The following is a 114,057-nucleotide window of genomic DNA, read 5'->3' as shown; positions in this document are numbered from 1 at the left end:
TGGTCAGGCAGCTCTCGACGAGGAAGTCCTTCTCGTCGGCGGTCGCGCGAGTGCCGGTGAGGGTGAGACCTGCGACGACGTTGTCGTAGATCGACATCGCCGGGAACGGGTTGGGCTTTTGGAAGACCATGCCGATGTGCTTGCGGGCGTCGACGAGTTTACGCTCCGGGTCGTAGATGTCTTCGCCGTCAAGGAGCACTTCGCCTGCGAGGCTCGCCGACGGGACGAGCTCGTGCATCCGGTTGAGGATGCGCAGGAAGGTCGACTTGCCGCACCCGGACGGCCCGATCAGGGAGGTGATGACTCCGGCGGGCATGGTGAGCGACACCCGGTCGAGGACCTGGTGCGTTCCGAACCAGGCCGACACGTTGCGACCCTCGAGCGTTGCCAGGGGTTTGAGGGCGAGTGCCGCGGCCGGCGCCGGTGGCGCGGACGACGCCGCGTCGCCCCTGCGCCACGGCGTCCGCCGCCGCGGTCGTTGGACCGGCAGCAGCTGCGTCACGTCGTCCAGTTGCACGTCAATCATGGCCACTCATTTCTCATGTTCGTGTTTTGTTCCTGGGCGGCCGCCGTCAACGGCCCCTCCGGGCTAAAGCAGGTTGGGAAGGAGCCTGACTACCTGGTCGGCGACCAGGAGCCCGCCGAGAGTGACGACGGGGATGAAGACGATCCACGTCTTCCGGCCTCCGACGCGCCTGAACGCCCACACCGCGGCGAGTTCGATCACGAGGAAGAACTGCAGGGCGAATACGAGCGCCCACGCCGTCGAGGTGTCGTTGGCGAGTTCAAGGTCGGCGGCGGGCAGGGTGGCATACGTCGTCTGGCGGATGCCCGCGGGCTTCGTCTCACTCGTCAGCTCGGCATCGACCCTGGCGATGCCGCCCGGGATGAAGGCGGGGCCGCGGGCCGTCTCGAGGATCAGCCGGCTGTGGCCGGCCGTCAGGGGCGCCGGGGCCGGATCGCCCGCGTAGCGCAGCCCGATCACGGCGAACGTCTGCCTGCCCTGCCCGGTGGTGACCGTGAACTTCTGGCCGGGCCGGAGCTCCTGAATCCGTGCGAACGGGCCGCCGAACGCCGCCGCACGGCCCATCACGACACTCACACCCGCCTGCCCGGGCAGCACGGTGTCGCGCCGGTGGCCGGGGCCGGTGCGCGTCGTCGCGGAATCGGTTCCCTCGACGATGACCTCGTGCACGCCGATCGAGGGAATGTCGACCACGGCGAGCGGAGTGCCGTCAGTGAGGAGCACCTTGTCGATCGTGCCCTCGCTCACGGGTGCCGTTCCCGCGGCCAGTTCGACCCGGAGGGTGTCGGTGAGTTGCTGCTGGGCCACGATGTGCTGCAGTTGGCCGAGCACCGTGACATTCGCGAGGATCCCGAAGATGACGGCGGCCAGGATCGCGAGAGAGGTGCGCACGAGATCGTCCCGGGCGGTCAGGACGACCGGGGGCCGGACGGAGACCGGGGGGCGGCGCGGCGGCCGGGGTGGGACCTGGCCCGGCTTCCAGCCACGCGGGGGTGCGGCCGCGCGCGGGATCCGACTCCGTGCCGGTTTCGGGCCGATCTCCGGTCGATCCGGAGTCGCCGGCATGCGCGAACGGCGTCCCTTCGACGGCTTGAGCTCGGTCACGATGCGGCCGCGACCGGCACGGCACGGATGGCGCGGCGTGCACGCAGCACGAATCGCACAGCGAGGCTGAGTCCCGCGGCGAGGGCTACGACAAGCAGGAGGAAGAACGGTGGCACGATGATGAAGGCATCACGGGAGACCGGGGTGAGATCGTTGCCACCGACCGTGGCCGGCGGGGTGAGCGTGACGTGGCCGTTGAATACGGTCCACTGGCCCACGTCAGAGAGCGTCGCGGTGGCCGTGCGGGTCTCCCCCGCCGCTAGGTCGGCGACGGCGACGTCGTCGACCTGCGCGATCGGGAGGCCGACGGCGTTGTCGATCCAGAAGTTCAGGCTCGATGTGATCGGCGCCGCTGACACGTTGCGGATGGTGAAATCGAGGATGACGTCGCCGCCGTCCGGGGTGAGGGCCGGGACCGCGCGGACCGTGAGACCGCTGACGGTGAGCACGCCGCCCAGCGCCACGGCCTCCGAGCCGAGCGCCGCGGCGACGGCGGCCGGCCCGGTCACGGGCGCCTGTGCGACGCGTGCCGGCGTGGCAGCGGTACGCACCGACGCCGCGACGGCCGACGGCGGAGCCTCGGCGGCGAGGAGTCCGCCCGCGGTAACCGTGAACGTCAGCACGGTCTGGGTGAACGCCTGACCGTCCACCGCGATGCCCGTGAGGGAGATACTGTGGCTGCCGACCGCGAGGTCATCCGGGAGGGTGCCGTTCAGCACGACACTTCCGTCGGCGTCGGCGGTGCCGCTGGCGAGCAGGGTCGGCGTGGAGTGCACGTGGGCCTGCGCCAGGGATCCCAGCTTGAGGTGCCTGACCCGGATCCGGACCTGAGCGTGGCTGGCTGGCTTACCGAACGGCAGCTCGCAGCTGGCGTCGGGCCGGGGACTCGCGGTCGGTTGGGCTACGTCCACGGTGAGGCCGACGCCATCTGAATCGTTGCCGGCCTGTGCGCTGGGGGTGCCGCCGACCAGCCCGGCGAGCGGGACGAAGGCGAAAACGGCCACGAGCAGCAGGCGCAGCGCGGGGTGGGTGGTGAGCACAGTCAAGTTAGTCCAACCGAGGTTTCGTGAAGCTGAAGGGAATGCAAACGAGAGGCAAACCGGCGGCAGTGCCAGCCAAGGTCAGTGCACGGGCATCCCCGCTGATTCTGTCTCCGCCGGGGCGTCCTCGAGGGCCCTGCGTCGTGCTTCGGCCTCGGTGTACTCGACCCAGGCCTGCGCCCGGGTGGCGTTGCGCCGGCGGCGGAGCCGCGCAATGAGCCAGGCCAGGCCCACGAGGAGCAGCACGAGCAGGACGCCCCATGGCACCACAAACAGGGTGGCGTCGCGTTCGGCCGCGGGCAGCACCCCGGCGTCGAGGGCTCCCGGCTCGACCGTCGCCGCGAGGGAGACGTGCGGGGCGAGGTAGACCCACGGGCCGACACCCGGGATCGTGATGGTCACCGTGCGGTTGCTGCCGGGCAGCATCTCGGAAACCTTGACGTCGGTCAGGCCGGACAGCGGGATGCCGAACAGGCCGCGCACCTGCGTGACCGTGTTGGCCACGAGGGCGACGTTGCCGGTGTTGCTCAGGCTGATCGTGGCCGTCAGCTCCCCTGAGAAGGGATTCAGTTCGGGGCGGTAGGAGGTCGCGATGCTGCTGATCGTGAGTCCCGGTTGCAGCAGCCCCTTAACCCGCACGTAGAGCCGAATTGCCACGCGCCGGTCGACGGACACTTCGCCGGCCGGCGAGAGCGCCGAGACGATGATGCCGCCGGCGTGGTCGCCGGGACCCGCGTCAGCCGGCGTCATCACGGTGAACGGCACCACCTGGGACGCTCCCGGCTGAAGGGTGAGCTGCATCCGGTCGGCCCCGCCGTCGAAACTGACCCAGCGCCCGGCGCCCGTCGCTTCGACGCCGCCGTCGAGGAGGGCGAAGCTGCCGTCCTCTGCGTTGAACGCGTCAGTGGCGTACACGGTCACCGACTGCACGGTGGTGCCGGTGTTCTCGACGAGGTACTCGTCCGCCACCTGCTGGCCGGGTTCGACCTGGTAGCTGTACCGAGACCTGGACTGGTCGACGCCGCCATCGGCGGCAGGGGCGGCCGCGATGCCGTCGGAATCCTCGGCCCAGGCGCCCGTGGCGCCGAGGGTCAGGGTCAGTCCCAGGGTCAGGAGCACGCTCGCGGCGGCGAGCAGTCGGTGGGTGACGGAGGCGGTGGGGGTCACGAGGGCATTCTCATTTCTGCGGGGGAAACCTGTGGAGAGTGGTGACGAAACGGGGGGGTGAAGGAGAGACGACGCGGACGCCGCCCCTCCCCCACCGCCGGCTGTTACTTCGAGACGACCGTCAGGGTCATGACGGAGGTGTAGGTACCGGCCGCCTTCTCCTGGGGTGCGACGAAGGTCAGTGCGGCGTTCAGCACCGTGTTTCCGACCGTGTTGGCGGCTGCGCCGGAGGCGAAGGCCGCCGGGTAGCTGGCCGTGCCCGCGGTCTGGGCAGCCGCGGCGGTGACGCCGGTCGCGTCTGTGCCGACGGCGGTGACCGTCGGGACGAAGCCGAGCTGCTTGTTGCTGATGGTGTTGGCGGCGTCGGTGCTCTTCTTGAAGTCAGCGACGTTCGCGGTGAGGTCCCAGCCGTTGCGCGTGACGATGCGGCCGTCGGCTACCGTGACGGCACCCAGGGTGCCCACGGTGGTCGACTTGTTGTTGACCAGCGTCGGAGCGCCGAAGGTTGCCGCAGCGCCCGCCGGAACAGAGAAGCTGAGCACGCCGTTACTGGCGGCTGCGACCGTCGGCGCGAGCGCCACGTCGCCCGTGGTGCCGGCCGGGGCCGTTGGCGTGGGCGTCGGGGTCGGGGTCACGGCGACATCGGCCTGGGCGTCGACCGTGTAGGCGCCGGTACCGGCCGTCACGTGGATCGTGCGGTAGAAGGCACCGACAACGGTCACACCATTGTTAGTGGTGCACGCCATACCGAGGCTGTAGGTGCCGCCCGCAGCCTTCACCGCGGCCTGCCCAGGAAGGCCATTGATGAGGGTGATCGGCGTCAGGGTCGCCGCGATGACCTCTTTCGTGCCGGCGACTGCCGGCTGAGGGTTGAATGCGCTAAGTGCGGTCGCCTTCCAGGAGAGCACCGTGCGCTCGCTGCCGACGTCTGACAAGAAGATACTCGCTCCTGTGGAAGCGATCGGGCACATGGTCGGCACGTCATAGCTGGTGGCTGCACCGGAGGCGAAGTTGTCCGAGTTCCACTGGAAGACGGTTGTCGGATCGGTGACGAGGGCAATGTTTCTATCGAAGACGTAGAACGGGCCATCCGAACCGTTGGTTTGGACGGCTGCGGAGGCAACGGCCGCGGCACCGGCGACGAGGGAGAGGGACACAATGCCGACGGCGGCAAAGCGCATTTTCTTAGTGAGCTTCATTTTCCGAACCTTTTCTCAGAGGTGAGTCGGTGGGCTAAGCAGTCTTGGCGACGCGGTAGGCGACGACGCCGACCGTGGGAGCGAGGAAGCCGAACTTCTTCTTGACGGCGCCCGCGCGGGAGACGACGGGCGACGTGTTGGTCAGGGCTGTTGACTGATTCGGGTCGAGCAATGCAGCGAGGTTGGCGTCGTACTTCGCATCGGCGCTGTTCACTCGGGCATACTCCACGACTAGGTACGTGTCGCGGCCCCAGGTGGTGTCGGCGTAGTAAACGGCGTTCGGGACCATGGCCGTCCCCGTCCCTGTGACCGGTACAACGCCGGAGACGAGCGAACCGAGCGTTCCGGTGCCACGCTTGTCGTAGCTCGCGCCCGTGTTCATGGCGATCCAACGGGACACGGCCATCGGCATGACCGATTCGGCAGTGAGGGTGGTGGCGTCGTGTTCCTGGCCTTCGACGACGCAGCCGCCCTCACCAACGGTGAGCATGAGAGCCTCGGTCGAGCCGATCTTCGATAGGAAGTCCTTGCGGGTTCCCGAGCCTGCCTGGGGAATGATCGGGGTGACGGTGACGCCGCCGATCTGGAAGCCGGCGGAGCACTCGTAGAGGCTCTTCATCTGCGACACCGTCAGGGTGTCGATTCCGGATGCGGCGCCCTTGTAGGCGTAGGCGATCGCGTCGCGGCCGAAGGGCACATACAGGAGCTCGCCTGCGGCGTTCGCCGTCCCCCCGCTGGAAGACCGGGCGATGTCGACCTGGCCGGTGATCGCCGCCGTCGGGCTACCGGCGGTTCCGGCGGTGTAGCTCGCGCCGTCGATCGAACGGCTGAGCGCTTTGACTCCATCGCCGGAACCGTTGGGACGCCCGAAACGCACACCGGCGCTCTTGGTCGTGATGTAAGGGGACCCTGTAGCGTCGAAGGAGCCGATCGTGGCACCGTTGATCGTGGAGCGCACTGACGAACCGGTGATGGATGTGCCGTTGGCGAGTGCGCCGACGACGTCTTCGAGGGTGTCGGAACCGACGATGGAGTAGCTGTTGGAGACGGGCTCGGCGTTGGCCGGTGTCGCAATGGCAATGCCGGAGATGGCAACGCCGACAGTTGCGCAGAGCGCAATAGCCTTCTTCGAAATCACTGTGGAGCCTTTCGGATGGGTGAAACGAAACGAACCCGGGCGGGCCCGCATTTCCCGACGACAGCGGTCTGGGCTAGAGCCCCAGGCCGGCTCGTCAAGTTGCGACGCATCAGAATCTCCTTCTGATTCGTGAGAACAGGGGGAACGCTCCGGCTGCAAGAAGCCCTGAGAGCAGTCCGGCCGGAACAGCCGCTGCCACCGGGCTGGCCGGGTCTGCGGGTGTGGGCTTCCCGACGAGCGCCCCGGCGGCAGCACCGCTGGCAACGGGGTCGGCGGCGTCGGCAACCGCAGTCGCGGCAGCATCGGCGACCGCCGCGGCAGCGCTTCGGACGCCCGCCGTCGTCGGCGTCGACGGCGAGACGGCCAAGGGAACCGTCGGCACGGTCGCCGCGATCGGGCTGACGCCGTCCCTGATCGCCGCGGCGGCCAGGAGCGCCTGGTCAACCCAGCTTTTCGGAAGCGGGGCGTATCCTGCGGGCAACTGGCCGAGGGACGTGCCCTGGACCTGGCCGGCAGTGACGCCGTAGGTAATCAGCGCGGCGTACTTCGCACGGTTCGAGGCATCCGTCTGCAGCGGATTCAGGGCGGCGTAGACCGGCATAGTCAACGGGTAGGCGGTGGTCGCGGCGAGGGCCGCGGTCGACTTCGGGTCGAATTCGAGCACTTTTGCCTGCGCTGCCGTGGGGGTCATCGCCGCAGCCGCGGCCAGCATTGAGGCAGAACTCGGCGCCACGAACGTGCCGGCGGAGTTTCTGAGCGAAGCGGTGACGTTCTGGTAACGGGCCGCCGAGGCCGTCGTGGTGAGCCCGATCACACCCTGCTGGCCGACGAGGCTGCGTGCGGTCTTGAGGTACTTCGGCGGGGTAGCCGTCGAATCCCAGCCGCCGAGCAACTGACCGTCGCCGCGCAACGTGAGATAGGCGCCGTTTTCGAAGTCGGAGGTGAAGGGACGCCAGGTGACGAGGTTCACGGCCCCGACGCCATTGCCGCCGGTGGTCGCCGCCTTCTCAACGGGATCGGCCTTCGGGAAGGTGTCACGCGGCAGCATGAGTCCGATCCCGGTGGGGTTGATCGCGGCGTTGGTGGAGTAATACGGATTGACTCTCATGCCCCACGGGTCCGGGGTTCCGTTGAGGAATGCGACCGCATCGGCATCCGCCATCACGTAGCGCCAGAGCTGCGTTGCGATGTCCGAACGGCCAGACGGGGCAAGCGCGTCGGCGATCGAGATGCTGTTGAGGTCCTGATACGCCCACTCCCTGTCGTTGGCCTCGAGGAAGTCCTTGTCACCTGAGATGTTGCGGGCGTTGGGCCCTGGGTCCGAAAAACTCTTGTAGCCGATGTGCGTGAGGTCGGCGCCGGGCGGGAGCGCCGAAACGTAGGAGGCCGTGAGTAATTTGGCCACGAGACGGGGTGTGAGCTTCAGAGTCGTGAAAGCCTGGGTCTCCGCGTCTTGATAAGCCCGCGGTACTCCGTCGACAGGTTTAACTCGACGGTCGATCGAGAAGGAGATCGCCAGGCCGGAGATGCCGACGGGCGCGTACTGCAGCGGATCCCTCTGGGTCGTCGCGAGGGGCCGGGAGGTCAGCGCGAGCGGGCTAGGAGTGGTCTTCGCAGCCACGGCGAGAACATCGGCTTCGTTTCCAGTGCCCAGGACGAAGGCCGAGCCGGCACTGCCGCCGCAGAGGTTCGGCTGCCACGAAGAGATCGCACCGGCGATGAGCTCGCTGCCCGAGAGCCGACTCTCGGCACTGCCGATTTCGCAGCGGATGCCGACGGGCTTGAAATCGAGCTTCACCGCCACGTTGTGCTGCCAGGCATCCCAGAAAAGGCCGGGCCGGAGGATCTGGCCGACACCGGAGTCGCCGGTTCCGCGCGGGATGACGACGAGCCAGCACGACTGGCCGGTCGTGGGCTGGCCGGTCACGATGACGGGCGCACCGCAGCCCAGCCCCGGGGACTGCATGGAGGTCTGCGCCTCGAACTTCACCGAGCCGGCGCCGGAATCGTCCGACCCGGCCCACTTGATTTCATTGGATGTGAATTGGGTGAAGAACTGGTTGTTGACCAGGTCGACGGTCGTGTCGTGGACGAGGACGCCGTCTTTCTCGTGGACGGGTGCGACCATCTCACCGGACACCGCTCGAAAAGGAATTGCCGTGTACGGACCGGTGAAGATACCAGTGCGCGGGGACGTGTACTGCGCGTCCTGCTGCGCGATGTTCTTCGGATTCTCCTCGGTGTTCTCGTGCACGTCCGCTTCGCGACCGGCGTTCGCGAACGCTCCGTACTGGCACGTCGTGCGGTCAGGGTGCCCGGGGTGCAGAGGGTCGTCGCCCCAACACTGCGCGATCTGAAGGAAGTTCGCACCCCCCACCGATCCCTGCGGCGCGGTCGATTTCTTGCCGCCGGTCCAGCTGACTAGGATCCCCTCCGAGGTGAGGTCTGCGGTCTTGGACACCGTCACGGAGAGCGCGGGGAACGGCGCGGATGCAACGTCGGAGTCCTGGGCGGCCGCCGTGACGGTGACCGCGCTTGAGGAGTCAGCGACCGCCGCCTGCGGGGCGAGCGAGCCGAGCAGGGCGACGCCGACGCCCACGAACAGGCCGACGACGAGTCCGCTCGCGCCGGCGCGGGTCCAGAGCGAGTCCTGGTTGAAGGTCAGCCGCGTCATTTCGTGGCCGCCTTCGCGCCGCGCGGTGTGAGCCGGCGCCAGAACACCGGCGGAAGCACGGAGGCGGCGACGAGCAGTATCCCCGCGAAGAGCATGATCGACTGCTGTGCGCTCCAGCCTGTGTCGGCCAGGGTGAACGGTGAGGCGACGGCCGCGCCGGCGACGGCCGTGCCGCCGGAGATCAGGGCCCCGTTTTCGTCGTAGCTCGCGGCGGTAACGGGAGCGCCCGCAGCTGCCGCGGCGTCGGCGGCGCCGACGGCGTCAGCCGCTCCGTCGGCGCTGCCGCCCACGCCACTGCCCGAGATCGGCGTGTCGGCGACGGAGCCTGCCGTGCCGGTCGTGCACTGGTTCGCCCCGACCTTGTCGCAGTCCTGCGGCTGGGCAGCCGTGAGCGCAAGCTGGTTGTTCGAGGGCGAATCACCCGGCTTGAATGTCGGGTTGTTGCACTTGTTGATGTCGACCCCGCTGGTGTCGGCGCCGGGCACACGCTTGATCTGGTCGAAGCCGGCCAGCACGAGGTTCATCGGCAGCGGCGAGTAGCCGAGGTCGGCCGCCTGTTGCTGTCCCTCGCAGAGCATGTAGTTGGCGAAGGCCCCGAGTGTTGTGCCCTTCTTCGCCGTGAACACTCCGCCGACCTGGGTCGGCACCACCATGTACGAGTAGCTCGACAGGGGGTAGGTGCGGGGGTCGGGGTTGTTGTAGACCCCGTCGAGGATCTGGGTGAGGTAGTCGGGGCTGGTGACGGGGACATCCGTCTTGATCTGTGCCTGGAGCAGTGCGACGGCCACCGAGTTCGCGGTCGGTTCCACGTAGTAACCAGCCGCGTTGAGCACCTTGACGACCGGGAAACCGGCCTCGAGGGCGTACGAGTACTCGACGTAGGTGATCGCTCCTTCCCCGTAGTCCTGGCTGACGTAACCCGCCACGCCGGAGGAGCCGCTCTGCGCCTTGGCGTTGCCGAACGTCGGGTACTGCGAGGTCAGCCCGCAGGGCACCTTCCGGCCGACGGATGCGCAGAACGCGTTCCACAGGTCGGGATGCTGCTTGGACATCCACAGCGTGAACTGCGCGCTCGAACCGGAACCGTCGGAGCGGACGACGGGCACGATTCCCTTGTCCGGCATCGCGAGGCCCGGGTTGTCGGCCTGGATGGCCGGGTCGTTCCACTTGGTGATCACGCCGGTGAAGATCTTCGTGATGACGGGGCCGCTGAGCCGCAGGTTGGACACCCGCACCCCGCCGATCTTGAGGTTGTACATGAAGGAGGACCCGCCCGCGACGATCGGCATGTACGCGTAGCCGCGGGTCGGAGTCTCGGGAGCCGAACCGTCCTCGGGGGCGGTCTGGAACGGGATCTCCGTCACGGCGAAGTCGACGCTGCCCGCGGCGAAGTCGCGGCGTCCGGCGGAGGAGCCGACGCCCGAGTAGTTGACGGTCATGCCGTAGTTGGAGGCGACGTTCTTGCGCCACTGGTCGAGCGCATTCTGGGACCAGGTCGATCCGGTGCCGGTGATGGGGTCGTAGCTGGCGGCCTGGGCCGGCACCGTACTCGTCACGCTTGCGAAGACCACGGCCAGGACTGCGAGGGCGCGGATTGCGGGAATCCACTTGTTGTGCGGCGTCACGACGACGTCTCCTTCTGTGCGGATGCGCTCGGGGATGAGGCGGCTGGCGGTGAGGCGAGGGGGGACGAGGATTCCGGCGGCCCGGCGGCCCGGCCACGCGCGCTGCGGACCGTGATGCGCTGGTGGTCCCGCGCCGACGCGGCGATGACCCGCAACTGCTGGCGGCGACTGAGCTCGCCTGGGCCGCGACCGCCGATCACCCGCGCGATGTAGAACAGGGCGAGGACCAGGAGAAGGAGAACGGCCGCCGCGCCGAACCCTCGCGCGATCATTGTGGGCTCCGGCGACTTGACGAAGTCGAAGACCTGGAGGGGCAGGGAGATCATCGGTCCCTCGAAGGGGTTGAGGTTGACCACTGCGGTCACGCCCGAGGTGAGCAGCACCGGGCTCGTCTCCCCGATGCCTCGTGCGGTGCCGAGGATGACGGCCGTGGCCAGGCCTGGCCGGGCCGTCGGCAGCACCACGTGCCAGACGGTGCGCCACCTGGTCGAGCCGAGGGCATATGCCGCCTCGCGCAGGTTGCCGGGAACCAGCCGGAGCACGATGTCGGACGCCCGGATAACGATGGGGAGCATCATCACTGTGATCGCCATGGATGCGGCGAAACCCGAGCGCTGGTGGGTGATCAGCACGATGATCGCGGAGTAGACGAAGAGGCCGGCGACGATCGAGGGCAGCGCGGTCATCGCATCCGAGATGGTGCGCACAAAACGGGCGAACGGACCGCCGACCTCGTTGAGGAAGAGCGCCGTGACGATACCGAGCGGGACCGTGACGATGAGTGCCATGGTGATCTGCATCAGGGTCCCGAGGATGGCGTGCGCGATACCGCCCAGGTCCAGGCCGTCGAGCGGGCCGGCCAGTTCCATGCTCTGGGTGAAGAAGTTGAGGTGCGGCAGCGCCTCCTGGCCGCGGGTGATCGTGAACGCGACCACGAAGACAAGGGATCCGAAGAGGATGACCCCGGCGCTCGTGAGCATGACCGCCATCACCCGGTCCTTCACCTCCTGCCAGTCCGAGCTGAGGCTCACCAGCAGGGCGTAGAAGCCGAGGAACGCGACGAAGGCGACGAGCACCCAGCCGACCCCGCCGGAGAGCGGGGTGAACCATCCGAAGAGGAGCACGGCGACGGCGATTCCGGCGGCGGCCGCGCCCAGCACATTGAACCGGTCGTCGAGGCGTGCCGAGCGTACCCGGCGCCGCGGGCCGACCTCGACGCCCTCAACGGAGTGGATCCGGGTGGTCTGGGCCGAGGCCCGGGGGTCCGGTTCCCCACCGGTGGGGTCGGCCCGGCGGATGTCCGTGGCAGGGCCGCCGGCATCGACCGTTGGTGTCATGGTCAGCGTCATGTCAGCTGCTCTCTGCCCCGGAGCGGGATCGGGCGACGATCGACGACGCGGAGAAGTTGATCACCAGGGTGATCAGGAAGAGCACGAGCCCGGCGGCCATGAGAGCCGACAGCCCGAAGGCGCTGGACTCGCCGTAGCGCAGGGCGATCAGGGCCGACACCGAGTTCGTGCCCGTCTTGAGCACCTCCCAGTTGATGGTGAAGATCGGCGAGATGATCATGTACACCGCGATGGTCTCTCCGAGTGCGCGGCCAAGGCCGAGCATGGTGCCGCCAATGATGCCGCCGCGGCCGAACGGGAGCACGACGGCCCGGATCATCCCCCAGCGGGTCGACCCCAGGGCGAACGCAGCCTCCCGTTCCCCGACGGGCGCCTGGGAGAAGGCCTCCCTCATCACCGAGGTCTGGGTGGGGACGACCATGAGGCCGACGACGATGCCGGCGATGAAGGCCGACGACGTGAAAGCGCTGGCTTCGGTGAGGGCGTTGCCGGTGGCATCCGTGACCCGGAAGAACGGGATCCAGCCGAAGTAGGTCGAGATCCAGGTGGCGACCGGGATGACGTTCGCCTGGAGGAAGAAGACTCCCCACAGGCCGAAGACGACGCTCGGCACCGCGGCCATGAGGTCCACGAGGGTGACCAGCGTGGCGCGCATCCTGCCCACCGCCACCTCGGAGATGAGCAGCGCCGTGCCGAGGGCGAGCGGCACCGCCACGCACATGGCGATCAGCGCGATCGTGATCGTGCCGAACAGCACTGAGGCGATGCCGAAGGTTTTGCTCTCCGGCGACCATTCCTGCTCGGTCAGGAAGGAGAGGCCGGCGACGCCGAGGGCATCGGAGGCCCGGATCGAGAGGAAGACCCCGACGGCGAGCATGATGGCCACAGTGATCGCGCCGGAGCCGAAGGCGACCGAGCGGAAGACGGTGTCCGAGCCCGACGGCCGCGAATCCAGGGATCGCCGCGGGGCGTCCTGGTCGGCGGGTGCCTCCACGCCGTCCGGGGAGATCCCCGGGCGCGGTGAAGGCAGGGTCGTGATTGACATGGTTGTCCTCGGGCAGACTCGATGCGGGAAGAACGTGAGCTAGGGCATCGCGTCCGAATGACATGGTTGGGTCCGCGGGTGAACATTGGGCGTCGGTTTCGCCACCGAGACGTGGACACCGTGTGTTGTCTTGGCGGCGCTTTCAGCCCTACGGCGCGGGGCTGGCCGGAGGTGTCGACGGCGTACTCGTGGGGTCGCTCGTCGGGGCCGGGGAGGAGGTCGACGGTGCCGGGTTCGGCGTGGGCGCCGCCGCCACGGTCACGGTGACGGCGGTGCGGAGCCGCAACACGGTTCCCGCGCCGGGCGCGCTGCCCAGCACCGTGCCGGGCACCCTCGCGGCGTCGCTGCGCGATTCGGTCAGGGTCACGAAGCCCGCGCTCTGGATGGCTGCGATCGCCTCGCCCGATGTCATTCCGGACACCTCCGGGACGGCGTTCGACCCCGAGGCGACGACGAGGTCGACGGACGCCCCGGGCGACACCCGCGAGCCCGGTACCGGAGTGACTCCAAGCACCGTGTCGCCGGCGCGCACCGATTCCTGGGTCGCGAGCCGGCCCACCTCGAGGCCGGACCCCGCGAGGGCCGCCCGGGCCTCGGCGAGCGACATGGAGGTGAGTTCGGGTACCCGCACGGATGCGCGGGGCGCGAGGGTGGCCGGAGCGGTCGTGGTTGCCACCGGGGTCGCCGTTGCCGACGGGGTGCTGGTCACGGCGACGGACGATCGCGCGGTGTCGTCGGACGCGTTGGCCCACGCGAGTGCGATGATGCCGGCGACGATGAGCCCGGCCACCAAACTGCCGGCCCGTGACCGCCCGGCCCTGCCCTGGGCGCCGGGCGCACGGGCCGCGGTTCGACGCGCCCCGGCCGGCATCGTGGTCGGCCGCAGGGTCGTGGGCGGTTGGGGCGGTCCGGGCGCTGCCGCCGGAGGGACGAGCACGGTGGTGCGGGTGAGGTCGTTCCCGGAGACGGAATCCGTGGTGGCGAAGGCGGTCGTGTTGTTCGTGGAGAATGCTGTCGTGCGGGTCGGGTCGCCCAGGCGCTGCCGGCCACCGCGCCCGTCGCTCTCCGAGCGTTGCTCGGCGACAGCCGCTCCCATCTCCGCGGCGGACTGGAACCGGGCGGCCGGGTCCTTGAGCATGGCCCGCACGACGATCCGGTCCACGCCCCGCGGGATGCCGGACCGGAGCACCGACATCACGGGTGGCGGGGCGTCCAGGTGGGCGCGCAACACGGCCGCGGTCGACTCCCGCAGGAACGGTGGCCTGGCAGTCAGGGCGAAGTGCAGCACGCCGCCGAGCTGATAGACATCGCCTCGCTCGTCGACGTTCTCTCCCCTGGCCTGCTCCGGAGCGAGGTAGTGGGCGCTTCCGAGCACGGCCAGGGGACCGCCGCGCACCGCCCGCACGGATGCGGGGGTACGCACGACATCCGCGCCAAGCGCAGGCCGGCCCGCGGCATCCGCGAGCCCGAAGTCGAGCAGGAGTACGCCGGCCGTTGTCAGGGTGCCGTCGTGTTGAGGGTCGATCATGATGTTGGCGGGCGAGATGTCCCGGTGGATGAGTCCCGCCAGGTGCGCGGCCTCGAGCGCCGCGAGCACTCCCGCCGCGACGGTGAGCGCGTCGGGGACGGGCAGCGCTCCCCATTTTTCGACGTGTTCGGCCAGGCTCACCCCCGGCGCGAGGTCGAGCGCGATCCAGGCCAGCGGTTCCCGGTCAGGGTCGTGAACGCCGACGCCGTGCACCGCGACGATGTTCGGATGCCTCAGCACCGCGGCCGCCGTGGCCTCGGCGAAGAACGCTTCCCTGCTCAACGCGGCCCTGGAGAGGTGCGGGTGCAGGATCTTGAGGGCGACCGGACGTCCGAATTCGTTCTCTGTGTCGACGGCCGCGAACACGGAGGCCGAGCCGCCGGTTCCGAGCAGCTCGCCGAGGCGGAAGCGTCCTGAGATCAGTCCGTACGCCATGCCGGGCACCTCCTCACCGTGCCTGCGCTGCGTAGGCGTTCGCGGCTGCCGCGACACTGTCGACATACGAGTCGACGTGGTTGTAGGCGAAGACGGCCGCGCGCCAGTCGACGGGCTGCGACAGGTCACCGTAGTGGCAGAGGTAGTGCCCGGCGGCGAGGGCCGCGTCGTCGATCTGCTGGGGGTCCGTCACCTCGTCGCCGTTGCCGTCGGCGCCCCACGCCCGCCAGGTTGAGGGGATGAATTGCAGCGGTCCGACGGCCCGGTCGGCGTTGGCGGCGGCGTCCCAGGTGCCGCCGTCGGTGTCGGCAACGGCGTCGTAGCTTGCGCCGTCGAGGAGCGGGCCGAAGACTGCGGGTCTGTCCACCCCGTCGGCGGCGAGCGCGGATCCGGCGTTCGTGCCATGGCCGGATTCGATTGAGCCGAGGGCGGCCAGGGTGGTCCAGCCGAGCCGGCACGACGGTACTTCGGCCGCGATGCGGAGGGCTGCGCCGGCGTAACCGAGCAGTGCCCGCTCGGGGATCAGGGTCGCCGCGGCGGTATCCCGGACCCACTCGGGTGAGACGAGACCGGCGTTGCCGGTCTCCAGGGAAACGGGCGCGCTGCCCGCGGCGGCAGGCTGGAGCCCATCGGCGGCCGGGGATACCACGTCCGGCCGTGCGGTGCCGGGCACGATCACGGCGGCGGGTAACGCCGCTGCGACAGCGACGGTGAACGGGGACGGTTCCGGCGTGTGTGCGCCGACCATCATCCAGCCACCGACGGCGAGGATGGAGAGGGCGCAGGCCCAGACGCCGAGCCGCTCACGCATGCCGTGCACGCTTCCGACCGGCGGCCGGCGGGGCCGCGCTCGCAGTCACCGCGGCATCCCTCACCACAGCGACGCTCTTTCCTCCTCAGTGAGCACCATATTTCCGCGTCGCCCTGGGCCGGGGCTGTACCGCGCATCCTCCGCGACCACGGCCTTCCGGAACGCTTCGATCGTTCCGAATGCCGCCTCCCGGCTGGAGGACCCGGCCCCGTACCAGCGCCCGGACGTCATGACGACGACCCCGCCGACCGCGATCATCCAGCCGTGGGTGCCGGCGACCGGTCCGGTCACCGTCGTCGCGACCATGTCCTCCACCACGGTTTTGAGCTCCAGCACGTGTGCGCGCGCGCCCGAGAACGAACCGTACACGGACGAGCTGCGTCCCAATTCGCGGCTGTTCGGTGCGAGCAGGCGCCAGATCCCGGAGTGGCCTGTCGGAACGCCGGGGGCCCGTGCCCGAGGCCGGGCCGGGGCTTCCGGCGCGGTCGCCGTCGCGAACGACCCCGTCTGGACACTCTGGCGGAAGGTCACCCAGCCCTGCAGCCGGGGGTCGGCGGTGGATTCGAAGGCTGAAAACACGATGAGCGGGCTCGGTGACACGATGACTCCCAGGGCATGAAGACAAATGGAGACGGGGCAGCGCCGACGGGTCGGCGTTCTGCCCCGCGAGAACTGTCCAGCCGGTGGGTGTCTGGCCTGGGTGACGCGTGTGACGCGGAGGTGAACAAGGGTGGTCCGGGCAGGGAACAGTCCGTGGCGCTCTCCCCTCGTTCGGGTGTCGCGGGCGTCAGCGGCGGAAGGCCCTCCGGGCCAGCCAGTTGCCCAGGAACTGCACGAGTTGCACGAGCACGATGATCAGCAGCACCGCCGCCCAGGTGACGACCGGGTTGAACTGGCGGTAGCCGTAGAGCAGGGCGAAGTTTCCGAGGCCGCCGCCGCCGACGTAGCCGGCGACCGCGGACATGTCGACCAGGGCGACGAAGATGAAGGTGTAGCCGAGGATGAGCGGGCCGAGCGCCTCCGGCAGCAGCACTGTGAAGATGATCCGGAGCGGACCGGCCCCCACGCTGCGGGCGGCCTCGATCACCCCGGGCGTCACGGTGAGCAGGTTCTGCTCCACGATCCGCCCCATTGCGAAGGAGGCCGCGAGCGAGATGGTGAAGATGATCGCGTTGTTGCCGATTCCGGTGCCGACGACCATCCGGGCCAGAGGCTGCGCCGCGGCGAGGAAGATGATGAATGGGATCGGGCGCACGATGTTCACGAACAGGTTGAGCACCACGAAGACGGGCTTGTTGGCGAGGATGCTGCCGGCCCGGGTCAGGTAGAGGCCGAGGCCGACGAGCAGTCCGCCGAGGCCGCCGAAGAAGAGCGTGAAGCCGACGATGTACAGGGTCTCCCCCGCGGCCTTCCAGAATTCGGGCATGAGGGCGATCAGGGAATCCATCAGCGCACCTCCGTGACGGTCGTGAGCGTTCGCACCCGGTCGAGCACGGCGTCGATGCTCGAATCTCCGCCGGCGCTGGTCAGTGCCAAGGTGAGGTGCCCGAAGGAGCGGCCCTGGATCTCGTTGATCCCGCCGTAGACGACCTCGAAGGTGACGCCGGCGGCAGCGAACTCGCCGAACACCCTGGCCTGGTCGACGCTGCTGTCGCGGAAGGCCAGCGTGACGATCCGGCCCGGGTGGCGGTGACGCAGCACCGCCAGTTCCCCCGCCGAGGGAAGACCCTTCACAACGGTGGAGACGAAGCGGGCGGATGCCGGCTGCTGCGGGTTCGAGAAGACGTCGAACACGTCGCCGCGTTCGATCACCCGGCCCTGGTCCATCACGGCGACCTTGGTCGCCAGGGTCTGGATGACATCCATCTCGTGCGTGATGACGACGATGGTGACCCCGAACTCCTTGTTCACCCGGCCGAGCAGGTCGAGCACCTCGTGCGTCGTCTCCGGGTCGAGCGCGCTGGTGGCCTCGTCGGCGAGCAGGATGCCCGGCTGGGTCGCGAGGGCCCTGGCGATGCCCACCCGCTGCTTCTGCCCGCCGGAGAGCTGGTCGGGGTAGGCGCGGGCCTTGTCGCTGAGGCCGACGAAATCGAGCATCTCGGCGACGCGCGCCCTGCGCGTGTCCTTCGGCTGACGGGCCACCTCGAGCGGGTAGCCGACGTTCGCGGCCACGGTGCGGGACCCGAGCAGGTTGAACTGCTGGAAGATCATCCCGATGCCGAGTCGCACCGGGCGCAGTTCCCGCTCGGGGAGCCGGGCGATGTCCTGCCCGTTGACGAGAATCTCCCCGCTGGTCGAGCGTTCGAGCGCGTTGATCAGGCGCACGAGGGTGCTCTTGCCGGCACCGGAATACCCGATGATGCCGTAGACGTCGCCGGCGTCGACGGTGAGGCTCACGCCGTCGATCGCGACGACCTCGGCACCCCCCTTGACCGTGGGCGGGTACACCTTGCTCACGTCACGGAGCTCGACGACGGGGCTGGGGGCAGGCATGGGAGTCCTAACTGACGTGCGGGGAACGGGCGCTCGACCGGACCGGGGTCCGGGCGGGCTACTTCTGAGCCTTGGTGTCCTTCTCGACCTTGGCGAGGGAGGAGACGAGGTCGGCGACCGGGGTCTGCACGAGTTCGGCCGAACCGCCGGACACCTCGAGCACGCCATCCTGCACGGCCTTGGTGGTCTGGTAGATCTTGACGAGCTTCTGGTAGGTCGGGTTGTCCTTGTCCTCGGCGCGGGCCGCGAAGACGTTCACGTACGGCAGCGAGTTCGGGTCGGCCGGGTCGTCCTGGGCGAGGGCGTCGCTGAACTTGAGGCCGGCCTTCTCGACGAAGTCGTTGTTGATGACCGCCCCGTCCACGTCGGGCAGGGAGGTCGCGGTGAGCGAGGCCTCGAGCGCGGTGACGGTGACCTTGGACTTGCCGGTGTCGATGTCGTCGAGGGTGGAGAAGATCGTGCCGCCGTCCTTCAGCGTCACGAGCTTGGCCGACTGCAGCACGAGCAGGGCGCGGGCCAGGTTGCTCGCGTCGTTCGGCACGGCGATGGTGTCGCCCTTCTTGATCTCGCTGACCTTCTTGTGCTTGGTCGAGTAGAGGCCGAGCGGGTAGATCGCGGTGGCGCCGATCGGCACGAGGTCCTGCTTGCTGGACACGTTGTAGTCGGCCAGGTAGACGATGTGCTGGAACTGGTTGAGGTCGAGTTCGCCGGCGGAGAGCGCCGGGTTGGGCTGCTCAAACACGGCGAAGTCCACGACCTCGACCGTGATCCCCTCGGCCGCGGCGGCCTTGGTGTACACGGCCCAGTACGGGTCGCTGGCCCCGACGACGCCGATCTTCACGACCTTGTCGTCACCGGATGCCGCGGAGCCGGACGCGTCCGCTGCGCCGCCTGAGCAGCCGGCGAGCAGGGCGACGAGCGGAAGGACCGCGAGGGCGGCCAGAAGTTTCTTTTTCACGATGGGTTCCCCTTTTGCTGTGTTCGGAGTTTCTGCCGGGGCAATTCAGGCACAGGGAAACCACGTCGGGCGAGGTGGGGAGTCTGTGCCGCTGCATTGCGAGGCACACTTCTAGGCTATCGACGGATGCTGCACCGCGCGGGCCGCGGCGACACACGCGGTAACAGCATCTGCGATTCAGCCCTCGATCAGCTCAGAGAGTTCAATCCAGCGGGTTTCGAAGCCGGCGATGGAGGTCTCCAGTCCCTGCAGCTCGGTGCCGAGCGCGCCGAGCCCGTCGTAGTCCGCCTGGTCGTGGGTGGCGAGGCTCTCGTGCAGCGCCGCGATCCGCGCGTTCTGCTTCGCGACCTTCCGGTCGATCGACGCAAGCTCCTTCTGGGCGTTGCGCAGGTCGGCGCCGCCGATGGCGAGCTTGCGGGTCGCCTTGCCGCCCGAGGTGTTCGCCGCGTTCGCGGCCGCCGGTTTGTCGTTGCCGCTGACCTGGCGCTTGCGCATCTCCAAGTACTGGTCGACGCCGCCGGGGAGGTGCCGGAACGCGCCTTCCGTCACGGCGTACTGGTTGTCAGTGACGCGTTCGATCAGGTACCGGTCGTGCGAGACCACGAGCAGGGTGCCGGGGAAGGAGTCGAGCAGGTCCTCCATCGCCGCGAGCATGTCGGTGTCCAGGTCGTTGGTGGGCTCGTCGAGGATGAGCACGTTGGGCTCGTCGAGCACGATCAGCAGCAGCTGCAGGCGGCGCTTCTGGCCGCCGGAGAGGTCCTTGACCTGGGTGGTCAGCTGGGCGCTCATGAAGCCCATCCGCTCGAGCATCTGGCCGGGGGTGATCTCCTTGCCACCGGCGATGTAGCTCGTCTTCTGACGGCCGATGACCTCGCTGACCCGGTCATTCTGGATGTCGTCCAGTTCGAAGAGCTGCTGGGTGAGCACGGCGACCTTGATGGTCTTGCCGCGCTTGACCGTGCCCGTGGTCGGCTGGAGCGTGCCGGCGACGAGGTTGAGCAGGGTGGACTTGCCGGCACCGTTGACGCCCATGATGCCGGTGCGCTCCCCGGGCGCGATCCGCCAGGTGATGTCGTTCAGCACGGTCTTCGCGCCGAACTTGACCGAGATGTCGATCAGGTCGACGACGTCCTTGCCGAGGCGCTGCATCGCCATCGACTGCATCGAGACGGTGTCGCGGGGCGGCGGCTCGTTCTCGATCAGTTCGTTGGCGGCGTCGATGCGGAACTTGGGCTTCGCGGTGCGGGCGGGGGCTCCGCGGCGCAGCCAGGCCAGTTCCTTCTTCATCAGGTTCTGCCGTTTGGACTCGGAGGCCGCGCTCATCCGGTCGCGTTCGACCCGCTGGAGGATGTAGGCCGCGTAGCCGCCCTCGAACGGTTCGATCAGGCGGTCGTGAACCTCCCAGGTCATGTTGCAGACCTCGTCGAGGAACCACCGGTCGTGGGTGACGACCACGAGCCCGCCGGAGTTGGTCGCCCACCGGGTCTTGAGGTGGCCGGCCAGCCAGGCGATGCCCTCCACGTCGAGGTGGTTGGTGGGCTCGTCGAGGAAGATGACGTCGTGGTCGCCGATCAGCACGGCGGCCAGGGCCACCCGGCGGCGCTGGCCACCGGACAGGTCGTCGACGAGGGCGTCCCAGGGGATGTCCCGAACCAGACCCGCGATGACGTCGCGCACCTTGGAGTCGCCCGCCCAGACGTGCTCGTCGATCCCGCCGACGATGGTGTGGCCGACGGTCTGGCCGGAGGCGAGGTCGTCAGCCTGGTCGAGCATGCCGATGGTCACGCCGCGACGACGGGTGACGCGGCCGGCGTCGGGTTCCATCCGCCCCGCCAGCAGACGCATAAGGGTGGACTTGCCGTCGCCGTTGCGGCCGACGACGCCGATGCGGTCGCCTTCGTTGAGACCGGCGGTGACGGAGTCGAAGATGACGCGGGTGGGAAATTCAAGGTGCAGGGACTCGGCCCCGAGCAAATGTGCCATAGCTTTCGAGTTTAGCTGGCGTGGCTGTGAGCCCCGCGCCCCCGGTTTCCCGCCCCGGTTTCCCGCCCCGGTTTCGCCCCCCGTGGCCTGACTGTTGCCGGGCCGGACATCTGTTGCCGGCACACCGGCAACAGGTGTCCGATTCGGCAACAGTCGCGGCAAACGGAAGCTAGTCGTGGATGATGCGGGCGCCGTGCACCGGGCCGGTGGCACGCACCACGTGCAGCCGGGAGGCGCTCAGCGCGACCTGCAGCTCCAGGGCGCTGTCGGCATCCTGCACCAGGAACGCCACGGTGGGGCCGGAGCCCGAGAGGATGCCCGCCAGCGCCCCGTTCGCCTCGCCGAGTTCGAGCACCCGGGCCAGTCCGGGGGCGAGGTGCAGCGCCGGCGCCTGCAGGTCGTTGTGCAGCGATTCGGCGAGCATGGCAGGGTCGCCGGCGCGGAGCGCCTGCAGCACGTTGGCGTCGACGGTGGGCTGGAGCTGGGCCGGGAAGATGTCCTGGGCGTGCCGCTCGCGGTGCCGGTCGAGTTCGCTGTAGACGGCGGGCGTCGACATGCCGAACTCGGCGAGGGCGAGGACCCAGTGGAACTGGCCCTTGGCCAGGGCCGGGCTGAGCCGGTCGCCGCGGCCGGTGCCGATCGCGGTGCCGCCGGTGAAGGAGAACGGGACGTCGGCGCCGAGGGTGGCTGCGATGCCGAGCAGGTCGTCCCTGCTTGCCTCGGTTCCCCACAGGGTGTCGCAGGCGAGGAGGGTGGCCGCGGCATCCGCGGACCCGCCGCCCATGCCGCCGGCGATCGGGACGTTCTTCTCGATGGACAGGCGCACGCCGCCGCGGAAGCCTGCCTTGCGGGCCAGCGCCCGGGCGGCCTTGATCGCGAGGTTGCTGCCGTCGACGGCCAGGCCGGAGGTGTCGATCGATCCGTTGAACTCGACCGAGAAGTCGTCGGCCGGGTAGGCACGCACGTCTTCGTAGAGGGAGACCGCCTGGTAGGCGGTTGCCACCTCGTGGTAGCCGTCTTCGAGCACGGCGCCGACCTTGAGGAAGACGTTGATTTTGCCCGGTGCCCTCGCGTGCACCATGGGAGATGCGGCCGCGTTGGTCATGTGACTAACCTAGCCCAGCCGCATCGGCTTCTCGTGCCCCGGAACGCCAGGCGCGGGCGATCGCGAGGAAGTCATCGACGGTGAGCTGTTCGCCGCGCTCGGTGGGGTCGATCCCGGCCTCGGCCAGGATCGTCGACGCTCTCGCCGAGTCGCCGAGCACGCTGGACAGCGACTGCCGCAGCATCTTGCGGCGCTGCTGGAAGGCCCCGTCGACGAGGGCGAAGGTGGCCAGGCGCAGTTCCTCGCTTTCCAGCGGGACTGCCCGTCGTTCGAAGGCGATCAGGATCGAGTCGACGTTCGGGACCGGCCAGAACACCTGGCGGCTGACCTTGCCCGCAGTGCGGAACTGTCCGTACCAGGCGGCCTTGACGCTCGGGCTGCCGTAGACCTTCGAGCCCGGCGGGGCGGCGAGGCGCTCGCCGACCTCGGCCTGCACCATCACCACACCGGCGCGGATCGAGGCGAAGTGCTCGAGCAGGTGCAACAGCACCGGCACGGACACGTTGTAGGGCAGGTTGGCGACCAGTCGGGTCGGCGCGTCGGGGATCTCGGTGATCTTGAGCGCGTCGGCACGGATGACGGTCAGCGGCGCGCCCTCGTGCATGAGCTCGACGGTGAGCGGAAGTTGCTCGGCGAGACGTTCGTCGATCTCGACGGCCACGACCCGGGCGCCGGTCTCGAGCAGGCCGAGGGTGAGGGAACCGAGGCCGGGGCCGACCTCCACGACGGTGTCGGCGGCGCTGATGGCGGCGACCTTGACGATCCGGCGCACGGTGTTGCCGTCGATGACGAAGTTCTGGCCGAGCTTCTTGGTGGGGTTGACGCCCAGCATCTCGGCGAGGTCGCGGATCTCGGCGGGGCCGAGCAGGGTGCGGGGTCGCCCGACCACCGGCTCCTCGACCATCGGAGCCGGCTCGGCCGGTTCCTCGACCACCGGAGCCGGCTCGGCCGGGGCGGCGTGACGCCCCGGGACGCGGTCCGCGTCGACGTCCGGGTCCGCGGTTCCGGACTGCGAGTCGACCGTCGGCGCCGCGGGTTCCTCGCCCGCCGGGTAGCCGTGCCTCGGTTCGGTCACGCGATGCCTCCCCGGGGGGCGGTCCGGGTGGAGGTCACGGCGTCGGGCGCGGTCACCGGTTCGGCGTCCCACCGCCCGTAGACGAGCTCGGTGTTCGAGGAGATCTGGGCGGCGAGCATGGTGACATCCGTTTCGAGGTGGTCGGCCATGGCGCGGAGCGTGTGCGGCAGAAGGTAGGGGGCGTTCGGGCGGCCGCGGAAGGGCGCGGGGGTGAGGAACGGGGCATCCGTCTCGACCAGGATCAGCCGGCGCGGTATCGCGGCGAGGGCGCCCCGCAGGTCGTCCGCGTTCTTGAAGGTCACGGTGCCGGAGAAGGAGAGGTACCAGCCGTTGTCGGCGCAGATCCTCGCCATCTCGGCGTCGCCGGAGAAGCAGTGGAACACGGTGCGTTCGGGGGCGCCGACCCGGAGCAGGGTCTCGATGACGTCGGCGTGGGCGTCGCGGTCGTGGATCTGCAGGGCGAGGCCGTGCTGCTTGGCGATCTCGATGTGCGCCTCGAACGACCGGTGCTGGGCGGCGCGCCCCTCCGGACCGGTGCGGAAGAAGTCCAGGCCGGTCTCGCCGACGGCGACGACCCGGGGCAGCGCGGCGAGGGCCGAGATCTCGGCCAGGGCGTCGTCCAGGGTGCCGGCGGCCTCATAGACGGGGGCTTCATTGGGGTGGATGGCGACGGCCGCGAGCATGCGCGGCTCGGCTCCCGCGGCCGCCGCCGACCAGCGCGACGTCGCCAGGTCCCCGCCGACCTGGATGACGCCGCGGACGCCGACGCTGGAGGCCCGGTCGAGCTGTTCGGCCACGCTCAGCCCCTCGTCGCCGTCGGCGATTTCGAGGTGGGTGTGGTTGTCGTAGACCGGGACGACGAGCGGCTCCGGCAGCGGCGGGTAGCGCAGGTCGCGGCCCGCGGTCTGCTCCCGGCGGCGCACCGGTTCGGTGGCCGAGCCCGGAGTGTCAGCCAACCGTGGCCTCGATGCGGGGGAAGAGCGCCTCGAGCGGGGACACGTGGGTCCCACCGGTCCACTGCCAGGCCTGGTCGATGCGCACGTCGGTGAGCTCGCCGCTGCCGCCGAGCGCCTGCCAGAGCTTCGCGGTGGCCTGGGGCACGATCGGCGAGAGCAGCACGGCGAGGGTGCCGAGCCCGCGCACGGCGGTGAACAGCACGGCCTCGAGCCGGGCCCGGTTGGCCGGGTCCTTGGCGAGGGCCCACGGTTCCTGGCTGGTGATGTAGCCGTTGAGCTCGTCGACCAGCTCCCAGATCGCGGCGATCGCCTCGTGGATGGCCAGGCGGGAGATGGCCTCGCCCGCGGCATCCGTGGCCCGCTTCTCGGTGGCGCGGATCAGGTCGTCGTCCTGGGAGAACACCGTGGGGGTCGGGATCTCCCCGTCGCAGTAGCGCACGACCATGGCGATCACGCGGGAGGCGAGGTTGCCGAACCCGTTGGCGAGCTCGGACTGGTAGCGGGCGGAGAGGTCCTCCCAGGAGAACGACCCGTCCTGGCCGAAGCTGATCGCCCGCATGAAGTAGTAGCGGAACGCGTCGGAGCCGAAGGTGTCGGTGATCTGGCTCGGGGCGATGCCGGTGAGCTTGGACTTGCTCATCTTCTCGCCGCCGACCAGCAGCCAGCCGTGGCCGAAGACCCGGCGGGGAACCTCGATACCGGCCGCGAGGAGCATGGCCGGCCAGATCACGGCGTGGAAACGGAGGATGTCCTTGCCGACGATGTGGGTGGCGGGCCAGAGCCGGCTGAACTTCTCGTCGTCGTGGCCGTAGCCCGCGGCGGTGATGTAGTTGAGCAGCGCGTCGAACCAGACGTAGACGACGTGGCTGTCGTCCCAGGGCACCTTGATGCCCCAGTCGAAGCTGGAGCGGGAGATGGACAGGTCGGACAGGCCCTGCTTGACAAAGGAGATGACCTCGTTGCGGGCGGCGGCGGGCTGCACGAAATCGGGGTTGTCCTCGTAGAGGGCGAGGAGCTGGTCGGCGAAGGTGCTCATCCGGAAGAAGTAGTTCTTCTCATGCAGCAGTTCGACCGGGATCGAGTGGATCGCGCAGACCTGCACTCCGGCGAATTCGCCGGTGCCGTCGATGAGGTCGCTCGGCTGCTTGTACTCCTCGCAGCCCACGCAGTAGAAGCCCTCGTATTCACCCGTGTAGATGTGCCCGGCGTCGTAGAGGTGCTGCAGGAACTTCTGCGCGTTCACCTCGTGGCGCTCGTCGGTTGTGCGGATGAAGTCGTCGTTCTTGATGTCGACGGTCTGCAGCAGGGGCTTCCACGCGGTCTCGACCAGGCGGTCGGCCCATTCCTTCGGCGTGACGCCGTTGGCGATGGCGGTGCGCAGGATCTTCTGCCCGTGTTCGTCGGTGCCGGTCAGCAGCCAGGCATCTTCACCGGCCTGCCGGTGCCAGCGCGCGAGCACATCGGCGGCCACCTCGGTGTAGGCGTGCCCGATATGAGGGACATCATTCACGTAGAAAATCGGCGTGGTGATGTAGAAGGATGAGCCGTCGGACATGCCCTCCAGCCTACTGGGAGCAGCGGATGGCGCCTGCCCTGTTACGGCGCGAGCCCCCGGCGGCCCTCACCGGAGTGGAACACCGGTGAACTCGGTCGCCGGGTCGGCGGATGCCCGAACACCGGCGGCAGCACCTCGCGGGCCGGCGGCCCGGCGACCCGGCCGGGCTTGTCCACGGTGGCCTCGGATTCCCGCATGGTGAGACCCCGCACCTTCTGCAGGGTGTATCCGACCGGGTGCAGGCCGAGCACGATCTTGCCGTGCGCGTGCCCGGCCTCGAGCTCGCGGTAGGCGTCCTGCACCTGGTCGAAGGGGTAGATCGCCGCGACCGGCACGACGATCTGACGGTCGGCCACCATCCGGGCGATCTTGGCGAGCAGCACGGTGTCGGTCGTGTCGGAGGAGCGGAGGTTGGCGAGGGAGGCATCGCCGCGATGATCCAACTCGGCGTCGATTCCGTTCGGTGCGAGCCTGGTCAGCCGCTCGGCGAGGCCCGGTCCGTACTCGACCGGCACGACCCCGAGCTGGCGGAGGCGGTCGAAGCTCTCCGGGCTGGCCGTCCCGATCACGGTGGCGCCGCGCAGCCGGGCAAGCTGGGCGGCGATGCCGCCGACCCCGCCCGCGGCGGCGTGCACGAGCACGGTGCGGCCGGGGCGGGGGTTCACGTCCTGCACGGCCCGCCACGCGTTGGCCGCGGCGACGTACAGACTGCCGGCCACCTCCCAGGCCAGGGAATCGGGCTTGCGGATGATGTCGGTCACCGGAACGGCGATGAGTTCGGCCTGTGCGCCGCGGACGGTGTGCCCCATCACCTCGTCACCGACCTTCCATCCGGTGACGCCGGTGCCGAGCCGCCGAACGATTCCGGCGAAGTCACTGCCCTGTCCGGCCGGGAAACGCGCAGGCCATTCCACGTCGAGACGACCCTCTCTGATGGCCGTCTCGACCGGGTTCAATCCCGCCGCGACAACGTCGACGACGACCTCGCCGGGGCCGGGAACGGGATCCGGAATCTCGACGATCCCGAGGACTTCCGGGCCGCCGTATTGGGAGAACCTCACCGCGTGTGTCATCGGTCACCTCCGGTGTCGCCTGTCAGGCTGTCACCTATCGTGGTTAACCACGAGCATCCCTCATTTGTTCCCCAGTGCGAACCTGGCGGCCCTCACGACAGGAAGCGGCAGGACGGGGGAGAACGGGCCAGGTCAGCCGAGCGGCAGGTCCGAGTAGTCCGGCTTGTCGGGCGCGGTCCCGCCGGACTTCTGCTGCAGCGCCGCCTCGTAGAGGTCGCGTTTGCCGAGGCCGGACGCGGCGGAGACATCCGCGGCGGCCTCCTTCAGTCGGGCGCCGGCCGCGACCAGGGCGAGCACCTCGGCGACTCCGGTCGGCAGATCGAGCACGCGCGCCTCGGCGCCGGCGACGACGATGCAGATCTCGCCCTTGACGCCCGCCGCGGCCCACTCGGCCAGTTCGGCCGCGGTGCCCCGTTTCACTTCCTCGTAGAACTTGGTCAGCTCCCGGCACACGACGACACGGCGGTCGGCGCCGAGCACGGCTCCGAGGTCGGTGAGGGATGCCGCGAGCCGGTTGGGCGACTCGAAGAAGACCATGGTGCGCCGCTCGGCCGCCACCTCGCGCAGCGCGGTGACCCGGTCGCCGTGCTTGCGCGGGAGGAAGCCCTCGAAGGTGAATCGGTCGGTCGGCAGCCCCGACACGGCGAGCGCCGTGAGCACGGCCGACGGGCCGGGCAGCGCCGAGACGACCACGCCGGCCGCGACCGCCGCGTCGACAAGATGGAATCCGGGGTCGGAGACGGTGGGCATCCCCGCGTCGCTGAGCACGAGGACATCCGTGTCCCGGGCCAGCTCGGCCAGCTCGGCCGCCTTGCCGCGTTCATTGTGGTCGTGCAGGCTGATCAGTTTCGGCCGGTTCTCAATGCCCAGGGCCTTGAGCAGATGCACGGTGACGCGGGTGTCTTCGGCGGCGATCACCGTCGCGGTCGTGAGGGCCTCGACGAGCCGACGGGAGACGTCGCCGAGGTTTCCGATCGGGGTGGCAGCGAGGATGATCATGCTCCCAGTCTCGCAGTCGCGGCTCACTACGATGGTCAGGTGCTCCTCAACAGCCGCTGGTTCTCCTGGGCCGGCCCCCTCGCAGTGACCGCGCTGGCCGCGATCCTGCGACTCTGGAACCTCGGCAGCCCGCACTCCCTCGTCTTCGACGAGACCTTCTATGTGAAGGACGCGTGGACGCTCTTCACCAATGGATACGAATCGACGTGGCCGGACAAGGCGGATGCGCTCTTCGCGTCGGGGCACACCGACATCTTCACGATGAACCCGGCCTTCGTCGTGCACCCGCCGCTGGGCAAATGGCTCATTTCGCTCGGAATGGCCGCCTTCGGCCCGGACAGCAGTTGGGGCTGGCGGATCGTGACCGCCGTGATCGGCGTGCTCGCGGTCGTGCTCCTGATGCTGATCGCGAAGAAGCTTTTCGGGTCGACGGTGCTCGCGGTGCTGGCGGGTTTCCTGTTCGCGATCGACGGCAACGCCATCGTGATGTCCCGGGTCGCCCTCCTCGACAACTCCGTCATGTTCTTCGCGCTGCTCGGCTTCGGCGCCGTGCTCCTCGACCGGGACTGGCACGCCGGCCGGCTCGACGAGTGGATGGCCCGGCGCCGGGAGGCCGGGCGCGAGCCAGGCTGGGGTCCGACCCTCTGGTGGCGACCCTGGCTGCTCGCCGCCGGCCTCGCGTTCGGGCTGACCTGCAGCGTCAAGTGGTCAGGCCTCTACTTCCTCGCCGCGTTCGGCGTCTACCTGGTGGTCGTGGATGCGCTGGCCCGCCGGCGGGCCGGCGTCGCGTTCTGGTGGAGCGCCGCCGTGCTCAAACAGGCGCCGGCCACCTTCCTCCTGCTGGTGCCCGTCGCGGTGACCACATTCCTGCTCTCCTGGACCGGCTGGGTCGTCACCTCCGAGGGCTTCTACCGCAACTGGGCGGCCTCCCCCGGTGCCGCCTGGACCGGGGCCCTGGCCTGGGTGCCCGATTCGGTGCAGAGCTTCTGGCACTACCAGGTGGCCGCCTACACCTATCACGTCGGCCTGGCCACGCCGCATCCGTACCAGGCCAACCCGCTGACCTGGCTGTTCATGATCCGCCCGACGAGCATGTACTACCGGGGCTCGTCGCTGGGCGAGAACGGCTGCGACTTCAGCACCTGCGCGGAGGCGATCACGGGGATCGCCAACCCGCTGATCTGGTGGGCCGCGACGGCCGCGATCCTGTACCTCGTCTACCGGCTCGCGCGCTACCGCGAATGGCAGGTGGGCCTGATCCTGATGGGCATGGTCGCCGGATACCTGCCCTGGCTGATGTACCTCGGCCGCACCGTGTTCCAGTTCTACACGATCGCGTTCGAGCCGTACCTGCTGCTCGGCCTGACCTGTGCGATCGGGATCTTCCTCGGCCTGGTGCCCGGGCTGGGGGACGGTGCGGGCGGCCGGCGCACCGGCATCCGCGTCCTCGTCGGCTCCCTCGTCGCCGCCGCACTGGTGAGCGCCTACTTCTATCCGCTCTGGACCGGGACGCAGACATCGTTCCTGTTCTGGCAGCTGCACATCTGGCTACCCAGCTGGCGCTGACGCGAACGGATTCCGTCCCGAATCCTTGGTTCCGAAAGTCGCATTGAAGCCGCCTTGATATGCCTCGGATGGCATATAACGACTGGGAAACACGTGTGAATTCACACCATCAGCCGGGGTCCCGCCCGTACACTTGCGATATCTGTTTTACGAGTAATTGCTCCACTACCGACTGAGAAGTCCAGATTCAGACCAAAGGCCTCATGTCGGAAGCAACCGTCGCACCCACGGTGCGCATCGTCAAGACCCGCCCGGGCGGCGACTCGAAGAATCCCACGACCGAGTACTCATCCTTGCTGCACACCGTGCGCAACCTGGGGCTCTTGAAGCGCGCGACCGGGTTCTACTGGTTCGTCTTCTCCCTGCTGGTGCTCGCCACCGCCGGCGCCGCCACCGGTTTCGTGCTGCTCGGCGACAGCTGGTACCAGCTGATCATCGCCGCGGTTCTCGGCATCATCCTCACCCAGTTCGCGTTCCTCGCCCACGAGGCCTCGCACCGCCAGGTCTTCCAGTCGGGTCCCGCCAACGACCGCGCCGGCCGCATCCTCGCCAACCTGTTCGTCGGCATCAGCTACGCCTGGTGGATGAACAAGCACAGCCGCCACCACGCCAACCCGAACGTGGTCGGCAAGGACCCCGACATCGACCCCGACTTCATCGTCTTCCGCGAGGAGGACGCTGCGAAGGTCAGCTGGCTCGGCTCGTTCGTCACCCGCAAGCAGGGCTACCTGTTCTTCCCGCTGCTGATGGCCGAGGGGTTCAACCTGCACGTGCAGGGCTTCAAGACGGTCTTCGGTCGCGGCAAGGTGGACAAGCGCTGGCTCGAGATCAGCATGCTGTCGACCCGCATCATCCTCTACGTCGCCGTGATCTTCTACTTCCTGCCGCTCGGCATGGCCTTCGCCTTCATCGGCGTGCAGCTCGCCGTCTTCGGCGTGTACATGGGAGCGTCCTTCGCGCCCAACCACAAGGGCATGCCGCAGCTGCCGCACGAGAGCAAGGTGGACTTCCTCCGTCGCCAGGTGCTGACCTCGCGGAACATCCGCGGCGGCACGTTCATGGACACCTTCATGGGCGGCCTGAACTACCAGGTCGAGCACCACCTGTTCCCGAACATGGCTCGCCCGCACCTGCGAAAGGCGCAGGAGATCACCAAGGAATACTGCCAGTCGCACAACATCCTCTACACCGAGACGGGCCTGTTCCAGTCCTACGGTATCGTGATCGCCTACCTCAACAAGGTCGGGCTCTCCGCCAGGGACCCGTTCGACTGCCCGATGGTCGCCCGCTTCCACCACCGCTGACCGCTCGGCGCCCGCCAACACCCGCCGACCACTCCGCCGAACTGAGAGCAAAGCCGTCTTTTCCCCGGGGAAAAGGCGGCTTTTCTCTCATCTCGGCGGGGATCGACGGGGCGGTGACGAGGCTCCGCGGGCGGGACGCGGGCACCAGGCCGGTTCCGGGCGGACCGCCCGGCGGCGTAGGCTCGGAGAAATGTGGCTGCCGGGTGTGCTCGTCGCGGCCGCCGCCGCCGTCCTCGCCGGGATCGTCCACGCGGTCGTGCCCGGGTTCCCGCTGCTCACCGTCGCGGTCGTGCTCGGCATTGCGGCCGGCCAGCTGCCGGCGCTGCGCCCGGCCCTGGCCGGCGTCCTGGCCCCGGGACTCTCCGTCGCGGCCACCCGGATCATGCGGCTGGGCATCGTGCTGCTCGGGCTCAAACTCAGCCTGGTCGACATCCTCGGGCTCGGCTGGCTGACGATCGTGACCACCGTCGCGATCGTGCTGCTCACCTTCGCCGGCACCCTCTGGCTCGGCCGGAGGCTCGGCCTGCCGGGAAACCAGCCGCTCCTGATCGCGACCGGGTTCTCGATCTGCGGCGCCTCCGCGATCGGGGCGATGAGCGGCGTGGTCAAGGCGAAGGATGAGGAGACCGCGACCCCGATCGCCCTGGTCACCCTGTGCGGAACCCTGGCGATTGCCGTGCTGCCGGTGCTGTGGCATCCGCTCGGCCTGACCGACCTGCAGTTCGGGCACTGGGTGGGTGCGGGCGTGCACGACGTGGGCCAGGTCGTCGCCACCGCCCAGGTGGCCGGCCCGGCCGCCCTCGCCGTGGCCGTCGTCGTGAAACTCACCCGGGTGCTCATGCTCGCGCCGATCGTGGCGACCGTGGCGGTGCGCGAGCGGCGCCGTGACGCGCGCGGCCCGGCGACGGATGTCCCGGTCGCCCGGCCGCCGATCCTGCCCCTGTTCGTGGCCGGCTTCCTCGCCGCGGTGCTGCTGCGCACGTTCGTGCCGCTCCCCGGCGGGCTGCTCGCCGGCGCGGACATCCTGCAGACCTACCTGCTCGCGACCGCCCTGTTCGGTCTCGGCGCGGCGGTGGACCTCGACACGATCCTCCGCACCGGCGGCCGCGCCCTGGCCGTCGGCCTGCTCTCCTGGACCCTGATCGCGGCCCTCGCCCTGGTCGCCGTGCACTTGGCCTGACCCCAGGCACGCGAGAACCGCGCGGATGCGCGCGGATCCGCGCTAGCGCCGCACGAGCCAGCCGCCCGGGCCGGGGCCGGGCTCCCGGGAGAGAGCGAACAGGGCTGGGGCCGCGGCAGTGTCCGTGGCCAGGTCGGCGAGAATCCGGCCGACCGTCGGCGTGAACTTGAAACCGTGCCCGCTGAATCCCGCGCCGACGACGACCGGTCCGACCCGGTCGAGCACGAAGTCCTCGTCGACCGTGGTCGTGTAGGTGCAGCTGACCGGGTCGCAGGCGTCGGGGTCGGCGCCGGGGAGCCAGTCGCGCACATAGCGTTGCAGGGCCGCGAGCTGAACCGGCTCCGGCCGGAAGCTGCGAGCGTCGGGGTCGGTGACCTCCCCCACGCCGTGCCAGCCCGCCTTGACGCCCTGGCCCGGCGTGTACATGCCGTAGACCGGCGAGTACCAGTAGCCGTACCGAGCCTCGGCCGGGTCGAAGGCGTGGTTGAAGCCGGGCCACCCGGTCTCGGCGGCGGCCGCGGCATCCGTCGACCGGTCCCGCAGCGCGAAGTGTGCCGGCTGCTCCTGGGTGACCCGGAGCCGCGGCACCGGGAGCACTCCGCCCAGCAGCGAACTCGTCCAGGCGCCGACGGTCACGACGGCGCGCCGCGCCTCGATGGTGCCGGCCTCGGTGGTCACCCGCACCCGGTCGTCCCCGAGCACCTCGAGGCGCAGCACCCGGGTCTCATGCCGAATGGAGGCTCCGGCGGCGGCCGCGGCGGCCTGCAGGGCTCTCACCGCGGCATCCGCGTTCAGCCGGCCGGCGTCGGGGGTGTGCAGTACCCTGCCGTCGAAGCGGATGCCCGGCCACCGCTCCGCCGCGGCCTCCACCGAGAGGAACCCGGCCCTGAGCCCCGCACCGGCCAGCGCCTTGGCCACGGCGTCGAAGTCGCGGTTCGGCCCGTGATTGACGACACCGACCTGCTCCAGCAGCCGGGATCCGGTCGTGGCCTCCAGCTCCCGCCAGAGCGGCAGCGCCTCAGCCAGCATCGCCACGTAGGTCGGGTCGGAGTAGGCCGTGTTGAAGTTGCGGGAGGCGCCGTGCGACGCCCCGTTGGTGTGCCCGGGCGCGAACCTTTCGAGCAGCGTCACCCCGCGGCCCCGCCTGGCCAGCTGCCACGCGGTCGCCGACCCCATCGCCCCGCCGCCCACGACAACCGTCTCCACTGACTGCACCATGAGCCCATCCTGTCAGCCGCGCGGCCCGTGCGGGAATGGGCGACCCTGGCTCGGGCGTTGCAGGTAATGAAACGGCAGATCGGCGACAGCGCTCCGGTCCCGGCCGGCACAAGGAGGAACACCATGACCACGAGCACCTGGCCCGAACCCGACGACGACACCGTGGGCCGAATCCTGCGGGGCGCATCCTCGATCGCGATCGTCGGGGCCTCCCCGCGGCCGGACCGGCCGAGCAACGAGGTCGGCGCGTACCTGCAGGGCACCGGCGCCTACCGGGTCTACTTCGTCAACCCGCGGGCCGACGTCATCCTCGGCGAGAAGGCCTACCCCGACCTTGCGTCGCTGCCGGAGGTCCCCGACATCGTCGACGTCTTCCGGCGCGCCGACGACGTCCCGCCGGTCGTCGACGAGGCCATCGCGGTCGGTGCGTCCACCGTCTGGCTGCAGCTGGGCGTCTGGAACGAGGCCGCCGCCAGGGCCGCCGAGGCCGCGGGCCTCACCGTCGTGATGGACCGCTGCATCAAGATCGAGCACGCCCGGCTCCTCGTCGGGGCACGCACAGCCGGTTAGCCCCCGGCGCCGCTCCCGCGACCGCCTCCCGCCGAAGCCCGACCCGCGCCGTACGATGGTCGGATGACAGCGTACGTGTCGGCTCTCGACCTCTTCTCCATCGGGATCGGTCCATCCAGTTCCCACACGGTCGGCCCGATGCGGGCCGCCCTCACCTTTGCCACCCACCTGGCCGAATCCGGCAGGCTGGGCGACGTCGCCCGGATCAGCTGTTCGCTCTACGGGTCGCTCGGCTCCACCGGCCTCGGCCACGGCACGCCGGACGCGATCCTGGCCGGCCTCGCCGGGCTCGAGCCGGAAAGCTGCGACCCTGAGGCGGTCCGCCACGCCTGGTCGGGCCTCGCCGAGGGTGCCACGCTCCTCCTCGCCGGCAGCCACCCCATCCCGGTCCGGCGCGACGACATCAGCTTCGAACCGCGCACCCGGCTGCCCGGCCACCCGAACGCGCTGACCCTGCGGGCGTGGGGCGAGACGGATGCCGCGCCCCTCTTCGACGAGACCTGGTACTCGATCGGCGGCGGCTTCATCCGTCGCGACGGCGACCAGCCGCAGGTGCGCACGCTCGCCGCCGCCCCCATGCCGTACGCGTCCAGCGCCGAACTCCTGGCGCTCTGTGACCTGCACGACGCGTCCATCTGCGATGTCGCCCGCGCCAACGAGGAGGCCATCCACGGCCCCGACCGCCTCAATGCGGGCCTCGACGCGATCTGGGACGCCATGCACGTCTGCGTGGAGGCCGGACTGGTCGCCACCGGCATCCTGCCCGGCGGTCTCAAGGTGAAACGGCGGGCCGCCGCCGTTCGCATGCAGCTGGAGGAATACGAGAGTCAGCCGGTGCGTGAACGCGACACGTCGACGGAGTGGCTGCACGCGTTCGCCCTGGCCGTGAACGAGGAGAACGCCTCCGGCGGGCGGGTCGTGACGGCCCCGACCAACGGAGCCGCCGGCATCATCCCCGCCGTCGGGCACTACTACCTGCGATTCGTGCCGGGGGCGAACGCCGCCGGCATCCGTCGCTACCTGCTCACCGCGGTCGCGATCGGCTCCCTGGTCAAGGCGAACGCCTCCATCTCCGGGGCGGAGGGCGGGTGCCAGGCCGAGGTCGGCTCTGCCTGCGCCATGGCCGCCGGTGCGCTCTGCGCCGTGCTCGGCGGCACCCCCCGCCAGGTCGAGAACGCGGCCGAGATCGCCATGGAACACCACCTGGGGCTCACCTGCGACCCGGTCGGCGGCCTGGTGCAGGTGCCCTGCATCGAGCGGAATGCGATCGCGTCGTCGACCGCCGTCTCCGCGGCCCGGCTCGCCCTGCACGGCGACGGCACCCACCTCGTCTCCCTCGACACCGTGATCGAGACCATGCGCCAGACCGGCCTGGACATGATGACCAAGTACAAGGAGACCAGCGAGGGCGGCCTCGCCGTCAACGTGATCGAATGCTGAGCGACTGAAACAGCCATCGGCAGCCCGCTTTTGCTGCCGAGTCAGCCGATTCCGGCCCGGACGGCCTAAACTGGCCGGACGCCGGCCGAGACGCCGACCTGTTTCCGGGGGGATGAGCATGGGCACCGTCACGACGTTGCACGACAGGCACGACAGGCACGACAGGCACGACCACGGCCGCGTTCGGCCGCGCCGGACGCAGCCCAGGCCGGGCGCCGCGGCCCGAAGGCTCGGACGGGTTGCGCTGACCGGCCTCGCCGTCGCGGTTCTCCTCCCGGCCCTCGCCGGGTGCTCCACTCCCCCTGCGCCCGTCGTCACCGCCACCGTGCTCGTCACGCCGACGCCGACGCCGACCCCCACGCCGACGCCCACACCCACGGTTCCGGAGGTGATCATCCCCAACCCGCCGGCGCCGGAGACGACCCCGAACGCCGAGGCCGGGCCGGCCGTGCCGCTCCCGGACGGGCCGGCAGTCGACCAGGGTGCCACCGCGGGCGCGCGCGGCGCCCCGGCCACGGATGCCGCCGGCAACCTGAGCACGTACACGGTCGTCGAGGGCGACGACTTCTTCGCCATCGCCCAACGCTTCGACCTGCCGGTGCAGCAGCTGCTGCGGATGAACCCGTCAGTCTCGGGCCTCGGCGAGAACATCTACATCAGGAACATCATCAATCTCGACTGGACCGCCAAGCGCTGACGCCCGGGCGGGGCGCCCGCACCCAGTGCGGGAGCAGCCAGTGCGGGAGCAGCAGGTGCGGGAGCAGCCAGTGCGTGAGCAGCCAGTGTGTAAGCAGCTAGTGCGTGAGCAGGTTGATCCGTTCGATGATGCTGATCACCCTGAGCGAATCCTCGGGGTCGACCGGCACCGGCGCTCCCCGGAGCAGGGCATCCGCCAGCCCGGTGTAGAACGACACGTAGCTGCCCCGCTCGGCGGGCACCGGGGTGAGGGCCCCGTCGATTCCCAGCACTCCCCAGGTCGACTCGTCGTCGACGCCGAAGCCGGGATCGGTCGGCCGCGCGCCGGCCTTGAGCGCCTCTTCCTGGCCGTCGAGGCCCCACTTGGTGTAGCCGGATTCCGAGCCGAGCACGTGGAACCGCGGGCCGGCCTGCGCCGCGATCCCGTTCATCCAGAGGTGTGAACGCACCCCTGAGCCGTGGTGCAGGGCCACGAAGGTGTCGTCGTCCGCGGTTCCGCCCGGGCGCCGGGTGAGGGTTTCGGCGTAGATGTCGTCGATCGGGCCGAACAGCACCAGGGCCTGGTCGATCAGGTGCGCGCCGAGGTCGAACAAGACGCCACCGCCCTCCGTGATCGTCGCGGCGGCCTTCCAGGACTTCGACTGCTCGGGCTTCCACCATTCGAACCGCGACTCGAACCGGCGCACCGTGCCGAGCCTCCCGGCATCCAGCAGGGCCTTCAGGGTGAGGAAGTCACCGTCCCAGCGCCGGTTCTGGAACACGGTCAGCGGGAGCCCCAGCCGGTTGGCCTTCTCGATCAGCGCCCGGCCGTCCCTGCTCGTCACCGCGAACGGCTTGTCGACGACGACGGCCAGCCCGGCGTCGAGGGCTGCGTGCGCGAGCGGCACGTGGGTGGCCGACGGCGAACCGATCACGACCAGGTCGAGGTTCGCGGCCTCCGCGAAGAGGTCGTCGGAGCTGTCCACCAGCCGGGCCCGCGGATACCGTTCGCCGGCCACCGCGCGCCGGGCCGGGTCCTTCGTCACGATCAGGTCGAGGGAGAACTCGGGGTTCGCGTCGATGAAGGGGCTGTGGAAGAGCCGGCCGGAGGTGCCGAAACCGATCAGGCCGGTGCGGATCGGGGCATCTGGAACGTGGGTCGTTGGCATGCCCCCACCGTACTCCGGTGCCGCCGCATGCCGGAGGCCGGAGGCCGGAGGCCGCCTTACAGCCGGTTGACCCCGGTGACCCGAAGCACGGCCGCGCCGAGCTCGTCGGAGGCGGCCAGGTCGATCGTGGCGCTGATGCCCCAGTCGTGGTCGCCGGCCGGGTCGTCGAAGATCTGCCGGGCGGTCCATTCGGTGGCGCCCTCGTCGAGGATCAGCAGGCCCGCCCCGCGCGCATTCGCCCCGGCGAGCAGCTCGTCGTGCTCGGCGAAGTAGCCGTCCATGGCGTCGGCCCAGGCATCCGCGGTGAAACCGTGTTCGCGGTCGAGTTCGCCGAGCTCGTCGTAGTGCTCGAGCGCCGCCAGTTGCACCCGGCGGAACAGCTCGTTGCGCACGAGGATCCGGAAGGCTCGGGTGTTCGTCGTCAGCCGGCGCGGGGCCGGCGGCAGCACCGAATGGGCCCCGGCCTCGTGCACGGCGAGGTCGGGGTGGATGAGCTCCTCCCACTCGTCGAGCAGGCTCGAGTCGACCTGGCGAACGAGCTCGCCGAGCCATTCGATCAGGTCGAGCAGGTCCTCGGTCTTCGCCTCGTCCGGGATGGTCTGCCTGGCGGCCCGGTAGGCGTCCGACAGGTAGCGCAGAACGACGCCCTCGCTGCGGGCGAGCTTGTAGAAGGCGATGAACTCGCCGAACGACATCGCCCGCTCGTACATGTCGCGCACGACCGTCTTCGGGCGCAGGGCGAAGTCCGCGATCCACGGCTGCGATTCCTTGTAGGTGTCGAACGTGTAGGTGAGCAGTTCCTCGAGCGGCTTGGGCCAGGTGATCTCCTCGAGCAGCGCCATCCGCTCGTCGTACTCGATCCCCTCCCGCTTCATCGCGTTCACAGCCTCACCGCGCGCGGCGAACTGCTGGCCCATCAGCACCGGGCGCGGGTCGTCGAGGGTCGCCTCGACGATCGAGATCATGTCCAGCGCGTAGCCGGGGTCTTCCACGTCGAGCAGGTCGAACGCGGCGAGCGCGAACGGGGACAACGGCTGGTTGAGCGCGAAGTTCGGCTGCAGGTCCACGGTGAGGCGGATGTCCGTGCGCCCGGTCCGCGGGTCGACGTTCTGCTCCACGACTCCCGCCGCGCGCAGCGTCTTGTAGATTCCCAGCGCCCGCCGGGCGTGCGCGAGCTGGCGCTTCCACGGCTCGTGGTTGTCGAAGACCAGCGAGTGGACGTGGGCGTACGCGTCGCCGCCGCGCCCGATCACGTTGATCAGCATCGCCGCGGTCATCTGCATGCTCGACTGCATGGTCTCCGGCTCGGCCGCGACGAGGCGCTGGAACGACGGCTCGCCCCAGGAGACGAAGCCCTCCGGCGCCTTCTTGCGGATGATCTTGCGTTTCTTCTTCGGGTCGTCGCCGGCCTTCAGGGTCGCTTTGAGGTTGTCGGTCTCGTGATCGGGCGCCTGCACGGCGACGGTGCCGGCGGTGTCGTAGCCGGCCCGGCCGGCCCGCCCGGCGATCTGGTGGAATTCGCGCGCGTTCAGCTGGCGCATTTTGACGCCGTCGTACTTGGTGAGCGCGGTGAACAGCACGGTGCGGATCGGCACGTTGATGCCGACGCCGAGCGTGTCGGTGCCGCAGATGACCCGGAGCAGGCCGCGCTGGGCGAGCTGCTCGACGAGTCGGCGGTACTTGGGCAGCATCCCGGCGTGGTGCACGCCGATGCCCATCCGGATCAGCCGGGACAGGGTCTTGCCGAAGCTGGTGGTGAAGCGGAACCCGCCGATCAGCTCCGCGATCGCCTCCTTCTGCTCCTTGGTGGCCACCTTCACGCTGCTCAGCGCCTGCGCGCGTTCCAGGGCGGCCGCCTGCGCGAAATGGACGATGTAGACCGGAGCCTGCCCGGTCTTGAGCAGGTCCTCCACGGTCTCGTGCACGGGCGTGGTCTCGTAGAAGTAGTGCAGCGGCACGGGCCGTTCCACGCCGGTGACGACCGCGGTGGGCCGGCCGGTGCGCCGGGAGAGGTCGTCGGCGATGACCGTGACGTCGCCCAGGGTGGCCGACATCAGGATGAACTGCACCCGCGGCAGCAGCAGCAGGGGCACCTGCCAGGCCCAGCCGCGGTCGGGGTCGCCGTAGAAATGGAATTCGTCCATCACGACCTGGTCCACCTGGGTGTCCTCGCCGCTGCGCAGCGCGAGGTTGGCGAGGATCTCCGCCGTGCAGCAGATGATCGGGGCGTCGGAGTTCACCGAGGAGTCGCCGGTCATCATGCCCACGTTCTCGGCGCCGAAGATGTCGACGAGGGCGAAGAACTTCTCGCTGACGAGCGCCTTGATCGGGGCGGTGTAGAAGGTGCGCCTGCCGGCGGACAGGGCGGCGAAGTGCGCTCCGACGGCGACCAGCGACTTGCCCGTGCCGGTGGGGGTGCTCAGGATGATGTTGGCCCCCGACACGATCTCGATCACGGCCTCCTCCTGGGCCGGGTAGAGCGCCAGACCCTGCTCCCCTGCCCAGAGTTCGAACGCCTCGAACAGGATGTCCGGGTCGGTGACGTGCGGGAGCGCGGTGAGAGTAGCCATGATCCTTCGATCCTGCCCTATTCCACTGGGCGTCCGCTCCGGCGGGCGCCAACGGCGGTTGTCAGCGGCGGCAGTAGAGCCAGGCGAGCAGGTAGGCGCGGCTGTTGCCGTCGTCGATGCGGTCGGCCGGCAGCGCCGCGACGGCGCTCAGCGCGGCGGCGGCCGCATCCGGCCCGGCGAGCGCGGAATACATCAGCAGGTAGTCGCCGAAGAGAACGTCGAACCCGTTCGGCGCCGCGTCGGCGAGGTTGGCGCGCACCCGGTCGGGGTTGCCGCCGAGGTAGCCGGCGACCGGGCTCATCGGCAGCACGAGGATGCCGAGCATGGCGCTCGGCTCGGGGCTGAACCAGGTCGCGTAGTCGCGTTTGCCGCCCCAGACCAGCGAGCTGACCGGGTGCTCGAACCCGGAGTAGACGGGATCGTCCCGCGGGAAGTCCGTCCAGTAGGCGAGGGCGGATGCCGCCTCGGCCGAGAGAAGCCAGGCGGCCTCGGTGCGGAGCTCTGCCTGTCCGCTCGCCGCGGCCCAGAGGGCGAGGCCGTTCCAGGCCGTCACCGCCTCCGAGCTGGACTCCTGGTTGTTGCCATCGGCGAACGGGGCCGTGCCGCTGGCCCAGGAATGGCCGGCATAGGCGTCGAACACCCGGCGTTGGGGGAACACGTCGCTCGGCCCGCTCGTGGCCAGGTCTGCGGCGAGCAGGTTGAGCACGGGCGCCCAGCGGGCGGCGAGCGCCGGGTCGTCCGCGGCGGCGACCCCGGCCGCGTAGAGGAAATAGCCGTAGTGGAAGTGGTGGTCGTTGAACGAGTCGGACCCGAACGACGCGGCCAGGCCGACCAGGCCGCGCGCGGCCGGGTCGTAGACGAAGCAGCGGGTGCTCCGGTCCGAGCATCCGGTCGGCTCGAACCACCGGCCGAGCTCGTCGACCAGGCGTTTCCGGATCGTGGCCGCCGCCCGGTCGGCGCCGACCTGCTCGGCGACCTTGAGCAGGTTCGCCGCCCGGTACAGCGCCTTTCCGCCGAAGTAGGTGTCCTCGGGGAACGCACCGGTGCCGTCGACATCCGCTCCTACCTGCGCGGCCAATCGTTCTTTTGCGGCCGCGTCCAGCCCGGCCAGGTCGAGCGAACCGGCCGCGTCGAGCCGGGGCACCGACCAGGCCAGGGCCGTCCCGGCGCACAGCCGGAGCTCGCCGTAGACGCTCGGGTAGCTGCCGAGCGAGCATTCCGTGCCGGCCGCTCGATCCGACTGGTGCGGCATCGCCGCGATGAGCGTCGGGCCGCCGTCCGTGGTGCGATAGCGCAGGCTGGTCGTCGCCCGGTCGGCGGTTATCGTGTAGGCCAGGCTCGTGCCGACAAGCGGATGCCGGGCCGCCTCGGCGAATCGGCCCGGCGACCCTCCCTCGGCGATCGCGTACCAGGTGGCGGTCTGCCCGGCCCGGAGCGCGAGCGTGGTTCCGCGCTCGTCCAGTGTGCCGGCGCCGGCCAGGCCGTACCGGGTTCCGGCGACCTCGACCGTCCAGGGGCCGCCGCCTCCGGCTGCGTCCTCGCCGCCCGCAGCCTCGCCCGTGGCGGTCATCGCGGTGGCCAGGCGCACGTCGACGTCCCGGGTGGCGGTGAAACTCACGAACGGGGACCCCTCGGCGATCACGGTGCGGCCGATCTCGCCGTCGTCGTCCCGCTGCGTGATGGTGACCGAGGCCTCGTCGTAGCCGGTGACGACCTGGCGGCGGGCGCCGACATCCGCCGTGATCGCCCCGGTGAAGCCGCCCATGATCGCTTTCGGTCCGGTTGTCACGGTGGGCACCCCGAACGCGAATCCGCCCGCGGTCAGCTGGAACGACAGCGGCAGCGGGAAGACGGGCATCGACACCTCCCCGAAGACCAGCCCGGAGAACCACCGGTTGGTGGGCGGAATCAGGCCGACCGCCAGCCGCGCCGCCGGCAGGGCTGCGACGGTGCGCTCCGGCACCCCCGCGACCAGCGGGGCGATCGTGTCCCCCGCGAAGATGTCGGCTCCTCCACTGCCGGAGGCGTCCCCGGTCTCCGCCTGCCTGGCCCCGGCCGCCGAACAGCCGGAGAGGGCCAGCAGCGCGAGCGCCAGGCCCGCGGCGAACCGTCCGATGTCACCCGGCCGATGCGCTGCCATCTAGAGTCCGATCTTCCGCAGGAAGTCGCTCACGCCGTCGCCCACCCCGGCGAGAACGCCGTCGTCGCGGAGCATGAGAGTGGCGGTGACCGGGGTGCCGCGGGCGACCAGCCCGTTGTTGTCCCCGTCAACCAGCTGGTCGCTGGCCACCCGCACGGTGGTCTCGGCCCTGCCGTCGGCGGTCTGCACCTCGATCGACTCGATCCGCCCGCTGACCTGCCGTTGATTGGGCAGCAGGATGTCCACGGCAGCGCCGTCTTCGACCCTGGCGTAGTCGCGCGGGGTGAGCGCATAGTCGGCCGAGACGAAGAGCGACCCGGCCCGGTCGATCATCGCCAGCACCTGGCCGGCCTGCACGAACGACCCGCGCTCGGTGCTGAGGTCGGTGACGGTCCCGTCGACCGAGGCCTTCAACGTGATGATGCCGCTGGCGGCGACGCTGTACGCGACCGTGTCCGGCTTGACCAAACCCTCGGCCAGGTCGGCCTGGAGTGAGGAGCTCTGCAGGGAGAACAGGTCCTGGCCGGCGTGCACCCGGGTTCCGGCGTCGACGAACCGGTCGATCACCGTTCCGCCGTAGTCGATGCCGACCGGGTACCGCTCCGCCTCGATCGACGCGGAGATGCTCGCCACCCGGGCCTGCCGCTGGTTGAACACGATCGTGAGGCCGGCCACCAGGACCAACACGGCCGCGAGGCCGGCCAGGAGCCTGAACCGGTTGCGCCAGGTCACGAGGCGACCGCGATCCCGTGGCCGGCACGGTCATGGCCGGCACGGTCACGGCCGGGCGGCGGGGTCTTCCGGGCGGCCGCCGACCGGGCGAGGCGCCCGGCCGCCCGCCGGGCTGCCCGCTGCCCGCTCACCTCACGCAGCGCCACCACGACGAAGACGCCGAGGATGAGCGTGTTGGTGACGTTCCAGGCCGTGGCCAGGGTGGGCGCGCCGTTGCCGACGTCCCGCCAGATCGCGACCGCCGAGGTGAGCGAGAGGAAGGCGAAGAACAGCACCTGCGGGATCATGAAGTTGAACGGCGAACTGGCCGCGGTGCGGTTCCCCGTGGCGTGCCAGTGCTGTTCCTTGCCCACGATCACGTTGGTCAGCGCGGCCAGGTAGATCGGGAAGGAGATGGTCGCCAGCATCAGCGTCTCCCAGCGGAACGACCCCATCGTGTAGAAGGCGAGCATGATCTGCAGCAGGTAGAACCCGGCGTAGTAGGCCAGCCAGGTGAAGACCGTGGTGGAGAGGTTCATCGGGCGCAGGTCGAAGTAGATCTCCAGCGGCGGCACCAGGAGCAGCAGGAGCGGGCAGATCCCGGTCAGGTAGAAGGATGCCGTGACCAGGTACTGCAGGCGCTGGTCCAGGGTCAGCCGTCGGCGGGGGCTCAGCGGGTTGTGCCGGAGCAGGATCTCGAAGCCGCCGGTGGCCCAGCGGAGCTGCTGTTTCGTGTACGCCTCGACCGTCTCCGGCGCCTGCCCGACCGCGAGGGACAGCGGAATGTAGATCGTGCGCCAGCCCCGCTCGTGCAGCATGAGCGACGTCCAGACGTCCTCGGACTTCGAGTCCGTGTAGATGCCGCCGACCTCGTCCACGGCGCGACGGCGGAAGATCACGTTCGTGCCCACGCAGAACGCGGCGTTGAAACGGTTGCGGCCGGGCTGGATGAACCGGTAGAAGACGGCCTGCATGTAGCCCGCACCACGGGCGATCACCGTGTGCAGGTTGCCGTAGGTCTGCGGCGTCTGCACGAACGCCACGGCGTCATCGGCGAAGAACGGCACGGTCTCGACCAGGAAGTCGGGGTCCGGCACGAAGTCGGCGTCGAAGATGACGAAGAAGTCGCTCCGGGTCAGGCTCAGGGCATGGTTGACGTTGCCGGCCTTGGCGCCACCGTTGCCGAGGCGCCGTACGTAGCGCGCGCCGAGTTCGACGGCCACGTTGCGCACGGCATCCGAATCACCGTCGTCGAGCACCCACGTGGTGTGCTCACCCCGGATTCTCCGGGCGGCGGCGACGGTGCGCCGGATCACGTCCGGGTCTTCGCCGTAGGTGGTGATGAAGACGTCCACGGACACCCGGGCGTCGGCCAGGTGCAGCGGCCAGTGTTCCGGTGAGTCGCCCCACCCGTCCCTGGCGATCTCCCGCGAGTGGAACAACGCCGTCCTGGCCTGGTGGAACGAGAAGTCGCGCGGGTCCTGGGATCCGCTGAGGATCGTCCACATCGACAGCAGAGCCTGGCCGATCAGGATCGACTCCGCGAGGATGACCATCGAATACGGCAACCAGTCGCCGCGGCTGGCGGGGTTCAGGAGGAAGTTCGCGTAGGCGAGGATGCCGATCGTCGCGACCAGCACGAGCATCACCAGGGACGGCGACTGTGCCTTCGTGGCCTCGGCCGGGCGGGGTGGCGATGCCGGCTCGATCTCCAGCGGTGGAACAAAGATTTGGGGTCGCACATGCAGGGTGGTCATCCGGGTTCTCTTTCGGGGTGAAGAGGGTGCGGGGTGTCTGGTCGAAGGCGGGCAGGGCGGCCCGGTGAGTAGCCGGAGGACCCATCGACGCTGCAGCGGGTGGTCTGCGTTTCGCACGGGTCTTCACGGCGACGTCATTGGCGTTCGGTGCCGGCACCCGAAACGGGGTGCCGGTGTTTTCACCCTAGGAGCCGCGGGCCGGGTGGAGGTGTCGGGCAGGTTTCCGGTTCGTGAAATGCTGACGGGCACGGTTTCCCGAGCCGGCCGAAAGCCGCAGCGAATCGTAAGGACTTGACCGGCGCGCCTCGCAGCCCCCGAACCTATGCTGAACGGATGGCCACCCCCGACGCTCCTCCCCGATCCCGCACCGCCTCGCGCGGGTCCCGGCTGTGGCGCCCCGTCGCTGCCGGTGTCGCCGCGGCGCTGGGCGGACTGGGCGCGGCCGAGCTTGTCGCCGCGATCCTCGCCCCGGCGGGCAGCCCCATCCTGGCCGTCGGCGCCCTCGTGATCGATCTCGTCCCGGGCTGGGTCAAGGAGCTGGTCATCGGCCTGTTCGGCACGGGCGACAAGGCGGTGCTGATCGTCTGCGTCGTCCTGGGGGCGTTCGTGCTGGCCGCCGTCGCCGGGGTGCTCGAATCCCGTCGTCCGCCGTTCGGCCGGGCGCTCGTCGTCGCGGCGGGCGCACTCGCCGTGGTCGCGGTGCTGACCCGGTCCGGCGCCGCCACCTTCGATGCCCTGCCCTCGGTCACTTCGATGGTGGTCGCGGCGGTGCTGCTCACGGTGCTCACCACCCGTCTGCCGCGCACCATCGCGGACCCGAACTCGGGCTCCTCCGGCGTCGACCGCAGACGGTTCCTGGCCTCGACCGGAACGAGCGCCGGCCTCGGCGTGCTCGCCGTGATCGGCGGCCAGCTGGTGTCGGCCGGCACCCGGGCCACGGATGCCGCCCGCGCCCGGTTCACCCTGCCTGCCCCGGCCACCGCCCCGGCCCCGATCCCACCCGGAGCCGACCTCGCGATCGACGGCCTCTCCCCCGTGATCACGCCGAACCTCGGCTTCTACCGGATCGACACGGCGCTGCAGGTGCCCCGGATCGACCCGGCCACCTGGACGCTGAAGGTCACCGGCCTCGTTGAGAACGAGGTCGAGCTGACCTTCGCGGAGCTCCTCGCCCTGCCGTTGGAAGAGAGCACGACTACGCTCACCTGCGTGTCCAACCCCGTCGGCGGTGACCTGATCGGCAACGCCACCTGGCTGGGCTATCCGATCCGGCTGCTGCTCGCCCGGGCGAAACCACGGCCCGGCGCCGACATGGTGCTCTCGCGCAGCGAGGACGGCTGGACCGCGAGCACCCCGCTGGAGGTGCTCACCGACGACCGCAACGCGATCCTCGCCGTCGGCATGAACGGCGTGCCGCTCCCCCTCGAACACGGCTACCCGGTGCGGATGGTCGTGCCGGGCCTCTACGGCTACGTCTCGGCCACCAAATGGGTGGTCGAGCTGAACGTGACCCGGTTCGACCGGGAGAGCGCATACTGGACCAGCCGCGGCTGGACCGAACGCGGCCCGGTGAAACTGTCCTCCAGGATCGACGTGCCCCGCGCGGGCACCCGGGCACCGGCCGGACCGGTCACGGTCGCCGGCGTCGCCTGGTCGCAGCACGTGGGCATCCGTTCGGTGCAGGTGCAGGTCGACGACGGCCCGTGGAACGACGCGACCCTGGCCGACGCGATCTCCGCCGACACCTGGCGCCAGTGGAGCTGGCAGTGGACGGCCCCCGCCGGCCGGCACACCATCCGGGTGCGGGCGACCGACGCGGCCGGGCTCGTGCAGACCTCGGTCGTGCGCGATGTCATCCCCGACGGTGCCACCGGGCTGCACCAGGTGCCGGTGACGATCGGCTGATTTGTCCACCGGCCTCCGCCTGCCCCGCGACAGGGCGGCCGGCCGGGCGTATCCTCAACAGCACAATCCTCGCGACGTGGCATTTCCGCCCCTGCAGCGAGCCGCTCGAAAGGACAGCCATGCGCACCCAGACGAAGCTCTCCCCCGCTGACCTGCGGCACTTCGAGGGACTGCTGCTGGAGGAGCGCCGCGACCTTGACGTCGCCCTCGGCCGGATCACCCACACCCTCGACGACGTGATCGAAGCCCGGAACAACGGCACCGCCGACGACGAGCACGATCCGGAGGGTCCGACGCTCACGATGGAGTGGTCGCGGATCTCCGGCGTGCACAGCGAGTTCGAGGCGAAGGCGGCCACCATCGACCGGGCGCTCGCCCGGATCATCGACGGCAGTTACGGACTGTGCGTGCGGGGAGGCGAGCCCATCGGGCGGGCCAGGCTCGAGGCCCGGCCCGCTGCCGAGCTGTGCATCGACTGCGCCCGCGATGCGGAGGCGCGCCTGCGGGCCTGACCGGCGAGCCCGTTCGCCTGGCCTAGACGTCGTCGGCGACGGGGGCCGCGAACTGCGCGTTGTAGAGCGCGTGGTAGGCGCCACCGGCCGCGAGCAGCTCCTCGTGCGTGCCCAGTTCGACGATCCGGCCGGCCTCCATCACGAGGATGAGGTCGGCGTCGCGGATCGTGGACAGGCGGTGCGCGATGACGAAACTGGTGCGGTCGGCGCGGAGGGCGCTCATGGCCTTCTGCACGAGCACCTCGGTGCGGGTGTCGACGGAGCTGGTCGCCTCGTCCAGGATGAGCACGCTCGGCCTGGCCAGGAACGCCCGGGCGATCGTGAGCAGCTGCTTCTCGCCGGCGCTGACGTTGCCGCCCTCGTCGTCGAGCACCGTGTCGTAGCCGTCCGGCAACGAGTGCACGAACCGGTCGACGTAGGTCGCCCGCGCGGCGGCCTGGATGTCCTCCTCCGAGGCGTCCGGACGCCCGTAGGCGATGTTCTCCCGGATGGTGCCGCCGAACAGCCAGGTGTCCTGCAGCACCATGCCCATCCGGCCGCGCAGGTCGTCGCGGGTCATCGTCGCCACGTCGACGCCGTCGAGGGTGATCCGGCCGGAGTCCAGCTCGTAGAAGCGCATCATCAGGTTGACCAAGGTGGTCTTGCCCGCGCCGGTCGGCCCGACGATCGCGACCGTCTGTCCCGGTTCCGCGACCAGGCTGATGTGCTCGATCAGCGGCTGGTCGGCGGTGTAGCGGAAGGACACGTCTTCGAAGGCGAGCCGGCCGTGCACGGCCTCCGGGGTCTCGGCCGGTTCAGGGTCTGGGCTCTGCTCCTCGGCGTCGAGCAGGTCGAAGACGCGCTCGGCGGATGCGACACCGGACTGGAGCAGGTTGGCCATCGAACCGAGCTGGGCGAGCGGCTGGGTGAACTGGCGGGAGTACTGGATGAAGGCCTGCACATCGCCGAGCTGCATCGCGCCGGACGCCACCTGGAGCCCGCCGACGACGGCGATGCCGACGTAGACGAGGTTGCCGATGAACGTCATCGCCGGCATGATCATGCCGCTGATGAATTGGGCGCCGAAGCTGGCCTGGAAGAGCTCCTCGTTCTTGACCCTGAAGCGTTCTTCGACCTCCTTCTGGCGGCCGAAGACCTTGACCAGGGCGTGCCCGGTGAAGGTCTCCTCGATCTGGCCGTTCAGCTCGCCGGTGTTCTTCCACTGCCCCACGAAGAGTTTCTGCGAGCGCTTGGCGATGAGCATCGTGGTCACCAGGGTGAGCGGCACCGTGACCAGGGCGATCACGGCCAGAAGCGGCGAGAGCAGGAACATCATCACGATGACCCCGATCACGGTCAGCAGCGAGGTGACGATCTGACTGAGAGACTGCTGCAGGCTCTGCGACACGTTGTCGACGTCGTTGGTGACCCGGCTGAGCAGTTCGCCGCGCTGAACAGAGTCGAAGTAGCGCAGCGGCAGGCGGTTGATCTTCGCCTCGATCTCGTCCCTCAGGCGGTACACCGTGCGCTGCACGACACCGTTGAGCACGTAGGCCTGGATCCAGCTGAACGCGGAGGACAGCACGTAGAGGATCATCGCCCAGAGCAGCACGGCGGACAGCGCGGCGAAGTCGATGCCGAGCCCCGGGGTGAGCGTCATGCCGCTGAGCATGTCCGCCTTGGCCGTGTCCCCCGCCGCGCGCAGGCCGGCGATGACGTCAACCTGGCTGACGCCGGCGGGGAGCGCCTTGGACACGATGCCGGAGAAGATGAGGTTCGTGCCCTCGCCGAGCAGCCGCGGGCCGATCACCGAGAAGGTGACGCTGACCACGGCGAGCACCAGCACGAGCAGGAGCCAGAGGCGTTCGGGCCTGAGCTTGCCGATCAGCCGCCGGGCCGACGGGCCGAAGGTCATCGCCTTCTCGGCGGGGGCGCTCATGCCGCCGAACGGGCCGTGCCCGCCGCCGGGTCCGCGGGCCGGCGGCCGGTCCGCGGCGGGCCGTTCCCTGGTTGCCTCGCTCATGCTGCTTCCTCCGCTGTGAGCTGTGATGACACGATTTCCTGGTAGGTCCTGCTGCTGTCGAGCAGTTCATGGTGGGTGCCCGCGCCGACGATGCGGCCGTCTTCGAGCACCAGGATCTGGTCGGCGTCGATGATGGTCGACACCCGCTGCGCGACGATGATCATCGTCGCCCCGTCGGTGCCGGTCTTGAGGGCGGCGCGCAGCCGGGCATCCGTTGCCAGGTCGAGGGAGGAGAACGAGTCGTCGAAGATGTAGATCTCCGGGCGTTTGACCAGCGCGCGCGCGATCGCGAGTCGCTGTCGCTGGCCGCCGGACACGTTGGTGCCACCCTGGGCGATCGGGGAATCGAGTCCTTCCGGCATCTCCGCGACGAAGTCCTTCGCCTGGGCGATCGTGAGCGCCCGCCAGAGTTCCTCTTCGGTGGCGTCGGGCTTGCCGTATTGCAGGTTGCTGCGCACGGTGCCGGAGAACAGGTACGGTTTCTGCGGAACGAGGCCGATGTGCCCCCAGAGCAGGTCGGGGTTCAGCTCGCGCACGTCGACGCCGTCGACGAGCACCGAGCCGCTTGTGGCGTCGAAGAGCCGGGGCAGCAGGTTCACCAGGGTGGTCTTGCCGGAGCCGGTGCTGCCGATGATCGCGGTGGTCTGGCCGGAGCGGGCCAGGAAGCTCACATTGCTGAGCACCGGCTGCTCGGCGCCCGGATAGGCGAAGCCCACGTCGAGCAGGGCGAGTTCACCGTGGCCGACGGTCGCGTTCACCGGGTTGGCCGGGGGAACCACGCTCGAGGCCGTGCCGAGCACCTCGCCGATCCGGTCGGCGGAGACGGTCGCCCGCGGGATCATCACGGCCATGAAGGTGGCCATCATCACGGCCATCAGGATCTGCATCAGGTAGGACAGGAAGGCGATCAGGGTGCCGACCTGCATCGACCCGTCCTGGATCCGGAACGCCCCGAACCAGATCACGGCCACGCTGGAGACGTTGAGCACGAGCATCACGATCGGGAACATCAACGCCATCAGCCGGCCGGCGCGCAGCGCGTAGTCGGTGACGTCCTCGTTGGCCACGGCGAAGCGGGCCTGCTCGCGGTCCTCGCGCACGAAGGCGCGGATGACCCGGATGCCGGTGAGCTGTTCGCGCAGCACCCGGTTGATGGTGTCGATCTTCGCCTGCATCACCCGGAACAGGGGCACCATTCGCACGATGATCAGGCCGACGGCGATCAGGAGCACGGGCACGCTCACCGCGATCAGCCAGGAGAGCTGCACGTCCTGGCGGATCGCCATGATCACCCCGCCGATGGAGAGGATGGGCGCGGAGACCATCAGGGTGGAGGTCATCAGCACGAGCATCTGCACCTGCTGCACATCGTTGGTGGAGCGGGTGATCAGCGACGGGGCGCCGAACCGGGTGACCTCCTGCTCGGAGTACTCGCCGACCCGGGAGAAGACCGCGCCGCGCAGGTCACGTCCGAGCGCCATCGCCGCCTTCGCGCCGAAGTAGACCGCGATGATCGAGCAGACGATCTGGGCGAAGGTGATCAGCAGCATCATCCCGCCGACGCGGAGGATGTAGCCGGTGTCGCCCTTCGCGACACCCTCGTCGATGATGTCGGCGTTGAGGGTGGGCAGGTAGAGCGACGCGATCGACTGCGCCAGCTGGAAGACGACGACCGCCGCCAACAGGCGCCGGTACGGCCGCAGGTATTTCACGAGCAGTTTCCACAACATCGGGCTCTCCTAGGGGGCGTGGTGCGGGGTAGCGGCGGAGTGGTGCTGGACGGGCGCGCCCATGATGCCGTGCAGGATCAGGGCGGTGATCTCCGCGTCGTCGAAGTCGGGGCCGTCGCGGATCTGGGGCACGGATGCCGCGAGCGTCACCATCCGCACGATCTGGCCGACCCGTTCGGCCGGAACACGGAACCGCTCGAGGTCGTCGGCGAGGATGCCGGCCAGGATCCCGGCGAATTCGCCGGCAACGTGGTGCCCCTTCTCGTGCCCGGGAGGGGGGCCGTGCCGGCCGAGCGCGCTCATCAGGGTGAACAGCGTCGTGAACCGGGCGCGCATCACGGCGACGATCGCGCGGATCCGGTCCTCGAGCGGCAGGAGCGGGTCGATCGCCCGCAACTGCCGACGGAACGGCTCGGGGTCGAGGTGGCGGGCCACGGCGGCCTGGATCAGCTCGTCCTTGCTCCCGAAGGCGCGGAAAATGGTGCCCTCGGCGATCCCGGCGCAGTCGGCGATCTGCCGGGTGGTGACGGCCTGCCCGTGTTCGAGCAGGAGCGGCGTGACAGCGTCGATCAGCATGGCCTGGCGGTCCTCGACGGACAGTGCTTTCGCTCGTGCGGGTTTGACGGCCATGCCCTCGATCCTAGATGAGTGAGCGCTCACTCACAAGATCGGATCAGGCGAAATGGTCGGGAGGACCGGCAACGAGGACAGTCAGGCGTCGAGCGGGATGCCGAACGCGTTGATCAGCATCGCGGCGGCCTCGTCCCAGAGGAAGTAGTGTCCACACTCCGTCGACGACTCGAAGCGGGTGCCGGCGTTGGCCCGGAAGAGCCGGCCGTCCCTGCTGATGAACCCGATCACGTGGCCGTGGAACCGGATCTCGTCGGTGCTCGCGTCGAGGTCGACGACGTCGAGGCGGAGCGTCCTGGTCACGTCGTCCCAGCACGGCACACGCACCGACACGGTATCCGCGGAGCGCGAAGGGACCGTGGACACGGCGTGGATCGACCCGGACCTGACCGAAGATTGCGACATCACGTTCGCCTCGATTCTCAGGACGTCCGGCAGCCCGACAGGCCGCCCGCGGGGAGGCCGACCTTCCGTGCCTCAACGTCCTCTTCAAGTCTCGCCGTGACGCCCTCGACTCGGAAGTCCTCTCTTGGGAGGACCGGGCCACCGCGTCCGTCCGGAGAGGGAGCCGGTGGACGACGCTCGGCTCCGGCCCGTGGAAGATGCTGCTCGATCAGGATCTCCGGGTGCACGCGGCTCAGGCGGCCGGCACGGCGAAGAGGCTCGAGATCCAGGCCACCTCGGCCGCGCTGGGCTGCCAGGCGGTCGCGGCATCCGCGTTCTGGATGATCTGTTCCGGCCTGGTTGCCCCGGCGATGACGCTGGTGAGCCCGGGTTGGGCGAGCAGCCAGGCGAAGGTCGCAACGAGCATCGTCACCCCGCGCTCGTCGCACCAGACCTGGTAAGCCTCGATCAGGTCCCACGGGGCGTCGTCGACCAGGTGGCGCCGGATCATCATGATCCGGCTGTCGGCCGGTCCTCCCTCGCGGGTGAACTTGCCGGTGAAGAGCCCGTTGCAGAGCGGGAAGAACGGCAGGAAACCGACGCCGTACGCATTGACGGCCGGCAGCACCTCGTCCTCCGCGTCGCGCACCAGGAGGCTGTACTCGTTCTGGGCGGAGATGAACCGCGGATGCTGCGCGAGCCTGGCCGTGAATTCGGCCTCGGCGATCTGCCAGCCGGCCAGGTTGGAGTGGCCGATGTAGCGGACCTTGCCCTCGCCGATCAGGTCATCGAGGGTGTCGAGCGTCTCCTCGATCGGCGTGTTCGGGTCAGGCTGGTGCAGCTGGTACAGGTCGATCCAGTCCGTCTGCAGGCGCCGGAGCGAGCCCTCCACGGCGCGGCGGATGTAGCGACGGGAGCCCCTGGCGTTCCAGTCCGGCCCGTTCAGGCCGTTCATGTCCATCCCGAACTTGCTGGCGAGCACGATCTTGTCCCGGTTGCCGCGCAGGGCGTGGCCCATCAGTGTCTCGCTGAGGCCCCGCTCGGCGCCGTAGATGTCGGCCGTGTCGAACAGGGTGACGCCCGCCGCGATGGCGGCGTCGATCACCGCGGTGGTGCCCGCCTGCCCGGCCGTTGCGGTCCCGGCCCGGCCGAAGTTGTTGCAGCCGAGGCCGATCGTGGACACCATGAGTCCGGACTTCCCGAGGGAGCGGTACTCGATCTCTGCCATCACCCCAGACTAGGGCCGCAGGCCTGTGCTAGACAGGAAACAATCAAAGGGGTGCCAGTGAGTCCACTCACGCTCGGAGTAATGTCTCGTTCGGGCAAGCCGAACGAACGCCGGCTGCCCCTTCATCCGCAGCACCTGGAGCGGATCGACCCTGCCCTGCGCCGGCAGATCTTCCTCGAGGCCGGCTACGGCGAGCAGTTCGGCGTGTCCGATGCCCACCTCGCGCCGCTGGTGGGCGGGCTGGGCACCAGGGACGAGCTCATCCGGGACTGCGATGTCATCCTCCTGGCCAAGCCGCTGCTGCGCGATGTCGCCGAGCTGCGCGACGGGCAGGTGCTCTGGGGCTGGCCGCACTGCGTGCAGGATGCCGCGCTCACCCAGTTGGCCATCGACAAGCGGCTGACCCTGATCGCATTCGAGGCGATGAACCACTGGACCGGCGGCGGCGACTTCCACCTGCACGTGCTGCACAAGAACAACGAGCTGGCCGGCTACTCCTCCGTGCTGCACGCCCTGGCGCTGACCGGGTCGACCGGCGACTACGGCCGCCGGCTCCGGGCCGCGGTGATCGGCTTCGGCGCAACAGCCAGGGGCGCGGTGACGGCGTTGAACGCCCTCGGCGTCTACGACGTGACCGTGCTGACCAGTCGCGACGTCACGGCGGTCAGTTCCCCGATCCACTCCGCCCAGATCGTGCAGCTCGAACACGGGTCGGGCCCGCACGAGAACTTCGCCCTCCCCGACGGCACCCGGGCGCCCCTCCCGCAGTACCTCGCCGGCTACGACATCTTGGTCAACTGCGTGCTCCAGGACCCGAACGTCCCGCTCGTCTTCCTGACCGAAGACGACCTGCCGCTGATCATGCCCGGCTCCCTGATCATCGACGTCTCCTGCGACTCCGGCATGGGCTTCTCCTGGGCGAAGCCCACGTCGTTCGACCACCCGACCTTCCCGGTCGGTGACAACGTGACCTACTACGCCGTCGACCACAGTCCCTCCTACCTGTGGAACTCCGCCACCTGGGAGATCAGCGAGGCCCTGCTCCCCTACCTGCCGGAGCTCCTCGGCGGGGCCGTGGCCTGGGACGCGAACGAGACGCTCCGGCGGGCGATCGAGATCCGCGAGGGTGTCATCCAGAACCCCGCCATCCTGGCCTTCCAGGGGCGTTCCGGGGACTACCCGCATCCGCGGCTGGCCTGACTACCGGCGGCGGCCTTCCCTCCCCAGGCCCGGCGCGGGCGCGTTCCCGCCGTGTCCGAAACCCGCCAGAACGCGCCGGCGGCGCCGACTACAGTCGAGACATGGACAGCATCGCACCCTCGTTGATTCGCCTCCCCAGCCCGATCGGCCGGCTCGAACTCACCGCCGATTCCGAGAGCATCCTCTCGCTCTCGATCGAGCGCGCCGGCCACCTTCCGCTCGAGCAGTCGCCGGAGTCGCCGTCCCCGCTGCTCGAGCGCGCGGCGACCGAGCTCGCGGAGTATTTCGCCGGCACCCGCACCGGCTTCGACCTTCCGATTCGCCTCACCGGCGGCACCGCCTTCCAGCGGAGCGTGTGGCAGGGACTGGCCGGACTCGGATTCGGCGAGGTCATCTCCTACGGCGAGCTGGGCGCGTCCATCGGGCGGCCGGGCTCCGGCCGGGCCATCGGCGGCGCCGTCGGCGCCAATCCGGTGCCGATCCTGATCGGCTGCCACCGAGTGCTCGCCGCCAACGGGCGGATCACCGGCTACAGCGGCGGCAACGGCATCCGGACCAAGGCCTGGCTGCTCGACCACGAGGGCATCCAGCACGTGGGGACCAGGTCCTCGGTGACCGACGAGTGACCACCTCCACTCCGGCCGTGGCCGACGACGGGGTCCCCCGGTGCGGCTGGGCCGGCTCCGACCCGGAGTACCGCCGGTACCACGACGAGGAATGGGGCCGCCCGCTGCGGGACGACCGGCTCCTGTTCGAAAAGCTGTCCCTGGAGGGCTTCCAGGCCGGCCTGTCCTGGCTCACCATCCTGCGGCGACGCCCGGCCTTCCGCACCGCCTTCTTCGACTTCGACGTCGACCGGGTCGCGGCGATGGACGAGACGGATGTCGCCAGGCTCGTCACCGACGCGAGCATCATCCGCCACCGGGGGAAGATCGAGGCGACCATCGGCAACGCCAGGGTCACCCGTGATCTCGGCGAGAGCCTTGCGGCGCTGATCTGGAGTTTCGCGCCAGAGCCCCGCACCGAGAGGCTGTCCGGGCTGGGCGACATCCCCGCGGTCACGCCGGAGTCCACGGCGCTCAGCCGGGAACTGCGCGCCCGCGGCTACCGCTTCGTCGGGCCGACCACCGTCTACGCCCTGATGCAGTCCGCCGGGCTGGTCGACGACCATGTCATCGGCTGCCACCGCGCCGCCGGCTGAACTTCGGATCGTCCTCCCAGAGCGCTGAGCGGCCGGCCTCGGCTGCGCCGCTGCGTCGTCGCGGCCGCGGCATCCAAATGGGCGGCGCGTGCTCGGTCGGCGCGCAGTCGGCGGCACGAGCTCGGCGGGCGCAGTCCTCCGCGAGCGCGCCACTTCCGCCGCTACGCACCAGGCGCACGTGTCGCGCAGCGGCGCAATTGGCGCGGTCGGCGGCACGCGTCAGCGGCAGCCAATCGGCGGGGACTGGCAGGCGGCATCCGCCCAACCGCGAGCGCGCCACTTCCGCCCCTACGCACCAGGCGCACGTGTCGCGCAGCGGCGCAATTGGCGCGGTCGGCGCGGTCGGCGGCACGCAGCACTGACTACGTATCGCACCTGCCAAGTCAATGGGCGAGACGGTGGTCGAGCCTTGGGCGACCCGGTCAGCGTGACAGGCTCAACCACCGGCGCTCACGCACCGGGCCGCGGCCGGTCAGGGCAGCAGGCCGAGCGACGCCACGTGTTCGCGCTCCTGGATCAGTTCGGCGACGGACGCGTCGATCCGGGCCCGGGCGAAGGCGTTGATCGACAGGCTCTGGACGATCTCCCAGCGGCCGTCGACGGCGCGCACGGGGAACGAGGAGAACAACCCCGCGGGAACGCCGTAGGAACCGTCGGAGACGACAGCGGCCGAGGTCCACTGCTCGCCGGTGCCGTTCACCCAGTCGTAGACGTGGTCGATCGCGGCACTGGCCGCGCTGGCCGCCGACGATGCCCCGCGGGCCCTGATGATCTCGTAGCCGCGCCCCGCGACCCGCGGGATGAACTCGTCCACCAGCCAGGCCTCGTCGACGAGGTCCCTGACCGGCGTGCCGCCGACGGTCGCGTGGTTGACGTCCGGGTACTGCAAGGCGGAGTGGTTGCCCCAGACGCTCAGCCCGCGGATCTGATCGACGTGCACGGCCAGTTTCACGGCGAGTTGCGCGACCCCGCGGTTGTGATCGAGCCGGGTCATCGCGGTGAACCGCTCGGCCGGGATGTCGGGGGCGAACGCGCTCGCGACGAGCGTGTTCGTGTTGGCGGGGTTGCCGACGACGAGCACCCGCACGTCGGCGGCCGCGCCCGCGTTCAGGGCGGCCCCTTGCGGGCCGAAGATGCGCCCGTTGCTCTCGAGCAGCCCGACCCGTTCCATCCCGACGGCTCGCGGCCGGGAGCCGACCAGCAGGGCGATGTTGACCCCGTCGAATGCCCGCACGGGGTCTGCGGTGACTCTGACGGCGCGCAGCAGTGGGAACGCGCAGTCCTGCAGCTCGAGGGCGGTGCCCTCTGCTGCGGCGAGCCCCTCGGTGATCTCCAGCATGGTCAGGTTGACCGGCGTCGTCGGCCCGAGCAACTGCCCGGACGCGATGCGGAAGAGCAGGGCATAGCCGATCTGGCCGGCTGCGCCGGTGACGGTGACGTTCATCGCTGGTGTGGGCACGATGCCAGCCTATGGCCGGATGCCGCCTCCGTCAGCCCCGGGATGCGCCGATCAGCTGGTCGACGACCAGGTCGAGTTCTCCGGTGACCCCGCGGCGCAGGGTGAAGCCCGCCGACTCGGCCCAGTCGAGCAGCGCGGTCACGCTGTCGAACGCCTCCGCGTGCTCGATCAGGGCGCGGCTGAAGGCGCCCTTCGCGGTCTTGTTGAAGTGGTTGAGCGCCCGGGTGCGGCCGTCGGACGCCTGGGTGACGACCCGCAGGTAGAGCGAGTCCGGCCGCACCGGCGCCGGCCCGAGGGCCGCGTAGCCGGCCGAGCGGAGGTCGAGCAGGAGCCCGTCACCGCGCAGCGCCTTCTCGACGGGGCCGCTCCAGTGCTTCTTCAGGGCGAGCTCCGGCAGCCGGGAATCGTGCGACAACCGGTAGCCGGGGATCAGGTCGAGGGCGCCGACCGGGCCGAACAGTGCCGAGTGCACCCGCACATGCTCCCCGGCCCAGGCCCGCGCGGACGGGGTCAGGGTCGCCGCGTCCAGGGCGTCGTAGAGCACGCCGGTGTAACGGTCAAGTACCGGCATCGTCGCCGACGTCGCGAGGGTGCGGTTGCGACCGACCTCCGCCGCCTGGGTGCGGCCGAGCTTGAGGGCGGCCATCATGGCATCCGGATGCTTCGCCAGACCCACCAGCGCACGCACAAGTACCCGCCGGCTGGAGTGCAGCGACGGGTACGTGAGGGTGCGCAGGTCAAGCGGTGCGCCGGTGCCGCCGAGACGCTTGGTCTCGGACGGCGGCAGCAGGACTAGCAATCGGTTAGACGAGCCCCGCCTTGCGGGCGACGATGGTGACCAGGTTGTTGGCCACCGAGAGGAAGCCGTCCGCCGCCTCGGCGACGATCTTCTTCCCATCGGGCAGGGTGAGGCGAACCTCGCCGCTGGCCAGGATGGCCAGCATCGGCTCGTGGCCGGCGAGGATGCCGATCTCGCCCTCCACGGTGCGGGCAACGACCATGGTTGCCTCGCCGGACCAGACTTCCTGGTCCGCCGAGACGACGCTGACGTTGAGGGCCGCAGCCATGGTTAGTCGTTCTCCTTCTGGATCTTCGCCCACTTCTCTTCGACGTCGGCGATGCCGCCGACGTTGAAGAAGGCCTGCTCGGCCACGTGGTCGAAGTCACCGTTGGCGATGGCGGTGAAGGACTCGATGGTGTCCTTGAGCGGAACGGTCGAACCCTCGACGCCGGTGAACTTCTTCGCCATGTAGGTGTTCTGGGAGAGGAACTGCTGGATCCGGCGGGCACGGGAAACCGTGACCTTGTCCTCCTCGGAGAGCTCGTCAACACCGAGGATCGCGATGATCTCCTGGAGTTCCTTGTTCTTCTGCAGGATCGCCTTGACGCGCACGGCCGTGGTGTAGTGGTCGGCACCCAGGTAGCGGGGGTCGAGGATACGACTGGTCGAGGTGAGCGGGTCGACGGCCGGGTAGAGGCCCTTCGACGCGATCTCGCGGGACAGTTCGGTCGTCGCGTCGAGGTGGGCGAAGGTGGTCGCCGGGGCCGGGTCGGTATAGTCGTCGGCAGGCACGTAGATGGCCTGAAGCGACGTGATCGAGTGGCCACGGGTGGACGTGATGCGCTCCTGGAGGATGCCCATCTCGTCGGCCAGGGTCGGCTGGTAGCCGACGGCGCTCGGCATGCGACCGAGAAGCGTCGAAACCTCGGAGCCGGCCTGGGTGAAGCGGAAGATGTTGTCGATGAAGAGCAACACGTCCTGCTTGGCGACGTCGCGGAAGTACTCCGCCATCGTCAGCGCGGAGAGCGCGACGCGAAGACGCGTTCCCGGCGGCTCGTCCATCTGGCCGAAGACAAGGGCGGTCTTGTCGAAGACGCCTGCCTCTTCCATCTCGTGGATGAGGTCGTTGCCCTCACGGGTGCGCTCGCCGACACCGGCGAACACCGATACTCCACCGTGGTCCTGCGCGACGCGCTGGATCATCTCCTGGATCAGCACGGTCTTGCCGACGCCGGCTCCCCCGAAGAGTCCGATCTTTCCGCCGAGGACGTACGGGGTGAGCAGGTCGATGACCTTGATACCGGTCTCGAACAGCTGAGTCTTCGACTCGAGCTGGTCGAAGGGCGGCGGCTTGCGGTGGATGGGCCAGCGCTCCGTGATCTCGATCTTCTCGCCGGGCTCAGCGTTGAGCACTTCACCGATGGCGTTGAAGACGCGACCCTTGGTGACGTCGCCGACCGGGACCGTGATGGGAGATCCGGTGTCCCGGACCTCCTGGCCGCGGACGAGACCGTCGGTGGGGTTCAGCGCGATGGCGCGGATCAGGTCGTCGCCGAGGTGCTGGGCGACCTCGAGGGTGATCACGGTCGACACATCCCCGATGACGATCGTGGTCTTCAGCGCGTTGTACATGCCCGGGATCGAGTCGTGGGGGAACTCGATGTCGACGACCGGGCCCGTGACGCGGGCGATCCGGCCGACGGCGACGGTTTCAACCGGTGCGTGGACTGGCGCGGTTGCGGTGTCAGTCATTGCTCTCTCTTCTCTGGTTTAGTTCTTGGCGGATGAGAGCGCGTCGGCTCCACCCACGATCTCGGAAATCTGCGAGGTGATCTCGGCCTGCCTGGCGTTGTTCGACAACCGGGTGAAGTCCTTGATGAGCTTGTCCGCGTTGTCGGAGGCCGACTGCATGGCCTTCTGACGTGCGGCGTGCTCTGCGGCGGCCGACTGCAGCATGGAGTTGAAGATTCGGCTTTCGATGTAGACGGGCAGCAGCGCGTCGAGCACCGTTTCCACGTCGGGTTCGAACTCGTACAGCGGCAGAATCTGGCTTTCACCGGGTTCTTCGACGCCTTCGACGACCTCGAGCGGCAGCAGGCGCACGACCTGGGGGGTCTGCGTGACCATGCTGACGAAGCGGTTGAAGACCACGTGGATCTCATCGACTCCGCCGTCGTCAGCGTCCCGGAGGAACGCTTCGAGCAGAGCGTCGCTGATCTCGCGTGCCGTCTCGAACTGGGGCTGGTCGGTGGAACCGGTCCAGACCCGCTCGGACGGGCGCCGACGGAAGTTGAAGTACGCCGCGGCCTTGCGTCCGACCAGGAAGTAGACGACATCCTTGCCCTGGGCCCGCAGAAGCTGGGTCAGGGACTCGGCTTCGCGCAGGGCCTGCGAGCTGAACGCACCCGCGAGGCCACGGTCGGACGCGAAGATGACGACCGCGGCCCGTTCGATCTTCTCAGGCTCAGTGGTGAGCACGTGCGCGACGTTCGAATACGTCGCGACGGCCGACACCGCCTGGGTGATCGAGCGGGCGAACGGGGTCGACGCCGCGACGCGCGCCTTGGCCTTCTGGATGCGCGAGGCGGAGATCAACTCCATGGCCCGAGTGATCTTCTTGGTCGTCTGGGCAGCCTTGATCTTCTGCCGGTAGACCCGAAGTTGCGCTCCCATGTGTCTCCTGTGCTTCCTTGTCTGTGGGTGAATGTGCCGGTGCGGCCGTGCATGGGGCCCTCGAAAGGGCCCCAGGTGGCTTAGCGCCGGTGCTTCACGATCTTTTCCTGGTTGACGTCTTCGGCGGCGATCGCCTCGAACTCTTCCTTGCCGACCGAGGCGAGCGGCTTGCCTTCACCGGTCTGGAACTCGCGCTTGAACTTGTCGACCTCGAGCTCGAGGGTCGCGACGGTGGCGTCGTCGAGCACGTTCGTCTCGCGCAACGTCTTGAGGACGTCGGTGCTGCGGCCGAGGTGGTCGAGCAGACCGCGCTCGAACCGGAGCACGTCCTCGACCGGGACCTCGTCGAACTTGCCGTTGGTGCCGGCCCAGATCGAGACGACCTGGTCCTCGACCGGGTACGGCGAGTACTGCGGCTGCTTGAGCAGCTCGGTCAGCCGGGCGCCACGGGCAAGCTGGCGGCGGCTGGTCGCGTCGAGGTCGGAGGCGAACATCGCGAAGGCCTCGAGCGACCGGTACTGCGCCAGTTCGAGCTTCAGGGTTCCGGAGACCTTCTTGATCGACTTCACCTGGGCGTCGCCGCCGACTCGCGACACCGAGATGCCCACGTCGACCGCGGGCCGCTGGTTGGAGTTGAAGAGGTCGGACTGCAGGAAGATCTGGCCGTCGGTGATCGAGATCACGTTGGTCGGGATGTACGCGGAGACGTCGTTGGCCTTGGTCTCGATGATCGGCAGGCCGGTCATCGATCCGGCGCCGAGCTCATCGGAGAGCTTGGCACAACGCTCGAGCAGGCGGGAGTGCAGGTAGAACACGTCACCGGGGTAGGCCTCGCGTCCCGGCGGGCGGCGCAGCAGCAGCGACACGGCACGGTAGGCCTCGGCCTGCTTGGACAGGTCGTCGAAGATGATGAGGACGTGCTTGCCGGCGTACATCCAGTGCTGGCCGATGGCCGAGCCGGTGTACGGGGCGAGGTACTTGAAGCCGGCCGGGTCGGAGGCCGGGGACGCGACGATGGTCGTGTACTCCATGACTCCGGCATCCTCGAGCGCGCCCTTGACGGCGGCGATGGTGGAGCCCTTCTGGCCGATGGCGACGTAGATGCAGCGAACCTGCTTGTTCACGTCGCCGGAGGCCCAGTTGGCCTTCTGGTTGATGATGGTGTCGATCGCGATGGCGGTCTTGCCCGTCTGGCGGTCACCGATGATCAGCTGGCGCTGGCCGCGGCCGATCGGGATCATCGCGTCGATCGCCTTGATGCCGGTCTGCATCGGCTCGTGCACGCTCTTGCGGTGCATGACGCCGGGGGCCTGCAGCTCGAGGGCGCGGCGGCCTTCGGTCTCGATCGGGCCGAGGCCGTCGATCGGAGCGCCGAGCGGGTCCACGACACGGCCGAGGTAGCCGTCGCCGACGGGCACGGACAGCACCTCGCCGGTGCGGTGCACCTCCATGCCCTCCACGATGCCGGCGAACTCGCCGAGCACGACGACGCCGATCTCGTCTTCGTCGAGGTTCTGGGCCAGGCCCAGGGTGCCGTCGGCGAACTTGATGAGCTCGTTCGCCATCACGCTGGGAAGACCCTCGACGTGGGCGATGCCGTCGCCCGCCGTGGTGACGTAGCCGACCTCGGTGGTTGCGGTCTTGCTCGGCTCGTAGGACTTGACGAAGTCCTGGAGAGCGTCGCGGATCTCATCGGGGCTGATCGTTAGTTCTGCCATCATCTTCCCTTTCCCGTACGGGGTGTACAGGTTCTGTCTGAAACGAAACGTTGCCGCTTCGAGGTTTTCGTTCCGGTTGACCGTAGGTCAGCCGGCAAGCTGGAGTCTCAAATCCTTGAGGCGGGTGGCGATGCTGCCGTCGATGACATCGTCGCCGATCTGAACGCGCACTCCGCCGACGAGCGACGGGTCCACGACCAGGTTGATCGTGAGCTTGCGCCCGTAGCGCGCGGACAGGTGGGTGCGCAGCCGGTCGAGCTGGGCCGGCGCCAGCGGAGACGCCGACGTGACGGTCGCGACCCTGGTGCCCGACTGGTCGGCCACCACGGATGCCGCGTACCGCAGCAATTCCCCGATCCGGCGACCGCGCGGCTGCTGCACGAGGTGCCGCACGATCACGAGGGTCTGGTCGGTGACCTTGCCGGTGAGGATGGCGTCGACGAGTCCGACCTTGGCACGCGCCGCGCCGAGCTTGCTCGCGAGAGCCAGCTCGAGTTCCGCGTTCCCGGCGACCGTCGCACCGAACGAGAAGAGCTCGGCCTCGACCACTCCGGCAACGGAGGCCGAGGATGCGGCGCAGCGCAGGCCCAGGTCTTCGATCCCGGCGAGCAGGTCGGTGTGGCTCGACCAGCGCGCCGCGGTCACGGCCTGCAGCAGGTCGAGTGCGACGGGCGTGACGGCGGGGCCGAACACCGTGGCGACGAGGGCCGCCTTGGGTGCGGCATCCGTTGCCGGGTCGACGAGGGCCGACAGGAGCTGCGAGGACTCTCCGATGACGCGACCCGCGTTCAACAGGCCTTCCCCGGTCGCCAGATCGGCCGTGCCGCCGTGGGCGGCCAGTGCCGCTCGCGACGAGGCCAAAGCTTCTCTGGTGGCGCTTCCCATTACTTAGCTGCTTTCTCCGAGGCCTCAAGGTCGGCCAGGAAACGGTCGACAATGGCGCTGGCCTTCGCGTCGTCGGTCAGGCTCTCGCCGATGACACCCGATGCGAGGTCGATGGCCAGGGTGCCGACTTCGGAACGCAGGGACACGACGGCCGCCTGACGTTCTGCTTCGATCTGGACCTTGGCGCTCGCGGTGACGCGGGCGGCTTCGGCAACGGCCTGTTCGCGGTGCTCGGCGACGATCTTCTGGCCGTCCGCACGGGCGACCTCACGAATCTTGCCGGCCTCCGCGCGAGCGTCGGCAAGCTGGGCCGTGTACTGCTCGAGAGCGGCTTCGGCCTTTCGCTGCGCGTCGTCGGCCTTGGCGATGTTGCCTTCGATGGCCTCGGCGCGCTCGTCGAGGAGCTTCTGCATCCTCGGAAGAACAAGCTTCCAGAAGAAGAACAGAATCACGACGAAGATCAGACCGGACCAGATTATGTCGTAGAGCTCCGGGAGAAGCGGGTTGCGCGTCTCGGTCTCCGCTGCAGCTGCAATCACTGCGTTAAACATCGTGCCTCCTGACTAGAGAGAAAAGAGGACTAAACGAAGATGAAGTAGGTCGCGATACCGATGAAGGCGAGCGCCTCGGTGAAAGCGATACCGATGTACATCAGGACCTGGAGCTGGCCGGCCAGTTCGGGCTGACGAGCAACGCCCTCGATGGTCTTGCCGACGACGATGCCGACGCCGATTGCCGGGCCGATGGCCGCGAGGCCATAACCGACGGTCGCGATGTTTCCGTTGATTGCCGCGAGAACGGATGTTGCGTCCACGTATGTTTCCTTCCGTAGTGCCAAAAACAGCGAGTGCTGAATTCGGGTTTAGTGTTCCTCAGCCAGCGCGAGCTGGATGTAGACAGCGGTGAGCAGGGCGAAAATGTAAGCCTGGAGGAGGGCGATCAGCACTTCGAAGAGCGTGAACGCGAACCCGAAGACAAGGGTGCCGGCTCCGAAGAGCTTGAAGCCGCCGTCTGCGGTGAAGAAGAAGAACTGGGTGGCGCTGAAGAAGAGCACCAGGAGGAGGTGTCCGACGATCATGTTCATCAGCAGTCGCAGCGTCAGCGTGACCGGGCGGACCAGGAAGGTCGAGATGAACTCGATCGGGGTCACGATGATGTACAGGAACGGGGGCACGCCTGGGGGGAACAGTGCGTTGCGGAAGAAGTTACCCGGGTTCTTCTTCACGCCGGCGTAGATGAACGCGACGTAGGCGATGACGGCCAGCACGAGCGGCACGCCGATCACACTGGTTCCGGCGATGTTGAGGAACGGCAGCGGGCCGGTGATGTTCATGAACAGCACCATGAAGAAGATCGTCGTGATCAACGGCAGGAAACGCTTGCCGTCTTTCTTGCCGAGGATGTCTTCGGCGATGTTGACCCGGGCGAAGTTGAGGCCCAGTTCGACGATGCTCTGGAATCGGGTCGGGATGACCTTCATGCGGCGGGTGCCGAGCCAGAAGACGAGGAGCAGCACGGCCACCGCGAGGAAGCGGATGAGCATGATGCGGTTGATTTCGAAGGGGGAACCCGCGAACAGAACAGCTTCAGGGAAGAATTCGTTGATCGACGGACCGTGGAACTCACCGTCACCGGTGGCAGACGGGAGCATCAGGCTTACGGCGGTTTCTAGCAGCGCTTTCTCCTGGTTCGGGGCGGGGAGCTCTGCTCTCGCGATGACGAATGGTGGGCTGGGCTGCCCGGCACGAAGGCACGAGCAACGCGGGGCGAACCGGTCATTACCCTACCAAGGAATGGGCCCGCCGGGCTAATCGTGGCGGCACATTTCAGTCCTCGGTGGACGCTGCCGGCAGGGTCACGTCGCTGGCATAGCTCATCCGGCTCTTCAGCACCACGATCGCGTCGACGGCGAGGGAACCGATCACCCCGGCGATGATGCTGAGGAACAGCACCACGGGCGCGATCCACGGCTGGTCCTTGAGCAGCACGACGAGCACGAGGAAGACGACGAACTTCACCAGCCAGCCGCCGAGGACGATCGCGAAGAACGCGCCGACGGCCCCCTGGCTGCCGGCGAAGCGGTTGGCGAGCAGGATGCTCCCTGCCGTGATGCCCATGAAGACCACGGCCATCGCGGTGCCGATCAGCGCGCTCACGACACCCGTGCCTCCGGCGACCAGGCCGCCGACCACGGCCCCGACCACCCCGATGCCGCCGGCGAGGAACCCGCCGAGCACGAGGATCCGCCGGAAGACGGGGACCGAGGTCGGCTGGGTGGATCGGGGCGGCGTGTTGCTCATGCGTTCTCCTCTGCCGTGACCGACGCCTCGTCGAGAGGGTCCAGCCGGGCGATGTCGGGTTGGTCGATCGGGCGGGCGAGCTGGCTGGCGGCCTCGACGGCCTTGCGGCGGCTCAGCGGCGCGAGCGTGACCAGCGCGCACACGATCAGCGCGGCCACCAGGAAGATGGTGGCATACCAGGTGGGCAGCCCGAAGTAGACGGGCAGCACGAAGTAGAGCAGGCAGCCGATGGAGGCTGCGGCGGTCCAGCCGTAGAAGATCAGCACGGCATGCAGATGCGAGTGCCCCATGTCCAGCAGGCGGTGGTGCAGGTGCTTGCGGTCGGCGCTGAACGGCGACTTGCCCGCCCGAACCCGGCGGAACACGGCCAGCCCGAAGTCGAGCAGCGGGATGATCAGGATCGCGACCGGCAGGATGATCGGGATGAACGCGGGGAACAGCTGGGACCGGTTCACGGCGGTCGGGTCGACCTGGCCGGTGATGGCGATCGCCGAGGTCGCCATCAGGAGCCCGACCAGGAGCGCGCCGGCATCGCCCATGAACAGTTTCGCCGGGCGCCAGTTCAGCGGCAGGAAGCCGACGCAGGCGCCCACGAGGATGGCCGCGATCAGCGAGGCCAGGTTGAAGTAGTTGCTCGGGGAGGTGTCGCGCACGAGCAGGTAGCTGTAGAGGAAGAACACTCCGTTGGCGATGAGGGCGACCCCGGCGACCAGCCCGTCGAGGCCGTCGATGAAGTTGATCATGTTCATCACGACCACGATCGCGATCACCGTGATCAGGATCGACATCCAAGACGACCCGACCGTGAGCCCGCCGATCGGCAGCGACAGCACCTGCACGCCCTGCCAGGCCACCAGGCCGGCGGCGATGAACTGCCCGGCCAGTTTGGTCATCCAGTCCAGGTCCCAGATGTCGTCGGCCACGCCGAGCAGCACGATCAGGAGGGCCGCGCCGAGGATCGCGAGGATCTGCTCCGGGTCGGAGAAGATCAGCCGGAGTGGTGCGAACTGCCCGGCTATCAGGTAGGAGACGCCGAAGGCCGCGACCACGCCGAAGAAGATCGCGATCCCGCCCAGCCGGGGCGTCGGCCGGGTGTGCACGTCACGTTCCCGGATCTTCGGGTAGAGCCGGTAGCGGTGGCTGAGCCTGAGCACGACGAAGGAGCAGCCGAAGGTGACGATGGCGGAGACGAACGCGAGGATGACGAATATGGTCATGGTCGGCCGGCATCCGTCACGGTATCGGTCGTCTCGGGTTCTGTCGATTTCGATTCCGGCTCCGGCTCCGGTTTTGATTCCGGTTCCGGCTCCGGCGCCTCGGAGACGAAACCGACCGGCGCGAGGGCGTCGCCGATGACGCCGGCGATGTCATCCCGGGAGATCACGCCGCCCCGCACGATGACGAGCTTGCCGCCGTTCGTGGCGAACCGGGTGGCGTCGACGATCGTCGACGAGGTGTCGCCGGGGCGGTCGCCGATCGGCTCGTAGTCGGTGCCGGCCACTCCCCCGTCGAGGTAGACGGCAACGCTGGAACCGAGCATGTCCTCCGCGCCGACCGCGTCGATCGCCGAGGGAAGTCCGCTGGAGTTGGCGGAGGAAACGGCCAGCGGGCCGGTCTCGGACAGAAGGTCGAGCGCGATCTTGTTGCGCGGCATCCGCAGTGCCACGGTGCCCCTGGTGTCGCCGAGGTCCCAGACCAGAGAAGGCTGGGCGTTGAGTATCACGGTGAGGCCGCCCGGCCAGAAGGCGGCCACGAGGTCGCGCACCGGCGGGGGCACGTCCTGGGCCAGCGCGTCGAGGGTCGGGATGCCGGGGATGAGCACGGGCGGCGGCGACGTGCGGTCGCGGCCCTTGGCGTCGAGCAGGCGCTGCACCGCGTCGGGGTTGAAGGCGTCCGCGGCGACGCCGTAGACCGTGTCGGTGGGGATGACGACGAGCGCGCCGCGGCCGATGGCCGAGCGGGCGAGTCTCATGCCGGCCGCGTATTCAGTGTCGACCGAGCAGTCGTAGATGCGTGTCATTGGGGTCCGATTCTAGTGCAGGCGACTTGCCGGAGGCTGGGACGTCTTCCCGAGCCCTCCCGGCCGGCGGTCCTGCGCCCCGGCAGGGGCGACGGCGGTGGTCGCGCGGTCGCGCGACGTGTAATCGCGGTGGGTGGCCGGGGAACGCCAGCCGTCGGAGTTGAGGAGCGCACGGATCTCCGCCCCCTGCAGTTCGCCGTGCTCGATCACGAGCACCCCGCCGGAGCGGAGCAGCCGCAGCGCCGTGCGGGAGACGTGCCGCACCACGTCGAGGCCGTCCGGCCCCCCGAACAGGGCGTGGGCCGGGTCGAAGAGCCGCACCTCCGGGTCGCGCGGGATCGCGTCGGCGGGGATGTAGGGCGGGTTGGAGATGACCACGGCGACCGTGCCGTCGAGCTCGGTGAAGGCGTCGGCCAGGTCACCGAAGACGAGGGTGGCGTTGCCGGCGCCGACCTGGGCGAAGTTGCGGGTGGTCCACGGGAACGCCTCCGGCGAGTTCTCCACCGCGAAGACCCGCGCGTGCGGCACCTCGACGGCCATGGCCAGCGCAATGGCGCCGCTGCCGGTGCCGAGGTCCACCGCGATCGGCTCCGGGTCGGGCATCGCCCGCAGCGCGTCGATCGCGAACTGGGCCACCTGCTCGGTCTCCGGCCGGGGCACGAAAACCCCGGGGCCGACCAGCAGCTCGATCCCGCGGAACGGCGCCCGGCCGGTGATGTGCTGGAGCGGTTCGCGGAGCGCCCGGCGCCGCACGAGCTCGAGGATCGCGGCGGCATCCGTCTCGGCCAGGCCGGAGCGGAGGATGCCGGCGGCCTGCACCTGGCCGCGGCTCTGGCCGAGCACATGCCCGATCAGCAGGTCGGCGTCGACCTCCGGGTCGCCGATGCCGGCCCGGCCGAGCGTTTCGATCGCCCGATCGCGGATTTCGTCGACGGTGGATGGAATGGAATGGTCGCTCGGCGGTGTTGTCACTCTTTGGAATGTAATGCACTCGCACGCCCAATGCCGTGGCCGTAGGCTAGGCGAGGTCCCAGACCCCGATTGAAAGGCTCCCCGATGCCCGCACAGATCTACTCCGACATCACCGCTGCTGTTGGCGGGACTCCGCTGGTCAAACTGAACCGCCTCACCGCGGGCCTCGACGCGACCGTGCTGGTGAAGCTGGAGTTCTACAACCCGTCCGGCAGTGTGAAGGACCGGATCGGCATCGCGATCGTCGACGCCGCCGAAGCCTCGGGAGAGCTCACCCCCGGCGGGACCATCGTCGAAGGCACCAGCGGCAACACCGGCATCGCCCTCGCCATGGTCGGCGCGGCCCGCGGCTACAAGGTCATCCTGGCCATGCCGGACACCATGAGTAAGGAACGCCGCCTGCTGCTGCGGGCCTACGGCGCCGAGATCGTGCTGACCCCGGGCGCCGAGGGCATGCGCGGTGCGGTCACCAAGGCGGAGGAGATCGCCGCGAACACGCCCGGCGCCGTGCTCGCCCGCCAGTTCGACAACCCCGCCAACCCTGCCATCCACCGTGCGACCACCGGCGTGGAGATCTGGGACGACACCGACGGCGCCGTCGACATCCTCGTCGCGGGCATCGGCACCGGCGGAACCATCACGGGCGCCGGCCAGCTGCTCAAGGAGCGCAAGAGCTCGGTGCGGGTGATCGCCGTCGAACCGATCGACTCCCCCATCCTCACCGGCGGCAAGCCGGGCCCGCACAAGATCCAGGGCATCGGCCCGAACTTCGTGCCGGCGGTCCTGGACACCCACGTCTACGACGAGGTGACGGATGTTACCCTCGCCGATTCCCTCGCCACCGCGCGCAGCCTCGCCACCGACGAGGGCATCCTCTCCGGCATCTCCGGCGGATCGGCGGTCTGGGCCGCGATCGAGCAGGCGAAACGACCGGAGAACGCCGGCAAGGTTATCGTGGCGATCATGCCGAGCTTCGGCGAACGCTACCTCTCCACCGTGCTCTACGAAGACCTGCTGGACTAGGCCGGGGAACAGGGCAGGCCGAAGCCGACAATGGGCGTCTTTTCCACCATCCGCGAGGACATCGCGATGGCGCGCGCCCACGACCCGGCCGCGCGCAGCAACACCGAGGTCTTCCTCGCCTACAGCGGCCTGCACGCGGTCTGGTCGTACCGGCTCTCGCACCGCCTCTGGACGGCCGGCCTCCGGCTGCCGGCCCGGCTGGTGTCCCAGTTCACCCGGTTCCTGACGGGGATCGAGATCCACCCGGGTGCCACGATCGGGCGGCGCCTGTTCATCGACCACGGCATGGGCGTCGTGATCGGGGAGACGGCCGAGATCGGCGACGACGTCATGCTCTACCACGGCGTCACCCTCGGCGGGAAGACCCGCCACGGGGTCGTGCGCGGAGAGAAGCGGCATCCGACCCTGCGCGACGGGGTGACCGTCGGCGCCGGCGCGAAGATCCTCGGACCGGTCACGATCGGGGCCTGGAGCACGATCGGCGCCAACGCCGTCGTCACGAAGGACGCCCCGGCCAAGTCGCTGCTCCTCGGAATCCCCGCGGTGATCCAGCCCGTCACGTCGGAAACGATCGAAGCGGCCCGCGGGCTCAACCTCACCGACGACTGAGGTCACCGACGATCCACCTCTCCACCGCACCACCGCAGCACACGAAGGACGCTCAGCCCATGATCTCCGAATCCGCCACCGCCCCCGTCTCCCCCGGGCTGCCCGTGCTCGACCTGTCCCGCCTCGACCGGGGCGAGGCGGAAGCGGAGCGCTTCCGCACCGACCTGCGCGAGGCGACGCACGAGTACGGCTTCTTCTACCTCACCGGCCACGGCGTGCCGGCGGACCTCGTCGACCGGGTCATGCGCACGGCACGCGCGTTCTTCGACCTTCCCGAGGCCGACAAGATGGCGATCGAGAATCTGCAGAGCCCACAGTTCCGCGGCTACACCCGGGTGGGCGGCGAACTCACCCAGGGCGCGGTCGACTGGCGCGAACAGATCGACATCGGCCCGGAGCGCCCCCGGACCACGGGCGGGGCAGACTACCTCCGCCTCGAGGGACCCAACCAGTGGCCGGCCGCCCTGCCTGAGCTGCGCGAGGTGATGACCCTGTGGCGGGAGGAACTCAACACCGTCGCGCTGCGACTGATGCGCGCGTGGGCGCTCTCGCTCGGCGCCGACGAGCACGTTTTCGACGCGGCATTCGCGGAGAAGCCGTTCACGCTGATCAAGATCGTGCGCTACCCGGGCAAGTCCGACCCGACGCCGAGACAGGGGGTGGGCGCGCACAAGGATTCGGGTGTGCTGACCCTGCTGTTCGTCGAACCGGGCAAGGGCGGCCTGCAGGTCGAGAAGGACTCGGGCTGGATCGACGCTCCCCCGCTCGACGGTGCGTTCGTGGTGAACATCGGCGAGCTGCTCGAGGTGGCCACCGACGGTTACCTCAAGGCCACCGTGCACCGGGTGATCTCGCCGCTCATCGGCGACGACCGCATCTCGATCCCGTTCTTCTTCGGGCCTGCCCTCGACGCGACGATCCCCCTGCTGGCCCTGCCCGAGTCACTGCAGGCGCCAGGGATCACCGTCGACCCTGAGAACCCGATTTTCACGACCTACGGGGAGAACGCGTTGAAAAGCCGTCTCCGCGCGCATCCGGATGTCGCGGCGATCCACCACGCGGACCTGCTCGGCTGATCCAGGAGCGCGACCCGCCGTTTCCGCCGCCGAAATACACCGTTCCGGTCGAGGCCGACCCTCGCAACGCGCGACCTCGACCGGAAAGGTCGGTCTGGACGGATGGTTAGTCGTGGTCGCCGATCTCGGCCAGGCGAGTCGCCTCGTCGGCGGTGATGCACGAGTCGATCACGGCGTCGAGGGCGCCGTTCATGACGGTGTCCAGGTTGTACGCCTTGTAGCCGGTGCGGTGGTCCGCGATCCGGTTTTCCGGGAAGTTGTACGTACGGATGCGCTCCGACCGGTCCATGGTGCGGATCTGGCCCTTGCGCACGAGGGACGCCGCCGCGTCGATCTCTTCCTGCTGGCGCGCGAGCACCCGGGCGCGCAGCACTCGCATGCCCGCTTCCTTGTTCTGGAGCTGGCTTTTCTCGTTCTGCATGGCCACGACGATGCCGGTCGGGAGGTGGGTGATCCGCACGGCGGAGTCGGTCGTGTTGACCGACTGCCCGCCGGGCCCGCTGGACCGGTACACGTCGATCTTGAGGTCGTTGGCGTTGATCTCGACCTCTTCGGGCTCGTCCACCTCGGGGAAGACCAGCACGCCGGCCGCCGAGGTGTGGATGCGTCCCTGCGACTCGGTCGCGGGCACCCGCTGGACGCGGTGCACGCCGCCCTCGTACTTCAGGTGCGCCCAGACGCCCTCCGCGGGGTCGCTGGAGGAACCCTTGATCGCGAGCTGGATGTCCTTGATCCCGCCGAGGTCGCTCGTGGTCTGCTCGATGATCTCGGTTTTCCAGCGCTTCGACTCGGCGTAGTGCAGGTACATCCGGAGAAGGTCGGCGGCGAACAATGCGGACTCCGCGCCGCCCTCCCCCATCTTGATCTCCATGATCACGTCGCGCGCGTCGAGCGGGTCGCGCGGGATCAGCAGGCGCCGCAGCTTCTCGGCCGCGGCTTCCAGCTGTTCCGTCAACCCGGGGATCTCCGCGGCGAAGTCGGCGTCTTCAGCGGCAAGCTCGCGAGCGGCCTCGAGGTTGTCGCCGATCTCTTTCCACTCGTTCCAGGCCGCGATGATGCGGCTCAGTTCGGCGTAGCGCCGGTTGACCTTCTTCGAACGGGCCGGGTTGGAGTGCAACTCCGGGTCGGCCAGTTCGGACTGCAGCTCGTCGAATTCGGCCTGCAAAGTCAGAACAGACTCGAACATTACTTGTCCTTGTCTGACCCGTTCAGGGTCGGCATCGACTTCTGGACCTGCATCAGGAACTCGACGTTGGAGGACGTCTCCTTGAGGCGGCCGAGGATGACCTCAAGCGCCTGCTGCTGCTCGAGCCCGGCGAGGGCGCGGCGCAGCTTCCAGGTGATCTTGACCTCGTCCGCGCTCATCAGCATTTCTTCGCGGCGGGTACCGGATGCGTTCACGTCGACCGCGGGGAAGATGCGCTTGTCGGCCAGCTGGCGCGACAGGCGCAGTTCCATGTTGCCGGTGCCCTTGAACTCCTCGAAGATGACCTCGTCCATCTTGGAGCCGGTTTCGACGAGCGCCGACGCGAGGATGGTGAGCGAGCCACCGTTCTCGATGTTGCGGGCGGCACCGAAGAAGCGCTTCGGCGGGTAGAGCGCCGAGGCGTCGACACCACCGGAGAGGATCCGGCCCGACGGCGGCGCGGTCAGGTTGTAGGCGCGGCCGAGGCGGGTGATCGAGTCGAGCAGCACGACCACGTCGTGGCCGAGCTCGACGAGGCGCTTGGCCCGCTCGATGGCCAGTTCGGCGACCGTGGTGTGGTCTTCGGCCGGACGGTCGAAGGTGGAGGCGATGACCTCGCCCTTTACCGTGCGCTGCATATCGGTGACCTCTTCCGGACGCTCGTCGACCAGCACGACCATGAGGTGGACCTCAGGGTTGTTGGTGGCGATGGCGTTCGCGATCTGCTGCATGACGATGGTCTTGCCGGCCTTCGGCGGCGCGACGATCAGGCCGCGCTGGCCCTTGCCGATCGGGGCGACGAGGTCGATGATGCGCTGGGTCAGCTTGCCGGGCTCGGTCTCGAGGCGGAGGCGTTCCTGCGGGTAGAGCGGGGTCAGCTTCTGGAATTCGACCCGGTTGGCGGCTTCCTCGACGGTCAGGCCGTTGATCGAGTCGACCTTGACGATCGCGTTGTACTTCTGGCGGCCGTTCTGGTCGCCCTCGTGCGGCTGGCGGATCGACCCGACGACGGCGTCGCCCTTGCGCAGGTTGTACTTCTTGACCTGGCCGAGCGAGACATACACGTCGCTCGGGCCCGGCAGGTAGCCGGAGGTGCGAACGAAGGCGTAGTTGTCGAGGACATCGAGGATGCCGGCGACCGGGATCAGCACGTCGTCGTCGCCCAGCTCCGGCTCGAAGTCGTCGCCGGCGGTGACGCCGCGGCGCTTGCGGTCACGGAACCGGTTGCGGTTGCTGCGGCTGCCGAGGTCGTCGTCCGGCCCGTTGCGGTCCTGGCCGAGGTTGCGGTCCTGGTTCTGGCGGTCCTGGGCCTGCCGGTCCTGGTTGCGGTCCTGGCCCTGGTTGCGGTCCTGACGGTCCTGACGGTCCTGACCCTGGCTACGGTCCTGACCCTGGTTACGGTCCTGGGCCTGACGGTCCTGACCCTGGTTACGGTCCTGGGCCTGACGGTCCTGGTTACGGTCCTGGGCCTGACGGTCCTGGCCACGGTCGGCCTGGGAATCCTGGTTCTGGTTCTGGTTGCGACCGGCCTGGCGCTGGTTCTGCTGGCGCGAGGTGTCGTCACCGGTCTGGGTGCGGTCGCCGCCGCGGCTGCGGTTGCGGTTGCGGCCCTGGCGCGGCTGTTCGGTCTGTTCGGTCTGGTCGGCCTCGCCCTGCTCGGAGGGCCAGGCCGTCTGCTCGGCCTCGGCGGCCGGGGCTTCGGACGCCGGGGCCGTGGCCGTCACGGCATCCGCGTCGGCCTGGGTGTCGGCGTTGTTGCGGGCGTCGATGCTGCTGCGCGCGTCGATGCTGTTGCGGGCGGCGCCGTTGCGGGAGTTGCCGCGGGCACTGCCACGGCGCGAGCGGCCGGTGCTCGGTTCGACGATTGCGTCGGCCTCGGCGTCGGGGGTGGTGACCGGAGCGGCCGAGACGTCGGACACGTCGGTGTTGGGCAGTTCGGCGGTGGCCTCGGCCGCGGCGGCCTCGAGGGCTGCCGCCGCCTTCACGGTGACCGAGGTGGCGCGCTTGCGAGCCTGGCGGACCGGCTTCTCGACCGGCGCGACGGCTTCTGTGGTCGAACCGTCGGCGGATGCGCCGGCGTAGGTGGCCGGGGCGGTGGTCCTGCGGGTGGTCGTGGCGGCATCCGGAAGGATGATGCCCAGTCCGAGGTCGCCGTCAGCGTTGACGTGGGCAATCGCGGGAGCCGCGGTTGCGGTGGTGGCACGGCGCGGTGCGCGCTTGCGGGGCGCCGTGGCCGGGGCGACGACGGTGTCGGTGTCGGTGTGGGGAGCCTCGATGGTCGGAGCCTCGGGGGTCGCCGCGGCGGTTGGAGCGCTGTCCGCGGTGTCACCCGGGGAGTTGGTCCTGACCTGTTCTGCGGTGATTGCCTCCACGAGTTCCCCCTTGCGAAGTTTGGATGCGCCCGGGATGCCCAGTTCGAGCGCCAGAGCCTGAAGCTCGGCGACACGGAGGGTGGCCAGGTGCGATGAATCCGCAGCGATGGTGCGGAGGTTGACGTCAGTCACGAAAAATTGTCCTTTCCCCTGGCGTGAAAAAGGTGTGCCAGGGAAGCTGTGTGCAGCGTCTCACGCGCTGCGGGTGGTCCAATCCTGAGTTGATGTGGATTGGAGTGAACACACACAGCTACGCACAGATGAGGCGATAGCAGTGAGTTACAGGGAATGCACCGGAGAAGGGATCCGTTCGTTAGACGGTTCCATCGGGTACAGTCCAACCCTAGCAGAACGTCAGGCCGCTGAAGACGCCCCCACCCGGGGCACATCCTCGCGGCCGGCGTTTCCGGGGCCGGGCCGCCTCGAGGGCGGCCCGACTGCCCCGCTCAGGCGTCGGTGCGGGTGACCGTGGCTCCCTTGAAGTCGACGGCGAGCATGAGTGCCTGCCAGGGCGTTTCCGACGCGGCGGCGACGAGCTCGGCGGCGACGAGCCGCTGGCCGGGGTCGCTGGCGAGCACGAGGATCGAGGGCCCGGCGCCGGAGACGACGGCCGCGAAGCCGTGTTCCCGGAGCAGAGTGATCAACCGGTTGGTCTCCGGCATGGCCGCGGCGCGGTAGCTCTGGTGCAGCTTGTCCTCGGTGGCGGCCAGCAGCAGTTCGGGGCTTTGGATCAGCGCGGCGATGAGCAGGGCGGAGCGGGACACGTTGAAGACGGCGTCCTCGTGCGGCACCGACTCCGGCTGCAGGCTGCGGGCGAGCGCGGTCGACATGGCGTGCTCCGGCACGAAGACGAGCGGCTTCACGCCGCGGTGCACCATCAGCTTCTTGTGCCGGGGACCCTCCGGCGTCATCCAGGCGATCGTGAGGCCGCCGAACAGGGCGGGCGCCACGTTGTCCGGGTGCCCCTCCATCTCCGTGGCGAGGGCGAGGAGCGCCTCGGCGTCGATGTCGACGATGCCCTCGAGCAGGCCCTTGGCGGCCATGATGCCGGAGACGATGGCGGCGCCGGAGGAGCCCATGCCGCGGCCGTGCGGGATGACGTTGTGCGCGACGAGCCCCAGGCCGGGAAGCGGCTGGCCGTAGGCGGCAAAGGTGTGGATGATGGCGCGCACGACGAGGTTGGACTCGTCGGTCGGCACCTCTCCTTCGCCCACGCCGTGCACCTCGACCGTGACCCCGGGTCCGTCGCGCACGGCGACGTCGAGGTGGTCGTAGTGGGCGAGGGCGAGGCCGAGAGTGTCGAAGCCGGGGCCGAGGTTGGCCGTCGTCGCGGGGACCTGCACCGTGACGGAACGCCCGGAGAGCACTGAACGGCCGGACACGGCCTCGGCGATGGTCACTTGTGGACCAGCCCCAGCACGCTGGCGATCTCGGCGGTGTCGACGGGCACGATGGTCGGCTTCACGTCGGAGCCGTCCGCGCTGCGGAGGGCCCACTGCGGGTCCTTCAGGCCGTGGCCGGTGACGGTGAGCACAACGGTCGCGCCGGCGGGGATGAGCCCGGCTTCGGCGCGCTCGAGCAGGCCGGCGACGCTGATCGCGGAGGCCGGCTCGACGAAGATGCCCACCTCGGCGGAGAGGATGCGGTAGGCCTCGAGGATCTTCTCGTCGGTGATGGCACCGAAGTAGCCGTTCGTGAGCTTCTGCGCCGCGAGGGCGAGGTCCCAGGAGGCCGGGTTGCCGATCCGGATCGCGCTGGCGATGGTCTCGGGGTGGTCGACCCGGTGGCCGAGCACGATCGGCGCACTGCCGGCGGCCTGGAAGCCGAACATCCGCGGCATCCGCGTGGTGGCGCCGCGCTCGAGTTCTTCCGTGTAGCCGCGGGTGTACGCGGTGTAGTTGCCGGCGTTGCCGACCGGGACGATGTGGATGTCGGGGGCGTCACCGAGCACCTCGACGACCTCGAACGCCGCCGTCTTCTGGCCCTCGATGCGGTCGGGGTTGACCGAGTTCACCAGGTGCACCGGGTAGTTCGACGACAGGTCACGGGCGATGTCGAGGCAGTCGTCAAAGTTGCCCTGCACCTGCAGCAGCTGCGCGTTGTGCGCGATGGCCTGGCTGAGCTTGCCCATGGCGATCTTGCCTTCCGGCACGAGCACGACGGCCTGGATGCCGGCGTGCGTCGCGTAGGCGGCAGCCGAGGCGGAGGTGTTGCCGGTGGACGCGCAGATGACGGCCTTGGCGCCGTCCTCCATGGCCTTCGAGATGGCCATGGTCATGCCGCGGTCCTTGAAGGAGCCGGTCGGGTTCATGCCTTCGTACTTCACCCAGACCTGCGCGCCGGTGCGGGCGGACAGTGCGGGGGCGGGAATGAGCGGGGTGCCACCCTCGCCGAGCGTGATGATGGGCGTGGCTTCCGTGATGTTCAGGCGGTCCGCGTATTCACGCAGTACTCCGCGCCACTGCCGGGACTGCGTCTTCACGGCCGGCTGCGTCAGGGACTCTCGTTCGCTGGACATCAGACTCCTTCAACTCTCAAAACGGATGCGACATTGGTGACGAATTTGTTCTCGGCGAGATCTCTCACGGTGGCGGCGAGTGCCGCTTCCGTCGCCTCGTGCGTTCCGATGACAAGGGTAGCGGTGGACGACACGGGCGCGTGACTGGCCGTGCCCGGCTGGGCAGGCGTCATCGACTGCTCGACCAGGGCGAGCGAGACGCCGTGGTCGCTGAACACCCCGGCGAGCGTGGCGAGCACGCCGGGCTCGTCGGTGACCTCGAGGGTGACCGCATACCGGGTGGTGATGCTGTCGATCGGGAACACGGGCAGGTCGGCGTGACTGGACGCGGCGACCCCCGGCCCGCCGGCGATGTGGCGCCTGGCCAGCGAGACGAGGTCGCCGAGCACCGCGGAGGCCGTCTCCACTCCCCCGGCACCTGCCCCGTAGAACATCAGGCTTCCCGCCGCCTCCGCCTCGACGAAGACCGCGTTGTTGGCTCCGTGCACCGCGGCGAGCGGGTGGCTGCGGTGCACCATCGCCGGGTAGACCCGGGCGGAGACGCCTTCCTTGCCGGTCGCGGCGTCGACGAGCCGCTCGCAGATCGCGAGCAGTTTCACGACGTAGCCGGCCTTGCGGGCGGATTCGATCTGCGCGGGAGTGACCGCGGTGATCCCCTCGCGGTACACGGAGTCGAGCGGGACGTTGGTGTGGAACGCCAGACTGGCCAGGATCGCGGCCTTCTGCGCGGCGTCGTAGCCGCCGATGTCGGCGGTCGGGTCGGCCTCGGCGTAGCCGAGGTCGGTGGCGAGCCGGAGTGCTTCCTCCAGGGTGTCGCCCTCGGTGTCCATCCGGTCGAGGATGAAGTTGGTGGTGCCGTTCACGATGCCGAGGATGCGCTTGACCTGGTCGCCGCCGAGGCTGTCCCGGAGCGGGCGCACGATCGGGATGGCGCCGGCGACGGCGGCCTCATAGTTCAGCTGGGCGCCGACCTGGTCGGCGGCCGCGAACAGTTCGGGGCCGTGCGTGGCCAGCAGCGCCTTGTTGGCGGTGACGACATCCGCGCCGGAGTTGATCGCCATCAGGATGTAGCTGCGCGCCGGCTCGAGGCCGCCCATCAGTTCGATCACGACGTCGGCGCCGAGGATCAGCGATTCGGCGTCGGTGGTGAACAGTTCCCGCGGCAGGTCGACGGTGCGCTCCGCGTCGAGGTCGCGCACGAGGATGCCGACCAGTTCGAGGCTCGCGCCCACCCGGTTGGCGAGTTCCTCCTTCTGTTCGAGCAGGAGGCGGGCCACCTGGGCGCCGACGGAGCCGCCGCCCAGCAGTGCGACGCGCAGATTGCGGTATTCGATCATCGGACGGATTCCTTCGGTTGATCGGTGGTCGAGACCCCGGCATCGCGCGCCAGCAGGTCGGCGATGGTCTCGCCGCGCACCAGCAGCCGCGCCTGGCCGTCACGCACGGCGACCACTGCCGGGCGGCCGACGAAGTTGTAGTTGCTGGCCAGGGACCAGCAGTAGGCGCCGGTCGCGGCCACGGCGACGAGGTCGCCCGGTGCGACGTCGCCGGGGAGGTAGTCGGCGTCGACAACGATGTCGCCGCTCTCGCAGTGCTTGCCGGCGATGCGCACGAGCACGGGTTCCGCGGCGGAGACCCGGCCGGCCAGTCGCACGGAGTAGTCGGCGCCGTAGAGGGCGAAGCGGGCGTTGTCGCTCATCCCGCCGTCGACGCTGACGTAGAGGCGAGGGTTGCCCGCCACGTCCACCGCCTTGGTGGTGCCCACCTCGTAGAGGGTGATCCCGGCGGGACCGGCGATGTAGCGGCCGGGCTCGAACGCGATCACCGGCACGGGGATGCCGCGCTCGGCGCACTCCGCCGCCACGATGTCGGCCAGGCGGGCAGCGAGTTCGGCGACCGGGGTGGGCCGGTCGGCGGAGGTGTAGGCGATCCCGAAGCCGCCGCCGAGGTTGAGTTCGGGGACCGGGCCGTCGGCGAGCAGGGCGGCGTGCACGGCCAGCAGGCGGGACGCGGACTCGGCGAAACCGTCGGCGCCGAAGATCTGCGAGCCGATGTGGCAGTGCAGACCGACGAAGCGCAGGCTCGCCTCCGCGCGGATGCGGGCGACCAGCGCGGGGGCGTCCTCGAGCACGACGCCGAATTTCTGGTCCTCGTGGGAGGTGGCGAGGAACTCATGGGTGTGAGCGTGCACACCACTGTTGACCCGGAGTCGCACGGCCTGAACGACGCCGTGCCGGGCGGCGGCTTCGGCGACCCGGCCGATCTCGAGCGGCGAGTCGATCACGATGGTGCCGACGCCGAGCCGGCAGGCGTCGTCGATCTCGGCGAGGGACTTGTTGTTGCCGTGGAAGCCGAGCCTATGCGGCGGGGTGCCGGCCGCGAGGGCCACGGCGAGTTCGCCGCCGCTGCAGATGTCGATGTTCAGCCCCTCGCTCACCATCCAGCGGGCGAACTCGGTGGAGAGGAACGCCTTGCCCGCGTAGTAGATGCGCACGCTTGTGCCGATGCGGGCGAACTCAGCCTCGAAGGCGGTGCGGAGCTCGGCCGCGCGGGTGCGGGCCTCCGTTTCGTCGACGACGTAGAGCGGAGTGCCGAACCGTGCGGCCAGGGACCCGGCGCTGCAGCCGCCGATGGCGAGTTCTCCGGTGTCGTCGCGGATGGCCGAGGCGGGCCAGAGGCCGGCGGCGAGCGCATTGGCGTCGTCGGGCAGGGCGAGCCAGTCGGGGGCGAGCGGGTTGGTGGCCACGGGTGAAAACCTCACGGGAAAGTCGAGTGGGTGTCTCACTGAGTGGCGAGCGAACCCGGGTTGGTCCCTGAAGCCAGTGAAGATGCCGCCGCACGGAGGGCGGGGACCTGCGGCAATTCTAGCGACCGCGGCTGGATGCGCCGAATCGGTGTTACGCCGCGATTCACCGCTGCGAGCGGCTCAGCCGGCGCTGCAGGTGCCGAGCGTGGTAAGCGACTTGCGGGTGAGCAGCAGGCTGCTGGACTCGAGCGTGATCCGCGCCCGCTCAGGCGTGACGTTCACCCGGGCCAGGCTGACACCTTCCGGCAGGTACTTCGCCACGCAAACCCTGACCGGCTGCTGGCCGACGATCAGCGGCAGGAGCTCGCCCGCGTCGACGCTTCCGGAGCCGGTGGTGACCTTCGCGCTTGTCGGCGTGAAGAGCAGCGAGTCGGCGACGGCGGTCGGGGTGGCGGTGGCCTCGTAGCCGACGGGGAACCCGAGCACGGAAAGGCTGCCGGTGTAACGCACCTCCCCGTCACCCAGCATGAGTTTGGCGTCGGGCGCATCCGCGGCCAGCGAGCTGCGCAGCAGGGTGTTCAGCGAAGCCTGGTCCAGGTCGACGACGCCGCGAACGTCGCCGACGGGCTTGCCCTGGTCGACCGGCACCTGCGTGGCCACGACCCGAACGGATGCCGCCACGCCGTCGACGGAGAGGGTCGGCGCGGTCAGTGCGACCCGGTCGAAACTGCCGGAGAGGTACTGGGCGATCACAGAGATGCCGCCGATGGAGACGCTGACGTCACCGGTGACGGTGTCGGGGAGGTTGTCGGCGATCTCCTGCTTGACCCGCCCCTCGGCGTAGCTGCGGGCTCCCGCGTCGACGATGAAGAACGCGGCGATCAGCCCCAGCACCGTGAGGCTGCCGATGACGATCACGCTCATCCCGCGGCGACGGCGCGTTCGTGCCGCCCGGTCCGCCATCACATGCGCTCCGGGGCGGAGACGCCGAGCAGGCCGAGGCCGTTGCGGATGACCTGGCCGGTGGCGTCGTTCAGCCACAGCCGGGTGCGGTGCAGGTCGGTCACCGGTTCGTCGCCGAGCGGGATGACCCGGCAGTTGTCGTACCAGCGGTGGTAGTAGCCGGCGACCTCTTCGATGTAGCGGGCGATCCGGTGGGGCTCCCGCAGCTCGGCGGCCTGGGCGACGACCCGCGGGTACTCCTGGAGCACGCCGAGCAGGGCCGACTCGCTGTCATGCGTGAGCAGCTCCGGTGAGAATGCCGAGCGGTCGACGCCGGCGGCCACCGCGTTGCGGGCGACGGACCGGGTGCGGGCATGCGCGTACTGCACGTAGAAGACGGGGTTCTCGTTGGTGCGCTTGCCGAGCAGGTCGAGGTCGATGTCCAGCTGCGAGTCGCTCGAGGAGCGCACGAGGGAGTATCGGCCTGCGTCCACGCCGACGGCGTCGACGAGGTCGTCGAGGGTCACGATGGTGCCGGCGCGCTTGCTCATCCGCACCGGTTCGCCGCCCTTGAGCAGGTTGACCATCTGCCCGATCAGGATTTGCAGGTTGACGCCGGGCACGTCGCCGAACGCCTCGACCATGGCCATCATCCGGCCGACATAGCCGTGGTGGTCGGCGCCGAGCATGATCAGGTTCTGGTCGAAGCCGCGTTCACGCTTGTCGAGGTAATAGCCGAGGTCGCCGGAGATGTAGGCGGGTTCGCCGTTGGAGCGGATGATGACCCGGTCGCGGTCGTCGCCGAAAGTGGTCGTGCGCAGCCAGATGGCGCCGTCGGATTCGAAGATGTGGCCTTGCTCGCGGAGGCGGGCGATGGCGCGATTGACGGCACCGGACTCATGCAGGGAATCCTCGTGGAAGTACACGTCAAAGTCCACGCCGAAGCCGTGCAGCTTCTCCTTGATCTCGGTGAACATGAGGTCAACACCGATTCTCCGGAACACCTCCTGCTGCTCCTCCCTGGGCAGCACCGCGATGTCACCGTCGAATTCATCCACCACCTGGCCGGCGATGTCGCCGATGTAGGCGCCGCCGTAGCCGTCCTCAGGGGTGGACTCGCCGAGGTAGGCGGCGAGCACGCTGCGGGCGAACCGGTCGATCTGCGATCCGTGGTCATTGAAGTAGTACTCGCGCGTGACATCCGCACCCTGTGCCTTGAGCACCCGGGCCAGGCTGTCGCCGACGGCCGCCCAGCGCACCCCGCCCATGTGGATCGGGCCGGTGGGGTTGGCGGAGACGAACTCGAGGTTGATCTTGATGCCGTCGTAGAGGTGGCCGGTGCCGTAGACCGGTCCGGCGTCGACGATGGTCTTGGCGAGCGCGCCGGCGGCGGCGGCCTCGAGGCGGATGTTGATGAAGCCGGGGCCGGCGATCTCGACGGAGGCGACGTCGGGGAGGGCCTCGAGGCTCTCGGCGAGTTGCGCGGCGATCTCCCGGGGCGTGGAGCCGAGCGGTTTGGCGATCTTCATCGCAATGCTGGAGGACCAGTCGCCGTGGTCGCGATTGCGCGGACGCTCGAGGGTGACGTCGGCGGGGGCCAGATCGAGGGTGGTTTCGCTTCCCGACCGGCGTCGACGCTCGCCCAACTGCTGGATCAGGGCGAACAGGGATTCGGAAAGCTCGGCGGGGGTCACGAAAACCAAGCTTACCGGCCCGGTTATCGACCCCCTGCTTGGTAAGGTCAACCCGTGACTGACACCTTCTCGCCCTCTCTTCTCCGCAGCCGGCGCCTGCGCACCGGCCTTGTCCTCGCGACCGGCACCCTCGCCCTCGCGGCGTTGACCGGATGCTCCCCCGCGGCGACACCGTCGGCCTCGGGCAGCAGCACAGCGAGCGCTTCGGCGAGCGCGGCCCCCAGCGCCACGGCGACTCCGACACCGACGCCCACCCCGGCCGGCGCCTCGGTGCCGCTGACCTGCGATGAGTTGCTCACCCCGGACGACGTCTACGCGTTCAACCCGAACTACGGCACCGCGCCAGACTTCACGGCGACGTCGGCAACAGCCAAGACCACGCTCTCGTACCAGGGCCTCGCCTGCGGGCTGCTCAACCAGACCAGCGGCGAGATCATCGAGATCTCAGTGGCCCTGCCCAACCCGGTGCTGATGACGTCACTGACCGACAAGGCCATCGCCTCCAGCAACCCCGTCCCCACCTACGGCGCCGCGCCGGTGTCTGGTTTCTTCACCACGAAGGGCGGGATCGGCGAAGCGCAGGTCTTCACTGCCAAGTACTGGGTCACTTTCAGCTCCCCCGTCTTCGGCGAGCCGGGCGACGCCGAGCAACTCATGTCGGCCGCACTCTCGCACCTCCAGTAGCCGGAAAGTCACCGTCGTCGCTCGTTTTTCGCGACGTGCGACCGGCGGTTCGCGGTCGAGGCGAACCACCAGGCCTCAGGATGCTGATAACCTAGTGTCTTCCCTGGCCCCCATAGCTCAGGGGATAGAGCACTGCCCTCCGGAGGCAGGGGCGGCAGTTCGAATCTGCCTGGGGGCACACCTGTCGCGTGACAGTCCAGATCGGACTTTTGCCACCTAGTTCGGACAAAGCGGCCGCCAAGCCCGCTGAGAGCCATGCCACTGTCTTGCGCGGCCGTAACACGAATGCGGGCCTCAGCCTGTCGCAGTTGACGCACCTGAGCGCGACTTCTCTCCGGACAGGTCAAACGCGACTATTCTGCATGGGTAGGCGATGCTGGTCTAGTCTCCGCGGGACCGTTCCCGTTGGAGGTCCGGCCTACGGGCTAGCCCGCGTTGCGAGAGATAGTCTGGCGCTGGAGGAGGGGGACGGTGAATGTGATGAACAACTCAGATTTGCTCCCACGGTTGACAACCGAGCAATGGGCACGTCCTCTTCAGCCTCTCGGGAGACTTCCATGAGCGACGCTGAGACACCGGCCCTATCACTCGGCGTTGTGGTCGGTGGGACAGGTCGGGACGCGCGAAAGTGGGGCGACGCAGTGATGCAATTGGCGCGTCGCGTGAAATCGGAGCGGGCTGGCGTTGACTCGCCCCTTCGCGTCAACGTCGTCTATCAAGTTCCTGGCGAGGTTGTCCAAGTCAAGTTTTCAGGAGTGAGGACGGGACGGTACTCAGCCACCGAACGGCTGTTGCTCATCCAGGCAGCTCTACCCGTAGGGGCGGTGCCACCCAACGCGGAGGACATTCTGCTCCAATTGCTTGATGCCGCGATCGGGGAAGCTGACCTCTTCGCTCAGAAGAAGGGGCTGACCGACAACCCCCTTGAGGAGATTCGTGCCTTGGCCAGCCCTTTGAAGACACCTGAGGCATGAGCGTTGCGATGCGATGCGATGCGAAGCACAGCACGAATCAAGTCCGGGAAAATCCAATGACGCCCTCCGGATGTTAGGAAACGGCCACCTGGATCATGTTGAGGCTCTGAACGCCCGTTTCGTTCAGGCTCAGCCTGATGTTTTCGACCTGATGCGGCCCTCGACGATCTGACTGCAGGCGCTTCGCGTTCAATTGATCCGTCCGAAGCCTCGGCATTGGAACTTCGCCGCTCGATCCGGATCGAGAAACTGGTGCGTCAGGCAGGATTCCCGCTCCCGGAGGCCTACGTTGCTGAGCTCAACTAGGGGGAGGGGACCGGCTCTGCGATGGTTCTTGGCGTCGTGAGCCCACGCAGACGCTTCACTTCTTTGGGATCAAGATCAAGGAGATCGGCGACGCGGCCGGCGTTCTCACCGAGATCGAAAAGGCTTTGAACGGTGTGCCTAATCGTGTTCTCGACGAGGGCCAACTGGGCGATCAAGGTATCCCGTTCGTCACCGGCTGTGAAGAACTCTGCGAGGGTCGCTTCGATCTTGCTGTCGCGCTCCTGCCGTACCTGATCAACCCGGGTGCGAGCGAGCCGTTCCCGCTCGCGGGCATCCAGCTTCTTGCTGGTCTGTCTTGCCATCTTTAATTTCCCCCGTAAGTCGAAATTCAACTCGTACCGAATGACCATGGCACCACCAATTAATCACAGAACCAGCCAACCCCATCACCGACGTCGACGCGAGAATCGGCGACCGTTCAAGCACGGTGACGATCTCCACGAAGCTCAGGTCCGGCAAGCCCGCGTCCTGGCGGGTCTCGCGGCCATGGCCAACGACCAGAACCCGCGCACTTAGAAGCCAGACGATTTCACGCAAGGCGGTACGGACGAACGTCTACGGCGCAAAGCTCACCTACGACGCAGATGGGCGTGTCGCGACCGTCTGCGACTCGATTGCGTCCAGCTGTTCGAGTAGCCCCAAGCTCACCACCTACGGATACGACAACGCCGGGCGTCTGAGCTCCGCTGTCGTCACACAGAGCGGATCGACACTGTCATCGTCGGCGTACGGATGGGACGCCGACGGTAACCGGACCAGTTCCACGACCAGTCCTGCAGCGGCGATCACGGCCGGCTACGACCTCGCCGACCGGCTCACGGCCACCTCCGATGGCTCGGCATACGGATACGACGTCGACGGACAGCAAATCGCACGCGGCTCCGGAACCAGCTACAGCTACAACACCTTCGGCGAACTGACTGGTGCGGTCACGCCAGGCGGCACGGTGGGCTACGGCCGTGACGCCCTGGCCGTGTCGCCACCCGCACCGCAGGAACCACCGCCGAATCGTTCTCCTACGACGGCCAAACAAGCAACCTCGCGAACTGGCAGCGCAATGGCGGCACCCCAACGGCAATCGTTCGCACCCCGGACGGGACGCCCCTCGCCGAGGCTACCGGCACCGCCTTCGCACAACAGGTCGTCCAAAACTTCCACGGCGACCTCGTCGGCCTCAACGACGACAACAGCAGCAGCAGCAGCAGTGCCAATGTCCGCTACCGCGCCGGCTACGACCCGTTCGGCACGGTCACCTCCACAACCGGCACCCAGTCGCTTCCACTGGGGTACCAGTCCATGTACACCGACCAGACCACCGGCATGGTCGACATGGGCGCCCGACACTACGACCCCACGAGCGGACGATTCACCGCCCGCGACACCATCGTCGGTTCACTCTCCGCCCTGATCAGTCTCAACCGTTACCTCTATGCCAATGGCAACCCGATCAGCAACACCGACCCCACCGGCCATTGGCCTGACTGGGTCGACAGCCTCGGCAGAGCCGCCAGCGGAGCATGGGACTCCGCCGCCGCCACCGTCGCCGACGGCCTCGGCACCATCGGCAAGGCCATCTCCCACGCCACAAGCGCCGTCACCGCTGCCGCCTCAACGGCCTGGTCCGACGCCAAGGCGGGTGCATCCGCAGCCTCCGGCCATGTCGGCGACTTCTGGAACGAATACGGTGGCCAGGTCACCGCCACGGTCGCCAGCGTCGGCACGGGCGTGGGTGTCTTCGCTGGATGCGCGGCACTGACGGCGGGTGTGGGAAGTGTGCTCTGTGCCGGCGTGGCCGGCGCCGCGGCGGGTGCCGTATACAGCGGCATGACCTGCCCTACCGGCTCTGACACCGCCCGGTGCGTGGCAATCGGCGCTGTCACCGGCGCAGCCGCGGGACTCACCGGCGGTGCCATGATGTCCGCCGGACTGGGAATGACCCTCGCCGGCGCCGGGAGCAGCTTCGTCGGCGACGGCCTGAACCAACTCATGACCGTCGGCACAATCGACCCCGGCCGCCTCGCTTCCGCCACCGTCACCGGAGGCCTCGTCAGCGGCGTCTTCGGCGCCGCATTCCGCGGTCGCACCGGGCACCCCGCCGCCTGCCACAGCTTCGACCCCGCCACCCACGTGCTCATGGCCGACGGCACCACCAAACCCATCAAAGACGTCAAACTCGGGGACGAAGTCACCGCCACCGACCCCGAAACCGGGGAGACCACCTCGGAGACGATCACTCAGCTCCACGTCAACCAAGACACCGACCTCACAGACATCACCGTCCAGGACGAGACAACCGACACCCGCGCCGTCCTCCACACCACCGGCCAACACCAGTTCTGGAACGCCGACAACAGCGAATGGGTCGCCGCGGCCGAACTGCGCCCCGGCACGCACCTGCTCGACGCTGACGGGACACGGACCCAAACGGTCATCGCGGTGAACAGCACGACCGGGTCTCAAGAAATGCGCGACCTCACCGTCGACAACGTGCACACCTATTACGTTCTCGCCGGCGCCGACCCGGTCCTCGTGCACAACTGCGATCTCCCCGGCTACTCCACTTTCGACCGAGCCAAGACCGCCCTCGGCTCACCCGGCCCGGGCAACGTGTTCGACCACGTCGTCGAACAGTCCCAGATCAAACCCGGCCGGAGCGGATTCGCCCCCGAGGAGATCAACCATCCGTCCAACATGAACCCGGTCAGCGCCCGCACCAACCAGATCAAGGCCAACTTCTACTCAAGCAAACAGGATTTCAGCGAGGGGATGAGGGTCCGCGACTGGCTCAACGGACAGAGTTTCATCAAACAGTACAATTTCGGAATGAACATTCTGGCAAGAATCCAGTCCGGGAGAATCAAGTGAACCATTCAGGCGCGCCCGACCACATTGACGACGTGGCGCGCTTCGAACAACTCGCCCTCGGCTGGGACGACGCGCAAAGCAACGCAAAACGTGCAAACCGTTTCTTTGACCAACTCTGGGCCCTCGGCCTCTCCATGCGGGAGACGGAGGAAGGACGCCGGGGCATCGAATCACTCCTTACTCACCCGAACTTTGGCGTTCGACTATCTGCTGCCGCGAAATGCCTTGCGTGGGCACCCGAGAAAGCCATCCCCGTCCTAGAAGAACTTCGCGATTCTCCGGATTCTCCGGGACTCCACGGGCTCAGCGCTGAATACACGCTCATCGAGTATCGGGAAGGAAAGCTGTTTCGTGGGTGGACCCCGACCTGATTCTGTTGTATTCGGAGGGTATCCTGCATCGGACGCGTGCCCGAGGTTGAATCGCCCCGGCGTTTTCGGTCCACTACGTGTGTTACGGAGAACCGTAGAGCAGCACCCGGTGAAGGACATCGCCGGTAGCGTCGATTACGTCACGGCAGCGCTGCGGGCCGGCGGCGCGGACCCGATAAGCGGATCGCGCTCGAACATGCTCAACCTCAAACGATTCATCGTCGAGCGTGACCCAGGTCCAATGAATCTCGAGCGATGGGCCGGGGACTTCGCTGGAGACGTTCCATGAGCCACGCGGAGACACCAGCCCTGTCATTCGGCGATTTGGTAGGTGGGACAGGTCAGGATGCGCGGAAGTGGGGCGACGCAGTGATGCAATTGGCGCGTCGCGTGAAATCGGAGCGGGCTGGCGTTGACTCGCCCCTTCGCGTCAACGTCGTCTATCAAGTTCCTGGCGAGGTTGTCCAAGTCAAGTTTTCAGGAGTGAGGACGGGACGGTACTCAGCCACCGAACGGCTGTTGCTCATCCAGGCAGCTCGTCCTGTAGGTGCGGTGCCACCCAACGCGGAGGACATTCTGCTCGACTTACTTGATGCCGCGATCGGGCAAGCTAACCTCTTCGCTCAGAAGAAGGGGCTGACCGACAACCCCCTTGAGGAGATTCGCGCCGTGGCCAGCCGTTTGAAGTCATGAGCCGGGGAGGACTGCACTGCACCGCAAAGTGCGGCCAAGACATGACCGGCTGACAGTGTCGCATGGGGTTCCTCAAATGACCAGCCCTTGGAGTAACGACACCCCAAGAGACATTCCGCCGGATCCAACTCGGCCGTTACGCGTGTCCGAAGTAGGTTGGCAGAAGCGCGCTGGTCCTTCACCTCAGCTTCCGCGGGATTCCGTGTGTCCGATGTTGGCAACTTGTCCGAACTGGCCTGTCACGCGACAACACCAATAAATTCCTGATCAGAAGCTAGTTCTTCTCAGGAGATTTCAGCCCGAAATCGCCCGTGGCAACATTTTGGCAACACTTTTCTGAGCCATGAGCTGATCGAGTGCCGTCAAAACGGCGTCCAAGTGCCTTCGACAAAAAGGCAAGCACGCGTTGAGCAACAACGTAGCTGATGAGTGCGCGAGCATTTCGGAACGTTGACCTGCACCCCGACATCGATGGCCAGGCCATCAAGGGTCTGAATGGATTCGAAGTGCGCCATCGCCAGATCGTCTTTTCTAGCCACAACGCAAATATCCCAGTACTTGGCGACGCGGATCAGATCGTCGCCCTTGCTGCGGAGGACACCCCAAATGGAGTTGTGGGCTACAGCATTCAGGACGGTCTCGGATCAATTGACCACGCTCCAGTCCGACAGATGGTCGAGGAGATTCTAGAAGGAGGCCGCGACGCGTTCAACACTCGCCGCTACCTGTATGGATTCTGATGCCAAGAGCGTCATTGCTGCCGCAGTTGTCACCAGCGTCCACCTCAAGTCGGGATGGCGCCCGATCTAGAGAGCTCTACGTTGACGGAGCGACCCGCGTGCGTGCTCACTGGCTGACGTCGGCCTGCTCTTCTCGGCGCTTGCCTTCTGAACGATGAGCTGATCGAGCGCCGCTGAAACGGCATCCAGGTCGCTGTCGAATAGGTCCGAGTACACGTCGAGGGTCACCGCAGCGGATGCATGTCCGAGCATCCTCTGCACCGCCTTTACGTTTGCCCCAGCGCTGATCGCCAGGCTCGCTGCTGTGTGCTTAGTTCGTGGGGCGTCAATCTGGTGATGCCAACCTGCTCCGCGGCGGCGTCGAGCCAGCCACGGCGGAACACCCTCCCGCGCAGCCATCCGCCGCGGGCGGCCGCGAAGACCGGCTCGCCGCCCTGCCGACCGTCCACGAGCACGCGAAGGTCGGCAAGGATCGACGCGGGCACCGGGATCGACCGGGCCTCATAGTCCTTGGGTTGGCCTTCGCTCTGCAATCCGTCGATCTCGACTACGGTGTGCTGAACCTCAAGCCGGCCGCGCACGAAGTCGATGTCCTGCACCCGCAACCCGGAGGCCTCGCCCCAGCGCAGCCCGCAGTAGGCGAGCACCTTCACGAGCAGTCCCTAGCCGTTGAGGTGCCCGAGGTACATGCCTCTCCCGATCGCGTCGACCGCCGCGGACAGGTCCCGCACCTGCTCATGCGTCAGGTAGCGCTTGGATGCCTTGTGCACCCTGGCAGGTTGAGACCGTGCGCCGGATTGCTTGCGAGCCGGCCATCCTTGACGGCCATCTGCAGGCTCCCGGACAGCACGTTGACGATCTTGCGCACGCTCGCCGGTCCCTGTGTCCTGGACAGCGCACTCGCCCACGCCTGCACAGCCTGATGGTTGAGCGCGCCGAGCGGATAGTTGCCCAACTGCGGCCGGATGTGCCGAACGACGATGCCGCGCGCCCGCTCCCTCGACGTGGCGCGCCAGTCCGAGCGGCTGTCCATCCACAGGTCGAGCCACTCCCCCACGAGCACCCGCGCTTTCGACGGATCGATGTAGGCCCCGCGGCTCTTGTTGACCTCGATGTTCGCAAGAAAGAGTTCCGCATCACGCTTGGTGCGGAAGCCGCGCTTTTGCGTCTGGATATGGTCCGGCCGGCGATAGAGCACCCGATATCGTTTGCCCGAGGCCACTTGATAGGCGGTGATGCTTCCCACGATCCAGCTCCTGTCCGAGTCGATGTCGAGGACATCTTCCCCAGAACGGCCGACACCCGACGGAATCGATCAACCGCCGGAAGAAGGTCGAATTGTCAACCGGTGTGCGTCGACCAATTCGCATAGCGCGCTCGCTGCCGGGGACTGACGATGATGATGATGGAGCACTACTGACCAGTCGGACCTGACGGCTATCCCCTGATCTGTCGGATCGCTGCGAACAGTATCCACTCGCATCCTCAGCACTTCTGTTCCGTCTGCAGCCTCGACGAACTACCAACGCTCCTCTGCTCGCCTCAGCTCTCTTGTTTAGAGTTCTCCTTAGCCGTCTATCTCGCACACCGTTCCTCTCCACTCCTGCCTTCTCGTTTTCATTTTTTCTTTTTCGTTTCTTCCCACCTCCCCTATCCTCTTTTTCGTTTTCCTTTTCCATTTCCATTTCCATTTCCATTTCCCTGATCAGCCACCACACCTTTACTTCCCAACCCCCCACACAATGCCGTTGGGTGTGGGGGGTTGGGAAGAGAGCGCAGCGAGGGTTTGGTGGCTGATCAGGGAAATAACCTCTCAAACTATTCGTTTGCCTATTCGTTCCAAACGAATAGCCAAACGAATACCCAAAGGACCAGGTCTCTGGTCAACAACACGCCCGACCAGTTACACTGATATATCTACTTAGATATCACTTGAGAGGCCGGTGATCGAATGAGCGCGTCAGTTCTGCTCCGCGCTTCGCGCCAGAGTCGCGGCATCAGCCAGGCCGATCTCGCCGCCCGCGCCCTCACGAGCCAACCCGACGTGTCCTCGATCGAGAGCGGCCGCAGAGTCCCCACCGTCGACACCTTGGAACGCTTGCTGCACCAAACCGGCCATCGTCTCGTCGCCATTCCCGGCATCGGGCCGGATGCTGTCGACACCGCCGTCCGAATCGCGAGCGCTCTCCGCGGGCCGGGACGAGATGCCGCGCTGCGTGCCTTCCTTGACTACTCCGACCAGCTCGCACGCACGACCGGCGCCGACCGGGTGATCCTGACCTTCGCCGAGCCATCCTCAACCGGGTCCGCCTCGTGGGATGCCGCCCTCGCTGCCGTCGCCGAGCACTGGCTCAGCAAGGGCAAGCTACCCAAGGCACGCTGGATCAACGACCCGAAACGGTTCCTTCCGAGCCCGCAGTCACCACAGCTGGGCGAGTACGACCTTGAGCCCGACCCGACCAATGTGCCGCTTGCGTTCCTACGTCGCAACGTGCTCCTCGAACGAGAAACGCTGGCCAGCGTCTAATGGCCGGCCCACTCGATCTCAATGACCTCGTGTCGGGTCTACGCGAGGTCGTGCAGCGAGCGCATACGTCAGGCATCCATGACGTGTCGATCCGGATCGTCGGTGGAGCCGCGCTCCGGATCGCCCATTTCGAGCGTGCGACGACCGCCGATATTGACGCCCAGATCCAACCACTTGACCAACTCGAGCCCATCATCGGTCAGATCGCCAGTGAACGGGATTGGCCGGCCGACTGGCTCAACGATAAAGCAACCCTATTCATCCCACGCTGGGGACGCTCCGTTGAATGGGAATCGCTTTTCGACGACGAGAACGTGTCCATTTGGGTCGCACCCGTCGACGCGCTGCTGGCGATGAAGCTCAACGCAGCGCGGCCCGGTCGCGACACCGACGACATCGTTCACCTGCTCGTCCTGAACGACATCTTCACCGTTGCCTCCGCAGAACGGCTCTTTGAAGATTTCTATCCAGGAGACGCTCTCACCGAACGCGCCATCCTGCTCCTCGAACGCATCTTCGCCAGGGGCCTTCCCGGTCGACCCTCAGCTCCGCCACGCGCCGATTTTTCCTGATGAAGGCCCTCGTTTGTGGCAACAAAATGGCAACAGTTCAGGGAATATCAGCCTGATTTAAACCATCAAGGTGTGATCATGATGTGCCGTCCATCAGGACTTTCCCAAAATCGGCCAAGCGATAAAAAGGCCCAAATCGCCCTCCGGAGGCAGGGGCGGCAGTTCGAATCTGCCTGGGGGCACAGTCTGCTCCGGCGGTCGACGCAGACCAGCATTCAGCGGGCCATTCCCGCATGAGGTCCCTGATACGGACAAACCGGGGTTGCCCGGCCACGCTCAGGTTCGGCCAGCGTGTTGGCGAGATAGGTGAGCCGCCGCTGTACGCGCCGAGCAGGAAGCATGCGTCGATTCAGAGGGCTGTTGCCGCGTCGGTGGTGGCCGTGTTCGGTCGCTTACTCGTTGGGTTATTGGGTGCGATCTGCCGCGTGGAGTTCGCGAAGAGTTTCCGCGGGCGAGGTGCAGGGCACGTCAGGAAAGCGGACGCGCACGCCGTCGACGCCGGGTAAGAAAGTCATGTCGGATCGGTCCATCGCGAGCGCGGCTCGAGCTTGTCTGCCCAGTTCAGGGCGCAGCCGTCCGATCGTGGCGGCCATGACTTGTAGACCGATGCGCGGGATATGCCGGGGTGCGTCTGAGCCGCCGCGGTACGCGACCACCATGCGGGCAAGCTCGTCAAAGGTGAGGTTCTCCGGGCCGCCGATCTCCAGCACCTGGCCGCGGGTCGCCTCATCCAGGGTGACGTGCTCGACGAGCGCGGCGACGTCCCGCACCGAGACGAAGTTGATCGGGTTCTGTCCGCGACCGAATACCAGCGGGCGGTTCGACCGCCCAGCCGTATTGTTGAGAAGATCGATCCACAACTCCAGGAACGCCGTGCTTCGCACGACCGTTGAGGGAACTGTGCTGGCGGCCAGGACGGTCTCGGCGGCATGCTTCATCCGAAATATCTCGAAGGGGCTATCCGGTGCGGCACCAACGATCGACATGAGCACCATCTCGGCGCTTGCCGTTTGAGCGGCCTTGATCAGGAGCGTATTGCCGGCCCTGTCGACCGTCTCGGGTGAAACACCTCCCGGTCCGGCGAAGCCGTGCACTGCCGACACCACGACATCGACACCGGCCACGGCGGCCATCGTGCTGACCGGATCCCGAACATCACCCGTCACCATCTCGATTCGCTCACCGGCCAGATGCGCGACACGATGCGGATTACGCGTCATCACGCGCACGTCAATCCCGCGGGCAGCAAGGCCACCGACAACGAGCGTGCCCAGTCGTCCGGTGCCTCCCGCAACAAGAACCCGGGAGATCATGACGCTCTCCTCACGTCGACCTGGCCCCGTACCGCTGCATCGACATCTCCACCAGCCGCATCGACTGGCTCCAGGAAGAAACGGGCCGAAGCGATCAGCCCGGCAGTGACGGCGAAGACAACCACCCCCCGCATCAGATGCGCGGTGCCATCCCGCCTCGTGCCGCGGTGCTCCCACTCGGTCCACACCACGTTGCCCGACACGACCAACGCCACGATCACTGTCGAGACGTCGGGTATTGCAGCCAGGATCTGCATCCAATTACGGCGTACCTGCTCATCACCGACGAAGCTGCGTTCCGGATGCACCGGCGTCTCATTTCGATAGTCGGGCGTGAAACAGGCGACGATCGCGTCTATATCGTGCGCGTTCGTCGCGACCCGCAACCGTTGAACGACCGCGCTCGGATCTACTTCCACCACAGACATGCCGTCTCCATTCCCAAACCGGAACTGGCGCGGCCAGTCGCCTTGTGAAGCCGCTCTGGTTGACGATCAAATTCGTTCCAGTACACTGGAACCATTCTCTAATTGTGGAGCCGATATTGAACACTGTCAACCCTCGCCCCTATGATTCCAGCCGCCGGCGCGAACAGGCACGCCACAACCGCGAGGCAATCGTCGTCGCCGCGCGGCAACGATTCCTGAACGTCGGCTTCACCGCCACGACGATCGCATCGATCGCGGCCGACGCCGGCACATCCGCCGACACCATCTACAAGTCTTTCGGAGGAAAAGCAGGGCTCCTGCGCGCGATGTGCACGGACGCGCTCAAGGGCGAAGGCACGATCCCCGCCGAACAGCGCTCGGACGCGATGCAGGCGGCCGAAGCCGACCCCCGAAGGATGCTGCGCGGACTAGGCGCGTTCACCACAGAGGTCGCGCCCCGGATCGCTCCATTGCTCCTGCTGCTGTCAACAACGGCGGAGGTTGATCCGTCAATGGCTCAATTGCGTGCCGACTTCGACACCGCGCGCCTGACCCGAATGACCCATGTAGCCCAAGGCTTGGCCAGCAAGTTTCAGTTGCGTCTGGGCCTCTCCGTCGATGAGGCGGCAGAGATCATGTGGGTATACAGCTCGCCTGAGCTCTACAGCCTCCTGGTGCTCACCCGCGGTTGGCGCCCCGAGCGCTACGGCGAGTTCGTTGGCGAATCGCTCGTCGACGCCCTGCTCGGGGGGCGCGATGCCGACAAGGGCACCGAGCCCCTCGACCAGGTCTGACCGCGACCAGCACGGGGGCCTCATAGTCGCAGGAAGAATTGCCATCCGCCCGACCCGCGCATGTGCGAAGTACGAGCATCCCGTAGGCGGAATCCAGGTGAAAACTCTGCTCCGTTGACCGTTCCACGGCTGGCCTGGCGAGTAGCGCCGGCTCTCCCCCATTGTGATTTCATCCCGTGATTGCTCGGCCTCATGACATCAATTGCAATCCGTGCTGCGGGGATATGGTGGGGGCCACCGATGATCGCCTGGCTTCACGCCCGCGTGTGAACGGTCGAGGGCGTGGGAGGCAACCGATGGGAACCTTCCTCAGCACGTTTCTCGCCGATTCGGCGGAACTTCCGGAGCTAGCCGATCGTGTTCGTTCGTCCGGGCCGGTGCCTCTTTCGTCGCCACTGCCTGTCGGGGATCTTGCCGCGGACAGCGTCGCGGCGACCAAGCTCATGGCCTCGTTGCTGCACCTTGCCCGTAAGGGACTGCGGGATCCGAAGGCGAGCGAAGTTCCGCGGGTGAGCATTGCGCCGCAACTCGTCGCCGGCGCCTACCGGAGCGACCAACTTTTCCGGTGGAACGGGAACCCGGCGCCGGCGTGGGCGCCTCTGTCCGGTTTCTTTGCCTCGAGCGACGGCTGGGTTCGCACTCACGCCAACTACCCCCACCACGAAGCGGCTTTGCGCTCACTTCTGAGATTGGATGCCTTCGCCACCGCCGAGACTGTTGCTCACGCGATTTCGCGTCGCAGCGCCCTCGATTTGGAGGATGAAGCCGCAGCGTCGAATGCGGTCATCAGCGCGGTTCGCAGCCCGAGCAAGTGGCGAGGACATCCTCAGGCCCAAACCTTGGAAGCAGATCCCTTCGTCAGCCTGAAGCAGCAGGCAGGAGACGCGGGCCTCCATAGCCTGGGGTCGGCCGACGGTCACGCACCGCTGGAGGGGGTTCGGGTGCTCGATTTGACCCGGGTCATAGCCGGGCCGGTGGCCACGCGCAGCCTCGCGTTCTTCGGGGCAGATGTTTTGCGCATCGACAGCCCTGGCATGCCGGAACTCCCCTGGCAGTACCTCGATACCGGCCAAGGGAAGCGGTCCGCGCTCCTCGACCTCGGTCACAAACCAGATCGAGACTGCTTCGAACGGCTACTGACGGACGCCGACGTTGTCGTCACGGGATACAGGCCGAATAGCCTCGACCGGTTCGGCCTCTCGCCGGTGGAACTACATAACCGCCATCCAGGGCTCGTTATCGGCCGGGTGAGCGCGTGGGGGCTGAGCGGCCCTTGGGTCGAGCGCCGTGGTTTCGACAGTATCGTCCAAGCAGCTAGCGGCATCGCCCAGATCCACGCAGACGGCACCGGCAGACCAGGCGCCTTGCCCGCCCAAGCTCTGGATCACTCCGCCGGGTACCTGCTTGCCGCCGGGATCATGTCGGCACTTCGACGTCGACACCTCGACGGGCGCGGGTGGACCGTCGATATTTCACTGGCCCGGGTCGCACAAGAGCTACTCGCCCAACCTCATTCCCCGCCAACCGAAGGCGGCCCGTTGGAGATCCCAACCGTGAACGCGGAAACGCGAGAAGGAACCGTCACCTGTGCCGCGCCCGCGATCAGCATCAGCGGCGACACGAAACGCTACAGGTGGATCGGCTGCCCGTGGGGAGCAGACCGGCCAGAATGGGCCGAGCCACGATCCGCCAACGTCCAGCGATAAGACCCACCCGGAAGCTGCGCCATCGGCAGGTGCAACATGGCGAAAGCCGCCCGCTGAGGGTTCCCTTCTGAAACAGAATGCGCAGCGCCCGCCTACCGCGCTGTGGCGCAGGAATTCGTCTCGATAGGGGTCCGGCTTACGGGCTAATCAGGCGAGGTCCTCAAGCCCGTCGGATTGGCGCGAATCCATTGGTCCTGGGGGTGTCGTGGAAGTCGCGGATCAGCCACGCGATCAACGCCGGTTTCTCAACCACGAGTCCGTGAGTGGAACGGGGTGCGACCGCAAGCTCACCGTCCGGAAGCGCACGATACATCGCGACCGCATGCTCGAACCGCACCTCGTCATCGTCGCCCAGAATCACGAGTGTGGGCATGGTGACCGTCGCAAGGTCCTCGACGGTCAGCGCGGGTGATACCGCGTGAAGATGGTCGAGTTTCGCGACGACAACAGGCCAATGCTCTCTTCCATCGGGTGATACTTCTCCATAGGAATCTCCCATGGAATCTGGCGCCTCGCCGTCGAGCACGCCCGGCAACCAGCCCTCGCGATGAAAGACCGCGGCGATGAACACCAGGGTCCGGACCAGATCCGGCCGGGCCAGTGCAACGTAAAGTGCGACAATCGCCCCGTCGCTGTAGCCGAGAAGATGCACCGGCGTATCGACGGAGCGCTCCAGGAAAGCGATCGTGTCGGCCGCCATGGCCTCAAAGCTCAGCGGCCCGGCAACATCCCCCGTGCGCCCATGAGCGCGATGATCCGGAGTGAAGCAGACGTAGGTGTCGTCGAGCTCGGTTATCAGCGGGTCGAAGACGCGAGAATCAGCACCTCCCGGGTGCAGCAGCACAAGCGTTTCACCGGTTCCACGCCGCGCAAACCAAAGGTCAGTACGTTTCGGTTCGCCAGCCACCATGACAACACTGTACTCAACACCTCCAGCTCAACAGGTTTGTGCGGACATCAAGGTGGCGGTTCGGGCAGGGCCTGATCGAGTCGTCCGGTGTGACCGTGCACCAGCATCGTCAAGCTACCCCGCCCGCGGGTGGTTCGGCTTCCGTGGTTCCCGATTGGCGAAGCGGCTACTACGCCTCAGCGCTGCGGCGTAGCGCGGGAGTTCCTCGTGAAGGACACCGCTCAACCTTGGCTCGAGGCGCCGGGAGATGCGACCGAATCGGGCGTGGAAGTCAGGGCGGTCGCCCGGCTTTTCGACGAGATCTGCGGGCCGCCGCACTTGCATACGCAGGTATTTGCCTGCATGATGGTGGACGTGACTGACGAGGCGCTGGGTCCGGTGTTCAAAGCGTTGGCCGACCCGACCAGGCGCGCCCTGCTCGATCGTCTGCGGCTCCGGAACGGGCAGACCCTGTCTGAGCTCTGCGGAAGCCTCGAGATGGCCCGCCAGTCGGCAACGCAGCATCTCGACCTCCTCGCCGAGGCAAACCTCGTCTACGTGGTGCGGCAAGGGCGAGAGCGCCTGCACTACCTCAACCCCGCACCGATCCATGAGATCGGCGAGCGCTGGATCGCGGCATACGACGCACCCCGACTGGCCACGATCAGCGCCATCAAGCACCGAGCAGAGGAGTATGCAATGACAGACAGCAGGGCATCAGTGCCGACGTATGTCTACGTCACCTATATCCGTGCGAGCAGCGAAGATGTCTGGCGGGCCCTGACCGACGCCGACCTGACCGCCCGCTATTGGGGACACGCCAACGTGTCCGACTGGCAACCTGGCTCCGCCTGGGAACATCGACGAGTGGATGGCTCCGGCGTCATTGACGTGACCGGCACTGTGCTTGAGGCCGAGCCACCCACCCGGCTCGTGATCACCTTCGAAGACTCCGAAGACCAGCGGACGAACGGACCGTCCGTCGTCACCTTCCTCGTCGAACCCCACGACGCCATCGTCCGGCTGACCGTGACCCATGAGAACCTCCCGAACACAGACATGCTGCACGGGATCTCGCGCGGCTGGCCTGCCGTGCTTGCCAACCTCAAGTCCCTGCTGGAGACCGGCGATGTTCTGCCGACGGCGCCCTGGAGCATGCCGGAGGGGTCGCGCGCATGAACACCGAACTGTTCGGCCGGGCAACCGACTACGCGCGTGGCGTCCTCTCTGAGTTGACGTACGACGATCTCCAACGACCGACGCCGTGTGAAGGCTGGGATGCGGGAAGAGTCGTCCTGCATCTCGCCGACGTCATTGACATTCTCATCGGACTGCTCGACACTGGAACCCTCGTCCTTCCGCAGACGCCACGGGCCAACGATCAGGGCCCCCTCGCGCTGGTGGACGAGCGGCTAACAGTACTGTGGCACGCATTCTCGGTCGCGACCGATGTGACGGCGGTCGAGAATGCAGCCCTGGCCGGCGCGGTGGAGTTGACGACGCACGGCTGGGATATCGGACTGGCCAGCGACCGCGCCCACCGGATCCCGGAGTCACTGGCCGAGGACGTGCTCGCGCTGGTCTCAGCCGCCCTCGACGCCAGCGCGCGGGGAGAGAACTTCGCTTCACCGGTCGACGTTCCCAGCAACTCCTCCGCAAGCGATCGCCTGGTGGCCTTCCTCGGCCGGGTGCCGAGGCGCTGACGGTCCAACTTTCCGTCGAGCGGTCCTCGGCAATACCTTTACCGGTGCTGGTTCGTTTACGGGGGGCTGGATGGTGCGCGTGGGTGGGGCGCGGTTCAGGCGTGTTCGTACAGCCATGCCGGCGCAGAGGATGACGGCGATGCCGCCGATGATCGTTTGCCACGTCAGCACTTCGCGGAGGATCACGGCCGCCCAGAGGAGACTCAGGACGGGTTGGGTAAGTTGCACCTGGCTGACTTGGGTCATGGGCCCAATTGCCAGTCCGCGGTACCAGGCGAAGAAGCCCAGGAACATGCTCACGGCTCCGAGGTACGCAAAGGCCGCCCACTGGGTCGGCGTGCCGGTGGGGGGATGTTCGACGATGGCGATCGCGGTCAGTGTGACCATCAAGGGCGAGGCCAGCAGCAGCGCCCAGGACACGGTCTGCCAAGACCCGATCTCTCTCGCGAGCAGGCCTCCTTCGGCGTATCCGATGGCGGCGGCCGCCACGGCGCCAAAAAGGAGCAGATCCGACCAGTGAAATCCAACGATTCCGCCGCCTGGCGCGGACGCGAAAGCCACGGCCACCAGCGCGCCGACGGTGGCCATAATCCAGAAGGGCAGGGGCGGACGTTCCGTGCCACGAATGACGGCCATGACGGCGGTTGCGGCTGGGAGCAGGGCGATCACGACGGCACCGTGACTGGCCGAGGCAGTGGTGAGAGCGAACGATGTCAGGAGGGGGAAGCCGATGACCACGCCGCCCGCGACCACGGCCAGGCGAGACCACTGGATGCCGCGAGGAAGACGCTGTCGGGTGATGGCCAGGGCGGCCGCCGCGAGCACCGCGGCGATAACGGCGCGCCCGGACCCGATGAAAAGCGGAGACATGCCCTCGACAGCCACCCGGGTGAAGGGAACGGTGAAGGAGAACGCGGCAACGCCGAGCAGCCCCCACGCCAAGCCGGCCCGCGATGGTGATAGCGGTGCGGGCACATTCTTGATAGCGCTACTATGATCCAACATGGATAACGATAGCAGTTTTCGGATCGTGGCCGCACTGCGTGAGTGGATTGCGGGCAGCGCGCCCGGCGCGCGGCTACCGACCAGTCGGGCGCTCGTCGCGGAGTATGGGGCGAGCCCGGTGACGGTTCAGAAAGCCCTCCGCACTCTCGTGGCTCACGGCCTCATCGAGACGCGCCCCGGAGCGGGAACGTTTGTTCGCGCGGTGCGGACCGCGCGCCCGCTCGATTACGGCTGGCAGACTGCGGCGATGCGTTCCCCGGAGTACCGCCTCTCCGCGCTGAGTCCCGCACTTCGTGAAGCGCCGCAGGGCGCGATCGCGCTGCACGCCGGCTACCCCGACCGTGAACTCCAGCCGGAGCGGTTGATCCGATCCGCGCTGGCCCGCGCGGCCCGCAGCGATGCAGCGCTGACCCGTTCACCGGTGGCGGGACTTCTGGAGTTACAGTCCTGGTTCGCCCACGAGCTCGGCGCCGCGACGCCGGTCGGCGTGACGCCGCCGCTGCCGAGCGATGTCATTGTGCTCCCCGGAAGCCAGAGCGGTCTGGCCACGATCTTTCGCGCCCTCGTCACCGCCAGACAGCCGCTGCTGATGGAATCGCCGACCTACTCGGGTGCGATTCAGGCCGCAGCCCAGGCTCGCGTCGAGGTCGTCCCCGTCCCGTCGGGGCCCAATGGCCCCGATCCAGACGCACTCGCCCGCGCATTTCAGGAAACCGGCTCCCGCGTTTTCTACGCGCAACCCACTTACGCCAACCCCACCGGTGCGCAGTGGTCGGATGCCGCCACGACCCAGATCCTGGACGTTGTGCGAGCGCATGGCGCGTTCCTGGTCGAGGACGACTGGGCTCATGACTTCGGCATCGACACAGACCCGCGCCCTGTAGCCGCTCGCGATGACGCCGGACACGTCGTCTACGTGCGTTCGCTCACCAAGAGCGTCTCGCCCTCCGTGCGCATCGCGGCCATCGTCGCCCGAGGGCCCGCCCGCGAGCGCATCCTCGCCGACCGCGGGGCCGAATCGATGTACGTCAGCGGGATCCTCCAGGCCGCAGCACTCGACGTCGTCACCCAACCCGGCTGGCAGACCCACCTCCGCAACCTCCGCCCCCAGCTGCGGGCACGACGCGACCTCCTGCTCACGAGCCTGCGAGCACACGCACCCGACGCACACGTCGCCACCGTCCCCGCCGGCGGCCTCAATCTCTGGGCTCGACTGCCCGACGCAACCGACCTCGACCGCCTGGTCGCCGACTGCGAAGCCGCCGGAGTCATGATCGCCGCAGGCACAAGCTGGTTCCCCGCCGAACCCACCGGACCCTTCATCAGACTGAATTACTCAGGCCCCAACCCCGGCGCGTTCGCCGACGGAGCCCGCATCATCGGCCAGGCACTGACATCAAACCACTGACCAAGCCCACCGAGCCTCGCCACTTCGGTGGCTCCACACGGAGCGGGGCCCAACCCGGGCGCGCTGTCTTCGGCGCCCCGCAGAAGGTTGGTCCATGAAACAGTCCGTTTTGACGGCTGCGCTTCCCTTCCCGTGGACCAAGCGGAATCGGAGTTTCCCGCTAGTCGAGACCTAAGGAGGCGATTGACAGGTCGGTTCGGCGGGCGATGATCGCGGCGTGGGGTCGCTTGCCCGGATCGGTTCGAGTATGCACCTCGTGAACCTTGAATCCTGCGGTCTCGAGCTGTGCGCTCATCTCGCCGACGGGCCAGAAATACGCGGTGGTGACGGCGTGCGGAAACGGCACAACGGCGTCGCCCTCGAAGAAGCCGACGAGGAGACTGCCGCCAGGTGCAATGCATCGAGCGAACTCACGCAAGACCGATGTCAACTCATCGGGGGCAAGGTGGATGACGGAGTACCAAGCAAGAACTGCCACTGCGTACCCGTCTGGGACGTCGAGATCGCCAAGTGAGCCGATTCGGAACGAGACCGCCGGAAATCTTGCTTTCGCTCGTCCGATAAATTCTTGAACCTGATCGACGCCCTCCGCCTCGACACCGAGCTTCCTGAGGAAATCCGTCCAATGCCCAGGACCGCATCCCGCATCGATTACCGGCCCCCGCAGGTCGCTCGCCCACTTGGCGACCAGCCGCTGATCCGATTCGTGCGTATTCGCCATCGATCCGAGCAACGACGTGTACTCCTCGGCTCGATCGGCATACGCCTCTCGAACCACATTGCCAGTCACGGGATCGAGTCTAAGAGAATCCCCGTTGGGGTTCCGTTTAATACAGACGTCAAACGAGGGCGGTGAGATTTGCCGTTATGCGGACGGCAAAGGGTATCTCAATCACGGAGTATTCGACGTTGTCGAAAGGAGTCTTCAGCTGCACGTAACCGGTCGCTGAAAAATGACGGCCGGTGGCCAGACTCAGCCCAAGCTGGTGCCTATGGCGCCGGTGAAATATGGGACGAGCCAGATGGCCCAAACAAGGAGTGAAAACCTATGGAAGCGTTTCATTTCGACATCGCGGTTGCGCAGCAAAACAATTAGCGCCCAGCCCAGGTGGATCGCCATGAGGAGCAACGCAGCCGCCCCGGTGACGGCCATCACAGCATTGAGGCCCGCACCGATAACTGCCTGCGCTTCGCCGGATGCCCCGAGTTGGCTCATCAGGTATGTCAAAGACATCGTCCAAAAGTTTGATCTGGCACCGCCAGCCTACCCAGACCGACGAACACAACTACCGCAATAACGATCGTCCAACCACCTGGATAGCAACGCTCCCCGTTCCAGCTGACCGTTCCACACTTTCCGGTCATTTGATGCCCGTACATGGGCATGTCGCTCGTTCGCGGAGCCTTGCCCCGAGCAGAGTCGTCTAGTCGATGGGCTCCACCCAGTCGGCCCGCCATCCGGGTGCCTCCGACTTTTGCGTGTAATAGCGGGTATCGCGGATGATCGACCCGTCCGCTCCGAACTCCAGAATGACCACCACGTGCCACACGTCCCCGGCATAGTCATTCATCCCCTCGACGACCCAGATTTGCCCCGACCCCACGACTCGGCGCAGGGTGATCGAGGGGGGAACAGGAAAAGCCTCCTGCATTGCCCGCATGGCCTCACGTCCACGGATGCGCTCCCCCGACTGCGGCATCTCCATCACGTAGTCTTCGTCACGAAGCCGAAACTCAGCGTCCGGTGAGAGCCCCTCCCCGGTGAGACCGAACAAACGCTGGAGGCCTTCGCGCATGGCCTCCGGGTCGTTGTCCGTGATTGCCCGCAGAAATAATTCGCGCACATCGAGGTCGCTCATTTACCTTCCCGGTCGACGTTGAAACTCGATGACGAACATTCTGCTCCTCCGCCCGATGGGGCGCCAGCGGACTATTATCAACGCGCGTCGTCAGGGAAAACAGAAGGCCCCACGCCCGCCTACCGCGCTGTGGCAGGAAGTCGTCTCGATAGGGGTCCCCATTGTGCGCAGCCGCAGGCAGTTTCAAGCGAGGCCAGCCCCGCGCGCTGCTCGCGAATACTTGCCGGGATAGCGACCACCGTGTCCGCCGTGCTGGGACGGGACCCGATGAGTGGGTTCATCGGTCGAGTCGGAGCTCATTCACCACCTCGGCGATACGTGCCCGTCGCGCCTCGGTCAGCCCTAGGATCGGGAGCGGCAGGCTCTCGTGCGGGGCGAGGCCGAGGTGCTCCGCGATGGCAGCGACCACGCGCAGACTGCCTCCGAACTCGGCAAACAGACGCCACAGCGGGGCGAGCAGTTCTGATTCTGCCGCCGCGTCCGCCGCCCGGCCTTCTTGTGCGGCTCGCGTGATTGCGAGCGCAGCCGCAGGGACGATACCCCCGATGACCGAATACCAGGCATCACATCCCGCATTCAAACCCGTCGCGGCGAATGCGTCACCGGACACGCCGATCGTGACGTGCTTGGGCACCTCGGCTCGGACCGCCGAGACGTGGGCGCGGGCTGCGGCGGGGTCGGAAGGCACCCCGGGGATCTTGATCGACGCGATCCCCGGCAGGCGGGCGATGCGGGCGTAGAGGTCGATGCTGAAGGTGAAGTGGGTGGTGCCGGGGTTGTCGTAGACGATCACGGGAAGCTCGGTGTGCTCGGTGACGGTGCGAAACAGCTCGAATACGTCGTCGTCGGTGAGGGGCTGGTAGCTCATCGGAGCCAGCAGCACTCCTGCGGCTCCGGCTTGTTCGGCATGGTCGATGTTCGTGAGGATCTGGGAGGTTCGCAGCGCCCCAACCCCCGCGAAAACGGGCGTCTCGCCAGCATGCTCAACGGCAATACCTGCGACGCGGGCACGCTCGTTCGGGGTGAGATAGGCATAGGAGCCCGTCGAGCCCAGCGTTGTGATCGAGTCCACCTTCGCAACACTCAACCTTTGGATCAGGCCGATATACGCGTGCTCGTCGACCGCATCGTTCTGAAACGGGGTCAGGGGGAAGGCGCTCAGGCCAGTGAAGATGCTCATTGCTCCTCCTGGTGCGGGGTGTGTTCGAAGCCGAGAGCGGGGGTGGCTTGTGGACGCCCACTGAAGACAAGGGTATTTCTGCCAAGTGAAAACAGGGCCACTCTCGTGTGGTCCTAGTTTGCCGTAGTCGCGGCGGGGTGATGGCGCTTGGGCCGGTGACTATTCGACCACCGGACACGGGAATCGACCGCCGCTACTCCGTGATCGGACTCTAGCCGCTCGCCCGTCTCAACAGATACCCATCCGTGACACCCCAGGTGAGCAGCCTCCTGCCTCTGCAATTCACGCTCCGTGCGCGTCACTCAACGTTCGTTCACCGAGTTCAACCAATGGTCATCGGTGGCTGTATGGTCAGTTCATGCTGACGATTGCTTCGCGCCTCGATGTCATGATCCGGCTCGGCCGTGCAATGGCCGATCCGACCCGTTCACGGATCCTGCTCAGCCTCCTCGAGCAGCCCGGCTATCCCGCCCGGCTGGCGCGCGACCTCGACCTCACACGCTCGAACGTATCGAACCATTTGAGCTGCCTGCGCGGTTGCGGCATTGTTGCCGCCGTGACGGAGGGCCGACAAACACGGTACGAAATCGTCGACCAACACCTGACCCGAGCGCTGACGTTGCTCTTCGCCGTTGTGCTCGCGGTGGACGACGGCGTCGAATGCTGCGACGAAGACTGCGATCTGCCCCTCTGTTGCGGGACCAGAGCATGACCGCCACCACGAGCGGACCCGCCCCCGCCCTGGACCCGGTCCGGAAACTGATCCTTCAACGCCGAATCCGGCTCGTCGTCGCCGTCACGATCACCTACAACGTGATCGAGGCGGTCATCGCGCTCACCGCCGGCACCGTGGCATCCTCTGCCGCCCTGATCGGCTTCGGTCTCGACTCCATCGTCGAAGTTCTCTCTGCGGCCGCGATCGCCTGGCAATTCGCCGCCCCCGACCCGGAGAAGCGCGAGAAGGTCGCGCTGCGCGTCGTTGCATACTCCTTCTTCGGCCTGGCCGCCTACGTGATCGTCGATTCCTGCCTGTCGCTCTTCGGCCTTCGCGAAGCGGAGCACAGCCCCGTCGGGATCGCGCTTGCCGCCGTCAGCCTCGCCGTCATGCCTGTCCTGAGCTGGTTCGAACGTCGCACCGGCCGGGAGCTGGGATCCGCGTCGGCCGTGGCGGACTCGAAGCAGACCCTGATCTGCAGCTACCTGTCCGCCGCTCTCCTGGCCGGGCTGCTGCTCAATTCGTTCCTGGGGTGGGCGTGGGCGGATTCGATCGCCGCCCTCGTGATCGCAGGGTTTGCCATCCGGGAGGGTGCGGAAGCTTGGAAGGGCGACGCCTGCGCAGTGCCGATCATCGCCCTCACGGGCGAACGGACCGCCGATACGGGCGCCTGCTGCTGACATAGCTCTGATCAGACTGAACCCGGACGGCCCCGATCTGCATGCCGCTTCACCTCTGAGGGTTCGCTGACTGGCGAAGCGGTTTCTCTGCGACGTTGCCGGCCGGGAGCCAGACTCGCTGCGTGCAGTGATCGTCCCGAGGAGAATGGCGTGCCGCGCAAGTGGCGGCTATGTGGCGGTTCACTGGCGTCACCGTGGCGTGGTGCCAACGGGAGAGGTGGCGTCAATATTAAACCTGTGAACAAGACACGAATCGTCGAACTGCGTCAGGAGCAACGGGTGAGGTGTGGGCCTCGGCCGCGGCGCTACAAGACCGCCCGGATGGCCGCCGCGTACGCCCGATAGCCGGCGGGGGTCGGATGGAATGCATCCTGGCCGGCGAAGTTGACCCAGGAATCGGCGTCGCCGATGGCGTGACCTGCGAAAGCCGCGGACACATCGACGTAGCCGATGCTCGCGTTCGGACGGGCTGCCTGGGCTTGGACCACGACACCTTGGATGGTCTGGTTCAGGACCACCGTGGCGCCGTTGACTTGGCTGATCAGCGGGTTGGCCGAGGGAGCGAAGAGAAGCGGGTAGCCGGTTACGACCACGCGGGCGTTCGGGGCCGCGACCGCGACCTGCGCGTACGTCGCGGCCAGACGGACTATCAGCTCACCGGAGTAGAGCAAATCCCCGGCCGAGGAGATGGCAGCCCCGCACGCCGCCACGTCCGCCGAGGCACACGCCGCCGCGACGCCGGCGACGTTGAGGTCGTTACCCCCCACGGTCAGGGTGACCAGCGTGGTCCCCCGGTTCAGGGCCGACAACTGGGTGGAGGTGACGTCGACGGTCGTGGCCGAGCTGCAGCTTACGTTGCGCAGCAGGTTGGTCCCCTTGACCGCATCCAGCACCGCCGGGTAGCCGTTCGGACTTTGCAGGCAGCTGCCCGTGTAGCCACCACCGCCTTGCCCCGCCGCGTAGGAGTCACCCAGGGCGACGTATTTGTTGACCGGGGCCGCGGGCGCGGCGGAGGCCGGAAGGCCACCGGCAGCGACCACTGCCGAAACGGCGAAGACGACGGCGAGGGCGCTGGACAGGAATCGGGTTTGTGGTTTCATGGCCCGACCGTACTCCCACCTGGGCACCCAGCATAGGAGAATTCCGGGCGCCGCCTCAGCCTGTCCAGGGAAGCGGCCCGGCGCGCTCGATGAGTGTCGTGATGACTCATCAGACCGTTGGGCGGGGCAAGCGCCGAGCAACATGACCCTCCGATTCCGCGGCCGGGGCGGCGGCGAAGTCCGGCACAAGAGTGACTTGTTTGCGTCGCCCGTGCGGTCACCCCGACAGCTCCGGACGAGACCTTTGCACCCAAGACGACCGAGAGCCTGCTCAAACTCCGAGGCGAGATCGAGAAGGAGGGCTGGGTGGAGACCGACCGAGGACGCCGCCATGGGCTGGCTACTTGGCGCGGTCGGAAGAAATGACCACGGAGCAGTAACCGGTCTGGCATCGCTGCCCCTGTTTGCGAGCGCCGTGGACGTTCCGCGGGACCTTCCCAAGTGACACAGCATCGGCATTCTCGGCCGCTGGTGGTTTAGCCCCGACTCTGTCGTAGTGGCCGTCCGGCTTGCGGCCGCTTTAGGTGGGTTGAGCAAGGTGTGTTTTAGGACGTCCGCGCCGATCCGGAGAGTTCTCCCCGCGAAGACCGGCTTCAGCGCGCGGCCTCCATCTCATGATTGGTGCCAAGTGCTGACCTTCGGCTTCGAAACCGGGCGCTGACCCTGGTCTGAACGCTTGAGAAGCCAGCCGGCCGTTCCTGTGCCGCACCCGAACGAGCGCCCCCAAAACCTCACTCCTGGTGAGACTCGTGGCAGGCAAACGACTTGTCTTGGCGATGAAGCGTTTGCAACTCTCGCGCCCGCCAGGTGAGGTAGATCACTTGCCGAGGCGGTCAAGCGCTTCGGCGTAGCGCGGGAGCTCCTCGTCAAGGACACTGCCCAGCAGGTCCTGTCGGCTGTGGTTCTCGACGTATTCACGCACTGCCTGCTTGGCGACGTCCTGCATGGACCGCCTCTCGTACTCGGCACGGCGACGCAGGGCGTCGGCCTCATCATCGGTCAAGCGAAGGGTCATTGGCATGGACACGCGGTATCACCAGTGACACCAGTGTCGATAGGGTTCCGAAAGCGGTTCGACTTCAGGACGGTAGCGTGATGGCATGGGCGAGGACGAACTGGAACTCACTGGAGGCAACGCGTCAGGCGCTGTTGTGCGAGTGGGCGACACTGTCCGAAAGCCCTGGATCAGCAATACCTCGGTCATGCAGAGCTATCTTGCAGAGCTCCGTTCGCACGGTGTAGATGCTCCACGGCCGCTCGGCCGCGACGAGTCCGGCCGGCAATCTGTCGAATTTGTCGAAGGCGTGATGGCGTTGGATCAGATGCCGCTAGGCACCGACGATCTGCGACGCGTCGGGCAGATGATCCGCCGTATCCACGATGCGAGTGAATCTGTTCCAATTCCCGACCCTGATGGCTGGGAGATGCTGCTGCCAGTTGACGACCCGAACCTGATGTGTCACAACGACCTCGCGCCGTGGAACCTTGTCATCGGGGATCGCTGGGTTTTCATAGATTGGGATGGTGCAGGACCGAGCACTCGACTGTGGGACCTGGCGTACGCGGCCCAAGCCTTTGGCATGCTCGTTGCCGGTGAACCCGTCGAGTCCGCTGGACTCAGGCTGCGTGCTTTGGTCGAAGGGTACGAGGCCGACACCGCGCTCCGCGACGCGCTTCCAGCAACGATGGCGAAGCGGACCGCCGCTATGTTCGAACTACTGCGCACCTCACACGAGACCGGTCTCCAACCCTGGGCGGATATGTACGAGAGCGGACACGGCGATTTCTGGCGTGACGCGACCGAATACGTCAGCCAAAATCGAACTGCTTGGGAGCAAGCGCTCTCGCGACCGAGCTCGTGATTGATGAAGGGAGCCGCATTGACGGAGGCACTTCCGGTAGAAGTTCGTTGACGCCCAGACAGAACCCGAGGGTCGTGACTGGACGTCACGCGTAATGACTGCAACACTCGAGGCATGTTCCATCGCTAAGCGCGCAAACCACGTCGACAAGTCGACATAGCCACTTTTGGGAACTGAGGAACAGCGCCATGACAGTGCACATCCGCGATGCTGCCACTGAGGACATCGACTTTCTCGCCGCGATGCTGCTGGAAGCAGTCAACTGGCGCCAAGACCAGCCACCCGCAACTCTGCAATCGATCATGAAAAACCCCGATATTTGGCATTACCTCTCCGATTGGAAACGAAGCTCAGACTTCGGTTTCCTGGCACACGAGGCAGAGGGCAATCCGGTCGGCGCGACCTGGGCGAGGTTCATGACGGCCGACGATCCCGGATACGGATTCGTTGACGAAGGCATCCCTGAATTAGGCATGGGCGTGGCAAGTACTCATCGAGGGCAAGGCGTGGGCCGCGTTCTTCTGGAGCAGACCATCCGGGCCGCAGCGGATCGTGGCCTCCAGGGACTGAGTTTGAGTGTCGAAGACGAGAACGAACGAGCCCGCGCCCTGTACGTGAGTAACGGCTTCGTCATCGCGGGACGGGTCGGCAAGTCGGACACCATGATGCTCACGTTCTGAATCGACATCGTCAACATACCGACTCACGAGAGGGAGAACCATGACTGCAGTATTCGTCGGCCTGCCTGTGACCGACCTTGAGCGCTCGAAGGCGTTCTACGAGGCGATCGGTCTCACTTTCAACCCGCGGATGAGTGACCACAACGCCGCCTGCTTCATTGTTGAAGAGGGACACAGCTTCTTGATGCTGATGCTCCGCGAGTTCTTCCAAACCTTCACCGACCTCCCCATCGGCGATCCCGCGGTGAACCCGTCGGCGTCGACATCGATCTACCTCGACACGCGCGAAGCCGTCGACAAGGCGGCCACCGACGGTCTTGCGGCCGGTGCCGCTGAGCCCCGCCCCGCCGCCGACTACGGCTTCATGTACCAGCGAGGACTGACTGACCCGGACGGCAATGCCATCGAGTTCGGCTGGTTCGACCCGGCCGCGGCTGACATCCCTGCCGTCGAGAACCAGCAGGCCTGAGGTCGGTGGCTGCACGCGACTACGGCCAGTTCGATGGGATAACGCGGGCCGTCGAGCTGATCGGTGAGCGCTGGTCGCTGCTCATCGTTCGCGATCGCGACCGGTGTGGTCGAGGTTCTGCGCGGCCGCGACGACCTCCTCGACCGCTTCGCGAGCACGTTTCACTTGGCCGCCTGATCCGAGCGCACGGGCAGCAGCGAAGTACTGAGTGAATGCCCGAAACCACCCGACCCAGCCGGGGTCACCTCACCGAACTGCCTGGTCGCATTGCACGGATGCCAACCAAGCCGAGCAGGATCAAGGAAGCACGCCCATCTGGTTCCGCCTAGAGTTGCGGCGTAGACCCGACAGTTGAAAGGAACAGACCATGAGCACCGCCTTCAGTAAAGAGGAAAAGGCAGCAATGCGAGCAGCAGCGGCCGAAGCAAAGGCCGCACAGGAGGGCGCCGACCTGGAGGCAGCATGCCTTGCCGCGATCGCCGAGCTGACCGGCACGGATAAGGAGTTGGCCGAGACCCTGCACCAACTGGTCAAGGGCCACACCATTCTCGGGTCAAAGACGTGGTACGGCATGCCGGCCTACACCAACGCTGACGGCAAGGTCGTGGTGTTCTTCCAGAGCGCCGCCAAGTTCAAGGGGAGGTACGCCACCATCGGCTTTCAGCAGGACGCGAACCTCGACGAAGGCAATTTCTGGCCGAGCTCCTACGCCGTGACCAGGCTGACCGCCGCCGATCAGAAGCGACTGGTGGCGTTGCTGGAGAGAGCCGTCAGCTAGGTGTCGTTCCCTTAGACGTTAGGAAGCCGTACGGCGTTGGTCGCGTCATGCGACGTGAACACGGCGTCCTGCCGCGACGATAGGAGATCTCCATGACCGGTCGTATTCACATCGACCTCTTCACTACGCTCGACGGGGTCGCCCAGGCTCCCGGCGGCCCCGACGAAGACACCGACGGCGGATTCGCCTTCGGCGGCTGGCAGGCGCCCCTGATTGACGACACCGACGGCGCCCAGATAGCGGAGGGGATCCACGCGATGGACGCGCTGGTGCTCGGACGGCGCACCTACGACATTTTCGCCGGCTACTGGCCGCATCACCTCGAGGGACCCGACGCCGACATCGCTCGCAAGTTCGACGCGATCCCCAAGTACGTCGCCTCGCGGGGCGCGCCGGAGCTCGCCTGGCGCGACTCGCATCTGCTCGGCCGCGACCTCGCCGCGGAAATGGGTGTTCTGCGCGAGCGACACCGGGAGATCCACGTGATCGGCAGCATCGACTTCGCCCGCACTCTCGTCGCCGACGGCCTGTTCGACCAGTTGAATCTGTGGGTCTACCCGATCGTGCTCGGTCCCGGCAAACGCCTCTTCACCGCCGACGGACCACCCCTGTCCCTTGAACTGCTCAGCGCCGCGGCCCCGTCGAGGAAGGGCACTGTTCTCCTGCGGTACGGCCCGACGGGTTCTGCCCCGGCGACGGGCGACATGAGCCGAACGGATCAATCCGCTATCGGATGATCACGCCTGCAGCTGCCCACGCTCCGAGTGCTGCGCCGCACCGATTCCTGCACAGGTCGCGGCGAGGGGAAAGCCGAGGATGAACAGGGAGCCGAAGGCCCAATCTCCCGATTGTTCATCATCTGGCGGGGTCGATCGCATTCAGATTGCCGGTGTGGGATGATGCCGCCGTGACCGATCACCGCGAGCGCCTGATGCTCCTCGACACCGCCGCCCTGTACTTCCGTGCCTTCCACGGGGTGCCCGATTCCGTGCAGGCGCCGAACGGCGCGCCCGTGAACGCCGTCCGGGGGCTGCTCGACATCATCGCCCGGCTCGCCTCGGAGTTCCGGCCGACCGAAATCGTGGCCTGCTGGGACGACGACTGGCGCCCCGGTTGGCGGGTGGACCTGATTCCCACCTACAAGACCCACCGGGTCGCCGCTGCGCAGCCGGCGGATGCCGTCGGCCACCCGATCGAGGACGTTCCGGACTTGCTCGTTCCTCAGGTCCCGGTCATCCGTGAGGTGCTCGGCGCGCTCGGGGTGCCGGTGATCGGCGCCCCGGACCACGAGGCGGACGATGTCATCGGCACGCTGGCCTCGCATTCCCGGCTTCCGGTGGACGTCGTCACCGGGGATCGGGACCTTTTCCAACTGGTCGACGACTCCCGCAGCGTGCGGGTGATCTACACCGGGCGCGGCATGGCCCGGCTGGAGATCCTGACGGATGTCACGCTCCGGGCCAAGTACGGAGTCAGCCCGGCGCAGTACGCGGACTTCGCCGCGATGCGCGGCGACGCCTCCGATGGGCTGCCCGGCGTGCCCGGCGTCGGCGAGAAGACGGCGGCCGCGTTGCTGGCCAGCTTCGGCAGCCTCGACGGGATCGTCGCGGCAGCGGCAGACCCCGCGTCGGGGATGGCCGCGCCCGTGCGAGCCAGGATCGCCGCCGCCTCCGCCTACCTCAGGGTCGCCCCGGCCGTGGTGAGGGTCGTCCGCGACCTCGACCTGCCCGACTTCGACGCGCGCATCCGGGTCGGCCCCGGCGAACGGGCAGCCGAACTGGATCGGTTGGCCGTCGAATGGGGGCTCGGGTCGTCCCTGACCCGCGCCCGAGACACCCTGGCCGCACTGGCCGCACTGGCCGCAGTGGCGTAGAGCGGTCGCCGGGTGTTCACCCGATGGGACCAGCGGCGCGAAAGGGCCAGCCGAGAGGATCGAGGTAACCCGTTGAACCGCCATTCCCGGTTCACGGTCGAACCGAGGAGCCCTCATGAAACACCCATCCCCCGCCCTGATCCTGGTCGGCGCACTTGTCGTTGTGGCGACGCAGCTGACGGCCGCCCAGGCCTTCGCCTCTCCGCCTGACCCGCCGGCACTCGGCACGATCAACAGCGAGCTGGCTGCGATCCCGACCGAGGTCGAGACGAGTTCCGCCGGTTACTCCCGGGACCTCTTCCCGCACTGGTCCACGCAGTCGGGCAGCTGCGACACCCGGGAGACGGTGCTCAAGCGTGACGGCGTCGGTGTCGTGACCAGTTCGACCTGCTCGGCAACCTCGGGCAGCTGGTACTCGGTCTACGACGGCACCTGGAACTACGCGTCGTCGGACGTCGACATCGACCACGTGGTCGCCCTGTCCGAGGCGTGGGGGTCCGGGGCGGCAACCTGGACCACCAGCAAGCGCCAGCAGTTCGCCAACAGCCTTGGCGACGGCCAGCTGATCGCGGTGACCGACAACGTCAACGCCTCGAAATCCGACCGGGACGCGGCGGAATGGCAGCCGCCGCTGGCCTCGTACCGCTGCACCTACGCCAAGCACGTCGTGCACGTGAAATACGGCTGGGGCCTGTCCATGGACGCCGCCGAGAAGAACGCGATCACCTCCATGCTCGCAACCTGCTGACCGGGCTTCCGGGCGTCTCACCGCGCCTCCGCCGCGAGGCTGCTTTCGCACAAGCCCGCCGAGGCTGGCAGGCTTGACCGATGGACACCATGACCGCAGCCGTACTGACCAGATTCGGCGGCCCCGACGCACTCGAGCTGCACCACGATTGGCCCCGCCCCCGGCCGCAACACGGTCAGGTACTGGTGAAAGTCACTGCGGCTGCGGTCAACAACACCGATTTATGGACCCGTCAGGGCGCATACGGGCTGCCCGACGACCCGGCGGCGCAGGCCGGGTGGCTGGGCGCGTTCGATTTCCCGCGCATCCAGGGCGGCGACATCGCCGGCGTCGTCGTGGAGGTCGGTCCGGGCGTGACCGGTGACCCGGTGGGGCGCCGCGTGCTCGTCGACCCGGCTCTCTACGGCTCCGATGACGACGACGCGTCACCGGTGGGCTACCTCGGCAGCGAGGCCGACGGCGGGTTCGCACAGTACGTCGCCGTGGCTGCCTCGCATGCGCACGACGTGCAGGACTCGCCGCTGTCCGACGAGCAGTTGGCGTGCCTGCCGGTCGCGTTCGGCACCGCGATCGGGATGCTGGAGCGCGCGAGCGCGCGCTCGGGCGAGACGGTGCTCGTGACGGGCTCCTCCGGGGGCGTCGGACTCGCGCTGGTCCAGCTCGCGGCGGCTCGAGGAGCGCACGTACTGGCGCTCACCAGCGGGTCCAAAGGCGACGCCGTGCTCGCGAACGGGGCTGCCCAGGTCTTCAACCGGGATTCACCCGACGTCCTGGCCCGGATCCGTGCCGCGGCCCCCCTCGGTCTGGACGTGGTTGCCGACATCGCCGGCGGGCCAGGGCTCGCCGCGATGATGCCGCTGCTCCGCGACAACGGCCGCTGGGTGATCGCCGGCGCCGTGGCCGGGCCGGTCGTCGAGTTCGACCTGCGCCGCCTTTACCTCCATAATGTGCAGCTGATCGGTTCTTCCATGCACACACGGGTCCATTTCCGCCGGCTGGTCGGGCTCGCTCGCGACGGCCAGGTCCGGCCTCAGATCAGCAGCACATTCCCCCTGGCCGAGATCGCGGACGCCCAGAAGGAGTTCGCCGAACGCCGGCACATCGGCAAAATCGTTCTCCGGCCGCACTAGGGAAACCGCCGTGCGCGGGAGGGCTGCGACTTCGCGGCTCCACCCATCGGGACACCCAGGTTTCGTTGCTTTACGAAGCG

At 67.9% G+C, this 114,057-nt stretch carries 107 protein-coding genes, 2 tRNA genes and 1 pseudogene (1 of these 110 only partly in view); 40 read left to right on the top strand and 70 right to left on the bottom strand.

Annotation, left to right across the window (positions count from 1 at the left end; all coding sequences use genetic code 11):
* The 23 genes from E3O48_RS08405 to rsmI form a co-directional block, all read right to left on the bottom strand.
* On the bottom strand, positions 1-526 hold the 5' portion of the coding sequence (locus E3O48_RS08405; RefSeq protein ID WP_134510844.1) for a phosphate ABC transporter ATP-binding protein. Its footprint begins 383 nt before the window's first position; the window shows 526 of its 909 coding nt (coding positions 1-526); its start codon is at positions 524-526; its stop codon lies beyond the left edge, outside the window.
* Positions 527-589: 63 nt separating this feature from the next.
* Positions 590-1,417 carry a sortase gene (locus E3O48_RS08400; RefSeq protein WP_241975058.1) on the bottom strand — a complete coding sequence of 276 codons (828 nt, stop codon included), beginning with the start codon at positions 1,415-1,417 and terminating at the stop codon, positions 590-592.
* Positions 1,418-1,626: 209 nt separating this feature from the next.
* Complete coding sequence (locus E3O48_RS08395; protein WP_134538067.1) at positions 1,627-2,676, bottom strand: hypothetical protein; 1,050 nt, start codon at positions 2,674-2,676, stop codon at positions 1,627-1,629.
* Between the two features lie 75 nt (positions 2,677-2,751).
* On the bottom strand, positions 2,752-3,837 hold the full coding sequence (locus tag E3O48_RS08390) for a hypothetical protein (RefSeq protein WP_134538066.1): 1,086 nt from the start codon (positions 3,835-3,837) through the stop codon (positions 2,752-2,754).
* A 104-nt stretch (positions 3,838-3,941) separates the two neighbouring features.
* Complete coding sequence (locus E3O48_RS08385) at positions 3,942-5,036, bottom strand: hypothetical protein (protein WP_134510841.1); 1,095 nt, start codon at positions 5,034-5,036, stop codon at positions 3,942-3,944.
* Between the two features lie 34 nt (positions 5,037-5,070).
* Positions 5,071-6,174 (bottom strand): hypothetical protein, encoded by a 1,104-nt coding sequence (locus E3O48_RS08380; protein WP_134510840.1) that lies wholly within the window; start codon positions 6,172-6,174, stop codon positions 5,071-5,073.
* A gap of 109 nt (positions 6,175-6,283) precedes the next feature.
* Positions 6,284-8,848, bottom strand: coding sequence for a hypothetical protein (locus E3O48_RS08375; protein ID WP_134538065.1), 2,565 nt, complete (start codon positions 8,846-8,848; stop codon positions 6,284-6,286).
* A complete protein-coding gene (gene pstS / locus E3O48_RS08370; RefSeq protein WP_241982460.1) occupies positions 8,845-10,473 on the bottom strand; it encodes a phosphate ABC transporter substrate-binding protein PstS in 1,629 nt (542 codons plus the stop codon). The genes E3O48_RS08375 and pstS overlap by 4 nt, the downstream gene beginning before the upstream one ends.
* Entirely contained in the window at positions 10,470-11,822 is a 1,353-nt protein-coding gene (gene pstA, locus E3O48_RS08365; RefSeq protein WP_241982459.1) for a phosphate ABC transporter permease PstA, read from the bottom strand. Before pstA ends, pstS begins: the two co-directional genes overlap by 4 nt.
* A 1-nt stretch (position 11,823) precedes the next feature.
* On the bottom strand, positions 11,824-12,867 hold the full coding sequence (pstC, locus tag E3O48_RS08360) for a phosphate ABC transporter permease subunit PstC (RefSeq protein ID WP_134538064.1): 1,044 nt from the start codon (positions 12,865-12,867) through the stop codon (positions 11,824-11,826).
* Positions 12,868-13,015: 148 nt separating this feature from the next.
* On the bottom strand, positions 13,016-14,830 hold the full coding sequence (locus tag E3O48_RS08355) for a PASTA domain-containing protein (RefSeq protein WP_166788656.1): 1,815 nt from the start codon (positions 14,828-14,830) through the stop codon (positions 13,016-13,018).
* A gap of 13 nt (positions 14,831-14,843) precedes the next feature.
* Positions 14,844-15,641 carry a lytic transglycosylase domain-containing protein gene (locus E3O48_RS08350; RefSeq protein ID WP_134538062.1) on the bottom strand — a complete coding sequence of 266 codons (798 nt, stop codon included), beginning with the start codon at positions 15,639-15,641 and terminating at the stop codon, positions 14,844-14,846.
* Positions 15,642-15,701: 60 nt separating this feature from the next.
* On the bottom strand, positions 15,702-16,241 hold the full coding sequence (locus tag E3O48_RS08345; protein ID WP_134538061.1) for a hypothetical protein: 540 nt from the start codon (positions 16,239-16,241) through the stop codon (positions 15,702-15,704).
* A 187-nt stretch (positions 16,242-16,428) separates the two neighbouring features.
* Positions 16,429-17,088, bottom strand: coding sequence for a methionine ABC transporter permease (locus E3O48_RS08340; protein WP_134510834.1), 660 nt, complete (start codon positions 17,086-17,088; stop codon positions 16,429-16,431).
* Entirely contained in the window at positions 17,088-18,134 is a 1,047-nt protein-coding gene (locus E3O48_RS08335) for a methionine ABC transporter ATP-binding protein (protein WP_134510833.1), read from the bottom strand. The genes E3O48_RS08340 and E3O48_RS08335 overlap by 1 nt, the downstream gene beginning before the upstream one ends.
* A gap of 58 nt (positions 18,135-18,192) precedes the next feature.
* Positions 18,193-19,092: a MetQ/NlpA family ABC transporter substrate-binding protein gene (locus tag E3O48_RS08330; RefSeq protein WP_134538060.1), complete on the bottom strand. Its 900-nt coding sequence runs from the start codon at positions 19,090-19,092 to the stop codon at positions 18,193-18,195.
* A gap of 177 nt (positions 19,093-19,269) precedes the next feature.
* On the bottom strand, positions 19,270-21,075 hold the full coding sequence (locus tag E3O48_RS08325; RefSeq protein WP_134510831.1) for an ABC-F family ATP-binding cassette domain-containing protein: 1,806 nt from the start codon (positions 21,073-21,075) through the stop codon (positions 19,270-19,272).
* A 169-nt stretch (positions 21,076-21,244) separates the two neighbouring features.
* On the bottom strand, positions 21,245-22,180 hold the full coding sequence (locus E3O48_RS08320; protein ID WP_134538059.1) for a 4-(cytidine 5'-diphospho)-2-C-methyl-D-erythritol kinase: 936 nt from the start codon (positions 22,178-22,180) through the stop codon (positions 21,245-21,247).
* A 4-nt stretch (positions 22,181-22,184) separates the two neighbouring features.
* A complete protein-coding gene (gene rsmA, locus E3O48_RS08315) occupies positions 22,185-23,084 on the bottom strand; it encodes a 16S rRNA (adenine(1518)-N(6)/adenine(1519)-N(6))-dimethyltransferase RsmA (RefSeq protein WP_134538201.1) in 900 nt (299 codons plus the stop codon).
* Between the two features lie 167 nt (positions 23,085-23,251).
* Positions 23,252-24,211 carry a TatD family hydrolase gene (locus E3O48_RS08310; RefSeq protein WP_134538058.1) on the bottom strand — a complete coding sequence of 320 codons (960 nt, stop codon included), beginning with the start codon at positions 24,209-24,211 and terminating at the stop codon, positions 23,252-23,254.
* Complete coding sequence (gene metG, locus E3O48_RS08305) at positions 24,204-25,766, bottom strand: methionine--tRNA ligase (RefSeq protein WP_134538057.1); 1,563 nt, start codon at positions 25,764-25,766, stop codon at positions 24,204-24,206. The genes E3O48_RS08310 and metG overlap by 8 nt, the downstream gene beginning before the upstream one ends.
* A 41-nt stretch (positions 25,767-25,807) precedes the next feature.
* Positions 25,808-26,839 (bottom strand): NADP-dependent oxidoreductase, encoded by a 1,032-nt coding sequence (locus E3O48_RS08300; RefSeq protein WP_134538056.1) that lies wholly within the window; start codon positions 26,837-26,839, stop codon positions 25,808-25,810.
* Positions 26,840-26,971: 132 nt separating this feature from the next.
* Positions 26,972-27,838, bottom strand: coding sequence for a 16S rRNA (cytidine(1402)-2'-O)-methyltransferase (rsmI, locus tag E3O48_RS08295; protein ID WP_134510826.1), 867 nt, complete (start codon positions 27,836-27,838; stop codon positions 26,972-26,974).
* A gap of 39 nt (positions 27,839-27,877) precedes the next feature.
* Between rsmI and E3O48_RS08290 the strand changes: the two genes are divergently transcribed.
* The 3 genes from E3O48_RS08290 to E3O48_RS08280 all read left to right on the top strand — a co-directional run bounded on the left by E3O48_RS08290 (position 27,878) and on the right by E3O48_RS08280 (position 31,888).
* A complete protein-coding gene (locus E3O48_RS08290; RefSeq protein ID WP_241982458.1) occupies positions 27,878-29,404 on the top strand; it encodes a dolichyl-phosphate-mannose--protein mannosyltransferase in 1,527 nt (508 codons plus the stop codon).
* Between the two features lie 203 nt (positions 29,405-29,607).
* Positions 29,608-30,708, top strand: a complete 1,101-nt coding sequence (locus tag E3O48_RS08285) for an acyl-CoA desaturase (protein WP_134510824.1) — start codon at positions 29,608-29,610, stop codon at positions 30,706-30,708.
* Between the two features lie 190 nt (positions 30,709-30,898).
* The gene (locus tag E3O48_RS08280) at positions 30,899-31,888 is read left to right on the top strand and encodes a YeiH family protein (protein ID WP_134538054.1); all 990 of its coding nucleotides are present in this window, start codon (positions 30,899-30,901) and stop codon (positions 31,886-31,888) included.
* Positions 31,889-31,930: 42 nt separating this feature from the next.
* Here the strand turns inward: E3O48_RS08280 and E3O48_RS08275 are convergent, their stop codons facing one another.
* On the bottom strand, positions 31,931-33,106 hold the full coding sequence (locus E3O48_RS08275) for an FAD-dependent oxidoreductase (protein ID WP_134538053.1): 1,176 nt from the start codon (positions 33,104-33,106) through the stop codon (positions 31,931-31,933).
* A 123-nt stretch (positions 33,107-33,229) separates the two neighbouring features.
* Between E3O48_RS08275 and E3O48_RS08270 the strand changes: the two genes are divergently transcribed.
* The 3 genes from E3O48_RS08270 to E3O48_RS08260 all read left to right on the top strand — a co-directional run bounded on the left by E3O48_RS08270 (position 33,230) and on the right by E3O48_RS08260 (position 35,813).
* Positions 33,230-33,676 (top strand): CoA-binding protein, encoded by a 447-nt coding sequence (locus E3O48_RS08270; RefSeq protein ID WP_174774774.1) that lies wholly within the window; start codon positions 33,230-33,232, stop codon positions 33,674-33,676.
* Positions 33,677-33,739: 63 nt separating this feature from the next.
* On the top strand, positions 33,740-35,116 hold the full coding sequence (locus E3O48_RS08265; RefSeq protein ID WP_134538051.1) for an L-serine ammonia-lyase: 1,377 nt from the start codon (positions 33,740-33,742) through the stop codon (positions 35,114-35,116).
* A 118-nt stretch (positions 35,117-35,234) separates the two neighbouring features.
* Complete coding sequence (locus E3O48_RS08260; protein WP_134538050.1) at positions 35,235-35,813, top strand: LysM peptidoglycan-binding domain-containing protein; 579 nt, start codon at positions 35,235-35,237, stop codon at positions 35,811-35,813.
* Positions 35,814-35,910: 97 nt separating this feature from the next.
* Here E3O48_RS08260 and E3O48_RS08255 read toward each other — a convergent pair whose 3' ends face one another.
* From E3O48_RS08255 to E3O48_RS08235, 5 genes are all read right to left on the bottom strand, one after another.
* A complete protein-coding gene (locus E3O48_RS08255) occupies positions 35,911-36,960 on the bottom strand; it encodes a Gfo/Idh/MocA family oxidoreductase (protein ID WP_134538049.1) in 1,050 nt (349 codons plus the stop codon).
* A 56-nt stretch (positions 36,961-37,016) separates the two neighbouring features.
* Positions 37,017-39,530, bottom strand: a complete 2,514-nt coding sequence (locus tag E3O48_RS08250) for an RNA helicase (RefSeq protein WP_134538048.1) — start codon at positions 39,528-39,530, stop codon at positions 37,017-37,019.
* 61 nt (positions 39,531-39,591) lie between these two features.
* Positions 39,592-41,670: a glycosyl hydrolase gene (locus E3O48_RS08245; RefSeq protein ID WP_134538047.1), complete on the bottom strand. Its 2,079-nt coding sequence runs from the start codon at positions 41,668-41,670 to the stop codon at positions 39,592-39,594.
* The gene (locus E3O48_RS08240) at positions 41,671-42,402 is read right to left on the bottom strand and encodes an HlyD family secretion protein (RefSeq protein ID WP_134538046.1); all 732 of its coding nucleotides are present in this window, start codon (positions 42,400-42,402) and stop codon (positions 41,671-41,673) included.
* The gene (locus tag E3O48_RS08235; RefSeq protein WP_134538045.1) at positions 42,399-44,138 is read right to left on the bottom strand and encodes a glycosyltransferase; all 1,740 of its coding nucleotides are present in this window, start codon (positions 44,136-44,138) and stop codon (positions 42,399-42,401) included. Before E3O48_RS08235 ends, E3O48_RS08240 begins: the two co-directional genes overlap by 4 nt.
* 333 nt (positions 44,139-44,471) lie before the next feature.
* On the opposite strand from E3O48_RS08235, the gene E3O48_RS08230 reads away from it, so the two are divergent.
* Both E3O48_RS08230 and E3O48_RS08225 read left to right on the top strand, forming a co-directional pair.
* Entirely contained in the window at positions 44,472-46,043 is a 1,572-nt protein-coding gene (locus E3O48_RS08230; protein WP_134538044.1) for a molybdopterin-dependent oxidoreductase, read from the top strand.
* 119 nt (positions 46,044-46,162) lie between these two features.
* Positions 46,163-46,555, top strand: a complete 393-nt coding sequence (locus E3O48_RS08225) for a TraR/DksA family transcriptional regulator (RefSeq protein ID WP_134510815.1) — start codon at positions 46,163-46,165, stop codon at positions 46,553-46,555.
* A 22-nt stretch (positions 46,556-46,577) separates the two neighbouring features.
* On the opposite strand, the gene E3O48_RS08220 is transcribed toward E3O48_RS08225, so the two are convergent.
* The 5 genes from E3O48_RS08220 to E3O48_RS08200 all read right to left on the bottom strand — a co-directional run bounded on the left by E3O48_RS08220 (position 46,578) and on the right by E3O48_RS08200 (position 52,529).
* Positions 46,578-48,557, bottom strand: coding sequence for an ABC transporter ATP-binding protein (locus tag E3O48_RS08220; protein ID WP_134538043.1), 1,980 nt, complete (start codon positions 48,555-48,557; stop codon positions 46,578-46,580).
* The gene (locus tag E3O48_RS08215) at positions 48,554-50,287 is read right to left on the bottom strand and encodes an ABC transporter ATP-binding protein (protein WP_134538042.1); all 1,734 of its coding nucleotides are present in this window, start codon (positions 50,285-50,287) and stop codon (positions 48,554-48,556) included. The genes E3O48_RS08220 and E3O48_RS08215 overlap by 4 nt, the downstream gene beginning before the upstream one ends.
* A gap of 9 nt (positions 50,288-50,296) precedes the next feature.
* Positions 50,297-50,917, bottom strand: a complete 621-nt coding sequence (locus E3O48_RS08210) for a TetR/AcrR family transcriptional regulator (RefSeq protein WP_134538041.1) — start codon at positions 50,915-50,917, stop codon at positions 50,297-50,299.
* Between the two features lie 81 nt (positions 50,918-50,998).
* Positions 50,999-51,322: a hypothetical protein gene (locus E3O48_RS08205; protein WP_134510811.1), complete on the bottom strand. Its 324-nt coding sequence runs from the start codon at positions 51,320-51,322 to the stop codon at positions 50,999-51,001.
* Positions 51,323-51,554: 232 nt separating this feature from the next.
* Complete coding sequence (locus tag E3O48_RS08200; protein WP_134538040.1) at positions 51,555-52,529, bottom strand: aldo/keto reductase; 975 nt, start codon at positions 52,527-52,529, stop codon at positions 51,555-51,557.
* Between the two features lie 81 nt (positions 52,530-52,610).
* On the opposite strand from E3O48_RS08200, the gene E3O48_RS08195 reads away from it, so the two are divergent.
* The 3 genes from E3O48_RS08195 (at position 52,611) to E3O48_RS08185 (ending at position 54,930) form a co-directional block, all read left to right on the top strand.
* The gene (locus tag E3O48_RS08195) at positions 52,611-53,729 is read left to right on the top strand and encodes a N(5)-(carboxyethyl)ornithine synthase (RefSeq protein ID WP_134538039.1); all 1,119 of its coding nucleotides are present in this window, start codon (positions 52,611-52,613) and stop codon (positions 53,727-53,729) included.
* Positions 53,730-53,830: 101 nt separating this feature from the next.
* Positions 53,831-54,355 carry a methylated-DNA--[protein]-cysteine S-methyltransferase gene (locus E3O48_RS08190; RefSeq protein WP_134538038.1) on the top strand — a complete coding sequence of 175 codons (525 nt, stop codon included), beginning with the start codon at positions 53,831-53,833 and terminating at the stop codon, positions 54,353-54,355.
* Positions 54,352-54,930 carry a DNA-3-methyladenine glycosylase I gene (locus E3O48_RS08185; RefSeq protein ID WP_134510807.1) on the top strand — a complete coding sequence of 193 codons (579 nt, stop codon included), beginning with the start codon at positions 54,352-54,354 and terminating at the stop codon, positions 54,928-54,930. The genes E3O48_RS08190 and E3O48_RS08185 overlap by 4 nt, the downstream gene beginning before the upstream one ends.
* A 472-nt stretch (positions 54,931-55,402) precedes the next feature.
* Here the strand turns inward: E3O48_RS08185 and E3O48_RS08180 are convergent, their stop codons facing one another.
* From E3O48_RS08180 to prmC, 14 genes are all read right to left on the bottom strand, one after another.
* Entirely contained in the window at positions 55,403-56,374 is a 972-nt protein-coding gene (locus E3O48_RS08180; protein WP_134538199.1) for a malate dehydrogenase, read from the bottom strand.
* Positions 56,375-56,420: 46 nt separating this feature from the next.
* Positions 56,421-57,188, bottom strand: a complete 768-nt coding sequence (locus tag E3O48_RS08175) for a YaaA family protein (protein ID WP_134538037.1) — start codon at positions 57,186-57,188, stop codon at positions 56,421-56,423.
* A gap of 4 nt (positions 57,189-57,192) precedes the next feature.
* Complete coding sequence (locus E3O48_RS08170; protein WP_134522521.1) at positions 57,193-57,456, bottom strand: F0F1 ATP synthase subunit epsilon; 264 nt, start codon at positions 57,454-57,456, stop codon at positions 57,193-57,195.
* Between the two features lie 2 nt (positions 57,457-57,458).
* Positions 57,459-58,922, bottom strand: coding sequence for a F0F1 ATP synthase subunit beta (gene atpD, locus E3O48_RS08165; RefSeq protein WP_134510804.1), 1,464 nt, complete (start codon positions 58,920-58,922; stop codon positions 57,459-57,461).
* An 18-nt stretch (positions 58,923-58,940) separates the two neighbouring features.
* Positions 58,941-59,843, bottom strand: a complete 903-nt coding sequence (locus E3O48_RS08160; RefSeq protein ID WP_134510803.1) for a F0F1 ATP synthase subunit gamma — start codon at positions 59,841-59,843, stop codon at positions 58,941-58,943.
* Between the two features lie 80 nt (positions 59,844-59,923).
* Positions 59,924-61,561, bottom strand: a complete 1,638-nt coding sequence (atpA, locus tag E3O48_RS08155; protein WP_134510802.1) for a F0F1 ATP synthase subunit alpha — start codon at positions 61,559-61,561, stop codon at positions 59,924-59,926.
* An 87-nt stretch (positions 61,562-61,648) separates the two neighbouring features.
* Positions 61,649-62,446, bottom strand: a complete 798-nt coding sequence (locus E3O48_RS08150; RefSeq protein ID WP_134538036.1) for a F0F1 ATP synthase subunit delta — start codon at positions 62,444-62,446, stop codon at positions 61,649-61,651.
* Positions 62,446-62,997 (bottom strand): F0F1 ATP synthase subunit B, encoded by a 552-nt coding sequence (locus E3O48_RS08145; protein ID WP_134538035.1) that lies wholly within the window; start codon positions 62,995-62,997, stop codon positions 62,446-62,448. Before E3O48_RS08145 ends, E3O48_RS08150 begins: the two co-directional genes overlap by 1 nt.
* A 29-nt stretch (positions 62,998-63,026) precedes the next feature.
* On the bottom strand, positions 63,027-63,260 hold the full coding sequence (atpE, locus tag E3O48_RS08140; RefSeq protein WP_134510799.1) for an ATP synthase F0 subunit C: 234 nt from the start codon (positions 63,258-63,260) through the stop codon (positions 63,027-63,029).
* Positions 63,261-63,308: 48 nt separating this feature from the next.
* Entirely contained in the window at positions 63,309-64,097 is a 789-nt protein-coding gene (gene atpB / locus E3O48_RS08135; RefSeq protein ID WP_134510798.1) for a F0F1 ATP synthase subunit A, read from the bottom strand.
* Positions 64,098-64,272: 175 nt separating this feature from the next.
* Complete coding sequence (locus tag E3O48_RS08130; RefSeq protein WP_134538034.1) at positions 64,273-64,746, bottom strand: hypothetical protein; 474 nt, start codon at positions 64,744-64,746, stop codon at positions 64,273-64,275.
* Positions 64,743-65,963: an MraY family glycosyltransferase gene (locus E3O48_RS08125; RefSeq protein ID WP_134510796.1), complete on the bottom strand. Its 1,221-nt coding sequence runs from the start codon at positions 65,961-65,963 to the stop codon at positions 64,743-64,745. Before E3O48_RS08125 ends, E3O48_RS08130 begins: the two co-directional genes overlap by 4 nt.
* Complete coding sequence (locus E3O48_RS08120) at positions 65,960-66,766, bottom strand: L-threonylcarbamoyladenylate synthase (RefSeq protein WP_134538033.1); 807 nt, start codon at positions 66,764-66,766, stop codon at positions 65,960-65,962. The genes E3O48_RS08125 and E3O48_RS08120 overlap by 4 nt, the downstream gene beginning before the upstream one ends.
* 12 nt (positions 66,767-66,778) lie before the next feature.
* A complete protein-coding gene (gene prmC, locus E3O48_RS08115) occupies positions 66,779-67,738 on the bottom strand; it encodes a peptide chain release factor N(5)-glutamine methyltransferase (protein WP_134538032.1) in 960 nt (319 codons plus the stop codon).
* Between the two features lie 84 nt (positions 67,739-67,822).
* Here prmC and cysK point away from each other — a divergent pair, with 84 nt between their 5' ends.
* Genes cysK through E3O48_RS08100 form a run of 3 tightly spaced genes read left to right on the top strand, consistent with a single transcriptional unit; the run spans position 67,823 to position 70,446 of the window.
* On the top strand, positions 67,823-68,761 hold the full coding sequence (gene cysK, locus E3O48_RS08110) for a cysteine synthase A (RefSeq protein WP_134510793.1): 939 nt from the start codon (positions 67,823-67,825) through the stop codon (positions 68,759-68,761).
* 30 nt (positions 68,762-68,791) lie between these two features.
* Entirely contained in the window at positions 68,792-69,370 is a 579-nt protein-coding gene (gene epsC / locus E3O48_RS08105; RefSeq protein ID WP_134538031.1) for a serine O-acetyltransferase EpsC, read from the top strand.
* Between the two features lie 59 nt (positions 69,371-69,429).
* Positions 69,430-70,446, top strand: a complete 1,017-nt coding sequence (locus tag E3O48_RS08100) for an isopenicillin N synthase family oxygenase (RefSeq protein ID WP_134538030.1) — start codon at positions 69,430-69,432, stop codon at positions 70,444-70,446.
* A 106-nt stretch (positions 70,447-70,552) separates the two neighbouring features.
* On the opposite strand, the gene prfA is transcribed toward E3O48_RS08100, so the two are convergent.
* The 8 genes from prfA to argS form a co-directional block, all read right to left on the bottom strand.
* Entirely contained in the window at positions 70,553-71,632 is a 1,080-nt protein-coding gene (gene prfA, locus E3O48_RS08095) for a peptide chain release factor 1 (RefSeq protein WP_134538029.1), read from the bottom strand.
* The gene (gene rho / locus E3O48_RS08090) at positions 71,632-74,136 is read right to left on the bottom strand and encodes a transcription termination factor Rho (RefSeq protein WP_134538028.1); all 2,505 of its coding nucleotides are present in this window, start codon (positions 74,134-74,136) and stop codon (positions 71,632-71,634) included. The genes prfA and rho overlap by 1 nt, the downstream gene beginning before the upstream one ends.
* A 314-nt stretch (positions 74,137-74,450) precedes the next feature.
* Entirely contained in the window at positions 74,451-75,398 is a 948-nt protein-coding gene (thrB, locus tag E3O48_RS08085) for a homoserine kinase (protein WP_241982471.1), read from the bottom strand.
* A gap of 2 nt (positions 75,399-75,400) precedes the next feature.
* On the bottom strand, positions 75,401-76,522 hold the full coding sequence (gene thrC / locus E3O48_RS08080; protein WP_134538027.1) for a threonine synthase: 1,122 nt from the start codon (positions 76,520-76,522) through the stop codon (positions 75,401-75,403).
* Positions 76,522-77,859 carry a homoserine dehydrogenase gene (locus E3O48_RS08075; protein ID WP_134510787.1) on the bottom strand — a complete coding sequence of 446 codons (1,338 nt, stop codon included), beginning with the start codon at positions 77,857-77,859 and terminating at the stop codon, positions 76,522-76,524. The genes thrC and E3O48_RS08075 overlap by 1 nt, the downstream gene beginning before the upstream one ends.
* On the bottom strand, positions 77,856-79,268 hold the full coding sequence (lysA, locus tag E3O48_RS08070; protein WP_134538026.1) for a diaminopimelate decarboxylase: 1,413 nt from the start codon (positions 79,266-79,268) through the stop codon (positions 77,856-77,858). Before lysA ends, E3O48_RS08075 begins: the two co-directional genes overlap by 4 nt.
* 180 nt (positions 79,269-79,448) lie before the next feature.
* Positions 79,449-80,192, bottom strand: coding sequence for a DUF2993 domain-containing protein (locus E3O48_RS08065; protein WP_166788655.1), 744 nt, complete (start codon positions 80,190-80,192; stop codon positions 79,449-79,451).
* A 38-nt stretch (positions 80,193-80,230) separates the two neighbouring features.
* Positions 80,231-81,856: an arginine--tRNA ligase gene (argS, locus tag E3O48_RS08060; RefSeq protein WP_370249594.1), complete on the bottom strand. Its 1,626-nt coding sequence runs from the start codon at positions 81,854-81,856 to the stop codon at positions 80,231-80,233.
* 102 nt (positions 81,857-81,958) lie between these two features.
* Here argS and E3O48_RS08055 point away from each other — a divergent pair, with 102 nt between their 5' ends.
* The 3 genes from E3O48_RS08055 (at position 81,959) to E3O48_RS08045 (ending at position 83,562) form a co-directional block, all read left to right on the top strand.
* Entirely contained in the window at positions 81,959-82,588 is a 630-nt protein-coding gene (locus E3O48_RS08055) for an iron ABC transporter ATP-binding protein (RefSeq protein ID WP_134538023.1), read from the top strand.
* A gap of 106 nt (positions 82,589-82,694) precedes the next feature.
* Positions 82,695-82,766: transfer RNA gene (locus E3O48_RS08050), tRNA-Arg, on the top strand.
* 379 nt (positions 82,767-83,145) lie between these two features.
* Complete coding sequence (locus E3O48_RS08045) at positions 83,146-83,562, top strand: hypothetical protein (protein WP_134538022.1); 417 nt, start codon at positions 83,146-83,148, stop codon at positions 83,560-83,562.
* A gap of 302 nt (positions 83,563-83,864) precedes the next feature.
* Here the strand turns inward: E3O48_RS08045 and E3O48_RS08040 are convergent, their stop codons facing one another.
* The gene (locus E3O48_RS08040; RefSeq protein ID WP_134538021.1) at positions 83,865-84,191 is read right to left on the bottom strand and encodes a hypothetical protein; all 327 of its coding nucleotides are present in this window, start codon (positions 84,189-84,191) and stop codon (positions 83,865-83,867) included.
* A 775-nt stretch (positions 84,192-84,966) separates the two neighbouring features.
* Between E3O48_RS08040 and E3O48_RS18175 the strand changes: the two genes are divergently transcribed.
* The 5 genes from E3O48_RS18175 to E3O48_RS08015 all read left to right on the top strand — a co-directional run bounded on the left by E3O48_RS18175 (position 84,967) and on the right by E3O48_RS08015 (position 88,558).
* Positions 84,967-86,754 (top strand): RHS repeat-associated core domain-containing protein, encoded by a 1,788-nt coding sequence (locus E3O48_RS18175; protein WP_255453745.1) that lies wholly within the window; start codon positions 84,967-84,969, stop codon positions 86,752-86,754.
* Complete coding sequence (locus tag E3O48_RS17625; RefSeq protein ID WP_166788654.1) at positions 86,751-87,125, top strand: DUF2019 domain-containing protein; 375 nt, start codon at positions 86,751-86,753, stop codon at positions 87,123-87,125. The genes E3O48_RS18175 and E3O48_RS17625 overlap by 4 nt, the downstream gene beginning before the upstream one ends.
* 109 nt (positions 87,126-87,234) lie before the next feature.
* Positions 87,235-87,414: a hypothetical protein gene (locus E3O48_RS08025; RefSeq protein WP_134538018.1), complete on the top strand. Its 180-nt coding sequence runs from the start codon at positions 87,235-87,237 to the stop codon at positions 87,412-87,414.
* The gene (locus E3O48_RS08020) at positions 87,411-87,818 is read left to right on the top strand and encodes a hypothetical protein (RefSeq protein WP_134538017.1); all 408 of its coding nucleotides are present in this window, start codon (positions 87,411-87,413) and stop codon (positions 87,816-87,818) included. Before E3O48_RS08025 ends, E3O48_RS08020 begins: the two co-directional genes overlap by 4 nt.
* A 425-nt stretch (positions 87,819-88,243) precedes the next feature.
* A complete protein-coding gene (locus E3O48_RS08015) occupies positions 88,244-88,558 on the top strand; it encodes a hypothetical protein (RefSeq protein WP_134538016.1) in 315 nt (104 codons plus the stop codon).
* A 266-nt stretch (positions 88,559-88,824) separates the two neighbouring features.
* Here the strand turns inward: E3O48_RS08015 and E3O48_RS08005 are convergent, their stop codons facing one another.
* Genes E3O48_RS08005 through E3O48_RS08000 form a run of 3 tightly spaced genes read right to left on the bottom strand, consistent with a single transcriptional unit; the run spans position 88,825 to position 89,804 of the window.
* Positions 88,825-89,211 (bottom strand): tyrosine-type recombinase/integrase, encoded by a 387-nt coding sequence (locus tag E3O48_RS08005; RefSeq protein ID WP_166788653.1) that lies wholly within the window; start codon positions 89,209-89,211, stop codon positions 88,825-88,827.
* Between the two features lie 9 nt (positions 89,212-89,220).
* Positions 89,221-89,328, bottom strand: coding sequence for a YfbM family protein (locus E3O48_RS17990; protein ID WP_241982457.1), 108 nt, complete (start codon positions 89,326-89,328; stop codon positions 89,221-89,223).
* Positions 89,301-89,804 (bottom strand): Arm DNA-binding domain-containing protein, encoded by a 504-nt coding sequence (locus E3O48_RS08000; RefSeq protein WP_134538014.1) that lies wholly within the window; start codon positions 89,802-89,804, stop codon positions 89,301-89,303. The genes E3O48_RS17990 and E3O48_RS08000 overlap by 28 nt, the downstream gene beginning before the upstream one ends.
* 705 nt (positions 89,805-90,509) lie before the next feature.
* On the opposite strand from E3O48_RS08000, the gene E3O48_RS07995 reads away from it, so the two are divergent.
* From E3O48_RS07995 to E3O48_RS17620, 3 genes are all read left to right on the top strand, one after another.
* Positions 90,510-91,085, top strand: coding sequence for a helix-turn-helix domain-containing protein (locus tag E3O48_RS07995; protein ID WP_134538013.1), 576 nt, complete (start codon positions 90,510-90,512; stop codon positions 91,083-91,085).
* Positions 91,085-91,657 carry a DUF6036 family nucleotidyltransferase gene (locus E3O48_RS07990; RefSeq protein ID WP_134538012.1) on the top strand — a complete coding sequence of 191 codons (573 nt, stop codon included), beginning with the start codon at positions 91,085-91,087 and terminating at the stop codon, positions 91,655-91,657. Before E3O48_RS07995 ends, E3O48_RS07990 begins: the two co-directional genes overlap by 1 nt.
* A gap of 113 nt (positions 91,658-91,770) precedes the next feature.
* Positions 91,771-91,839 (top strand) — tRNA-Arg (locus E3O48_RS17620).
* A 222-nt stretch (positions 91,840-92,061) separates the two neighbouring features.
* Here the strand turns inward: E3O48_RS17620 and E3O48_RS07985 are convergent.
* On the bottom strand, positions 92,062-92,970 hold the full coding sequence (locus E3O48_RS07985) for an SDR family oxidoreductase (RefSeq protein WP_134538011.1): 909 nt from the start codon (positions 92,968-92,970) through the stop codon (positions 92,062-92,064).
* Positions 92,967-93,398 carry a nuclear transport factor 2 family protein gene (locus tag E3O48_RS07980; RefSeq protein ID WP_134538010.1) on the bottom strand — a complete coding sequence of 144 codons (432 nt, stop codon included), beginning with the start codon at positions 93,396-93,398 and terminating at the stop codon, positions 92,967-92,969. The genes E3O48_RS07985 and E3O48_RS07980 overlap by 4 nt, the downstream gene beginning before the upstream one ends.
* A gap of 116 nt (positions 93,399-93,514) precedes the next feature.
* Here E3O48_RS07980 and E3O48_RS07975 point away from each other — a divergent pair, with 116 nt between their 5' ends.
* Positions 93,515-94,192, top strand: a complete 678-nt coding sequence (locus E3O48_RS07975; RefSeq protein ID WP_194088065.1) for a TetR/AcrR family transcriptional regulator — start codon at positions 93,515-93,517, stop codon at positions 94,190-94,192.
* A gap of 296 nt (positions 94,193-94,488) precedes the next feature.
* Entirely contained in the window at positions 94,489-95,898 is a 1,410-nt protein-coding gene (locus E3O48_RS07970; RefSeq protein ID WP_166788652.1) for a CoA transferase, read from the top strand.
* Positions 95,899-96,058: 160 nt separating this feature from the next.
* On the opposite strand, the gene E3O48_RS07965 is transcribed toward E3O48_RS07970, so the two are convergent.
* A complete protein-coding gene (locus E3O48_RS07965; RefSeq protein ID WP_134538007.1) occupies positions 96,059-96,808 on the bottom strand; it encodes an alpha/beta fold hydrolase in 750 nt (249 codons plus the stop codon).
* A gap of 207 nt (positions 96,809-97,015) precedes the next feature.
* Between E3O48_RS07965 and E3O48_RS07960 the strand changes: the two genes are divergently transcribed.
* A complete protein-coding gene (locus E3O48_RS07960; RefSeq protein ID WP_241982456.1) occupies positions 97,016-97,966 on the top strand; it encodes an SRPBCC domain-containing protein in 951 nt (316 codons plus the stop codon).
* The gene (locus tag E3O48_RS07955; protein ID WP_134538006.1) at positions 97,963-98,490 is read left to right on the top strand and encodes a TIGR03086 family metal-binding protein; all 528 of its coding nucleotides are present in this window, start codon (positions 97,963-97,965) and stop codon (positions 98,488-98,490) included. Before E3O48_RS07960 ends, E3O48_RS07955 begins: the two co-directional genes overlap by 4 nt.
* A gap of 90 nt (positions 98,491-98,580) precedes the next feature.
* Here the strand turns inward: E3O48_RS07955 and E3O48_RS07950 are convergent.
* A pseudogene (locus E3O48_RS07950) lies at positions 98,581-99,495 on the bottom strand (DMT family transporter); the annotation flags it as partial.
* On the opposite strand from E3O48_RS07950, the gene E3O48_RS07945 reads away from it, so the two are divergent.
* Positions 99,494-100,903 (top strand): PLP-dependent aminotransferase family protein, encoded by a 1,410-nt coding sequence (locus E3O48_RS07945; protein WP_134538004.1) that lies wholly within the window; start codon positions 99,494-99,496, stop codon positions 100,901-100,903. The pseudogene E3O48_RS07950 and the gene E3O48_RS07945 overlap by 2 nt on opposite strands.
* Before the next feature lie 160 nt (positions 100,904-101,063).
* On the opposite strand, the gene E3O48_RS07940 is transcribed toward E3O48_RS07945, so the two are convergent.
* The 4 genes from E3O48_RS07940 to E3O48_RS07925 all read right to left on the bottom strand — a co-directional run bounded on the left by E3O48_RS07940 (position 101,064) and on the right by E3O48_RS07925 (position 103,942).
* Positions 101,064-101,693, bottom strand: a complete 630-nt coding sequence (locus E3O48_RS07940) for a class I SAM-dependent methyltransferase (protein ID WP_241982455.1) — start codon at positions 101,691-101,693, stop codon at positions 101,064-101,066.
* Positions 101,694-101,876: 183 nt separating this feature from the next.
* Positions 101,877-102,137 carry a hypothetical protein gene (locus E3O48_RS07935; RefSeq protein ID WP_134538003.1) on the bottom strand — a complete coding sequence of 87 codons (261 nt, stop codon included), beginning with the start codon at positions 102,135-102,137 and terminating at the stop codon, positions 101,877-101,879.
* Between the two features lie 190 nt (positions 102,138-102,327).
* The gene (locus E3O48_RS07930; RefSeq protein ID WP_134538002.1) at positions 102,328-102,762 is read right to left on the bottom strand and encodes a nuclear transport factor 2 family protein; all 435 of its coding nucleotides are present in this window, start codon (positions 102,760-102,762) and stop codon (positions 102,328-102,330) included.
* 277 nt (positions 102,763-103,039) lie between these two features.
* Positions 103,040-103,942: a dihydrodipicolinate synthase family protein gene (locus tag E3O48_RS07925; RefSeq protein ID WP_134538001.1), complete on the bottom strand. Its 903-nt coding sequence runs from the start codon at positions 103,940-103,942 to the stop codon at positions 103,040-103,042.
* A 358-nt stretch (positions 103,943-104,300) separates the two neighbouring features.
* Here E3O48_RS07925 and E3O48_RS07920 point away from each other — a divergent pair, with 358 nt between their 5' ends.
* Positions 104,301-104,654: a helix-turn-helix transcriptional regulator gene (locus E3O48_RS07920; protein ID WP_134510764.1), complete on the top strand. Its 354-nt coding sequence runs from the start codon at positions 104,301-104,303 to the stop codon at positions 104,652-104,654.
* Positions 104,651-105,337 (top strand): cation transporter, encoded by a 687-nt coding sequence (locus E3O48_RS07915; protein WP_134538000.1) that lies wholly within the window; start codon positions 104,651-104,653, stop codon positions 105,335-105,337. The genes E3O48_RS07920 and E3O48_RS07915 overlap by 4 nt, the downstream gene beginning before the upstream one ends.
* 305 nt (positions 105,338-105,642) lie before the next feature.
* Here the strand turns inward: E3O48_RS07915 and E3O48_RS17615 are convergent, their stop codons facing one another.
* Complete coding sequence (locus E3O48_RS17615; RefSeq protein ID WP_166788651.1) at positions 105,643-106,437, bottom strand: SGNH/GDSL hydrolase family protein; 795 nt, start codon at positions 106,435-106,437, stop codon at positions 105,643-105,645.
* 817 nt (positions 106,438-107,254) lie between these two features.
* Entirely contained in the window at positions 107,255-107,458 is a 204-nt protein-coding gene (locus E3O48_RS07905; protein WP_174774773.1) for a ribbon-helix-helix protein, CopG family, read from the bottom strand.
* Between the two features lie 79 nt (positions 107,459-107,537).
* Here E3O48_RS07905 and E3O48_RS07900 point away from each other — a divergent pair, with 79 nt between their 5' ends.
* The 8 genes from E3O48_RS07900 to E3O48_RS07855 all read left to right on the top strand — a co-directional run bounded on the left by E3O48_RS07900 (position 107,538) and on the right by E3O48_RS07855 (position 113,977).
* Positions 107,538-108,299 (top strand): phosphotransferase, encoded by a 762-nt coding sequence (locus tag E3O48_RS07900; protein WP_134537998.1) that lies wholly within the window; start codon positions 107,538-107,540, stop codon positions 108,297-108,299.
* A gap of 188 nt (positions 108,300-108,487) precedes the next feature.
* On the top strand, positions 108,488-108,979 hold the full coding sequence (locus E3O48_RS07895; RefSeq protein ID WP_134510760.1) for a GNAT family N-acetyltransferase: 492 nt from the start codon (positions 108,488-108,490) through the stop codon (positions 108,977-108,979).
* A 40-nt stretch (positions 108,980-109,019) separates the two neighbouring features.
* On the top strand, positions 109,020-109,448 hold the full coding sequence (locus tag E3O48_RS07890) for a VOC family protein (RefSeq protein WP_134537997.1): 429 nt from the start codon (positions 109,020-109,022) through the stop codon (positions 109,446-109,448).
* 367 nt (positions 109,449-109,815) lie between these two features.
* Positions 109,816-110,226: a hypothetical protein gene (locus E3O48_RS07875; RefSeq protein ID WP_134537996.1), complete on the top strand. Its 411-nt coding sequence runs from the start codon at positions 109,816-109,818 to the stop codon at positions 110,224-110,226.
* A gap of 92 nt (positions 110,227-110,318) precedes the next feature.
* A complete protein-coding gene (locus E3O48_RS07870; RefSeq protein WP_134537995.1) occupies positions 110,319-110,963 on the top strand; it encodes a dihydrofolate reductase family protein in 645 nt (214 codons plus the stop codon).
* A 194-nt stretch (positions 110,964-111,157) separates the two neighbouring features.
* Positions 111,158-112,099 carry a 5'-3' exonuclease gene (locus E3O48_RS07865; RefSeq protein WP_134538187.1) on the top strand — a complete coding sequence of 314 codons (942 nt, stop codon included), beginning with the start codon at positions 111,158-111,160 and terminating at the stop codon, positions 112,097-112,099.
* Between the two features lie 115 nt (positions 112,100-112,214).
* The gene (locus E3O48_RS07860) at positions 112,215-112,847 is read left to right on the top strand and encodes an HNH endonuclease family protein (protein ID WP_134537994.1); all 633 of its coding nucleotides are present in this window, start codon (positions 112,215-112,217) and stop codon (positions 112,845-112,847) included.
* An 80-nt stretch (positions 112,848-112,927) separates the two neighbouring features.
* Entirely contained in the window at positions 112,928-113,977 is a 1,050-nt protein-coding gene (locus tag E3O48_RS07855; protein ID WP_198413043.1) for a zinc-binding dehydrogenase, read from the top strand.
* The last annotated feature ends 80 nt before the right edge of the window (positions 113,978-114,057 follow it).

The organism is Cryobacterium sp. HLT2-28, from assembly GCF_004402495.1.
Lineage (GTDB): Bacteria > Actinomycetota > Actinomycetes > Actinomycetales > Microbacteriaceae > Cryobacterium > Cryobacterium mannosilyticum.
The sequence above is the reverse complement of the archived record's forward strand: the minus strand, read 5'-3'. Positions and strand labels throughout refer to the sequence as shown.

Bases quoted from the DNA above. Each gene is read 5' to 3' on its own strand.
- E3O48_RS08385 (WP_134510841.1), bottom strand. From the start codon at position 5,036: ATGAAGCTCACTAAGAAAATGCGCTTTGCCGCCGTCGGCATTGTGTCC.
- E3O48_RS08375 (WP_134538065.1), bottom strand. From the start codon at position 8,848: ATGACGCGGCTGACCTTCAACCAGGACTCGCTCTGGACCCGCGCCGGC.
- pstA (WP_241982459.1), bottom strand. From the start codon at position 11,822: ATGACGCTGACCATGACACCAACGGTCGATGCCGGCGGCCCTGCCACG.
- pstC (WP_134538064.1), bottom strand. From the start codon at position 12,867: ATGTCAATCACGACCCTGCCTTCACCGCGCCCGGGGATCTCCCCGGAC.
- E3O48_RS08355 (WP_166788656.1), bottom strand. From the start codon at position 14,830: ATGGCGTACGGACTGATCTCAGGACGCTTCCGCCTCGGCGAGCTGCTC.
- E3O48_RS08350 (WP_134538062.1), bottom strand. From the start codon at position 15,641: ATGCGTGAGCGGCTCGGCGTCTGGGCCTGCGCCCTCTCCATCCTCGCC.
- E3O48_RS08340 (WP_134510834.1), bottom strand. From the start codon at position 17,088: ATGGATTCCCTGATCGCCCTCATGCCCGAATTCTGGAAGGCCGCGGGG.
- E3O48_RS08335 (WP_134510833.1), bottom strand. From the start codon at position 18,134: ATGCCTGCCCCCAGCCCCGTCGTCGAGCTCCGTGACGTGAGCAAGGTG.
- E3O48_RS08325 (WP_134510831.1), bottom strand. From the start codon at position 21,075: ATGGCACATTTGCTCGGGGCCGAGTCCCTGCACCTTGAATTTCCCACC.
- E3O48_RS08320 (WP_134538059.1), bottom strand. From the start codon at position 22,180: ATGACCAACGCGGCCGCATCTCCCATGGTGCACGCGAGGGCACCGGGC.
- rsmA (WP_134538201.1), bottom strand. From the start codon at position 23,084: ATGGTCGAGGAGCCGGTGGTCGGGCGACCCCGCACCCTGCTCGGCCCC.
- metG (WP_134538057.1), bottom strand. From the start codon at position 25,766: ATGTCCGACGGCTCATCCTTCTACATCACCACGCCGATTTTCTACGTG.
- E3O48_RS08300 (WP_134538056.1), bottom strand. From the start codon at position 26,839: ATGACACACGCGGTGAGGTTCTCCCAATACGGCGGCCCGGAAGTCCTC.
- rsmI (WP_134510826.1), bottom strand. From the start codon at position 27,838: ATGATCATCCTCGCTGCCACCCCGATCGGAAACCTCGGCGACGTCTCC.
- E3O48_RS08285 (WP_134510824.1), top strand. From the start codon at position 29,608: ATGTCGGAAGCAACCGTCGCACCCACGGTGCGCATCGTCAAGACCCGC.
- E3O48_RS08280 (WP_134538054.1), top strand. From the start codon at position 30,899: ATGTGGCTGCCGGGTGTGCTCGTCGCGGCCGCCGCCGCCGTCCTCGCC.
- E3O48_RS08275 (WP_134538053.1), bottom strand. From the start codon at position 33,106: ATGGTGCAGTCAGTGGAGACGGTTGTCGTGGGCGGCGGGGCGATGGGG.
- E3O48_RS08270 (WP_174774774.1), top strand. From the start codon at position 33,230: ATGACCACGAGCACCTGGCCCGAACCCGACGACGACACCGTGGGCCGA.
- E3O48_RS08265 (WP_134538051.1), top strand. From the start codon at position 33,740: ATGACAGCGTACGTGTCGGCTCTCGACCTCTTCTCCATCGGGATCGGT.
- E3O48_RS08260 (WP_134538050.1), top strand. From the start codon at position 35,235: ATGGGCACCGTCACGACGTTGCACGACAGGCACGACAGGCACGACAGG.
- E3O48_RS08255 (WP_134538049.1), bottom strand. From the start codon at position 36,960: ATGCCAACGACCCACGTTCCAGATGCCCCGATCCGCACCGGCCTGATC.
- E3O48_RS08250 (WP_134538048.1), bottom strand. From the start codon at position 39,530: ATGGCTACTCTCACCGCGCTCCCGCACGTCACCGACCCGGACATCCTG.
- E3O48_RS08245 (WP_134538047.1), bottom strand. From the start codon at position 41,670: ATGGCAGCGCATCGGCCGGGTGACATCGGACGGTTCGCCGCGGGCCTG.
- E3O48_RS08235 (WP_134538045.1), bottom strand. From the start codon at position 44,138: ATGACCACCCTGCATGTGCGACCCCAAATCTTTGTTCCACCGCTGGAG.
- E3O48_RS08230 (WP_134538044.1), top strand. From the start codon at position 44,472: ATGGCCACCCCCGACGCTCCTCCCCGATCCCGCACCGCCTCGCGCGGG.
- E3O48_RS08225 (WP_134510815.1), top strand. From the start codon at position 46,163: ATGCGCACCCAGACGAAGCTCTCCCCCGCTGACCTGCGGCACTTCGAG.
- E3O48_RS08220 (WP_134538043.1), bottom strand. From the start codon at position 48,557: ATGAGCGAGGCAACCAGGGAACGGCCCGCCGCGGACCGGCCGCCGGCC.
- E3O48_RS08215 (WP_134538042.1), bottom strand. From the start codon at position 50,287: ATGTTGTGGAAACTGCTCGTGAAATACCTGCGGCCGTACCGGCGCCTG.
- E3O48_RS08210 (WP_134538041.1), bottom strand. From the start codon at position 50,917: ATGGCCGTCAAACCCGCACGAGCGAAAGCACTGTCCGTCGAGGACCGC.
- E3O48_RS08205 (WP_134510811.1), bottom strand. From the start codon at position 51,322: ATGTCGCAATCTTCGGTCAGGTCCGGGTCGATCCACGCCGTGTCCACG.
- E3O48_RS08200 (WP_134538040.1), bottom strand. From the start codon at position 52,529: ATGGCAGAGATCGAGTACCGCTCCCTCGGGAAGTCCGGACTCATGGTG.
- E3O48_RS08195 (WP_134538039.1), top strand. From the start codon at position 52,611: ATGTCTCGTTCGGGCAAGCCGAACGAACGCCGGCTGCCCCTTCATCCG.
- E3O48_RS08190 (WP_134538038.1), top strand. From the start codon at position 53,831: ATGGACAGCATCGCACCCTCGTTGATTCGCCTCCCCAGCCCGATCGGC.
- E3O48_RS08180 (WP_134538199.1), bottom strand. From the start codon at position 56,374: ATGAACGTCACCGTCACCGGCGCAGCCGGCCAGATCGGCTATGCCCTG.
- E3O48_RS08170 (WP_134522521.1), bottom strand. From the start codon at position 57,456: ATGGCTGCGGCCCTCAACGTCAGCGTCGTCTCGGCGGACCAGGAAGTC.
- atpD (WP_134510804.1), bottom strand. From the start codon at position 58,922: ATGACTGACACCGCAACCGCGCCAGTCCACGCACCGGTTGAAACCGTC.
- E3O48_RS08160 (WP_134510803.1), bottom strand. From the start codon at position 59,843: ATGGGAGCGCAACTTCGGGTCTACCGGCAGAAGATCAAGGCTGCCCAG.
- atpA (WP_134510802.1), bottom strand. From the start codon at position 61,561: ATGGCAGAACTAACGATCAGCCCCGATGAGATCCGCGACGCTCTCCAG.
- E3O48_RS08150 (WP_134538036.1), bottom strand. From the start codon at position 62,446: ATGGGAAGCGCCACCAGAGAAGCTTTGGCCTCGTCGCGAGCGGCACTG.
- E3O48_RS08145 (WP_134538035.1), bottom strand. From the start codon at position 62,997: ATGTTTAACGCAGTGATTGCAGCTGCAGCGGAGACCGAGACGCGCAAC.
- atpB (WP_134510798.1), bottom strand. From the start codon at position 64,097: ATGCTCCCGTCTGCCACCGGTGACGGTGAGTTCCACGGTCCGTCGATC.
- E3O48_RS08130 (WP_134538034.1), bottom strand. From the start codon at position 64,746: ATGAGCAACACGCCGCCCCGATCCACCCAGCCGACCTCGGTCCCCGTC.
- E3O48_RS08125 (WP_134510796.1), bottom strand. From the start codon at position 65,963: ATGACCATATTCGTCATCCTCGCGTTCGTCTCCGCCATCGTCACCTTC.
- E3O48_RS08120 (WP_134538033.1), bottom strand. From the start codon at position 66,766: ATGACACGCATCTACGACTGCTCGGTCGACACTGAATACGCGGCCGGC.
- cysK (WP_134510793.1), top strand. From the start codon at position 67,823: ATGCCCGCACAGATCTACTCCGACATCACCGCTGCTGTTGGCGGGACT.
- epsC (WP_134538031.1), top strand. From the start codon at position 68,792: ATGGGCGTCTTTTCCACCATCCGCGAGGACATCGCGATGGCGCGCGCC.
- E3O48_RS08100 (WP_134538030.1), top strand. From the start codon at position 69,430: ATGATCTCCGAATCCGCCACCGCCCCCGTCTCCCCCGGGCTGCCCGTG.
- prfA (WP_134538029.1), bottom strand. From the start codon at position 71,632: ATGTTCGAGTCTGTTCTGACTTTGCAGGCCGAATTCGACGAGCTGCAG.
- thrC (WP_134538027.1), bottom strand. From the start codon at position 76,522: ATGTCCAGCGAACGAGAGTCCCTGACGCAGCCGGCCGTGAAGACGCAG.
- E3O48_RS08075 (WP_134510787.1), bottom strand. From the start codon at position 77,859: ATGATCGAATACCGCAATCTGCGCGTCGCACTGCTGGGCGGCGGCTCC.
- E3O48_RS08065 (WP_166788655.1), bottom strand. From the start codon at position 80,192: ATGAGCGTGATCGTCATCGGCAGCCTCACGGTGCTGGGGCTGATCGCC.
- E3O48_RS08045 (WP_134538022.1), top strand. From the start codon at position 83,146: ATGAGCGACGCTGAGACACCGGCCCTATCACTCGGCGTTGTGGTCGGT.
- E3O48_RS08040 (WP_134538021.1), bottom strand. From the start codon at position 84,191: ATGGCAAGACAGACCAGCAAGAAGCTGGATGCCCGCGAGCGGGAACGG.
- E3O48_RS08020 (WP_134538017.1), top strand. From the start codon at position 87,411: ATGAGCCACGCGGAGACACCAGCCCTGTCATTCGGCGATTTGGTAGGT.
- E3O48_RS08015 (WP_134538016.1), top strand. From the start codon at position 88,244: ATGAGTGCGCGAGCATTTCGGAACGTTGACCTGCACCCCGACATCGAT.
- E3O48_RS07995 (WP_134538013.1), top strand. From the start codon at position 90,510: ATGAGCGCGTCAGTTCTGCTCCGCGCTTCGCGCCAGAGTCGCGGCATC.
- E3O48_RS07990 (WP_134538012.1), top strand. From the start codon at position 91,085: ATGGCCGGCCCACTCGATCTCAATGACCTCGTGTCGGGTCTACGCGAG.
- E3O48_RS07985 (WP_134538011.1), bottom strand. From the start codon at position 92,970: ATGATCTCCCGGGTTCTTGTTGCGGGAGGCACCGGACGACTGGGCACG.
- E3O48_RS07980 (WP_134538010.1), bottom strand. From the start codon at position 93,398: ATGTCTGTGGTGGAAGTAGATCCGAGCGCGGTCGTTCAACGGTTGCGG.
- E3O48_RS07970 (WP_166788652.1), top strand. From the start codon at position 94,489: ATGGGAACCTTCCTCAGCACGTTTCTCGCCGATTCGGCGGAACTTCCG.
- E3O48_RS07965 (WP_134538007.1), bottom strand. From the start codon at position 96,808: ATGGTGGCTGGCGAACCGAAACGTACTGACCTTTGGTTTGCGCGGCGT.
- E3O48_RS07955 (WP_134538006.1), top strand. From the start codon at position 97,963: ATGAACACCGAACTGTTCGGCCGGGCAACCGACTACGCGCGTGGCGTC.
- E3O48_RS07945 (WP_134538004.1), top strand. From the start codon at position 99,494: ATGGATAACGATAGCAGTTTTCGGATCGTGGCCGCACTGCGTGAGTGG.
- E3O48_RS07935 (WP_134538003.1), bottom strand. From the start codon at position 102,137: ATGTCTTTGACATACCTGATGAGCCAACTCGGGGCATCCGGCGAAGCG.
- E3O48_RS07930 (WP_134538002.1), bottom strand. From the start codon at position 102,762: ATGAGCGACCTCGATGTGCGCGAATTATTTCTGCGGGCAATCACGGAC.
- E3O48_RS07925 (WP_134538001.1), bottom strand. From the start codon at position 103,942: ATGAGCATCTTCACTGGCCTGAGCGCCTTCCCCCTGACCCCGTTTCAG.
- E3O48_RS07920 (WP_134510764.1), top strand. From the start codon at position 104,301: ATGCTGACGATTGCTTCGCGCCTCGATGTCATGATCCGGCTCGGCCGT.
- E3O48_RS07915 (WP_134538000.1), top strand. From the start codon at position 104,651: ATGACCGCCACCACGAGCGGACCCGCCCCCGCCCTGGACCCGGTCCGG.
- E3O48_RS17615 (WP_166788651.1), bottom strand. From the start codon at position 106,437: ATGAAACCACAAACCCGATTCCTGTCCAGCGCCCTCGCCGTCGTCTTC.
- E3O48_RS07905 (WP_174774773.1), bottom strand. From the start codon at position 107,458: ATGCCAATGACCCTTCGCTTGACCGATGATGAGGCCGACGCCCTGCGT.
- E3O48_RS07900 (WP_134537998.1), top strand. From the start codon at position 107,538: ATGGGCGAGGACGAACTGGAACTCACTGGAGGCAACGCGTCAGGCGCT.
- E3O48_RS07895 (WP_134510760.1), top strand. From the start codon at position 108,488: ATGACAGTGCACATCCGCGATGCTGCCACTGAGGACATCGACTTTCTC.
- E3O48_RS07890 (WP_134537997.1), top strand. From the start codon at position 109,020: ATGACTGCAGTATTCGTCGGCCTGCCTGTGACCGACCTTGAGCGCTCG.
- E3O48_RS07875 (WP_134537996.1), top strand. From the start codon at position 109,816: ATGAGCACCGCCTTCAGTAAAGAGGAAAAGGCAGCAATGCGAGCAGCA.
- E3O48_RS07870 (WP_134537995.1), top strand. From the start codon at position 110,319: ATGACCGGTCGTATTCACATCGACCTCTTCACTACGCTCGACGGGGTC.
- E3O48_RS07865 (WP_134538187.1), top strand. From the start codon at position 111,158: ATGCTCCTCGACACCGCCGCCCTGTACTTCCGTGCCTTCCACGGGGTG.
- E3O48_RS07860 (WP_134537994.1), top strand. From the start codon at position 112,215: ATGAAACACCCATCCCCCGCCCTGATCCTGGTCGGCGCACTTGTCGTT.
- E3O48_RS07855 (WP_198413043.1), top strand. From the start codon at position 112,928: ATGGACACCATGACCGCAGCCGTACTGACCAGATTCGGCGGCCCCGAC.